The following is a 115343-nucleotide window of genomic DNA, read 5'->3' as shown; positions in this document are numbered from 1 at the left end:
TGGGATATTCGGATATCAGTACGTTCCTGTTCGCATATACCCTGATCACTGGAACAGCATCCGCACATGGCACCAATTATGTTGATCTAAGATCAAACGCCCTCGATCCCGTGACTGCGCGCTGGATTGATGTGTTACAGACCAAATACGGCGGACAGATCACACAATCGTCTTCTACACATTATCAATCGGCATGGAAACCGGAATCTCCTGGATTTAACCTGGATACACCTTCGCAATGGAAACAGCTCGGCCACTCGGAAGATGCAGATACCGCTGTGTCGTTCTCCGGTCGGCTGATCGGTGGCTGTATGGATACGATCTCCAGTCTGATTGGTACGCCGTCTGCACCCGTCCAATCGTATTTGGATCAGTACTGTGCAGACGAAGGAACCATCTGGTATCTGGAGAGCTGTGAGATGAATGCGGGGGATATCTACCGTCATCTGTGGCAGATGAAACAGGCTGGCTGGTTTGCAGGTGTGAAAGGTTTCATGTTTGGCCGACCTGCGGGTTATTCCGATACAGCGGATTTTAATTTCACCGATGCCCTATCCTCTGCACTTGGGGATCTGGATGTCCCTGTACTGTACGATGTGGATCTCGGCCATGTTCCACCCCAGCTCACCTTTGTGAATGGAGCATTAGGCAAAGTCGCTTATGAAAATGGACGTGGGAGCCTTGAGATGGCGTTTGTGTAATCACCTTTTATAGGCAGATGCATACCTTGAAGTAAGAACTTATTTTGAGGAAGGGTTGTGCATCATGTCTGAATCTACATCCACGCCATCCACGCGTGTCGTGTATCAAGCCAATCAACCGATGCTTCAATCCGTGCAAAATGTGCGGAATATGCTTCATCATACAGCCCGGCAGCATGTAGGCAAGAAGGTACAAGTCCAGAATATCGATGGGCAAGTGTGGGAAGGTGTCATCATCAGTGCAGACCGGGGAATTTTGTATCTCCAGGTTACCCCGATGCATGGATATCCTGAACCGCGCGCTTTGTTTGGACCAACCATTTTGCCGCTTGTGCTGTATGAATTGTTGGTTATCACACTGTTGATGTAGTGGTATTGTACTTCTATATCCGAACCTGTCCCACGAAGCTTCGCTCCTGAGATCATCAAGTCTTGGGAACGAGGCTTTTTTATCGTCTTGGCGATGGTGCGGTATGATTCCTTGCGAGCGTGTGAAATATGATACAATGGTGTCGCACCACCCCATATCTCATATGAAACGGAGCTTGATCCGGTTGGAATACATACGTCATGATTCATCACCCGTATCACAAGCCGAGACGGGTATGATTGGCAGCAATCCTACTGAACAATCACGCGTGATTGCAATCTGTCTGCTCGCAGGCAAAATCATGCTACAAAGCGGTGGTGAAACCTACCGTGTGGAAGATACGATGAAACGTATGGCAGCTGCGCTGGGCTTACCCCATTCGCACAGTTACGTTGTTCCGACAGGCATCTTCTTCTCTGTTGATGCAACCGAACCTGCCAAGCTCATTCGTATCTCCGAGCGTACGACGGATCTGGACAAGGTGTCCGAGGTGAATGCGGTCTCCCGTCGCATCGGACAAGGTGAGCTATCCGCTCAGGAAGCCCATGATCTGTTGATACAGATCGAAGGAAAGCCCTCCTCCTATTCAACGGCTGTGCAGCTTACGGCCGCAGCGTTATCCAGTGGTTGTTTTACCATTATGTTTGGCGGGGGCTGGAGGGACTTTCTTCCGGCGTTAATCTGCGGGGGCATAGGTTATGCAGCCGTTATTGCCTTTCACAGGTTGGTGCGGGTCAAATTCTTTGCCGAGCTTACGGCATCCTTTGTCATTGGCTTACTCGCTTTTCTCCTGATCTATATGGGAGTAGGTCATGAACGGGACAAAATCATCATTGGTTCGGTTATGCCGCTGGTTCCGGGGCTGCTGATTACCAATGCTGTACGCGACCTGATGGCCGGACATCTCGTCTCCGGATTATCCAAGGGAGCCGAGGCATTTCTGACTGCTTTTGCCATAGGTACCGGCATTGCAGTTGTATTTTCACTTTTTATGTAAGACGGAGGAATGCAGGATATGCTCCATTTTATTGAACAAGCCTTGACCAGTTTTGTCGCTTCAGCCGCGTTTGGGATCATCTTCAACGCACCACGGCGCATGCTGCTCCACGGTGGATTTGTCGGCATGATCGGCTGGATTATCTATATCGTGCTTGAATATGCAGCGGATGCGGTTCCTGCTACACTTGCAGCAACCATAGCCGTAGGTGTCATCAGCCAGGTATTCTCTCGCATGTTTCGCGCACCCGTTATCATCTTTAGCGTCGCAGGCATCATCCCTCTGGTTCCTGGTGGACTGGCGTATAATGCGATGCGAAGTTTTGTGCAAAATGACTACAGTGCCGCTATGGAGATGGCCGCCAAGGCACTCATGTTATCCGGCGCTATTGCCGTAGGCCTTGTGTTATCCGAGGTATTAAATCAGATGATACGCCGAATTCCCGCCTCACTTCGGGCAAAATCATCATCGAAATAATCGTTCTTTTCACATATTCAGCACACGTAAGGCCCGTTAGCATACAGGATAAAATCTTGTATACCTGCGGGCCTTACGTATCACTTTTCCAATCCATCCTTTTTACTTCACAAACGTATTTTTCACACGTACCGACTTTAGAAAATACGGGATAAAGATACAACATGTCAGAATGGATCGTATCGTCAAATTAAATGCTGATGTTGGATCGAGCACATGTTGCTCTCTCGGAATCTCAATTCGTGCGATCAAGATCCATGTCACGATTCCAATCAATACATTTGCAATGTACAGAATAATCATCATGCGCGGAAATTGCCTTTTTTTCTTATACAGCAGTACGAGATTCACGATAACAATTATTAGTAAAATGACGCTGCTTATGACCCCGAACCAAAGGAGCGGGCGTATCCCTTCAGTATAAAGTTCCGGATCAACACCACGGACACCCTCCCATCTCACCGGATCCATAATGACATTTACCTGCGACATATCCGCAAAAAGAAGCACCAGTGTGACCCACAGGCCAATCTGAATTAATATAAGCCATCCGCCTAATCCGGAGATGCCAGGCCGTTCCGGTCTAATACCACTTTTAGGCTGCAGCGAGCTTGTATCCAGTTCCGAGTTCCTATATTTATAGTTCATTTCAGCCTCCGTTTACGATAGATAAGACACATATTATACATTAGAAGCTATTTTCTGTGTTACCCAAGAGAAGGAAAGAACCATCTGGACTAAGGTCTCTCTCTTGCATTCTATTGGGTAGCACGTCTCATCACTGTTGCGAACAACTCCGCTGCAACACCACTTCCTGACTTCATATAATGTTTTGCATCCGTATGATCAAATCCCATCCAGACCGCCACAGTCCAGTTGCTCGTATAGCCCACAAACCATAGATCCCGATTGACCTCTCTTCCCACACCAGGTAATGCAGCCTGTGTTGTTCCCGTTTTCCCTGCTACCTTGTGCTGACCGAGTTGTGCCCGGCTTCCTGTTCCCTGACTGACTACATTTTGCAGCATTCTGGTCATGGCATTCGCCGTACTGGAGGAGATTACCTGCTTATTTTCCGACTTATGAGCAAATATAGTCCGTCCTTGTGAATCTGTAATCTCGCGTATCAGATGGGCTGTATTCAATTTGCCATGATTCGCAAACACCGTATAGGCCTGCGCCATCTTCATTGGCGACACTCCCTGATGCACACCGCCCAGAGCAATCGACAGATTCATATCCTCTTTCCCCAGCTCAATACCGAGTCGTGCCGCAAATTGATGTGCATCGTTCAGACCTGTCTCATGAAGCAGCCATACGGCTGGTGCATTGATGGACTTTTGCAAGGCTTGGGACATGGCTATTGATCCACTGTAACGCCCACCGAGATTGGAAGGTTGATAGCTGCCATATTGCATGCGTTTATCCGGTAGTATGCTCTCTGGCTTGAACTTCCCCGACTCCAACGCAGGGCCATATGCAATAATCGGTTTAAAAGATGAACCTGGCTGCCTTGCATCCATAATCGCCCGGTTGATGCCCCCTTTTAAAGGATTACGTCCACCCATCATCGCTTTCACTTCACCGTTGTGCTGGTCGATAATAACCATACTTGCCTGGACCTGCTCGTCTTGGCGATCATCGGGGAATCGGGTAGCGTCTGCAAATGTTTCTTCCATCGCCAGTTGTGCCTGTTCGTCTAGCCCAGTTTGAATAACCCAACCTGCCGATTGAATCTCTGCTTCACTTTTACCTGTGAGCCGAGAAGCCTCCTGAATCACAGCATCCACGGCAGACACATATGCGGGCTCGCTCAAGCCCGGTGAAGTTGTTGCATTCAATACGGTTTCAGGCGGCGTGAAATCGACATCACGGGCTTGGAGCATCTGCTTTCGTGTAATTAGTCCCTGTTCATGCATTAGTCCAAGGATAACGGCACGTCTTTGTTTGGAAAGCTCAGGATGATCTACTGGATTGTATATGGATGGACCTTTGGGCATTCCAGCTAATGTAGCAATCTGCCATAGTTTCAATTGGTGCATATCCTTAATTCCGAAATACCGCCAGGCTGCCGCTTTTACACCATACTGCTGGCGTCCCATGTAGATCTGATTCAGATACATTTCCAGAATTTCATCCTTGCTATACTTCTTCTCCAGGGCCATCGCAATCGATATCTCATTCACCTTTCGACTCAACGTTTTATCCCCATTCAAATACAGATTTCTTGCCAGTTGCTGCGTAATGGAGCTTCCTCCCTGACTCAGATTCATATGTAAGATGTCTTGCATAATGGCTCTGCCAAGTCCGATGAAATCCAGTCCATCATGGTTGTAGAAACGTCGATCTTCTGTAGCCAAAAAAGCCATCTTTAATAAATCTGGCATAGCGTTCAGTTCAGCATATTCGGAATACCCTTTGGTCTGCGTATGCAACCTCGAAATTTCGGTCCCCTCTGCATTCGTAATAATGGTTGAAGAGGCCACCTGCATGGCCTCTGGACGATTGCGAAGCATTCCTTCGCCATAAGTAATTAGATAGAGATAGAAAAGGGTCAATATCAAAACTACAACCACTGCGGCATCAAAAACGTAATACATCCATCGCTTGCTCACGTGTTTCAACATTCAGGCTCCTTGTGTACCCGTTCAATTGAAACTTCGTGTTCCTGTCTATCTCGTTGTGTAATCTCCAGAGCATGATGAAGCAGCAATGTCTGTTCATACGCCAACTTGACCCAATGCTGAACTTCCATCTCGTCCTGACACCGCCCTTGGATAATCTCATCCAGAGAAGATTGAATACCGTAGAGAGTAAGTTTTATCGGTAGGTTAACCTGTATAGAAATAGTTTGAGTGTTCTCCTTGTCTTCTTCATTATGTTGCTGAAGGCCGGGTTGCTCATGCAGGAGAAACGTAATTACATTCAGATTGGCAACAATTTGTCGTAGTTCACCACCACTTAGAACATCAATTCTTCCAGGATTGTGGCCCAATGCAAGTTCGGCTGTTCCGCGTGCAAGTTGACTGAGATCTTCCGCAATCTTCTGGGATCGAATCCAGAAAAAGATCGCAAACATGGCTCCTCCAATGAAGATAAAGAGCGGCTTTGTTCCGATATGGTTGATTCCCCAGTTCATCATACGCGTTATCCATGCTGCATCTGGAAGGACGTGATTGTGGGCAAACCGTAGCACGTGATAAACGACAAAAAGGAGCGCTGCGCTCAGTAACGCGCTTGCTCCTCCAATGTATATGTATCTTAGTCTTACTGTACTAAATTGAGACTTCATATTCGGTATCCTCCTCTATACAATAATATGGTAATAGAGGTAGAATACCGAATATTTCTTAATGAGATAGTGGTTAACTTCTTACCAAATTCTTAATTATTATTCCTCTGAGTAATTACTTGGTGAAGCAGTGGTTACAGGGAAACGGGTAACAAAATCCGTTCTGCCATTTTCACTGTAAGCAACGATACTTCCTCGATGTAATTCAATCATCGATTTGGCAATCGCCAGGCCGAGACCGGTACCTCCCGTATCGCGGGAACGGGACTTATCTACCCGATAGAATCGATCAAATAGATGTGGCAGATCTTGTGCCGGAATCGGCTCACCATAATTACTGATGCGGACTACAGCCTCTTTACCTTCAAGGCCCAGCCCAATCTCCATTCGTTTACCTTGCGAACCATACCGAATGGCATTGCTGAACAGATTCTCATATGCTCTTACAAGCTCCCCGGGAGCAGCCTGTATCCATAGTGGATCTTGCCCGCCGATGATCTTGTAGGTCATGCCAGCATCCTCCAGCATGGGAGCAAACTCTTCAGCCAGCTGCATCAGAAACGAATTCAGGTTCAACGCTTGCAGAGATATCGGAAGACTTCCGCCACTCACACGCGTATATTCGAACAAGTCATCGATTAACTTGCGAAGGGTCAAGGATTTCTCATAGGCAATGCTAACGTAATAGCGCATCTCAATCTCATCCTGATAGCGATCCTTCTCGATGTACTCCAGAAATCCCAGAATAGAAGTGAGTGGTGTTCTCAGATCATGTGATATCCCCGTAATCAGATCGTTTTTGGCAGCTACCGCATTACGCTCTTCCTGAAGAGATAACTGCAATTGTTCAGCCATCTGATTAATGCTTGCAGCAACCACTCCGAATTCATCCGAGGTCTTCACTTCGATGCGATGGGATAACTCTCCTTTGGCAACCTCCTGAATTCCTGCCGTAATTTCATCCAGAACCCGCATCACCTTACGAGAAAACAGGAAAAAAAACAGCACAAAACCCAGCACGCCTACCACAATCATCAAAGGCACCGAACCGATATTATTCACCAACCACCTGATCCCTTGGGCTGGAATGGAATAATTCGGATACGTCTGAGCTTCCAGGATGGTCTGCCCCACCTTACTGCCCCCGTACAAAATAACTGCAGTTAATATGCCGCTCAGCAAAAATGCATAGATAAATTTCCATCGGACTGTATTAATCAACTTTGAATTCATAGTAGGAACTCCCTGAATGTGTTCATGTTACACGACATCCTGTGAATGTACATGTTTATTGCGGTTTGATCATCTTATAACCAACACCCCATACGGTCTGAATAAACTTGGGGTGTTTGCTGTCGAGTTCAATCTTCTCACGAATCTTGCGAATATGTACCATGACTGTATTATTCGACTCCATGAATTCTTCTTTCCATACTTGACGATAGATCTGTTCCATACTAAGTACTGAACCTTGGTGACGAGCCAGTAATTCAAGAACTGCAAATTCACGCGGAGTCAGACGAACCGGCTGCTCGTCCACCCAAACTTCATGTGTATCGGTATTAATGACCAGATCATCAATAACCCACTCGTGCTCTTTGTTCTCCCGACCTTCATTGAAGGTATGATACCTGCGCAGCTGGGATTTCGCCCGTGCGACAAGTTCAAGCGGGTTAAACGGCTTGGTCACATAATCATCGGCACCGATGCTTAGCCCTGTGATTTTATCCATATCCATACTTTTGGCGGACAGCATAATAATCGGCATTTTCTGCTCTTCCCGAATTTTCATACAAGCTTCGATTCCGTCCATATTTGGCATCATGACATCCAGAATAATGAGATCGATCGACTCTTTTTTCAATTGTTCCAGTGCTTCAAGCCCATCATTCGCGGTGAGAATCCGATAACCCTCGTTGCCAAAATAAATTTCCATCAGTTTAATAATCTCCTGCTCATCATCCACAAGCAGAATGGTTGCTGGCTGTGCCACGGCATTATTCCTTTCCCTTCCATAATTCCTTACCTGTTCAAAGTATACCACCGAGGGATGAAACTGCGAAAATCATCGTGATCTTCACGGACACGCTCGATCTTGGCCATCATCTCAAGCGTCTCTTCAGGCTTCACCTGCTGAATCCACACTACAGAAGACACCAGCGCCATAGCCGTATACAGTGAATACAATCTCCAGAATAACTCATCCGGTTCATTGCCATCGAAATAGCCTTGAATTTGACCTATGGAATATGGAATACTGATCTCTGAAGCAAACAAACCCAGCTTCAAAAATTCATGAATGGGATCACCTTGATCATAACGATTAAAATCAATCACTCCTACGAGTTTATCCTGCTTAACGACAAGATTGCTCGGGTGAAAGTCATCATGCTGAAATCCATCTGGACGATTTTTCATCCAACCGAGATGGTCTGCAATAAACGTTAGAATAACATGATCCTCTTTCATCACAATAGGGCACTGTTTATAGCGCTCCACGTAACGTTGATGCTTGGTGCTCTTGCGTATGTACCATGATTCGATCTGTTCCTCCATCGGCAACTGGTGAATCAGCTGTAGCTGCGCTCCTGCTTCCAAACCAACCGCCCACTGCTGCTGTTCATTCAGCTGAGGCAATCTCTCAGAAGCATCTTCGCCTTCAATGTAGCTAAGAATCATATATCCGTTCTTCTCATCCAATCTACCTGTGCCCAACGTTGCTGGACACAGTACACCTAATTGTTGCATGCTCTGCAAATATTGATATTCCCTTTGCTTCATCCATTCCTCAGCAATATCATACACCCTCACCAGCACATGGCCTTGACCAGGGACAAACATTTTGAATTTAGTATCTGCTGAATAACCCTTCATAACAGGTTCAATCCGCGTGGCCTGACCAAGTTCAGGAATCTGTTTTAACCTGTCAATCAACGTATTGTCCATCGATGCATTCCATGTATCGTGTTGTTCCACGTCCCGAATCCTCCGTTATTTCACGTATGGCGTGTAGTATCGTCGGTCTATTCCCACTTTAACCCATGATATTTCCTATAACATGCTTATATGTATTCTATCCGTTTCTATTTAAAAAGTACTGATTCGGGTTCTTTGCCCGTCAGGGTCAGCATCGTATACAATTGTCCTCTGTGATGATATACATGCCCCATAATCTCAAGTAACCACTCCAGCCGACTATAGGAAGCTCCCCAGTACGAATCCGTCACATGTAATAACTCTTCCGTGTTAAACTGCCTGTACCGTTGGTATAGATACATCTGGTTATCAATCAGAGCCTGCTTGATCTCACCGAGCGAATGCACCTGATTCTCTGCATAGAATTGAGCCATCTCTTCCTCCGATGCACCTTCGGAAATATAAACATCCGCTCGGCAGATCACAGACAGATGGGCTAGTAATTCTCCAACAGGTCGTTTACCTTCAATTGGAGTCAAAGCCAAGTCTTCTTCCGACAGCTGATCACATATATCGATTAAAGATGTTACAGCCACGTCAATATGTTTAAACGCAGATTGAATCAACAGTTACACTTCCTTTTTATCCCATTATACAGAACATATGATCGGTTATCAACCAAGATATCCCTCCTTAATATATACCCCAAATCTATATAAATTGAACAAAACATTTACACAAAACGGAGAAGACAGAAAGGACCTGAAGAAGCGGAGCTACAAGCTTTCTGCAGGAAAGCTACTTCGAAAGCATACACTTCGCCTACAAGCTTTCTGCAAGAAAGCTACATCGGAAGCATACGCTATCCCCGGATTTCCCCTTTATAGGAGGAATCAAAAAAATCTGGGGATAACAGCGATCGGAAGGTTGTTCTGTCATCGGAGTGTGCAGTGTAAATATTCTTTAGTTCAATTTATATAACAATCTACGAACAAAAAAAGTCCTTCCTCCTTCATATAGACGGGATTCAGGACATTTTGTTGCCTATTTGTTTTCAAATCTTTGCTCAACTTGAGTATAACGAACAATACGTTTGCTCGAATCGTCCAGCCTCCAAGTCAGACTTGCGAATGAAAAATTGCAGTTCCCCGCAATCCCACCATTGGAAACCAATAGCATCATGTGTATCTATCTTCAACAGCAGTAGCGTATCGGATAGTTCCTGCCATGTCCGATCCTCATCACCGCCGTAATGTTTGGTCAGCTTCTTCTCACACTCCTGCTCATTATAATCGTACTCTTCTCCCAGTGCGATCTGTAACAAGGCACGATGCTCGGCATCCGGATGCTGCCCGTCAGGATATCCAAACATCCCACCCCAATTCAGCGTACTTGGATGATTCCAACTCGACTCGAATTCAAGGTAACGGTCATACAGACTCACTTCCGCTTCGGCCTCATCGGTCTCAAGCAGAGAAGGCGAGAGCTCATTCAGCGCGTTGGCGTCAATATATGCATATGTAGGAAACTCAAGATTAGGCAGCACAGTCACCGAATGTGCAACAAACGGTGCTCCATCCAGCGCGGTATCACCTTCAGGCTCTCGCCTTATGAGGTTATGAGAACTTGGCTCAAAAATCACACGATGTTCAATGGGACAAGCAGATTCATCCTTGCCAACGAAAAAGTATAACATTCCACGTTCAGGCAAAGTCCCGCGCCCATCATTCGGCGTATACGGCGACAAATCCACCAGGTTCAGTTGGGCCAGGAAAGTCATTGGAACTCCTTCTTGTGTTACGGGCCATTCCATGCGACTTGGCAAATCCGGATGTCCACCCACACGTGAGTTTCCTGTTCTGCGATATTCGTCCAGTGTGGATACATCGAGGCGAATTCCCCAGCGGCTTGAGGACAACAGCAGATCGGCAGCAACTCCCAAACCATATTCCTCAAGTGTTTTACGGGCTTTTCTGGTCAGACGTTCACATTGTTCTGGCTTAATCATATAGATCCTCCCCTTTTGACAATACACCTATGCTGAGACATATTCAGGTTCACACCTGTATATTCTTCCGCCCGGACGTCTTTCCCTGCTTCTAGCAAAAAAAGAGACTGACATCCCCTGTCAGTCTACTTCTTCATCCTATATTCCATTTAACGATTTGGATCAGAAGACTTTTCCTGGTAAGCACGCATATGCTCCTCACCGTCCAGGAATTCATGGGCCTGATGGGCTGCCATCACACCATGATAGCTGATATCCAGACCCAGATCTTCCTCTTCTTCTGTCGAACGTACAGGCACAATTTTGCCAATCAACTTCAGCCCGATCCAGGTCATGGCGAATCCCCAGATGACCAAGGCTGTAAGGCCAAGTGCCTGAACACCCAGCAACCTCCAGCCGCCGCCCATAAATAATCCACCATCCGTGGCAAACAGACCTACAGCAATCGTGCCCCACATTCCTGATGCGGCATGCACCGGGAAAGCACCAACCGGATCATCAATCTGTCGACGGTCCAGCCAGTTAGTGGCAGCCATCATCAACAAGCCGGACACTGCCCCAATAAATATCGCTGCTACATCACCAACAAAAGCACAGCCTGCCGTAATACCGACCAGTCCAGCAAGCGAACCGTTAATGACCGAGGGTGCATCTGAACGATTGAAGCGGAATAACGTATACAGCAACGTAACCGCACCACCCGAAGCCGCAGATAACATCGTGACAATCGCAATGTGACCAATTCTTACATCCGTCGCGCTGAGTGTACTACCAGCATTAAAGCCAAACCAACCGAACCATAACAGAAATGCACCTACAGATGCCAGTGGCAGATTGCTTGGGAGTGCAATGGCACTTACGCCAAGTGGCGTGTACTTCCCTTTACGCGGGCCAATGATAATCGCAGCAGCCAGTGCTGAGAATCCGCCGAGCGCATGGATGACAGCCGAACCGGCAAAGTCCTGCATCCCCAGCTGACTAAGCCAGCCGCCGCCCCATGCCCAGTGTCCACCAATCGGATAAATGATCGCCGTCATCAATATGATATACAAAAGATAAGCACGGAAGTTGATCCGCTCGGCCACCGCTCCCGAAACGATGGAAATAACGGCAATGGTAAAGGCCGCCTGGAACAACCAGAATGTCTCCAGAGATACCGGCACGTCCAGGTGAGACAAATCCCCATTCAGGAAAAATCCCGTTACTCCCGCAAAACCGCCTACGTCCGAACCATACATCAGTCCAAAACCGATGGCATAGAACAGCAACGTTCCAATCGTAATGTCAGCAAATACCTTCATAATAATGTTCACACTATTTTTATAACGCACAAAGCCAGCCTCGAGCAGGGCGAATCCACCCTCCATCAATAAAATCATCGCTGCACTCAATACGACCCAGACCGTATCAATCCCGGTGCTTAACGTCTCCAAAGTCATGCTTGTACATCCTCCGTTTCACTAAGCTGTCTGAGCTCACGGATTGTATCGGGCGCAAGCTCAATCTCGTCCCGCTCAATGCTGTCCGGATGCTTAATTCGTTCTGCAATCTGGTCCAGATCACGTATGCGTCTGCGAATCTGTTCCATCTTGCGAAAACGTTCCTTCACCTGAACCATATATTCCACCGCCTGATGATGGGATGCGGGGCGTCCCGCAAACCATTTGCGTACAGGCGACAACGATTGATAAGCAACCTCTTCCGCTCGACGCTTTTGTTCGAACTGTTCGATCTTTTTCTTGAGCGTTTCGATCTCATTTTCTTTTTTGACCTTCAGCCGTTCGATAAGGTACAATAAATCGGACGATGATATTTGCAATGCTGTATGGTGATACACCTCGTCGATTACTAACATATCATGTCAGGACTCCTTACATATCAAGTTACTTGTACCGATTATAGTTTGCCGGGGTCTGCCCGTCAATCTTTTTTTGGACTTGGGATGGATTTAAATGAACCGTTCATGGAGAACGGCTTTTTTTATTTGCCACGAATTACATCTAACAAAGGATAATGTTGCCTAGATTCGCATTCACTCTTTCCATTCTCAATGCTTATAGAATAAGCATCCACATTTGGGGTAATGAACATATACAGACTACCCGCATCATAGAACCTGTATATAAGGAGAGGATTCCACAATGTTTACTCGTAATGACAATATACGCAACCAAATCTAGGAAGCAGTCTCGGGACTCGAAGAAGAACAATTGAACCGAAAACCTTCACCCCAACAATGGAGTATTATGCAAGTACTACGACATCTGAATCTGATGGAAAATGTAATTGGAAAACAAGCCCGCCTGGCCCTCGAAAAGGAACAGACGGTGTCTGTGGACAAAAAACCATATGAACTATCGTTGGACCGCAGCCGCTCCGTCGAGGCACCACCCCATCTTCAGCCTCCAGCAGCACCTGAAGCACTTGCAGACGTACGCAGTGATCTGGACGAATCTCACCAAGCTTTAAACAACTTTGCATTGGATCATGATCCTGACCTGCTGCGTAGCAAGTCCTTTCCTCATCCCGTATTTGGTGAGATGGATCTAACCCAATGGATTGACTTTACAAGTTATCATGAGGAACGTCATCTAGGACAGATCCAAGAGATTAAACAGCAGCTTGGCGTATAAACACAACCTCCTTTTTCACATAGCGAAAAATATAGTCGAACGACAAAAAAACCTCCAATCCTATTAATTTAGGTTGGAGGTTTTCAGTGTTCTTATGTTACGAATAAGAACGACACTTATATTTTTTTGCCCAAAATCGCCAGATCTCTATTCACACCATCCAGCACGGCCACTTCGGGATAATATCCCCACTGTTCAAAACCATGTTTGCGCAATAACCCCAGACTCGGTTCGTTATGTCCGAAGACAAATCCAAGAATGGTCGTAATTCCAAGTGCAGGACACGCCGCAAATACCGTTTCGAGCAAACGTCCACCAGCCCCAATTCCGCGACATTGCTGATCCACGTATACACTGACTTCCACCGTTCCGTTATATGCAGGGCGCCCATAGAACGAGCTGATACTTGCCCAAGCTACCACCTGCCCTGCCTGCTTCATCACCCAAAGCGGACGATGTTCCGGTGTATGTTCCTCGAACCAAGGCAAACGTTGCTCCACCGTCACTGGCTCCAAATCCGCTGTTGCCATACGGCCCTCAATAGTAGAATTATAAATCTCCACAATCCTCGGCAAGTCCTCCAGGCGCGCATATTCAATCTGCACATCTTCCAGTTTCATCGCTATTCCTCCATCATTCCAGATCAAACCTCTAATTATAGAAGATATTATAACGGAGAAGAGAAGTCTTCGTCATCCCTAACATTCTGACAGAGAAATCTGTAAATGTTTAAGTAAACATTTACACGACAACGGAGAGGAGAGGAGAGGACAGAACCAATCAGAAGAAGCGAAGCTAAAAGCTTTCTGCAAGAAAGCTACTTCGGAAGCATACACTGCGCCTTTATCCCCGGATTTGCCCCTTTATATAAGGGAATCAATAAAATCTGGGGATAACAGCGATCGGAAGATGGTTCTGACCGCGTAGTAGTCCAGTGTAAATTCAATGCTTTAACTTATATATAGCATTACTCTGGAAGTCCCTGAATTGTGTTCCCACGAGTGAACTGCTGACTCTGGTCTGCCCAACGAATGTTAATTGAGCGAGATGTGAACAGATCCGGGCCATCCGATACCTGGAAATGCAGATGAGCTTCACTGGAATTTCCCGAATTACCAAGCTCACCGATAGGGTCTCCCTGCTTGAGCTTATCTCCTTTTTTGACCGAAACACTGCCTTTCTTGATGTGTCCTGTGATGCTGTATTCACTGTTGCCATGGTCGATCACCACATAGTTACCGGCCGGTTCTTCCGGATTCATGACACCCGGCACATTGTCCCGTATATCGTTCTTGATCTCGACGACAGTACCATCGGCAGCTGCATAAAGTGGTTCACCAAAAGCATAGTAGTTTTCGTTTGCCGTTGCATCACCTTGATAACTGGATTGTTCTTTGGTCCGAACGATATCCAGTGCATAACGCTGCGTTTCGTGCTCATAATGATAGTTTGACAAGGCATCATTACCTCCCCAGAATACATACCATTCTCCCTTCATCGGCAATTGAAATTCGGTTTTGGTGAATTTGGCATCCGTGTCCTCATGAGCTTGCAGCGGTTGGATCGAGAGACCTTCAATTTGATTTTCTTCGGAAAAATAGGCTCGAATTCCTTTCGTCCCAGTCTGATCCTTCCAGGCCACCTCAGATATTTGATTCATTTTGGCGTCTACCACTTGCTCCCATGTTTCAACACCCTCCAAAAAAGGATCGGCCGTCGTTTTGAACTGTTCAAGCGTTAACGTCCCCTTCAATTCGGGAGAGAATTGATTATAGATTGCATCCTTTGAACCGTTCATCAACGTATCTATGAAATTGTCCGGTGTAACCACCGCGCTCACCTCTGAACTTGAGTTCTGCTCCTGATTCGAGTTCCCGCTCGCTTCATTATTGGATGCCTGTTCGGCTGACTGCTGCTCCGCCTGTTCGGAAGTAATGGAGTTGCTGTTACCGCAAGCAGACAATACCACGCAAGCTCCAAGGGTAATCGCAAGCACCTTCCAACCTCTTTTATTTTGTAATTTCGAATGTGTATTTTGCTCTGATTTCAGATGACCTTCTCTGTTCATTCTCAACATCCCTTCTGCTAATCGTTATACTTTCCAGTTAAGTGTACAGAATGAGTCTTATCCTTCGTCTAACCCCATCTTACATGTAGTTAAACTTGCAACGCCTTTTGAGGTTGTATAATTAAGATTCCGTTAAGATAGCTCGTACGCTATACAGCCTTCTTGGATGGTATGATTAGCAATACACACAACGGAAGGATCAGGAGGTCATTTTTAAACTATGGATAACGTCTCATTACTGCTTGTGGATGATGAACAGGCTATTCTGCATATGCTCAAAACCGTTCTGCTCAAAGAGCAGTTTCTCGATATTGATACCGTTACAACAGGCGAAGCTGCCATCGAAGCATGCAACAACAAGACGTATCATTGCATCGTGCTCGACATCATGCTTCCTGGCAAAAGTGGACTGGAAATCTGTCCTTTTCTACGGCAGGTCACCGATGCGCCCATCCTGTTTCTAACGGCCAAAACAACCGATTATGACAAATTAACCGGATTCGCCGTTGGTGGCGACGATTATGTCGCCAAACCCTTTAATCCGCTGGAAGTCGTTGCTCGAATTAAATCATTACTGAAGCGTTATTTACCATCTAAAAGCGTAGCGATCTCGGATCATGTCCCATCTAACGTAAATACGTCATCTCCCAGCACATCGGAAGGCGTGTACGACTTTGGACGATTCCAGGTACTGGAGTGGGCTGGTGAACTTCGGGTTGAAGGTGAGTCTGTATCTTGTCCGGCACTTGTGTTCCAACTGTTACTCTTTTTCTGCAAACATCCCAATCGAATCTTCACCAAATCAGATCTATATGAGCGGGTCTGGGGCTCGGAAGCCATTAGTGATGACAATACTGTGATGGTTCATATTCACCGCATTCGGGAGCGCATTGAAGCCGATCCTTCCAATCCGGTGTTTCTTGTTAACGTCCGGGGTCTGGGGTACAAACTGATTCAGCCGGAACATGTGTCACGCCCATGAGTATTCGTCGCAGGTTAATGACCCGGTTTATCGGGATGCTTGCCGGTGCAGTCGTTCTTATCATCCTGCTTGGGTCTGTAGCCACTTACTGGGTCGTGCAAAAGGTAAATGAAGTGAATCTGGTAGATGATTTTGCTGCCAATGGTCTGGACCAATTGATTAGTACAGCAGAAATCATGCCGGATGATACGATCCGATATGACCCCGAATTGCTAAAGCAAGTGGATAAATATCAAGGCTGGCTCCAAGTTTTGGATGAACAAGGTTACGCCATTGATGAATACCACACACCCGCCGATGTTCCTACTCACTATAAACCGGGGGAATTGATTGCATACTGGGAAGGCCAGAAGCCTTTTCCTTATCAGATCGTCATGCTGATCCGGGAGAAAAACGGGAAGAACTTCACCTTGTTATATGGCGAGAGTAACCCGGCCAAGTCCTTAATGAATAACATTCGTTCAGACCTTGCTTTCACCAACGGGAAGCTTAATCTTCAGCCCGACCAACAGGAGGCCCTCCGTGCCGCCAATGCTTATCTTCAAGTATTGGACGCATCAGGAAGCGAACTCTCCTCCTATAACAAACCAGCCATGGGCGTACCAAGCGAATACACCATTCAGGAACTGGTTCTGCAAATTCGCTATCCGAGTCGATCAGGTATGTCTGTTGCAACGTGGTACGACGAACAGAATGAAACCACCTGGCTGATTAGCATACCTGGTGATCCATTGACGACCGGAACTCAAAACCCCTACAGTTTTATTCTGGAACCGGCATTGGTTGTATTGATCGTGTCTATCATCATGCTGCTCATTTTGCTTGCCTTCTGGTATGCCAACCGATTTGGCTCACCCATGCTGCATATGCTCCAATGGTTACAACGTCTGGAGCGAGGACATTACGAGGAACCTGCCGGAGCCTCTGGAGTGCCTCGCAGTCAGCGTCGTAACGGAAAATGGAAACGAAAATACAACGTGTATGCTGAAGTGCTTCGCTCCATGCAGGCCCTGTCTCACACTTTGAAGCAAGATGAAGAACTTCGGAAACAGACCGATTCTCTGCGGGAGGAGTGGATCGCTGGCATAACACATGACCTGAAGACACCCCTCTCCTCCATTCAGGGATATGCTCATATGCTTGAGGCGGATAAGTATAGCTGGACCGCGGAGGAAGTCAGGGAATTCGCAGGCATAATGCTCGATAAGTCCATGTATATGGACAGGCTTGTCAACGACCTTGCCATGACCTATCGATTACGCAGTGGTGGATATCAACCTGCAGTGGAAGAGACTGACGTAAATACGTTGCTCCGTGATCTGGTCCAGCGCGCTGAACGGAATCCGGCATATGGAGAAGGTCGCATCCTATTCCAACCTTCTGAAGTGCCTGTGTATGGACTTGTCCATATTCCGTCGTTTGAACGAATTGTGGATAATCTGACCGCCAATGCCCTTCTTCATAATCCGCCCGAGTCCATCCTGGTTGTCAGTGTGCATTCAGGTAAGCAAGCAGATGAATTCAGCATTCAGTTTGCCGATAATGGAAGAGGCATGGACTCCGAGATGGTATGGAAGTTATTTGAACGATACTATCGCGGTACAGATACAGGTACATCGGACGTTGGATCAGGGCTGGGCATGGCGGTAACCAAAGGTTTGATCGAAGCCATGAATGGTCGTATTGAGGTACAGTCCACCCCTGGTGAAGGAACGATCATTCGCTTAATATGGGATGGGCCGTCCGAAACCAATTAAAATGTTCCGCTTGACCTTTCCATTTTCAGTCTATATAATCGACACTCAATAACACCTGTTCCAATATATTAATATTGAATGCAACACATTTCAGAATAATTTGAATGAGTTGACCTAACATATTTGGCGATGACCAGAGACATGATTTCGTTTGCGTGCTGCCCAGAGAGAGAGGGGATTGGTGAAACCTTCTTCAGCGAACGGACCGGAATTACCCCTCTGCAGCCGTGACCTCGAACCTCAGCATTTCGAACTTCCCTCGGATGTTTGGCATGCTGCCAGTAGAGTTCACCGCCTGATCCCCGATAACGGATTCCAATGAGGGTTATGATGTTTTCTGTTCCGGCGGCTGGCCGAGAGCAGGGTGCACCATAACCAAAATTAGGGTGGAACCACGAGCCAAGCGCACTCGTCCCTTTTCCGGGACGGGTGTTTTTTGCGCTTTCATTTTAAGAAATGGAGAGTGGTTCACATGAGCAAACAAGAAAACAGTAACTCAGTAAGCAACAAATCAGGTAACGAAATAAACAACCAAGCAAATGATCTTCAACCATCCAGTCATTCCATTGAGGTCCATCTGCAAGGTGGCGCGATACGTTCTTACGAAGCAGGCATCACTGTAGGTGCGGTTGCCTCATCTATCAGCACAAGTCTTGGGAAACAGGCTATCGGCGGTATTGTAGATGGTCAAAATGTCGATCTCGATTGGGTGCTCCAGCAAGATTGCGAACTTGTTATCGTTACTTTAGAAAGTGCGGAAGGTCTGTATCGTTATCGTCACAGCGCAGCACATGTGCTCGCACAGGCACTCAAACGCATCTACGGTGCAGAACAAGTGAAACTGGGTATCGGCCCAGTCATTGAAGATGGATTCTATTACGATGTTGATCTGGATCATGCCTTGTCCATCAGTGATTTGGCTGCCATTGAACGGGAAATGAACAAAATTATTCAGGAAAATGAAAAGATCAGTCGGCGGGTCGTTAGCCGGGAAGAAGCCCTCCGTATCTTCGGAGAAATCCAGGACCCCTACAAGCTTGAACTCATTCAGGATTTGCCAGAGGACGCCGAGCTTTCGATCTATGATCAAGGAGAGTTCTTCGATCTGTGTCGCGGTCCCCATCTTCCATCCACTGGTCGGATCAAAGCGTTCAAGCTGTTGAATGTAGCTGGTGCGTACTGGCGGGGGAACTCGGATAATAAGATGTTGCAACGCATCTACGGCACTGCTTTCCCGAACAAAGCCCAACTGGATGAACATCTGCACATGCTCGAAGAAGCGAAGAAACGGGATCACCGTAAACTTGGCAAAGAGCTTGAACTGTTCATGTTCTCCGAAGAAGCGCCCGGCATGCCCTTTTATCTACCCAAAGGCATGACTGTTCGCACTGAACTGGAGCAATTCTCGCGTGAGCTGCAATTACAGGAAGGTTATCAGGAAGTTCGGACTCCTCTCATGATGAACAACCGGCTGTGGGAGCAATCCGGCCATTGGGAGCATTACAAGGACAACATGTATTTCTCGGAAGTGGACGATGCCACTTTTGCACTGAAACCGATGAACTGTCCTGGACACATGCTGATCTTCAAAAACACACTTCATTCCTATCGCGAATTACCCATTCGCATGATGGAATTTGGTCAGGTTCACCGCCATGAATTCTCAGGTGCCCTGAACGGTATGATGCGTGTGCGGACATTCTGCCAGGATGATGCCCATCTCTACGTCATGCCAGAGCAGATCGAAGACGAGATCAATCAGGCGATCTCACTGATCGGACGTATGTACGACATCTTTGGGTTCGAATATAAGATTGAATTGTCCACTCGCCCGGAAGATTCCATGGGATCGGAAGAACTGTGGGATCAAGCTGAAAGAGCTTTGCAAAATGTTCTGGATCGTCGGGGCGTGGAGTATCGCATTAACGAAGGGGACGGTGCCTTTTATGGACCGAAAATTGACTTTCATATCCTTGATGCGCTGAAGCGCAGCTGGCAGTGCGGAACAATCCAGCTTGATTTTCAAATGCCGGAGAAGTTCGACCTCACTTACATTGGCGAAGATAGTCTGAAACACCGTCCTGTCGTGATCCATCGTGCCATCTACGGTTCCATCGATCGTTTCATCGGCATCCTGACTGAACACTATGCAGGAGCATTTCCACTCTGGCTCGCACCTGTACAAGTGAAGCTGCTGCCTGTATCAGATCATTACGCAGACTATGCGCTCCAAGTACAGAGCGAGCTCCGGGCTGCGGGCATTCGGGTAGAAACAGATCTTCGCAGCGAGAAGCTCGGATACAAAATCCGTGAAGCCCAGATGGAAAAAGTGCCTTATTCGCTCGTACTTGGTGAGAATGAGAAAAATGCCTCATCCGCCTCTGTCCGTGCACACGGTCAGGGAGATCAAGGCATTCAACGTATTGAAGCTGTTATTGAAATGATTCAACAAGCTGTAAAAGCAAAAGTATAAAAGATGTAACGACTCTTTTCATGGGTCACTCATCAGCTTGTGCTGAATTACAACTTCTCGTCATCTCTTAGCCCCACCTGTTCTTCGCTCCACGTCCAGAAACGCTCAGCTGAAGCATCGTCAACGGCATGTGCCTTCAGCTGCTGCTCTTTCTGTTGATAGAAGTAACGACCGGTGATGCCGACGACTTCAGGGCTTGTGGCCAGATAAACAGCCGTTCGCGCCCCTTCTTCAGGGGACAGAAAGAATGGAAGTTTACCTGCAAACGCCATAATGCGTGTGCCAAATCCGGTATTGCGATCTACGCCAATACTCGTTCCCACCGCACCAGGGTGTAGACAGTTCACTGTGACAGACGTACCTGACAGTTTGCTAGCCAGTGCACGAGTGAACAGCACGTTCGCCAGTTTGGATTGAGCATAACTTTTGATCGGATTATAACCTTTGTGCAGATGTGGATCTTCGAAGTGGATTTTGCCGGCCTTGTAGGCACCTGACGAAACGTTCACAACCCGTCCCTGCTTCGCAGCTTTCAGAGGTTCTATCAAAAGTAAGGTCAGCAGGAAATGTCCCAGATGGTTAATACCGATACTTTGTTCGAACCCGTCTGAGGTTTCCTTCCGCTTAACCATCACTACCCCCGCATTATTAACCAGAACGTCAAGGTGATCATGACGCTCGCGGAATGTGCCGGCAAACTGGCGTATACTTTCGAGTGAACCCAGGTCACACAGTATCAATTCAATCGCAGAAGAACCGGACTGACGCACAGCTTCCTGAAGAGCCTCCTGTCCGCGCTTCTCACTGCGGCATGCCATAATTACGCGATATCCTTGCCTTGCAAGTTCAATGGTGGTTGCCAACCCCATACCTGAGTTAGCTCCTGTTACAATTGCTGTCTGATTGGACATGAGGTACTTCCCTTCTGAACCTGAGGTTCCGAAATTAGAGGCGCGACGACGGACAATATGAGATAATGATAGGATCACATCTCGGTTTCCATGGGAGGACAAGTATGCTGACCAAAGAAGATTTTAAAAAAGTTAAAAAACAAGCCAAACTTGAAATCGCACTACTCGAACAGGATTATCAGGAAATCTTGCAGAACGTTGATTCTACGCTGTATGAAAAATACGGTATTTTGGACAAAGAAGAAACACGTGACTTCACCCGAAAACGCAAAAACCGAAGATATGCTTCACTGGTCATCGAACTATGCGCCATTATTGAACAAATGTTACATCAACTGTATAGAGACGTATATCAGAAAAAGTTTAATTCGACCCAGCTGATGAAAACTCCTGCCTACCGTGCACGCTCCAATATGGAGATTATTCAGTCCGAACTGAGTAAAGAGTTTATTGCTCTGGAACCCGAAAAAGAAAACTTCGCTGAAGCCCTTAGTCTGGTGTTTCAGACGAGGAACAAACTTGTACATGATAATTTCTCATTTGTCACCATCGTTAAGGACGGCAGTAATGAAGAAGAAACGTTCGAAGCACTGCTCCATACCGTTAAAAAATATAGAAAACACTTGAAATATAATCGCCCTGAATAACAACAATCATCGCTAAAAAATATAAGGAGGTGTACCGGACTACGGTCCGAATAACCATGAGCCATCCAACAACTTCGATTACTGTGCTAAATCTTCAGATTCCCACACCTTCCGGGAACAGCCCCATATTCCCCGTCATGCTTCGTGATGTAGATGGCGTTACCTTGGTGGATACAGGCATGATCGGACAATTTGCAGAACTTCAATCCGCATTGGAACAAGAGGGCGTACAGCTCTCGGACGTCAAACGTGTGATTATTACTCATCAGGACATCGATCATATCGGTAACGTGGGTGCTCTGCTGGATGCCATCCCTGATCTGGAAATCTGGGCACATGCCGATGAGATTCCATATCTAACCGGTGAGAAGCCTTTGATCAAATTCACACCTGAACGTCGTGCTCTGCTGCCCGCGCCCGTTTTGGCACTGGCAGATCAACTGCTCTTGCAGTTGCCTGAAGTGAACATTAGCAGAACGCTGGCAGACGGGGACATATTACCCCTTCAAGGTGGTACACAGGTCATTCATACACCGGGACATACGCCAGGCCATATCTGCCTGTATTTCGGGGAGCAACAGTTCCTGCTCGCTGCCGATGAACTTCGTGTGGTTGATGATGAACTGGTTGGCCCTGCACCACAAGCGACACCGGACATGCCTGAAGCGCTGCGAAGCCTGAAGAAACTGACCGACCTTAAGCTCAATAAGGTTCTCTGTTATCACGGTGGAGAGTACATGAATGATCCGGCTCAGCGTATTGCCACACTTGCGGAGAGCGCAGAATAGTAAAGAACGCGGACTTGTGAGTATTTTTGGAATGACACAAGCATCCTGTTAACGTTGTTTCTCTTCGTGCGGCATTGTGCGTTGTAGCTCATTCAAGATTAGGATGACACATACATTACAATAAAGGAGCTGTCCCATAAGTCATGAATTTGACGGGGACAGCTCCTTTAATTAATTAACCACGCATTTCTACTACTGCACTGGAGTTGACCGTATGGTAGCACCTATTGCGCACGGTATGCACGCAGTATCTTATATTACACCTGGCATCTGCACAGTATCTTTCCCCTTAACCCCGACTCAACTCTCCGGAGTAAGTACAATCAGCTTGTCATCTCCATCTCGTGGTGATCCCCGTCCATCCCGATTGTTCGTAAGCACATACAACTTCCCGTCCTCACCAGCACTCACATTGCGAATCCGGCCCCATTCATCTTCGAAGATGGGTTCCACCTTCTCCACCTGTGTGCCATCTTCCGAAAGAGTGACCTTCAGCAGCTGCTCTCCACGCAGATTTGCAGCAATCATTGATCCAGCCCAAGGTCCTTCTTCTACAAAAGCTACACCAGACGGCGCCCATGTATCGTTCCCACTATGTGCAAGCGGAGCCTGATATGCGCCATTGTCATCGTCGTCTCCCTCCACCTCGGGCCAGCCATAATTCTCACCAGCTACAATCCGGTTAATCTCATCATGATTCCGCTGACCATGCTCGGTAGAATAGAGGTAACCGTTGTCCGGATTCCATGCCAGTCCCTGTGCGTTACGGTGTCCCATACTGTATACAGGTGAATTCGGCCATGGGTTGTCTGCCGGGATCGATCCATCGAGACCTATCCGCAATATTTTACCTCCAAGGCTATCTTCGTTCTGTGACAATTCCGGTTCATAACGTTCACCTGTCGTGATATAGAGCAACTTGTCCGGGCCAATTTTGATCCGCCCACCGTTATGATTTGTTCCGCCTGGAATGTTACCAAGCAACTCTTGATCTATGACCGCTTTGCCATCATTCACCTTGAGACGTAACACTCGATTCGCAATGTCGTCGCCTTCCAGGTAGGAGTGGTATGCATACAAATAACCGTTATCCTCGAAGTCCGGATCAGCTGCAAGACCCAACAGACCTCCCTCACCTTCTTCATTAAATGGGGCTGAGAATTCAATCAGTGGTTCAGGGGCTAGTTTTCCATCCTCAATGGCCCGAATCGCACCAGGGCGTTCCGTTACAAACATCCGACCATCAGGCACACTCACAATCTCCCATGGTGCATTCAATCCTTCAACCAGTACGGAAGCCTGATACGGAATAACCGTCTCTCCCTGCGCTCCACTCTCATTTCCACTTGCACCGGTATTGCCTCCGTTGGCCGTCTGTCCCTGACCTGTTCCCTGTCCCTGAGACGTCTGCTCTGTTCCTCCCGTAGAAGGTTCGCCTGAAGAACATGACGCGGTTAACAGTGCCACACTTAATAATGAAGCATACAGCGGAACGGTTACTCGATTATTCATGATTACATCTCCCTTCGTATTTCGTTCTTCTGTATAAAATAAATAAGCCAAGCTTCAACGTATTGTTAACTTATTGTTCGCTATAGTTGTGGTGTTATTATTCATCTGTAAAGCGGTTTCGCCCTGTATTACCCTTCATACCAACCACTTAAACCGAGAATTCAAGGGATTTCGAGGACATGAAATCACTGCGGTTTGGAATTCCATCATAATCTTTTATAATAGAAGGATAGTATGAATGGAAAGGTGGACAACTACACTTATGAATCAAAACCCTTTATCTCGTCTTGAAGCCAATCTGTCCGGGCAAGGATTGGACGCCATGCTGATCACAGATCCAAAACATATCTACTATTTAACTGGATTTGCGAGCAATCCGCATGAACGCTTCCTAGGTCTGGTTCTCGCACGCGGCGAAGAGCCCCTGTTGATTGTACCTGCGCTCGATGCTGAAGCTGCCGCAGCCGCTTCTTCGGTATCCAACATTGCCACTCACACGGATACGGATAATCCATACGCTTTGTTTGATCGTTATCAGGGGCGCTTGGGCCGAGTTGGTCTCGAGAAAGAATACGTGACGGTCGCACGTTATGAGCAGCTGACCGCCGCGCTAGGTGCTGCCAGCTTTGAAGATGTTGGCCCCCTGCTTCGCACATTACGTGTGAAAAAAACACCGGATGAGGTAGCCCGCATTCGCCACGCCATTTATCTGATTGAAGAAACATTGCGTCAAGGACTCTCTCATGTTCGCACAGGTGTAACCGAGATCGAACTTGTCGCCGAGATGGAGTATCAGATGAAAAAGCTGGGTGCCGACGGCCCTTCCTTTGATACCATGGTGCTCACGGGACCCAAAACAGGTCTGCCACACGGTACACCCGGTGAACGGAAACTGCAACATGGTGACCTGTTGATGTTTGATATGGGTGTGTATGCTGGAGGATATGCCTCGGATATCACACGTACATTCGCCTTTGGTGACATCTCACCTGAACTCAAAACCATCTATAACACTGTACTCGCAGCGAACGAAGCTGCTATCCAAATCGTGAAACCAGGCATCACCTGCGCCGAAGTGGATCGTGCAGCACGCCAGGTCACGGAAGAAGCGGGATACGGCGAGCGCTTTATGCATAGAGTAGGCCATGGATTGGGTATCGACGTACATGAGTATCCTTCTCTCCATGGAGAGAATATGGACATCCTGAATGAAGGTACCGTATTCACGATTGAACCGGGCATCTATACCGCAGCAGGCGGCGTCCGTATCGAAGATGATGTAATTGTGACCGAGACGGGTATCGAAGTTCTGACGACATATCCAAAAGAACTGCAAATCCTTAGCGACTAATCCAATTGGATCTATGTCAAAACAGCCCATATACATCAATGCTCAGCCGATATTATGCATCATGAACTAAACTGCACGAAACTGTGCTGAACTGTATCTTCAAAATAATATACTCTTTTCGCGTACGCCTCAGGCCTGTATACAGAAAAAGTAGCAAGTACACACGCGAACACAAAAATCCCGCAAATCCATGAATATCATGGGTTGCGGGATTTTAATTAATACAAAGCATATCCTAAATTACTCCGTCTGCATTCTACGTAATTTTATTCCTGCTCACTCATTTACCATTAGTCAAACTCATGCGTAATATCCTGCCAAGACTCCAGCTGTGGCAGCTGTTGCTTCCCCCAGTAATCCAGAAACCATTGAATAATCCCAGTCGTATCTGTTGTTCTGCAGCTGTAATGTCGGAAACCGTCCTCGCCTTCCTGCAAACGAATCTCCGCCACCATCTGCCCTGGTTCCTCAAGCGCAGCAGCCTGCATATACATACTTCCCTCCACCAGCTCCGAAGGTTGAAGTACTACGAATTCCTGCAATTCCAGATTGGAGATCAACTCCACCAATAACGAAGCATTAATGTTATCATTCTCGTAGGTTGTGCCATTGCTTTCCAGTGTATAACGCAGTGTAGAGTACATGTGCGATTCCCCTTTGTATGAAATGATCATTCCTATTGATACACGCTCATAACGACAGGTCGTTTATATTATAACTTTTTCATAAAAATGTAAAAAGGATTTTTCTTGTTTCGGGTCTTTTCTATGAAAAAAACCCTTGCAGAGTCCGAATTACAATTGACCGCGCAGAGGTTTTTTTTAAGTGATACTCTTTGAATATTGTCTAAGCTTCATCCTTAAACTTAAAGCTACGTGCAGCATACAGAAATGGCGTTCCGACCGCAGTTAATACAAATTTGATAACATACGTAGTCAGGAAGATTTCCAGCCAAACATCCCAAGGGTAGATGAACGCAAACGCGATCGTGCAGAACACCAGTGTATCCACAAATGAACTGATGATCGAACTACCGTTGGTGCGTATCCACAACTGATTGCGCCCTGGGGCCACCTTGCGCAGCCAAGAGTACAATCGAACATCCAGGAACTGGCTTATGAAGTATGCCGTCAGACTTCCGAGTGCCAAACGTGGCAGCAGTCCAAACAGCTTCGCCATAGATTCCTGTGCAAAGTCCGTTGGTGCCGGTTCAAAGAACAACACCATCTGCATCAGAACCGTTGTCATGATGAGCGTGAAAAACCCGAACCATACGGCTTTGCGTGCCTCACCTGGTCCATATTTCTCATTAAGAAGGTCACTGGTCAGGTACATGCTGACATACATCGTGTTACCAAGCGTCAGCACAATTCCCATGATATCTATCGTTTTGGTCACCTGAATGTTGGCTATAACCGTAGCCACACCAATCCAGGCATAGAGACCTTTTTTACCGAACAAGCGGTAACACAACAGGAAAAATCCATAAGTTACGAGAACAAAAACTGCTCCCCACCCTAAGTTAAACATAAATACATACACTGCCTTCCTAGTTTTGATTACGCGGGATGGTTACGAACCGCGGTTTGGCTCAGGGCCAAAACATGAATACTCTATCACATTTCTCGTCCCATGAACAGAACTAAATAACTCCAAGCGTGCCTGAGTGACTACGACCCCTTCTATATTCCTCCCGCTTCCCTCTCGACCATACTAGTTTTTCCTACCTCTATTCCCCTTGCACCATGTATAGAAAAAGAAGACCCCTTCACCACTGTGCACAGCATAGTTTGATTGCCGCAAAAAAACCGCCCTCCGGATTCCACCGAAGGACGGCTTTTCTTACTTGATTTGTAGACGGCTCTAGTTATCTTAATGTGAGCTTCTATCTAATCCATTTTGTATTAAGCCTGAGCCGCAGAATCCAGCTCACGGCTCTGATCGTTAAACGTGTCCCGATCGTTTTCCTTCAAAATTCTGCTCGTCACGAGTCCTGATGTCATCGACCCGTTCACGTTAAGCGCTGTACGACCCATGTCGATCAGCGGCTCCACGGAAATGAGCAGTCCAACCAGAGCCACAGGCAGATTCATGGTGGACAATACGATTAGGGAAGCGAAGGTTGCCCCGCCGCCAACGCCAGCCACACCAAACGAACTGATCATGACTACGAGGATCAGAGTCACAATGAAGTCCCAGCTCAGCGGGTCGATGCCGACCGTCGGAGCAATCATCACCGCCAGCATGGCCGGATAGATCCCGGCGCAGCCGTTTTGCCCAATCGTAGCCCCAAAGCTTGCAGACAGGTTCGCAATGCCGTCCGATACGCCGAGTTTCTTCGTCTGTGTCTCCACATTCAGCGGGATCGCCGCTGCACTTGAACGGGATGTAAAGGCAAATACCAGTGTTGGTAGCACCTTCTTTAAATACGTAACCGGGTTGAAGCCGGACAGCGAGATAATGATCAGATGAATAATAAACATCACGATGAGGGCCACGTAGGACGCAATGACGAATTTGATGAGCTTTAATATCTCTTCCGCATTGGTTGTCGCCGTTACCTTTGTAATCAGTGCTAAAATCCCGTAAGGCGTAAGCCTCAGCACCAGTGTAACAATTCGCATAACCACCGCATATACCGCATTAACCATACCGCGGAACGTCTCCGCCTGCTGAGGTTTTTTGCGATCCAGTCCAAGAACGGCTACACCGATAAACGCGGAGAAGATAACCACCGCCAGTGTGGATGTACGACGTTCTCCTGTCATATCTGCAAATGGATTCGAAGGAATGAATTCCAGCACTTGCTGCGGGATGGTCTGATCCTTCACATCAACAAGCCGTTCCTCCACCTTCTGAATCTGCGCATTCTCCCGGTCTCCTCCTTGAATCTCAATGGAAGTCAGGTTAAAGCCAAGGCTCGTTACAATGCTGACACCTGCGGCAATCGCTGTGGTGATCAACAGAATGGCAATAATGGAAACACTCATCTTGCCGAGATTTTGTTTGCCCTTCAGATTCATAATGGCAGAAATGATCGACACCATGATCAATGGGATCACGACCATTTGTAACAAACGAACATATCCTGAACCGACCAGATTGAACCAATCGACTGATTTCGTAACTACATCAGAACCTGATGTGTACACCAATTGGAGAATAACCCCGTAAACAACCCCCAGTCCCAGACCCGCAAATACGCGTTTCGTAAAGGAGATATGCTTTTTCTGCATCCAGTAGAGGACGCCAAGTAAGGCAAGTATAACCACTACATTCAATATGACTAGAAAAGTATCCATTTCTTTAAATCCTCCTCAGGCATGTGTGTAACCGGAACATATCCAGTTTTCTCTTCTATCTTTTGTACTTCCGACAAAGACATTTTACAATATAACATATAACAAACTATTCTGGTAGGTATTAATTGATATTATGTAATATGCATGTAACAGATTCATCTATTTCTGAAAAAAATACACTAAATCGTGAAAATTGTTCTATTCAACCTCCGGTTAATTTTGTAATATAGGTATATCCGCTTATTCCCAAGTTTTCTCAACGTATAACTTAGGTCTTTCTTCATTGGTAGATAGGTCTTATGATTACGGAAAAGCGATAATGTTAATGAACATGACGTGAAAGGATGATCATATGTTTCGTAATCGCACCGTTGCCGGTAAAATCAGAGGCACTTTGTTCCTCGTTCTGCTGGTTGCTTCCCTGTTGTTCAGTATTAGTTTTTACGCCGTATCGATGAATATTATTCAAAGCTACGTGCTACCGCAGTTTGACAAAGTCCTAAACACGTCCATTCAGGATATATACAAGAATACTTCAGCATCCAAAATCCTGCAGGTACAGAGTGGCGGAGCCGGTTCTGAAGGTGCTGCCATGACCGTGGAATCGTACCTGGCAGATAAAGCAAAAGAACATAATCTGGATGCAGCTTACGTTGTTGCTATTCAAGATGGCTCAGCCAAAGTGGTTGTGGCAAACTCTTCCTCAAACATGAAAGCCCAGGATGAGATTAGTGTAGAACCTGCAATGAATGCAGCTATTGAGAACAAAGAAATGGTAATCAGTGAGGTCTACTCCGATTCCTTTGGTGTACATAAAGCAGCCTTTATCCCCATTGCAGGAAGTAACATGATTATGGCTGTGAGCATGGATGCCCAGTTCATTCAAGACAAGATTACTCAGATTTTCTGGTTGTGTCTTGGGATTACAGCATTAGTGTTTGTGCTCGGCTGGCTTATCTCCACTAGTATGATCAAAAGAGTTACCAAACCAATCATCAAGCTCGTCCAACATAGTAAACAAATATCCCAGGGTGATCTAACCGCTGAACTAGAGATCAAAGGTAAAGATGAAATTGCCCAACTTGCCGCAAGCTTCCAGACGATGACGCATAACCTGAAAGAAATGATTAGCCGTGCCTTGTCCACGTCCAATGAAGTTGTATCAGGCTCCAATGACCTGCTTCAGCGGGTTGAATCGATGTCCGGTATGGTTCGAAACTCCAGCCGCTCTGCAGAAGATGCAGAAAAAGGCAGCATCAGCATTGCGTCAAGCGCATCCGAGAACGCCAGAGCTATGGAAGAAATTACGCAAGGTATCATGCATATTGCTTCTTCTTCCGCTGAAGTGTCTGACCAGATTGGTGAAGCAGCCAACGAGGCAGTTAACGGTAACCGACTGGCTCAGAATGCCATTGAGCAGATGGAGCGTGTAGGCCAGACAGCAAGCGAATCGTTGCGTTATGTGGAAACTATGAATGAACGTTCGGTAGCCATCGGCACCATTGTTGCTTCCATTTTTGAGATCACCAAACAGATTAACATGCTGTCACTCAATGCCTCCATCGAAGCAGCACGTGCCGGAGAGCATGGCCGCGGATTCGCTGTTGTTGCTGGAGAAGTTCGCAAACTTGCCGAGCAATCCAAGACAGCCACGGAAGAAATATCGGATTATCTGGGTACCATTCGTGAAGATGCTGAACGTTCGGTTGATGCCATGAACCGTGTAACCCAGGAGATTGGTTCAGGCACAACGGTCGTTCAACAAGCAGGCTCAGCCTTCCAGCAACTGAATGAATTGATTCAGAACGTGAATCTGACCATTCAGACAGTCTCGGCTTCTACACAACAAGTATCTGCTGGTGCTGAAGAAGTGAGTGCATCCGTTGAAGAAACGGCACAGATTACGACCAAATCCCGTGAGAGCATGTTACAGATTGCTTCAACAGCAGATCTGCAGCTCAGCGAGATGGATTCACATTCGAATACAGTTCGTCACCTGCATGAACAAGCTGTAGAGCTGCAATCCGCTATGAAAAATTTCAAAATAAACTAACAGGTTAACCATTAACCTATCATCACCTGTTTTAAACCTCATTTAATCATAGGATATACAATACCCCCATGTCGCTAACATTCCGTTTCTAGAGAACGGTTTGTCGGACATGGGGGTATTGTTGTTTCACTCAGGTGCCTGAACACCCATAATCTCGTACACACGCTTCATATCCAATGCCGAACGCAACGATTCAGCTACCCGATCGAACTCCATCTCCTTACGCTCATGCGCACTATACGTCTCCTGAAGTGGAGCCAGTCCCTTTCCTGCACGCAAGGCATTCAGCCAAGAACGTCGGAATTGATCACTTTCAAACAAACCATGCAGGTAGGTTCCCCACACCCTGCCATCTACTGAGCCCCAGCCTTCTTGGAAAGGTTGATCTCCTGGATGTGAGATTTCAAACAACGCGGTTACACGTTCAGGCTCGTGGCACTCCGTAACGCCCATATGAATCTCATATCCGTTAATGGGTAATGAAGCATCTGCTACATCTCGCTCACCATACAGACGAAGCGGGTGATCAGGCTGCACCCGTCCGGAAGCTCTGACGGTCTGCTTTTCCTGAAGAAATGTTGTCGATAGCGGGAGCCAGCCAAGTCCTTTTGCTTCCTGGATCTGATTCGCCTCCACAGCAAACGGGTCCTTCAGATGACGTCCCAGCATCTGGTATCCGCCACATATTCCTACCAGCTGAACATGCTCACGCTCGGTCTGACTGGCAATCGCCTGCTCCAGCCCAGACTCACGCAGAAATGCCAGGTCACCTATGGTATCCTTTGTACCCGGTAGAAGAATGGCATCCGGACTGCCCAATTCCTCTGGCGAGGTCACGTACCGTACATTCACATCCGGTTCACGGGAAAGTGCGTCAAAGTCTGTAAAGTTGGAAATTCGCGGATATCGGATCACCACCAGATCCAGCTCGGTTTTGCCGGATTTCCCATGACGCATGGAGTCCAGTACCACCGAATCCTCTGCTTCAATCTGAATATCTCTTATGTAAGGCAATACACCTAATACTGGAATGCCTGTCCGTTCTTCGAGCCAGTCGAGTCCCGGCTGCAACAGGGACAGATCACCGCGGAACTTGTTGATAATGAACCCTTTGACTCGCACCACTTCATGGGGTTCCAGCAACTCCAGCGTACCTACAATGGAAGCAAACACTCCGCCCCGATCAATATCGGAGATCAGAATCACCGGCGCATCGGCCCAGCCTGCCAGATTCATGTTGACGATATCTCGGTCCTTCAGATTGATCTCGGCCGGACTGCCCGCTCCTTCCATCAGCACCACATCATAGGTATCCCGCAACCGATTCAGCGCATCCATCACCGTCTGCTTTGCTTCAGGCAGGAAATGCTGACGGTAGTCCGATGCACTCATCTGGGCAAAAGGTACACCATGTACCACGATCTGCGAATGCATGTCCCGTACGGGCTTAATCAGGATCGGGTTCATGTCGGTTGTCGCCTCAATACCACAGGCTTCAGCTTGTGCCCCCTGAGCCCGACCAATCTCCTTGCCATCTTCCGTCACATAGGAATTCAGTGCCATATTCTGTGACTTGAACGGAGCAGGCTTGAAGCCATCCTGCTTAAAAATCCGGCACAATGCCGTTGTGATGACACTTTTGCCCACATCGGAAGCCGTTCCTTGCAGCATCAGTACCGCCGCTGGTTGTGATGGCCTATCTTCCACGCTCTCTCCCCCTGTCTCCATGTTATATCCAGATCACCTTACTCCCAACCTCATGCGTAACACTTTCCATACTGCTTCATATTTCAAAAGTTACAGCCAGAACAGTCCTTGAAGCACACTCAGCACAGTCAACAAAGCCGCCTCCAGCAGCTCATTCATGGCACCATACGTATCCCCGGTTAAACCGCCGAGCCGTTCACTGATCCGGGCAGCCACGAATCGGCCGATATAATAACACGCCACAGGCAGTATAATAACTGCCGTCACCGGGTATAGCCACCATGGCAGTGTTCCCAGCCCACTCACCATCACATCCGCAATCCCCAGATCCGGCTTGAAAAGCCACACCGCGGCAAACGTAACTGCCCCTGCGATCAAGGTCAGGCCAACGGCTGAGCTGCGTGCACGCTGGACCTCCTTCCGATCACCCAGACCTTTAAACAATACGGCAAGTCCATCATCTTCGCGTGCATTCGGCCAGGCCGACATCGCATACACCATGAACCAGCGGCTCCAGATCATGGGCAGGATCAGCAACGCACCGTAAACCCAGTGGCCCCGTGCAATAAAATCAGCGATCAGCGCAGCCTTCATCATCAGAAGCAACACGCAGGCGATCACGCCCATTGCCCCGACACGGCTGTCCTTCATAATCTCCAGCATCCGTTCACGGGTACGATAACTGAGCAAGCCATCCGCCGTATCCATCCATCCGTCAAGATGGAGCCCTCCGGTAAGCCATACCCATAACGTCAAGGTCAGGACGGCAGCCGGAAAGGCCGGAAGCACTGCACCACTTAAGGCTCCCGCGAGCCAGACACACAGACCGATTGCAGCACCGACCAGCGGATAAAAGATAACACTTTCCCGCAACAACGGCGGGACAAAATCGATTTGCATTTTGACAGGGAAACGGGACAAAAATTGAAAAGCGGCTGCCGCCGCATGTTTACGCTGAGGAGCAGGCGTGCCATCCTTCATAAGCGGTACTCCTTGCTTTTTAGTTCAATCGCAATGCCTACGGTCACCAGAAACACTTCACCGCATATCGCCGCAATACGCTGATTCAGTACACCGGCCAAATCCCGATATTTCCTGCCAAGGGCATATTCCGGTACGATCCCATCTCCCACTTCATTTGTAACCAGAACAAGCAAACCGGGATAGGTTCGAATCGCTTCAACCAACGCGTCCAAATGTCCCTGTAACACCTGTTTCTCGTCATGCTCATGTGCTAACAAAACATTTGTCAGCCACAGCGTCAGGCAATCCACCAGAATGGTGGGTGCAGAAGTCCCTGTATGCCCTTCACCCATGCGGCTTATCAAAGCAGGCAGATGTATCGGCTCTTCCATCGTGTGCCACAGATACCCTGATGCCTCGCGCTGATGCTGATGCATGGCGATGCGCTCACGCATTTCATCATCGTACGCCTGAGCTGTCGCCACATACCACGCCTCCGAGGAACGCTGCATGCAGAGACGCTCGGCAAAGGAGCTTTTGCCACTGCGTGCGCCGCCTGTCACCAGTACGCTCATCGGGAACTCTCTCCTTGCAAGGATGAATCAACCGACGCAGCGGAGTCCGAAGCGTGGCTTACCCCGTCCGAGACACCCGCGCTTGCAAAGGTCGCCATTTCGTTCAAAATGAGACATGCTGCGTCAATCAGATGAAGACTGAGCACCCCGCCTGTGCCTTCACCCAGACGCATGTCCAGATCCAGCATCGCTTTCAGGTCCAGTTCACGCAGCAGTGCTCCATGTCCATTTTCGTGTGACGTATGAGAAGCGATCATATAGGCTGTGCTCAGAGGTGCAAGTTGTCTCGACACCAGCGCTGCCGCGGTAGAGATGAACCCGTCTACAACGACAGGGCAACGATGAGCAGCTGCTGCGAGAATAACCCCTGTGAGTCCGGCAATCTCTAGTCCACCCACCTTGCACAGAACATCCAGTGCATCTTCCGGGTTTGGTGCGTTTACGCTAAGCGCCCGGCTGACTACAGCAGCCTTGCGCTGCAAGCCTGCATCATCAATGCCGGTGCCTCGCCCCACGGCGGCAGCTGGTGCAACTCCGGTTAACGCGCTCATTACCGCAGCACTTGCAGTGGTGTTGCCAATTCCCATCTCCCCGGTGACAAACAGCTGTGTTCCCTTCGCCACCTCTGCTGATACAACTTCGGCTCCTGCAAGGATAGCGCTGACTGCCTCATCCCGGGTCATCGCTGCACCCCGGGCCATGTTGGCCGTGCCTTTGCGAATTTTACGGGAAAGCAGGTCCGGATGTTCAAGATCGGCATTCACACCAATATCCACACAGATCACATCTGCTCCGGCGTGACGGGCAAGCACATTCACCGCCGCACCTCCAGCGAGGAAATTCAGGACCATCTGCGGGGTCACTTCAGCAGGAAAAGCACTGATGCCCTCTTCCACTACGCCGTGATCTGCGGCCATGACAATGACCGCCCTGTGATCAAAACGCGGACGTGCATTGCCAGTCATGCCTGCCAGACGGATCACCAGCTCTTCCAATTTGCCCAGACTCCCCGGCGGCTTCGTCAACGAATCCACGTGCGCAGAGGTTTCTGCCGCCACTTCCTGATCAGGAGCAGTAATCTTACTTATTAAATGCTCCAACACCTGTTCATTATTCATACAACCAGCACTTCCTTCATCAAAATATGGGTTGCCCCGTTTCATTTAATCGATGTCCCGCCGCAACAGCAGTTGAGGTATGGCATGGTCGGGATGAGAGACAATCGCGGGTTTGACGCGAAATATATCCTGGATATTCTCATCGTTGATCAATGTATGAGGCGTACCCTTTCCAACCGCCATGCCCTCACGCAGCGCCAGAATGTGATCGCAAAATAACGCGGCCAGATTCAGATCATGCAGCACAGCCACAATCGTAATGTTATTTCTCTGTCGCCATGCCGATAACAATTCCATGAACTGCAATTGATATTTAATATCCAGAAACGTGGTCGGCTCGTCCAGCAGCAGTAACCTCGGCTCCTGAGCCATAACTTTGGCTAGTGCGACCCGCTGCCGTTGCCCGCCGCTGAGTGCATCCAGCGGTCTGTCCGCCAGTTCTGTCAATCCCAGGTCTTGAAGCACCCTGTCCACCACAAGTGCCCCATCACCCGTTTCACGCCCCAGCCAGTTCTGGTATGGATATCGCCCCATCTCCACCACGTCTCGCACGGGATAGGAGATGGCTGGCAAGCCATCCTGCTGCAATACAGCGATCATGCGTGACAGGTCCTTACGGCTGTAAGAGCCGATATCTCGACCATCGATACGGATCTGACCTTCGTTTAACTGTTCCGTTCCGGCAATAAGCTGGATCAGGGTGGACTTGCCGCTGCCGTTTGGTCCGACAACTCCCCACCAGTCACCTTCGCCAACATGCCAGTCTACATTGTGCAGTGCCTGATGATTGCCATATGACTTCCCTGCTCCCTTAATAGAGATAAGTGAAGTCGAGTTGGAACGGGTACTGGAACTCATGGCATCATCCCCTTCTGCAACTTTTTGTTCCGGTGCAGCAGGTAAGCAAAGAACGGCGCACCAACAAAGGCGGTGACAACACCGAGCGGAATTTCAGTTGGTGCCAGCAACGACCTTGCGATGGTATCGGCCCACACCATGAAGATCGCTCCACCAATGGCAGACAAAGGTACCAACAGTCGGTAATCCGGTCCCACCAGCAACCGCAACATATGCGGGATCACCAATCCAACGAATCCGATGACACCCGATACCGAGACAGCCCCAGCAGTCAGCAGTGTGCCAACTGCCAGCACGGACAGCTTGAGTCTGTCCACTCCGATCCCGATATGTGCCGCTTGACGTTCTCCCAGTGCAAGCACATTCAACGAGCGTGCGCGGCTCCAGAGAAAGACCAGCCCTAACAGAAAATACGGGAAAAGGATGGCCGTATACGACCACCCACGCAGAGCCAGACTTCCCATCGTCCAGTATATAATTTCATTAATCGTCTGTTTCGACATGGTCGACAGGAAGGAAACAACTGCGCCCAGGAAACTTTGCATGACCACACCAGCCAGAATGAGGCTATGTGTAGGTATTTTACGCCCTTCACGAGCCAGTGCCATAACAAACCATAACGTGATTACACCCGTCAAAAACGCCACCAGTGGCAACGTCCAGATCCCAATCAGTGCATACTGCAATCCGAAGAAAATCAGAAAGGCTGCACCCACTGAAGCACCGGATGATACGCCCAGGGTGAACGGGTCTGCCAGCGGGTTCCGAAGAACCCCCTGGAATCCCGCACCTGCAATCGCCAACGATGCGCCCACGAGCACGGCAAGCAGTACACGTGGGAATCTGACTTTCCAGATAATCTGTTCGGCTGCCTTATTCCAATCCGGTGTAATCCAATCGCCCACCCAGGGAATTTTGTGAATCAGGATGCCTGCAATATCCCGGATCGGCAACGCTACTGAACCAATGCCCGTGCAGATGAGCACGGTGAGCACCAGCAGCACCATGCCCGTCGTTCCGAACAGGATCAGCTTTTTACTCATTGGAACAAGTCAGGGTAGATCGCTTTGGCTACTTCTTTCAACCCTTGAGTTACACGTGGACCCGGACGGCTCAGCAGGTTGGCATCCAGGCCAATAACCGCGTCATTTTTCACAGCCGTAATTTGATCCCAGCCGCTGCGCGCCTTGATGATCTGATCCAGTGTTTTGGAGTTTTCATCAATTACATCGTTGGCATACAGGATCACATCCGGGTTGGAGGCAATCACGTTCTCTTCATTAATTTCATACCAGCCCTCTTTGTCCGAAGCAATATTGCTACCACCGGCTACAGTGATGAGTTCATCCATGAATTCGCCTTTACCCACAGTCCAGCCTGGGGAGAATTCAACGTATATTTTTTTCTTCTCTTCCGGTTTAACTGCCTTCACCGCTTCGGTTACATCCGTCACGTCCTGTTTCATCTGGGTGATGATCTCTTGAGCTTTTTCTTGATGATCAGTGATTTTACCGAAGGTTTCGATATTATTCATCACGTCGTCAATGGATTTAGGATCCGTTTTGAAAATGGTAATACCCAGTTCGCGCAGCTTTTTCACCGCATCCTCACTCATCGAGATACCTGTGAAGACAATGTCGGCTTCAGCAGCAATGATTGACTCTTCATTTGGCTTGGTGATACCGCCCATTTTAGCTTTGGTTGTTGCTGCTTCCGGATAATCGTCATAGTCGGATACACCAACGATCTGATCGTCCAATCCAAGTGCAAACAGGGATTCCGTCTCAGCCGGAGACACGGATACGATTTTGGCCGGTGCCTTTTCAAAGGTGAACGATTCCCCCGTTGCATCCGTAACTGTCAGTGGATATTGTGTTTTGAGGTCCGTCTGCGCCTGGCCTTGGGACTGCTCCTGTGCCGGTTGCTGTGAAGTACCTGTGCCCTCGTTTGTTGTTGCATTGCCACATCCGGCCAAAGCCAGTGCGAGTGCCGCTGCACTTAGCAGGGACGCTACGTTTTTCCAATTCTTGAAATTCATTCTGTTATTCTCCCCTTCTCTATTTGTACTATTTTCTTGCATCGTGCTCAAACTCTTACTCCCCATGCCTTGGTGTTCCTGTGTAAGGTTTGAACTGCAATATTTACACGCTAACGGAGAGTGCAGAACCAATCTGAAGAAACGAAGTGTTCGCCTTTATCACCGGATTTTCCCTTTCAAAAAAGGGAATCAAAAAATCTGGGGATAACAGCGATCGGAAGGTGGTACTGCAATCGGAGTGACCTCGTGTAAAATTGGTCTCGGTTCATCTTACATGAACAATAAAAAATCCCTAATCCTTACGTCTAGGATCAGGGATGACGTCTCGCATATGGCAATCTGTACATGTTCAACCAAGGGTTGTCCATGCGCATAGAATAGCCCGAAACGCTGTCCTTTCCTCGAAGGAACACCGGTTTGTACGTCCAGGGCAGGTAACCTGACTTACAGGAATCATCCTGTTTTACAGTGGCGGGACCGTGCCGGATTTGCACCGGCTTCCCCATTTCACCCATGTGTGTTTCATGACTCGTACTAAATTTGCCATGAAAACAGCCTTCACACGCGGGACCCTTGGTCGCTGATATGGTAAACCATTGCCGTGTAATTTCTGCATACTACATACTCGTTCAGGCTTCACAGCCTGCAGCGAATCTGCATCCATGCTGAAGTCACACTTCTGTTGTGATTATAGGGTATATTGTACATCCTTACAACCCGATCGGCGGAAAAGTCATTCTGCTGCCAAACCACTCATTCCCCTGTTGTTCAAGCTGAACCTGAATCGCCTGTCCCGGTACGACATGTGTATCCCAGAACCCAAGCCCGGCAATCAGACGGGACAAGGCATACCGGATGACACCACCATGCGTAACCACAACTATAGTTGGCACTTGGCCCTCATCATCGTGCGTCGAAGGACGGCCCTCCAACAACATCTCTTGGAGAAAGGAGTCCAACCGTCCGGTAAACTCCTGCCACGATTCCCCCTCAGGCGGAGTGACCTCCTGCGGGGCATCTATCCAGTTTCGGTACACAGAATTATCCTTGAGCTGCTCATACGTCAGCCCTTCCCACTGTCCAAAATCATTCTCGCGCAGACGCGAGTCGAACTTCACCTGTCCGATGGCATCAGGAAGAATCTGTTCCAGCGTCTGCCGGCAGCGAAGCAGATCACTGCAATATACCTCATTCCACGAAATACCGCTCAATTGTTCATGAAGCGGAGCCAGTTCTTCTTTGGCATTTGGCAGCAGACCGATGTCGGTATGCCCCAGATATTTTTTTTCCACATTCCACAACGTTGTCCCATGACGGACCCACAGAATGTTTCGTTTCAGCGGCCCAGGCTGATTCGTATGTACTTCATTGCCTGCATTTCCTTCATTTACGGCCATAACAGCGTCCCTCCTGCCAGCCACACACCCAGCGTTATGAACACGCATAGTACCACAAAAGCACCTGCCGACCAGAACATCAGACGTGACGTTTGCACAATATCCTCGGCTTCCATCGGCCGTGTGGCTTCACCCATGTAGGCACGAAATGAAGCAACGCCGTGATACACGTTATGTCCGCCAAGCCGGATGCCCAGTGCTCCAGCCACCGCTGATTCGGGAAAACCGCTATTCGGACTTGGATGTAGTCTTGCATCCCGTGCAACCATGCGTGCTGCTCCTTTGGCGTCCAGCTTCATGACCCAGGCACCCACGATTAACAGAATCGCGGTCAGCCGGGCAGGTATCCAGTTCGCCACATCATCCAGACGGGCCGAGGCCCAGCCAAGATGCAGATACTTGTCATTTTTATATCCGACCATGGAATCCAACGTGTTGATGGCACGATAAGCCATGGCAAGCGGAGCGCCTCCAATGAGCGCATAGAATAACGGCGAGACAATGGCATCCACAATATTTTCGGCAACCGTCTCTACCGTTCCCCGTACAACCTCGGGTTCATCCAGATGCGCCGTATCACGTCCAACAATCATGCCCAGTGAACGTCTGGCCGCCGGCCAATCCTGCTGCTTCAGATGACGATACACTTCCATGCCTGCATCCTTCAGCCCTTTTGAAGCAATGGTTGTTGCAATGAGCACCACTTCAGCTGCCGCTGCAATGACAGGGTGGATTAGTCCAAGCAGATATACGATTCCCCACGTGATCGCAAAAGAACCCCCTGCGATCACCATCGGGAACAACAGCCCGGCTCTCTTCAGCCCCGAATCTGTGCGCACACACGAGCGAATGACACGCTCCAACGCCGAGATGCCTTTACCCATGCCAATCACCGGGTGGGGAATCCAGCGCGGATCTCCGATACATCGGTCCAACAGGTACGCCAGAATAATAATCCAGGCTCCCGCCATGCCTGTCCAGAAAGGCCAGGTCCATATATGCTCCACCTCAAAAGTCATTTGTGCCTGACCCTCTCTTTCCATAACAGTCCGGCCCGAAGGCTTTCCGTTACCGTGTCGTATACCAATCTGCCAATCGCCGCCCCTGCCGTAGTCGCTGTCCCGGCATAAGTGATCATCGGCTGAGGTTCCTCCACTTCCACTGCCTGACCTACTGCAAACACAATGGCATCGGTTGTGGTGCCGGTGGCGAGCAACCCGTTCTCCGAATCCAGAACACCCACATCCGCCAGCGCGGCCGCTTTGGCTTCCACCGCCGTCTGTACCGCATTCACCATCGCCCCGTTGGTCATGCGTCCGTTCAACCAGAGCATGATGTTAATTGTACCCGGGACATAGGGGGCCATCGTTAGATTCCGTGCTGAAGGAGCAGAGCGCTCCCTGCCGGAAGACATCGTCTTATTTCCCACCGTATCAAAAACCGTTCTCTCCGACCCCGCGCGTGCGGCATTCGATACACCCGCAGTGGTACAGCACAGAAGACCAAATTCATCACTTGTATATTCCTGAATGGAGGTATGCTCCAGCCTTACGGCCGTCAATAATCCGGCACATTGATCACGCGGCTCTCGCCATTCGTTCAGCGCTTGTTCGATATCACGCGGCGGATCATCACAGCGGTAATGCCTGTCCACATAGATGTTAAATATGCGATCCAGTTCAAACATCCCGCCGCCATATACCGCACTCGACAGCGCTTGGGCTGCCCTTGGACTCTGTGCTTTGATATGTCGTTCATGTGCAGATATGTTCAGTCCCGGCCAGGAAGAGGAAGCATATTCATTCTCGTCTGTTTCTCCATTCGTAAAGTAGTTATAAAACGGGAGTGTCATTGCCGCTCCCCTCCCTGTTCCTCATCTTTCGTCTGATCGACATTCGGATATCCCTTGGTTTCCAGCACGCTGCCCAGCACTTCCAGTAATGTAGCATTGGCATCTGCATCCTTGACCGCGAAACGTACATGCCCTTTGTCAAGCCCCGAATACATGGCACAGCTGCGAATCAGAATGCCTCTTCGACCCAGCGCCTCCTGCATTGATGCCGCTGTCCAAGGGGCCGGCACACGTGCCAAAATAAAATTCGCCTCTCCCGGTGTCACCGCACATCCGTACGCCTTCAGCCCTTCGATGAGACGCCCCCGTTCCCGCGTGATCTGTGACATGGTCTCCTGTTCGTACCGTTCTCCGCTGCGCAGACAGGCTTCCCCTGCCATGAGCGCCAGACCGTTGACACTCCAGGTCACCTGTTTCTTTGTCATCGCCTGAATGTATTCGGCACGGCCCAGTGCATATCCGAGACGCAAACCCGGAATGGCATAAAACTTCGTCATCGAGCGAATGATGATCACATTAGGATAGTCATTCAGATGTGCTGCCAGGGACTGACGCCGGGTTACCGGAATAAAATCCATAAATGCCTCGTCAATAACAAATACGGTTCCCGTTTCTTCCGCTTTGCGGGCAAGCCTCTGTAATACCTCAAGCGGATATTGTACACCGTTTGGATTGTTGGGCTGGCCGAGGAAGAGCAGGTCTACCTTTTCCATGAGCTGCTCGATGTCCTCGGGTTCCGCTCGCCACGCCAGTTCTTCTCTTCCCTCCGTATGCACCACCTCGGCACCGAATTGTTGTGCCAACGCCCGGTACTCCGAGAATCCCGGTTCCACGGTACCCACCTTGCGCGGGGCAAGCCCCAGCAGAATGAGCGCCATGCTTTCGGCTGCGCCGTTGCCCACGGAAATCTGCTCCTGCATCACACCAAGACGCTCGCTCAGCAGTGCTTTGAATTCCCGATGCGCCGGATCGGGATAGCGAATCACCGACTGCATTCCTTGCTGTATAACCTCCAGCACTCCTCTGGGCGGACCCAGCGGATTAATGTTGGCACTGAAATCCAGAAAATCAGCGGCTTCCCTCCCAAATCGTGACGCAGCCGTCTCCACGTCCCCGCCATGTCCGAACACTTCGATATAACCGGTCATTCTTCCGTCATCCTTTCTGTATGTCCTTTTTATTATGGATGGCACGGGAGGTGTGGGTCAATCCTGTTTTCTTTGTGTCCCAACCATAATTCGTTTACAATAGAAGAGGAATTTCGGTTCCTTTTGATATACAAGGTTCACTACATAAGGGACTAGCAATCCCTCACATACATTAATGGAGGAATGACCATGCTGTTTGTAGATAACCAGGGCATTACAGATCCTTCTGTAAACCTTGCCATTGAGGAGTACATTCTGAAGCATCTGCCGATGGAGGATGACAGCTATCTGCTGTTCTACATTAACCGTCCGTCGATTATCATCGGAAAACATCAAAATACGATTGAAGAAATTAATATCGAGTACGTTCAGGATAACGGTGTGCAGGTCGTTCGTCGTCTTTCGGGAGGCGGAGCGGTATATCACGATCTGGGCAACCTGAATTTCAGTTTTATTACAGCGGATGACGGTCAATCCTTCCACAATTTCCGCAAGTTCACCCAGCCTGTGGTTGAAGCTTTGCACGAGCTTGGTGTAAATGCCGAGTTGACCGGGCGTAATGATCTGCAAGTGGGCGAAAAGAAAATTTCGGGCAACGCCCAGTTTTCCACACGTGGGCGCATGTTCAGTCATGGCACATTGATGTTTGATCTGAATCTGGAGCATGTTCAGGCTTCCCTGAACGTCAATCCCGAGAAGTTCAAATCCAAGAGCACCAAGTCCGTCCGCAGCCGGGTCGCCAACATACGGGATCTGATTGATACCAACCTGACGATTGAGCAGTTCCGCGATGAGCTGTTACGTCACATTTTCAGAATGGAGCCACAAGACGTCCCGCAATACAAGCTGACTGACAAGGACTGGGACAAAATCAAGGAAATCTCCGCTGAGCGTTATAATAATTGGGACTGGAACTATGGCTTGTCTCCGGAAAGCAATGTGAAGCACACACGCAAATTCCCTGTTGGCATCATCGATCTGCGCATGAACATCAAGGATGGACGCATCGAAGATATCAAAATCTTTGGCGACTTCTTCGGCGTAGGCGATGTGGCGGATATCGAAAATATGCTGCGCGGCAAGCGGTATGAAGAAACCGAGGTGCGTACTGCACTTGAGGGCCTGGATGTAAAACATTACTTCGGCAACCTTGAGCTGGAAGACTTTATTGGCCTTGTTTTCCTGGAAGAGTAGGTATATAAGTTCAACCCAAGAATGTTTACACCTGCCACTCCGATGTCAGAATAACCTTCCGATCGCTGTTATCCCCAGATTTTTTTTGATTCCCTTCTTCAAAGGGGAAATCCGGTGATAGCTTATGCTTCCGAAGTAGCTTTCTTTCAGAAAGCTTTCAGGCGAACGCTCCGCTTCTTCAGGTTTTTTCTGTCCTCTCCGTTCTCGTGTAAAACGTTTCGTTGAACTGATATAGATTAAGTCGGGTATAGATACAAATAGATACAGATAAAAAAGGAGAGAAACACAGATGAGCTACAAATTGATTGCAATCGACATTGATGACACCCTGATCAACGACAACAAGGAAGTAACCCCTGCTACACAGACAGCACTGGAACAAGCAGTTGCCCATGGTGTAACTGTAACGCTGGCGACTGGACGTGCTTATGCTTCCGCACAAGCGCTTGCTCGTCAAACCGGACTTAACGTTCCGATTATTACGTATCAAGGCGCATTGGTGAAAAACCTGCTGGACGAAAAAGTCCTCTATGAGCGTTACGTTCCACAGGAAGCTTCCCGCAAATTGTATGATTACTGCCTGGAGAACAATCTCCACCTTCAAACATACATTGACGACAAGTTATATGCCCGTGAGGAAAACGACAAGCTGCGTGATTATGCCAAATTAAACGGCACCCAATATTACATCGAATCTGATTTCATCAAAGTCATCGAACAAAAAACACCAAAGCTACTTATTATCGATGAGCCAGACTACTTGGATAAGGTTGCCGTTGACTTACGTGAATTGCTCGGACCTCAAGTGCACATCACAAAGTCCAAACCTTACTTCCTGGAAATCATGCACAATGAAGGAACTAAAGGTCACGCCCTGACCTTCCTGGCTGACCATTTCGGTCACCAGCTCAGCGAGTGTATTGCCATCGGCGACTCCTGGAACGACCATGAGATGCTCGAAGTTGCTGGTCTTGGTGTAGCGATGGGAAATGCCATTCCTGCGCTGAAAGAGCTGGCAGATTACATTACGGCAAGTAATAACGAAGACGGCGTGAAAGAAGTTATCGAGAAGTTTGTGCTGAACGCAGAGTAAATAAGATCAACGAACAGCCCAGTCGGCGAATTTCGCCGTGCAGGGCTGTTTTTTTGATTTTAAAAATATGTTTTATCCTGTTTAAACGATTATATAAGGTATATTTTTCTGTTATTTTTTATGTTTTGAGAGCAACAATGCGGTAACTTTCACGCACCACGATTCATTGTTTTACTTGCTCATGGCATGCTGGAAAGACTCCAGCAGTTTTTTGATTTGCCCATCAAATTCCAGTTGAAATGACGGAATGATCTCATCTATTCTTTGCTGAAACAGCTCCGGATCTTGGACACCAAGCTCTGCTCTTAACTCCATTTCTTCTTCGGAACCGTTGTCGTTCAGGATCATGTTCAGGATTTCACCTTTAAAGTATTCACTTGGAGGAAGGATTAGAGCATTCATTAGGAACTGGGTAAAAAAGAGATGTTTATTATTTTCCTGACTCGCCTTTTTCATCGCCTGCTTAGTAAACAAGTTTATATACTTCTGAGCAAACGCAACCCCTTTCATTCGGGAAGGCCCAACATGTTCGACCCCCTTCCAACGCAGATCAGCCACAGAACTAAGCCACCAGGCCGGTTCAATAGCCTGCTGCATACGAAGCAGCACTTGACGCTCAAACTGCGGCTCAGGATGCATTCGCTGCTCATCCAAACATTTTCCTATGGTCTCGGCTTCAATTGCAGCAACCGTCATGCCTTGGCCATGGATTGGATCGAAGCTGCAAAATGCATCGCCAAGGACGAGTAATCCGGAGGGCCAATTCTCCATCAGTTCAAAATGTTGACGGACAGACTCGGAAATACGGTATCCACGCGGTCCTTGAAAAGGCTCCAGCTGTTCTGCCAACGCTACGATTTCATCCGAAGCAAACAGATGTTTGATTTGCTCTTGAAACTCATCCGGATGGGTTGGAGGATATTCATCTCCTCCTGCGTTGAACAGTAATAGTCCAGCGATATCATTTTCAATGCGCCACAACATGCCTGCACGAGTTCCTTGCACAGGATCGGACTCTGTTATCACCGTTCCCCAATCATTTTGAATAGAGGATGGTATCTTATAATAGCGGGTGCTGTAACCAAGAGACACCTTCAGCACTTCCGGCTCAGGCACGGACAACCCTATCTGATCAAGCCATCTGATCAATTTGGAAGAACGTCCCGCGGCATCAATAACCATATCTGCTGCAAGCATTGCTTCCCGGTTATCCCGACCTCTTTCTTTGGTATACACGCCTGTAATCGAACGCTCATCTTCTGATGCCATTAACCCGGTAACTTCCGTATTCGTTAAGAAACTTATATGATCTATGTTCTGGACTCGCTGACGCAGTACCCATTCCAGCAGGGCTCTGCTGCTCGATGCAATTTTGAATGAGGAAGCAGCATTCGCCATATTAACTAATGTACCGTAGCGATTGGCAATCATAAACTTCTCTTCATGTGAAGGAATGGCACCAAGCGCGACCAATTCGTCATTGTATCCGGGAAAGTAATGTTCCAGAATGAGTCCGCCGCGCGGTAATACACGATGTGGATGAAAGGATTGAGGCACACCCTGCCGATTTGCCGGCTCAGAAGGCAATTCATCTCGCTCAATGATACATACCTCATCATAATAATCAGATAACATTCTTGCAGTGATTAATCCTGCGATACCTGCCCCGATCACCACAGCTTTTTTCATTTCGGACATCTCCACTTCATCCTCTCTAATCCATCATATTTTATCTACACTTGTAGCCCTATCAAAAAATTACTTATAATACCAATATACACTTGAAATCTCGTTCCATGTAAGAATCAATGTGTTGATACTATATAGCTAAACTACAATAAGGAACTGATGTAGATGAAAATGATTGATAAAAAGGTGGATTTGAGAGTTACCCGAACTTATAAATTGTTAACGATGGCGCTACTCGATCTGTTATGTGAGAAAGGTCAGCTATTCAGCAACATCACAATTAATAAAATATGTGACAAAGCTATGGTTCACCGAACAACGTTTTACAAACATTTCAAGGATAAATTTGCTCTACTGTCCTCCACCCTAACTTGGATCCTTCGGGATTATTTACACATGAATGTAGAAGATCGATTACAGCAGCCTTTGCAGAGCGTATCTAAAATGCTGTTTGGAAATGTACTGGAGACAATTGTGCATAACCAACAGAATGATGAGGGGTTTAACAACTTTTTCATACATTAGATCGGAGAGATATTCAGACAGGATTTTCTGGAATTGAAGAGAAGAGGTAAACAATTTTCACTTCCCATAGAACTTGTAGCCGAGTTTCACTCGGGGGTGATTCGTTTACTTGTGATGTGGTGGATACAACATTTCGAAGAAAATGTTACGGCAGAACAGATGGATGAATATTACTACCTACTGGTTAACGAGAATATCATGTCGGAATAACAAACAGCTCAACCTAAAATCAAGGGCTGATTTTGAGATTGAGCTGCATACCTTCAAACTTTACCTATTTTAAAACAGATTCGGAAGCCTGCACTGTCATCCTCGCACGACTTCTTTTCTTCAACCAGCCGCTCACCTTCTCATTCATCGCCAGCAGACCTGAAACGACCAGCACTACACCGATCCATGTAACCCAGCTGACATGCTCACCGTAGACAACAGCACCAAGCCCTACGGCAATGGGTGGTGAAATGTATAACCATGTTGCTGGAAACAACGGGTTGGTACGCGACATAATCCAATAGAACAGACTATGCCCCACCATGGAGCCGATGACAGTCAGATAGATCACCGACGACACAGCAGGCACCCAGTCGAGAGCAGACATATTCCACGATTCCGTTCCGACCGAGAGCAGGGATAACAGCAGTCCCCCATACATCATCTGCACCGCATTGATCGCTACAGGACTAGCCTCCTTGAACTGATGAATGACCTTTTTGGAGTACAATGCACCTGCTGAATAACAGACCTCCCCCACTAGTACCGCGATACAACCCCACATGAACAGGGAACCTGCACCAAGCGATACACCTGGCAACACAACCAGTACCACACCGGTGAACCCGATCAGGCAGCCCACAATCATACGGGCAGATGTTTTTTGTCGTAACAGCGCCGTCTGCATCAACATAATCATCAGCGGCCCTGTCGCCGACAGAATGGCACCCACACCCGAGCTCACATGCTGTTCGGCCCAATATAATGTGGCAAAGGTGCCGAAGGTCAGCCCCGCTCCCGTCAACAGCATCTCCTTGCGGAACAGGAGCGACCAGCTCACTTTGCCCTTCATCCTCATCCATGCAAACATCAGCGCTCCCGCGATTAAAAATCGCAATCCGGCTGACAGAAAAGGAGGCATGCCTGCCTCTACTCCAATTTTAATAGCCAGAAATGTTGTACCGAAAATAAGACACATAACCGTAAATGCAATCCCCACCATGATAACCACTCCTTTATCTGTTCTCCATCATATCTCATGGTCTACAGAACAGAATGAACAAAACAGAACAGTTTTCTCTCATTAGCTGTTACAATAGAGTTCAAAAGGAGTGTGAGCCGGGTGGGCAGAACCATGATGATGACAGATAACAGCCTGAAATTATATGAGCAAGTAATTCATTATCTCGTTGTACGTATAGAAGCGGGAGAGTGGGCCGAACATGAAAAACTGCCATCTGTACGAAGCCTGTCCGAGCTACTCGGCGTACATCGTCTGACCGTATTCAAAGCCTATCAGGAGTTAAAGGAACGTGGGAGTGTTTATGTTAAGGACAAGTCCGGCTACTATGTCAGCCCAGCGACTCCATTCTCAGTAACGGATCAGGCGGATGATCCCGCCGTGTCTGCCTGGCTGCATTGGGATTCACTTGCACGGGTACAGTCCCTTGAAGCAGAATACCAATTTTCCAAATCGTTAATCGATCCCTCTCTGCTGCCCAACCGGTATTGGGGTGAACTAATGCGTGATCTGCTGGATCAATATCCCCGTTTGCTCGGAACGTATTCCACGATTCAGGGAGATCTGGAATTGCGAAGTGCGCTGGCAAGCCATCTAACGAAAAAAGAACGCTTCTACCTCTCTGCAGACGAAGTGCTCATTACTTCGGGGGCGCAGCAAGCGATTGATGTCATCTCGCGGACGCTGGTCAAACCCGGGGATCGGGTGTTGATGGAACGGCCTACGTATGGACCGGCAATGGAGATTTTCCGCAAACAAGGTGCTCGTCTGATCTTTACGGATATTCACTCGGATGGGTATGATCTGGAGCAGATCGAACATCTGATGAAGAGTGAGAAGCCGCGCCTCTTTTATATGACACCGACCTTTCAGAATCCAACCGGCCTTAATGTTCCAGTAGAACAGCGTAAGCAGTTACCTGAACTTGCAGAACAGTATGGTTGTTTTCTGCTCGAAGACGATAGCACCTATGATATCTATTTTAAGGAGAAACCTCCTGCACCCATTTTCACCTACGACACTACTGGACACACCCTGTACATCCGCAGTTACAGCAAGTATGTTGCACCCGGGCTACGGATTGCAGCCATCATATGCCGCCAGCGATTCATGCCAGGACTACAGGCTGTAAAATCACTGACAGATAACGGATCGCCCCTTCTGAACCAGAAGCTTTTTCTCCGTTATTTTCAGTCAGAACGCATGCATCAACATCTGTCCAAGCTGCGGACCGCCATCCAGCTACGGATGGAAGTGATGGAACAATCTCTGCTGGAAACGGACTGGACGTGGACCCGGCCGGAGGGCGGACTCAACTTTTGGGTAGAGCTTCCTGAGGGTGTGGATACAGGGAGACTGCTTCACCGATGCATGGAACAATCCGTTGCCTTTGTACCCGGAACCGTATTTGATTCTTCGGATCATTCAGCCAGTCGCAAGCTGCGCCTGTCCTTCTCTTATGCACATGAGCAGCAGATTCGGGAAGGCATGAACAGGCTCATTACACTGGCTAAAGAAATGTAAGGTTTGGATTTCCTGGAACTGACGTCACTCCGAAGAATATCAAGTGTAATTTGCCCTCTCACCCTGCTGCATCAAAAAAGTCGCCTTGTGGCGACTTTACTTTTGGTGTTCTATACTCTCTACCTGCACCCGCTCTGTGCTTAAAGGTCTTTTCTTGCAAACAGGCGGATCGTAATAAGATAAGACACTACAAACAAACCTATAATGCCTACAGAAACCGATGCCATTGTCGTTGTGGTAATCATACCGTTCTCGTTGGCCATACTCATGAGGTACGCAACGGGTTGCGCCAGTATAATCATGCAGACCATGAATATCGCATTGATGATACCAGCTCCTTTTTTGCTAAGCCCGTAGAAAAGAGGCATGTATATGGAAACCAGCGCAAGCACCATGCCTATGGAAATGACAATATCCCTAAATGAATAATTCGGCTTGTTCAGTTCAGGATAATTCAGGTTCACAAGCTGGTGAATCCCAAACGACGCGAGTACCCCGAATAACGTATAGATTATAGCAGAAAGGTACTTGGCTTTTACAATCTGTTTGCGGCTAACGGGGAGTGTGACCAGGAAATTGTGATTATGGTTCTTGATATCAATCATGGTTGCCAGCATGACCGAACCAAAGGCTGTGTAGATGCCTACAAAATACATTGACATTTCACTCTTAGGTATAAAGGCGAGACTAAATACCACCAGGTATAACCCAATCGTCCACAGTGAACTTTTTAGTACAATGAAATCTTTACGAAGCAAGTTAAGCATATTTGCGTCCTCCCTTCGCCGTAAAATAAATGAGGTCTTCTAACGTAGGTCTTTGTAAAAGAGCTAACCTTCCAAATAACTGTTCGGCCTCTGCCTTATGATCCGACAATGCTTCAAAACCAACGGCTGTCTCGCGTATTCCGATGAAATGTTTCCGAATGTCAGAATCAAGCAGACCCATATCCCCTTTTACAATCGTATACCTTTCCAGCACATCATCTTTTGCCTCGTTAAACACCAGTTTCCCTTGATGAATAAACGTAATGTAGTCTGCAATACGTTCCAGATCCGTCGTAATATGCGTTGAGAAAATAATAGACCTTGTTTCGTCCTGTATCATATCTGCAAGCAGATCAAGCAGTTCCCGCCTAAACACAGGATCAAGCCCGGATGTCGGTTCATCCATAATCAGCAGATCCGCTTCATGCGACAAAGCTACGGCGAGAGAATACTTAATCTTCATGCCTTTGGACAGATCCTGGATTTTCTTTTTGGGAGACAGTTCGAACTGATCCAAGTAGTCATTGAACGCTTTATTATCCCATTTGGTGTAAAAAGGAGCGATCATTTGTGTCATCTCCCGGATCGTTAGATGCTCATAATAAAAGCATTCATCTGACACAATGCCAAGGCGTTGCTTGATATCAACTTCCTGATTTGGCATCTCACTGCCCAATGTCTTGAGGCTCCCCTTATCGGGCTGGATCAGACCCGTGATCATTTTGATCAAAGTACTCTTTCCCGCCCCATTCGGACCAATAAGTCCCGTGATATACCCTTTTTTCACATCCAGAGATACATTATCTACTTTAAATAAGGGATACGTTTTGGTTACATTACGTAATTCGATAGCGTTCATTATGCTTATTCCTCCTCAACCAACAATGTAAGATGATGGATTACATCCTGTGAACTCATGCCCAGTTCTCTGCTCTCACGAATCACTTCGAGCATCTTCTCTTCCAATTGTTTCATCCGCCGCTCTCGAATAAAGTCCTGATTGGCTCCGGATACAAAGCTCCCTTTGCCTACAACTGAATCGATCAGTTTCTCCTTCTCCAGCTCTTCATAGACACGTTTAGTTGTAATAACACTGACTTGCAGATCCTTGGCGAGCTGCCGAATGGAGGGAAGACTATCTCCAGCAACCAATTCTCCGCTCAAGATGCTCTGTCTGATCTGAGTTAGAATCTGCATGTAGATCGGATCGCTCGAAGCATTCGATATTAAAATGTTAATCTTTCCTCACCTCATTGATGTTACGTAGTTTCCAGTAGGTATAGTGTGTATATATAATATATACACTATACCTACCGATGGTCAATCTTTATTTCACATTATTCTCAATCTGATTCGATCCATAGACACGGGCTAGCTAATCTGGACGACAAAAAGAGGACGTCAGTTTCCTGTTCGTCCTCTTGATTAATCAAGCTCGAAAGGTCATATGACCTCCCAGGCTAATGTTATGTGCTGGATATGACCTTATCCACCAATCCATATTCGACTGCTTCAGCAGCGGTCAGGAAATAGTCTCGATCCGAGTCCTTCTCAATCCGCTCAATTGACTGTCCTGTATGGTCGGCTAACAGCTTGTTAAGACGTTGACGATGCTGAATGATGCGGTTAGCATGAATCAGCATATCGGATGCCTGCCCTCGCGTACCGCCATGTGGCTGATGGATCATGATCTCACTGTTGGGCAGCGCCATACGTTTACCTTTTGTTCCACCTACCAGCAGTATCGTGCCAAAGCTTGCCGCCATACCTGTACAGATCGTGGAGATATCCGGCTTCACAAATTGCATCGTGTCATAGATCGAGAATCCCGCAGTCACCGACCCACCAGGGCTGTTGATGTACATCTGGATGTCCTTTTCCGGGTCCTCTGCAGTCAAAAACAATAACTGGGCCACGATAGCATTTGCCATCTGATCCTCAATTTCTCCGGACACCATAATGATCCGATCTTTGAGCAAACGTGAATAAATATCATAACTCCGCTCTCCGCGAGCTGTCTGTTCCACTACATAGGGCACTACATTCAAGTGTGTCGCCTCCTCGGTTTAGGCAACCATGTTGACCGTGTATCCGCCTCCATACGACATCGAGTTCATGCCAGAAGTAGAGTACCCGTACATCATTGGTTGCATGGTTGGAGACGGCAAAGTCTGCTGCAAAATCGTGCCCGCCACAGCCATCGGATCATCGGTCCGGTTCAGGCACAGATCAATGATTCGGGCTGTATCCCCATTACGAAATGCCAGCAGATAGCTGCGCAGTTCCTCCCGATTGTCCTCCACTGCGCCTTCCTCATACTGCAATTCAGCGTCCGATTGTTCCAACCTGTGTCTCACTTCAGCTATGGCAGAGCGTGCACGACTTAACGCTGCTTTCACAGCACCTTCAGTCGTATCCAGCATTTCCGCAGTCTCTGCCGCCCTATAACCCATTAATTCACGTAATACATATATCACTCGCTGCCACGGTGGTAGCGTATTTACAAGAAGTTGTACGGCAGACTCCAATTCCTCGAATCGCCTTTCCTCCTCCATTTCGTGTAGGAGCGGCTTCAAGCTATCCAGTTTATAAGCCAATCTCTCCCGCTGACGTAAGATATCAATCCAGCTGTTGCGAGCAATACGAATCAGATAAGCTTCCCAGTTTATATCTTTATTCATCCCGGAAGTTCCAACCACTCTCGACGACAATACTTTGAGACAGGTCTCCTGAACCAGATCCTCCGTGTCTGGAACTGATTTCGTCAGAGATAGACAATACGCATACAACGAACCCATCAGATCGGGTAGTACGGTATGGATGCTTGGGTTCAATTGATTTTTTCTGTCGTTGCCATTAAATTCAATATCGAATTTATCTTGTTTACCATCATCATGTGGTCTGTTGATTCTGCAATCCACGGACTTCACAAAGGCCATCTTGGGGGCCCCCCCTTTGCTGGTTCCTGATTGATTTTGACTTACACTATGTAAACGAAGAACCCCTTGTAAAGGATACGCTCTTCTGAATTTATTTTTGTTACGCTAGTTAAGTTGAGTTACGCATTCGTTTCCAGCTTTAATGTTCCAAGCGGCACCTTCATCCCGGTAAGGGCAATCGTAATACCTTGATCCAGATTATAATTCTGCCGTACATCAACGTCATGAGACATATGTGTAAAATAGGTATGGCCCGGCTTCAGTTCCCACAGCAGCTCCTGCGCCTCACGCATATCGTACACGGAACGTGTTGAGAATTCCGCAAGCTCATGCACAAAGCTTGTTCCAAGCACCAGCATATCTAGTCCGTGCAATGGCTCTTTCTCGGCATCCTTCAGGTCAATAGCGTCTGAACAATACGCCCAGCTATACCCACCCTGATCCAATCGATAGGCGTACGAATACCCGTTATGTCCATGGCATACTTTCCAGGAATGTACCTTCCAGTCGCCTAGTTCAATACCGCCATCCGTTTCGAGAAAGTCCATATGACGCCCCAACCAGGGAAACTGTCCCTGAATGGTGGCAATCACTTCACGTGGTGCATACAAACGCCCCTTCACACCCAGCCAGCGGCACGCATCCGCCCATTCCGGCAATCCTCCAATATGGTCAAAATGGGCATGAGTGATGAGCAGCGTATGCACCATACGTAATCCCTGATCCTCCATCTGTGATCTCCAGTCTGGTCCGCAGTCAATCATGAACTGTTCACCCGCACCATCCCCACCACCGTCAATCAGAACAGAAGAGCGTTTCCGTTTATTCTCTCCCGTAAGCCTCGCCTCTGTACATACGTCGCAATCACAATACACACGTGGAACGCCCATCGCATCGCCTGTGCCCAGAAATGTTAGCTGATCCAATCCGCATTCCCCCCTGAATTAATGATATGTAGATTGTAATCGTCCACCTCCGTTTTTGCAAAAAAAAGACCATCCCGCTGCAGTTCTCCACTGCAATTCGGGACAGTCTGTGTTCTGACCGTTCACCGTCAGACCTTCATCTCCATGCTTCGCTCCATTCGGGAGCGTACGCTTCGTCAGCATGTGATGCAACCTTATAAGCGGGTCATCCGCATGAAGGATCAGGCCTTACCTTTTAAACAGGCCACGACCGATTAATTCGAGTCACATCCACTCCGCGCTGGAACTATACCAGTGCCCGCAGCTTCAACGTCAGTTCCTGACCCGCAGGTACATCCTTCGAATCCGTAATGACCCAGTTCGATGCAAGCCGCTTCGCCAGTACCTCTGCCTGCTCCGGTTTCAACTGTAATCCGGTGATGATTCCTTCACCCACTGTGAAGTCTTTCTCGGGCTGTACCTTGAAGGCTTTCTCCAACCAGATTCCGAGTCCACCACGCGTGTTAAAGGTAATCCGGTAGCCATCTTTTACTGCTGCCTCCAGATTTTCACCATGCTCGTCCGCATACGAGAAAAATTCGGTATATCGGTATTCCTCTTCAGACACGGCGTCAAAAGCGGAAACGTCTTTCGCTTGAATAGCTTTTAAAATTTCTTCCTCAGGCATCCCCTTACCGCGGGCCTGCTCCAGTCGAATTGCTGTACTTTGGGATAATTTGATCTCTGCACTCATCCAACTCACACCTTCCTGCTAGTACTATGTAACAATCATGATTCAGTATACCTCTATTATAACCTTTTGGCAGTAAAAAACCTTCATCTCTACTTCCATTGAAATGAAGGTTTAGTATCTACATGCTCGGTTACCTATTCGATTACATCAGCCATACTCATAATCCAGCGAGCACCTGATACCACACGCCGCGTTTGGAGTACAACGTACTGCGTACCTCGTCCCATCCACCCAGATAGTTGATATCAAATAGTCCTTCTGGCGTTGGGAATGTCGACTCTGTCTGTGCAAATACATCTGGATCTACTGAACGAAAACCATGCTTGGCAAAAATGCGCTGTGCCTCTGGTGTACGCAGATATGCGACAAAAGCTTCTGCCAGTTCACGATTCCCATGTTTATCGGCATACTTATTCACCACAACTGCCGGGTTCTCAATCAGGATCGTATTCTTCGGAATGACGATGTCATAATCTACACCTTTGGCGATCCGGGCAAGCAATTCATTTTCATATGTGACGATGACATCACCCACACCATATTCGAATGCCGCCATCGAAGAACGCCCACTCTTGTCCAATGATTCAACGTTACGATGTACCTGTTCGAGAAAAGCCTTGGCTGCGGCAGGATCTTTCTTCCCCTCTTGGTCCTCCGACAGTTTCAATCCGGCACCATAAATGGCATTAATGTCCCATTGTGCGCCTCCGGATGTCTTTGGATTGGGGTACAGTACCTTCACTCCTGGCTTGGTTAAGTCCTGAAAATCACGAATACCGAGCGGGTTGCCCGCTCTTGTGCCCAGAACAACAATTGAACGGGTGATCATGCCCTCATTAGGGGTCTGTTTCCAATCAGAGCTAACCAGATCGGCTTTGACCAACTTCTCGATATCACTCTCCATCGCGAGCAATGCCACATCAGCCTCGAATCCACCAACGATGGCTCTTGCCTGTGTGCCCGAAGCTTCATAGGATTCTTGAAAGTTAATCGTCTGTCCGGTTTTTGCCTTCCACTCCTCTTGGAACTTGGGTAGCAATTCGCCTACAGCATCTTTCGCTACACTATAAGCACCAATCACCAGCGTATTGGATGAATCGTTACCAGAGGGCTCGTTCTGTTCACTCGACTCCTCCTGCTTGCTGCATCCAGCGGTCATGCAGACGAGCAGAAGCATGAGGGCAACATATAAGAGTATGGCTTTCTTCTTCCTCGTCTGCATGGGCAGCCCCTTTCTTCCACTTGATCTAAATCATCACCGGCATCGGATCTTCCTTCAGTCGGTTCTCAACCACCCAACTGTTGGAGTCATTGAACAGGTATGCACGGTGTACAAGGACTCGAATTTGTTGACCGATCTCCAATGTCGTTTTCTCCAGGGAACGATATGTGATTAACTTATGACCCTGTACGTCCACCTCTACCATCCATTCACTACCGCGGAAATGAAGATGTTTGACTGTACCTTTTTCCGTTGCAGACAACATGGTGAATTCGTTTTTCAAGCCGATTTCAATATACTCCGGTCGAATCAGCGCTTTGGTATGTTCACCCTCGACGGCATGTTCGAATCCTTTCAACTGAGAGGCATCCTCCACAACCGTAGACTCCCCGATAAATGTGGCAACAAACGGTGTCTGCGGGTTTTTGTAGATATCCCAAGGTGTGCCCTTCTGTTCCAGACGACCCTGACTGATAATCATAATCTCGTCCGCCACTTCAATCGCTTCATCCTGATCATGCGTTACAAAAATCGAAGTGATTCCCACTCGCTCAATCAACTCACGCAACCATGAACGCAGTTCCTGACGGATCTTGGCATCAATGGCCGCGAACGGTTCGTCCAGCAATAACAGCTGTGGCTCCGGGGCGAGTGCTCTGGCAAAAGCAACACGTTGACGCTGCCCACCAGATAACTGATGTGGATAGCGCTGTTCGAAACCTTTTAACCCGGTCAATTCAACCAGTTCCATCACCCGATCACGGATCTGGGCTTTTGGCGTCTTCTTGACCTTGAGTCCAAAAGCAATATTCTCAAATACCGTCATATGTTTGAACAAGGCATAGTTCTGGAATACAAATCCGATGCCCCGCTCCTGTGGAGGCAGATGGTTCACAACTTTTCCGTGAAAGCGAATCTCTCCGGAACCCGGATTCTCCAGACCCGCAAGCATCCGCAGGATGGACGTCTTCCCGCCTCCGCTGGGTCCAAGCAGACCGATCAGATGACCTTTGGCAATATCGAATGAGACATCTTTTACCGCATGAAAATCACCGAAATGTTTGTTCAGATCACGGACTTCTACATGCATATCAATGCACTTCCTTTCGCTTCTTGGCCCATTCCATCATGAGCAGCAGCCCGACGGAGAAGGTGACCAGCACCAATGCCACACCATTTGCGGCAGCCACATTAAAATTCTCAACATCCTGGTACACCAGAGTTGTTGCGGTCTGCGTTTTGTTCATAATATTACCGGATACCACCAGCACTGCACCGAATTCCCCAAGCGAGCGCGCAACCGTCAAGACTAGACCATACACTACCGCCCAGCGGATTGAAGGCCAGGTCACACTCCAGAACGTTCTCCAGCCGTAGGCGCCAAGTGTAGATGCGGCCTCCTCTTGCTGAGAACCGAGTTCCTGCAGGACAGGCATAACCTCTCTGACCATCAGTGGAAAGGTAACAAATAACGTTGCGATCACCATACCCGGGAAGGCATAGACCACATTGAATCCAATCCCTTCAAAAAAAGCGCCCATAATGCTGTTAGGTCCCAACATCAACACAATCATCAAACCGCCAATGACAGGAGATACGGCATAAGGCAGGTCTACAATGCTGTTTAGCAGCCCTTTTATCCGTTCACTCAGCCATCCGGCACGAACCAGATAAAGAGCCATCATGATGCCAAACAATGTATTTAACAGGGTGACCACCAGAACTACCAGTCCGGTCATCATCAAGGCATGTAACGCCTCAGGGCGCATTAACCCTTTCAGGAATCCACCTGCCCCGTCTTCAAATGCGCCAATAAAAATGCGTCCAAGTGGGATGATCAGCAGTACAATAAATACCGCAAACGTCAGTCCGATTAACAGTCGTCTCATCGTCTTCTCCCCCGCATCTGCACCAGATTGATCAGCCAGAGGATCAGGAAGGAGAGCGTCAGGAGCAACACGGATACCGCAGCAGCCCCCGTTGGATTATCACTTTCAATCTCCCCGTAGATAAATACGGAAGCAGTCAGTGTTCTTCCCGGAATGTTACCAGCCACCAGCACAACAGCCCCGAATTCAGCCAGTCCTCTCGAGAAAGCCAGCATCCCCCCACTGATCATGCCAGGTGCCATGGAAGGCAGAATAACCTGCATGAACGTGCGAGCCTTGGATGCCCCCATCGTGTACGAGGCTTCTTCCTCGGAAGGATCAATTTCTTCCAGCAAAGGCTGCACTGCACGGATAACAAACGGAAACGTGACAAAGGTCATCGCGATAATAATTGCGGGCTGGTGAAATACAATCTCAAATCCCATGGATTCTGCCAGTTTCCCGATGGCACTGACCGGACCCAAAAGTAGCATAATCATCAAGCCGCCCACCGCTGTTGGCAGTGCAAACGGGAGATCAACCAGACTATTGAGAAACGATCGGCCCACAAAGCGATACCTTGTCAACACCCAGGCGATCATCGTGCCCAAAACCACATTAATCAGCGTGGCAATGACGGCCAGCCGAATGGTCAGCAGTACGGCTTTCCACGCGATGGGGTCCATAATGCTCTGAACAAAGTTGCTCCATCCTTCAGAGAAGGAATTGACGTACACACCGATGATTGGAAGTACAATAAGTACGATAAAATATAACAATACGGTACTGCGGAATCCCCAAGTCCATCCCTTATGACGAAGAACGGTATTCATTGTTGCGTTCCCTCCCAGCCTCCGGCTTTAGCTCCGGTCGGCAGTCTTCCTGGCTTTAATACGACATTTTTCCTAAATTGGATGATATTACTTTAATATTATTCCCATTAGTCTACTTGGTTTTGCTTTTCTGATACTTTACCAGTTTGCAGTGCTAATCGTCAATGCTTTTATTGAATATAATTGGGCCTCATATGAGAACGATTAATAAAAATCGCGCTGTACACTGCGCGGCCAGAACAACCTTCCGATCACTGTTATCCCCAGATTTCTTTGATCCCCTTTTTAAGGGGAAATCCGGTGATAAAGGCGAAACTTATGCTTCCGAAGCAGCTTTCCTACAGAAAGCTTTTAGCTTCCGCTTCTTCAGGTTATTTCTGACCTCTCCGTTATTGCGCGATTCAAATATCCGTCTTCATATGTGGTTTGTTTGGTATGTAGTGGTTAAGGTACAATCGAGGGTAAGAAATGAGATCCTAAGGAGTGATTTAACATGTTATACAAGAAGAATATATCCACTTCCACACGAGATGAAATGAAGGATATCACATGGGACGTAAAGCAGGTTGTCCAGAGTAGCGGGGTGCAGAATGGGACGGTGCTCATCTACTGTCCACATACGACGGCAGGTATTGCCATTAACGAAAATGCAGACCCGGATGTGAAACACGATGTCTTATTACGCCTTGACGAAGTGTACCCTTGGGAGCACCCCGAGTATCGACACGCCGAAGGCAATACAGCCTCTCACCTCAAATCGATCACAACAGGACCATCACAGACGGTAATTATTCACCAAGGCAGGCTGCTGCTCGGCCGCTGGCAAGGCATTTACTTTTGCGAATTCGATGGACCACGTGAGCGGGAGTACTTTCTCAAAATCATGGAAGGTTAGTTGGGTCCAATAGACCTGCCACCAACTCGTTCATTTTTTGCAAACACAAACAGGCGGTCCACCCTCATTCCGGGTCGGAGCCGCCTGACTTGGTCTACTGCGCATATTAACTTTCGCGAGACAACGTTATAAAGAATTAAAGTTATGACAAATCACCGCCCTGAAGTGTAAGGGTGCAACAACAGCGTCATTATTGGTCGCCAGGCTGCTGACCCAGATTGCGGCACAGCACTTTGACATGAGACAGCGCAGACGATTCAATCTCCACAAACGTTAAACGGTCCTGAATGTAATAAGAAATGAATCCGTGCATAGCCAAAAATAGCGTACGCGGTACCCTTTGAATATCCTCTTCCGTACAGTTCGCTTCATTCATATACTGCCTTATAATCGATGCAAACAATTCGAAGCAACGCCCCTGTTCGGTACGACAATAAGACAACAGTTCTTCATCCCTGATCATAAACATAATTTCGTATTGGTATGGATTCTCCAGACCAAAGCGAATAAACTCCATCATAATGTGCTCTACCTTGCTCACATCATCACGAACCGGCCTGACCATGGCTTGCAGCAGCAAATGCCCTAGATGATTAAAATCTTCAACCACGATGGCATAGAACAGCTCTGCCTTTTCCTTAAAGTGATAATACAGCGACCCATGACTATAGCCCAGATGCTGGCCGATGCTTCGCATCGAAATGGCGCGGTATCCTTTGGTAATAAAAAGGTGCCTCGCCGCCTCCAGTATCCGCTCCCTCGACAACTCCTGTTCGACTGCTCTTCTAGCCATATATTTTATTCCCCTTCAATAAAATAAAGCCGCTGTCCCTCCGTGATCCGGGATTGCCCTTGCGTCAAATCCGTGATCCAGGCTATAAAAGCCTCGGTTTCACTATCCGGCGGAAGACAAGTCAACGTAACCTTATCGGTGAATCCAGTTTCACCTGTACGGACTTCCCGGCTTCTTAACTCATTTTCCACTTTACCCAGCCACGTATAATCCAGTTCAACAAACACTTCACGATGTAGCACGTTGGTAATGGCTTCTCCGGCTTCAATGGCTGCTACAGCTCCATCCGTATAAGCACGAATTAACCCGCCAGCTCCAAGCATAATTCCCCCGAAGTATCGCGTAACCACAATTGCCACATTTTTTAATTTCTGATTTTTGATCACTTCAAGAATGGGTTTCCCTGCTGTTCCGCTGGGTTCACCGTCATCGGATTGCTTCTGGATCTCGTCCCGCTCCCCAATCATGTATGCAGAGCAGTTATGAGTTGCATTCCAATGTTTTTTCTTGATCTCATCGATGAAGGCAACAGCCTCTTCTTCTGTCGTGACCGGCATAATATGACCGATAAATCGCGACTTCTTGATTACAATTTCCAGATTGCCCGGTCCTCGAACCGTGCGATAACGTTCAATCATCCTAAATCCAACTTTCTGATCTTTTCCTGAGTCCATTTTACAAGAAAGCAGTTCACCGCGCGAACGCGGACGAACTGCCCTGGTTATCTACATCCGGGAACCCTGCATCTTACACAAACAGTGATTACCGGTTAGAATTACATTACCTTATTCAACTATATGAGCAGACCGATGAATTATTCGGAAAGTCTCGCTTCGAGCGCTGCTTTCTCTTCTTCAAAGCCTGGTTTGCCCAGCAATGCGAACATATTTTTCTTGTAAGCTTCCACGCCTGGTTGGTCAAATGGATTGACGCCCAGCAGGTAGCCACTGATACCGCATGCTTTTTCAAAGAAGTATACCAGATATCCGAAAGAATATGGAGTCATATCTGGAATGTTCACAATCAGGTTTGGTACTTGACCATCCGTATGTGCAAGCAGTGTTCCTTGGAACGCTTTTTTGTTAACAAAGTCCATAGTTTTGCCTTCAAGGAAGTTCAAACCATCCAGATCGTCCGGATCGGATTTGATTGAGATATGCTCAGCAACTTCAGTAACCTGGATAACAGTTTCGAAGATATTCCGGCTACCTTCCTGGATGAATTGACCCATGGAGTGCAAGTCTGTAGAGAAATCAACGGATGCAGGATAGATCCCTTTGTAATCTTTACCTTCACTCTCTCCAAACAGTTGTTTCCACCACTCGGACACGAAGTGCAGGGATGGCTCATAGTTTACAAGGATCTCAGTGCCCTTGCCTTTGCGATACAATGCGTTACGAACAGCAGCATATTGATATGCTTCATTCTCAGCTACGTTCGGGTTGCTGTATTCTTTGGATGCGTCAGCCGCACCTTGCATCATTTCTTCGATGCTGATACCCGCTGCTGCGATTGGCAGCAAACCTACAGCTGTCAGAACGGAGTAACGTCCACCTACATCATCCGGGATAATGAAAGATTCGTATCCTTCTGCATTTGCCAGTTCTTTCAATGCACCACGTGCTTTGTCTGTTGTAGCATAGATGCGTTTCCGAGCTTCTTCTTTACCATATTTCTCTTCCAGTGCTGCACGGAAGATACGGAAAGCAATTGCCGGCTCTGTTGTTGTACCGGATTTGGAGATAACGTTGACGGAGAAATCTTTGCCTTCAACCAGATCCAGCAAATGAGTTACATATGTGGAACTGATATTGTTTCCTGCAAAGTAGATTTCAGGCGTTTTGCGTTTGTCTTTTGGCAGATTGTTATAGAAAGAGTGAGTCAGCATTTCAATCGCTGCACGTGCACCCAGGTATGATCCACCGATACCGATAACGATCAGTACTTCGGAGTCGCTTTGGATTTTGGCAGCCGCTTTTTGAATGCGAGCGAACTCTTCTTTGTCATAAGCCGTTGGCAGGTCAATCCAGCCCAGATAATCGGAGCCTGTTCCTGTTCCGTTGTGAAGCTGCTCATGAGCCAGACGAATCGGTTCTGCGAAATAATCCACTTCGTGCTGATTTACAAATTGCAATGCCGTGCTATAGTCAAATGTCACTTTTTTTGCCATGATCTCAAAAACCTCCTGATTTCGATTATAGTGCGTGTTCAAACTTTGTAATCAAAAGCGGACTTTTTGAACAACCTCTTATATTATGTCCGTATTCCATTCTAAACAACTTGCCTTAAGGATACTTCAAATCCACGGGGCTGACAAGCTTGCAGCTCGAACTTTGTCGTTAGAATTCAAGAAGCAAAAAGGGTAAACCGAATCCGCGGGTTGCGGTTCTGCTTACCCTTCTTATGTTATTCCGCCGGGTACGAGCAGACGTAGTCAGTAACGCTGCGTATCTCCAGTTTAAATTTGGATTCGGCAGGCACGTGGAACGTAGCTTGACCTTGAATCTCTTGCCACTCTTCTTCTCCGGGAAGCAATACTTTCAGATCTCCAGACAGAATCTCCATAATTTCACGGGAATCCGTACCGAACTCATAACTGCCTGGAAGCATGATGCCCAGAGTCACTTTGCTGCCATCCCCCAAAATAACCGTTCTGCTGGTTACCTGACCATCATAATAAATGTTGGCCTCTTTCACTACACTGACTTGATCGAATTGTGACATGCGTACCCGCTCCCCTGAAGTTAATGAAAACAAAAGGCAAAACAGATCAGGGCGATCATGAGTCACCGCCCATCTCTGCGGAAATAACTTACTGCCATGGATCAGGACAGCATGATGCTCTCCCAACCATAACAGCGCTTATGAAGCTAATTGCGTGTTCAAAAAGTCAGGTTTTTAGTACCAAGAAGATGGGATGAAGCTAGAAATGGAGTAGCGGAGCGTAGGAGAAAACTACGTGAGCAACTACAATGTTTCCGAAGGAAACATACTCCGTAAGCATATTCTTATTCGGCTGAATCCCATATTCGACGCTGATGATGCCGTGAGGCATCCTTCGTAATCAAAAGCAGACTTTTTGAACAACCTCTATTACAGCAATGCTTTTACGCGGCTAACCACGTTATCCACTGTAAAGCCGTATTCTTGGATAACACGGTCGCCAGGCGCGGAAGCACCAAATGTGCTGATTCCGAGAATGTCACCTTGATCGCCAACATATTTCTCCCAGCCCATAGGATAAGCCATTTCGATTGCAAGACGAGCTTTAACATCCGGAAGAAGAACGGACTCTTTATAAGCTTTATCTTGTTTCTCGAACAGATCCCAGCTTGGCATGCTGATTACGCGAACTTGGATGCCTTGTTCTGCAAGTGCTGCTTGAGCTTTAACAGCCAATTGCACTTCAGAACCTGTAGCGATAATTTGTGCTACCGCTTTGCCATCTTTTGCATCAGAGACAACATAAGCACCACGTTTCACGTTCTCACGGGAGCCTTCTACTGTTCCTTCCAGAATCGGTAGGTTTTGACGAGTGAGTACGAGTGCAACCGGGTTGCTCTTGTTCTCAAGCGCGTAAGCCCAAGCAGCCGAAGTTTCATTACCATCAGCCGGACGAATAACCGTCAGGTTAGGAATGATACGCAGGGATGCCAATTGCTCGATCGGTTCGTGCGTAGGACCGTCTTCACCAACAGCGATACTGTCGTGAGTCAGAACATACGTTACAGGCAATCCCATCAGGGCAGCCAGACGAACAGCTGGACGCAGGTAATCGGTAAATACGAAGAACGTACCTCCGAATACTTTCACACCGCTGTGCAGTGCCATACCGTTCATTGCTCCAGCCATACCGAATTCACGGATACCGAAGTAGATGTTACGGCCGGAGTAATCTTCAGGTGTGAAGTTCTCCAGGTTGTTCAAGTGAGTCATTGTGGAGCTTTCCAAGTCAGCAGATCCACCTGTCAGTTGTGGCACGTTGTGCGCCAGACCGTTCAGAGCGTTACCGGATGCTACACGAGTGGAAAGAGCTTTGTCTGTTGCTGCATATTTAGGAAGATCACGGTCCCAACCTTCTGGAAGGTCGCCGTTAATCGCTGTTTCGAATTGAGCTGCCAGCTCAGGGAATGCTTTTTTATACTCGGCAAATTTCTCATCCCAAGCTTTGTTAGCAGAGATACCACGATCTTTCACTTGTGCAAAGTGATCGCGAACTTCAGCTGGTACGTGGAAGTTTTCTTCGTAAACCCATTTGTAATACTCTTTAGTCAATTTGGCTTCGTCTGCACCCAGTGGAGATCCGTGAGTACCGCCGTGGCCGCCTTTACCTTGTTTATTCGGGCTACCATAACCGATAACCGTTTTAACTTCAATCAGTGTAGGACGCAGTGTATCTGCTTGACCTTCCTGAATTGCTTTTTCGATTGCAGGCAGATCGTTACCATCTTCAACGCGCAGCACTTGCCAGCCATAAGCTTCAAAACGCTTCGCGATGCTTTCAGAAGAAGACAGATCCAGTTTACCATCCAACGTGATGTCATTGGAGTCGAACAACATGATCAATTTGCCCAGGTGTAAACGTCCAGCCAGGGAAGCTGATTCATGAGATACGCCTTCCATCAAGTCGCCATCACCACAGATTGCGTAAGTGTAGTGGTCAACAACGTTGAATTTGTCTTTATTGTATGTTGCGCCCAGTTGAGCTTCAGCCATCGCCATACCTACAGCCATTGCAATACCTTGACCCAGTGGGCCGGTTGTTGCATCAACACCTGCAGTATGTCCGAATTCCGGGTGACCCGGAGTTTTGCTTCCCCATTGACGGAACTGTTTCAGTTCTTCCATTGGAAGATCATATCCGCTCAGGTGCAGCAAGCTGTACAGCAACATGGAGCCATGTCCTGCAGACAGGACAAAACGGTCCCGGTTAACCCAAGTTGGGTGGTCCGGGTTATGAGTCATCGTTTTTGCAAAAAGTTGGTACCCCATTGGAGCGGAGCCCATAGGCATACCCGGGTGTCCGGAATTTGCCTTCTCAATTGCATCAATCGCCAAAGTACGTACGGTAGTAATCGACAGGTTGTCGATTGTAGTGTTCTCGTCCTTTTGAATCGCTTCGTTCTTGTCAGTCATGGTTTGTCCTCCTCATGTCTTTAGATAAGTCGGGTGCGCAAGCGAATCCCTCTCATCATACAAGCAAACCGAATTTCACAATAAGTGAATCCGCTTGAGTGTTTCATTTTGACTTATTCACTTTTGTATTGTATCACTTGGCGTGAAGCTTTTCCATAACCTTCTTTTAGAAGTTCGTGAAAAATTGGTGGTTTGTGATGAATAATCCTTGTCCTATCAAGCAAAAATCGTACTGTACAAGGTACTAAATTCCAAAAACAGACTTAAGGAGCCTCGCAAATCCATCGCATGAAGTATAACCTTTAACCTGAAAACCATGCATTTTTTAGATATTCATCCTCAATTCACATATAATGTTCCTTAATATGGATTACAAAATTCGGGCTGTGGTTTACTTTTTTCATATGTACACGCGTCAATCATAGGAGGTCTCGATCATGCCAGATCCTGCTGCTCACCCATCAACATCGGCAAAACACTCATTACCCTGGATATCCGGTATTTTAACGGGAATTCTCTCGGGAGTTGTTCTGGGATTTTTCCTGAAAATGATTCAGGCCAACACTGGTGAACAAGTATATACTCTGCTGCTGAATATTGATTTTGTGCCTGTTCTTCCGCCAACCTTACCCGAATTCATTGAATTTGCTTTGCATCTCATCGTGTCCGTTGTCATCGGTATCTTCTATCTGTGGTGGGTAAGGCATTCAGGCCGCCCTATGATCAAAGGGATTTTACTTGGTGCAGTCTCGTCCTTGCTCTATATCCCACTCTCTCAATTGTCATCACGTGTGCCAGACCTGTACGATGTGTCCGCCATCCTCTACTGGATTGTAGGACATCTGCTGTTTGGTATTATGCTTGGCTTGTGCGGAAAGTATATCAACACAACAAAAAAAGCGACTCCCGTTTCGTAAACGAATTGGGGTCGCTTTATTATTAGTCTATTACGTGGTTCCGAATCAACCTTGCACAGTATTAAAGCGTGAGCTTAAAATACAACGGTTTTATTTTCGTGAACAAGAACACGGTCTTCGACATGCCATTTCACGGCACGTGCGAGCACAACACGCTCAATGGTACGTCCAATACGCTTCAGCTCGGTTACATCGTCCCCGTGGCTTACACGCTGCACATCCTGTTCAATAATCGGGCCGCCATCCAGTTCTTCCGTAACATAGTGCGCTGTCGCACCGATAATTTTGACACCACGGTTGTACGCTTGCGCATACGGTTTACCGCCCACAAAGGCTGGCAGGAACGAATGGTGAATATTAATGATTCGATTACGGTAGTGCTCAATGAACATGGGAGAGATGATTTGCATGTAACGAGCCAAAATGATCACATCCACATCGTTGCCGATGACGTCCAGTTGGCGCTGTTCCGCTTCTTTTTTCGTATCTGCTGTAACTGGGATATGATGATATGGAATGCCAAATGATTCTACATAGTCCTTCATGTCCAGATGGTTGCTGACCACAAGCGCAATATCTGCATCCAGGTCGCCTGCCTGCCATTGCCACAACAATTCAACCAGACAGTGATCTTCTTTGGATACAAAGATAGCCAGTTTCTTCTTGCGGCTAACCGCAGATAACGTCCATTCCATTTGGAAACGGCTTGCCACTTCTTCAAAATCAGCTTCCAGTTTCGGCAGGTTGATTAACAACTGCGGAAGATCAAACTCAATTCGCATAAAGAACATGCCGCCAGCAGGGTCCATTGTATACTGGTCCGACTGAACAATGTTTGCACCATGCTGGTGCAGGAAATGAGATACGGCAGCTACAATTCCTGGACCATCAGGACAGGAAATAAGCATGCGCGCACGATCGGCGCGGTTTTTAGAATCAGGGCGTACTTGTTTAGCGTGGATCTCCATCGGGTTATTCTTCCTCCTTCAATTAAGCCATGACCTGCGGGATTAACCCGCAAGCCATGCAATCAAGCGATGATTCAGTTGTTCTTCATTCAAATGCGGGAACAAAGCAGCTTCAGTCACCATGTCATAGAGGCGTTCCAGCGGTTCGCGCGGATCTGCCTTTTTGGCTTTGGCATCATTTTTGAGCAACGTCCACACATCCAGAATATACGAACGAGACTCAATCTCTTTACCTTTGAAAAAGTGTTGCAACTGTTCTACTTCTGTCAGGAAATCCTGGCCGAATCGACCGGCAACATCCCCACGAAGCAGCGCAATCTCCACCTCATACATTGGACGCTGTGTCTTGGCCTCTTTACCAATCCAAGGTGTCTCCAGAATAAATGGACGTCCTTGAAGCTTCTCATGGTTGACGATGTGGTTAATCGCTTCAAACCCGATCCAGCCAGAGCCAATTGGTGTATGACGGTCCTTATGCGCACCCACAGCATTCTTACTATCATTAATATGCATTACGGCAATGCGGTCAAGTCCTACCGTACGATCGAATTGTTCCAGTACACCGTCAAAATCATTAACGATATCATATCCGGCATCATGAATGTGACATGTATCCATACACACAGTCAGGCGCTCGTTATATGTTACTTTCTCGATAATCTGAGCGATCTCTTCGAAACTGCGACCCATCTCCGTACCTTTGCCAGCCATGGTCTCCAGAGCGATGTTCACATCCGTGTCTTTCACACCCTCCAGCACTTCATTCAATCCTTCTGCGATCCGTCCGATCCCATAGTGGGCATCTTTGTCTGTAAATGCGCCGGGATGTAATACGATGTTCTTCACACCAATAGCATATGTCCGACGAATCTCTTCCTGAAGGAAATCTACAGCCAGTCTAAACGTATTATCTTTGTATGAGCCAAGATTAACAATGTACGGTGCATGGACAACGATATCTTCCATTCCACCCTCTTGCATGGCAACCTTGCCTTCTTCAATATACATGGACTCAATTGGCTTGCGACGTGTATTCTGTGGTGCACCCGTATATATCATAAACGAACTGGAACCGTACGAGGACGCTTCCTTCGTTGCACTCAATAATCCCTTGTCCGAAAAGGACACGTGGGAGCCGATTTTCAGCATTATTGATCCCCCTTATTCTGAATTATCCCTTATTCTAACGCGATTATCGAAATAAATCTAGAAATGCGCTATAATTCGGGATAGAGGCTATTTTTGACAGCTAATATGTGGAACATGGGTAGGCGGAATCCGTCTTTCCGTGAAAATCAATGAACCGAGGTGACTCCGCAATGATTTTCGACTCCTACGCGATAATACTGAACAGCTATTCCCCCAGCAATTGGTTTATGAATACGATCGCATTCTGGACTTTTTTATTGCTAGGCAGCATGTGTATCGGTGGATTTTTCATGATGCGCAAGTTTTTGAAAGTGCTCCCAAAAGCAGACGGAAAGTCCAAACTGGATTGGCAGAATTATTGGGTTGAAGCCAGCCGTCACTTATGGACAGATGAAGCCAAAGCTTTTTTGGATCAACTAGTGGAGCCTGTGCCCGGGCCATTTCGTGACATCGCCAAACATTCCATTGCTGCAGAAATCGGTAAGATTGCAGTTGAAGACAATGCCACGGAAGTATCGAGAGATCATTGCATCAAAGGATACATTATTGCCACACCGAAGCGGGATAATAAGTTTTTGGTAAAATTTTTGGAGAAAAACAAAATCGATTATTCCCCTTATCAACATTTGATTAAATAAAATAAAAGATGAGTTAAGTGGCATATAGATTTGGTTAATTAGATACAGATATGCTCCGTCAGGTAAGTTGTTCCCAACAGGCATTGCTTACCGTACGGGGCTGTTTGTCGATCCAACGGTATGTATCAGCGCAGTGAAAATACAGAGAGGATGTTTGATATGAAAATTGCCATTTGTGGAGGTACCGGATTTGTAGGAGGAGCACTTGTAGATTACTGGCTGCAAGCCGGGCACCATGTGAAAGTTATTACACGAAAACTGCCTGACTTGCATAATCCAAGTAAAAATCTTACATATATATCGTGGGAACAAGTCGAAGAACAACCTCACTTGCTGGAAGGTATGGACGCTCTCGTTAACCTTGCCGGAGAAACGCTGAATCAACGTTGGACAACCAAAGCGAAGCTGGAGATTGTTGAATCCAGAGTCACGACTGTAGCGCGGGTAGCCCGATTGGTAGAATCCCTGGAACAAAAGCCGGAAGTGGTCGTTCAGGCTTCTGCCATGGCCATCTATGGAACCTCTCCTACCGAAACCTTTGACGAGAGCAGTCCGCAAAAATCAATGAATTTCCCCTCCCGGGTCTCGGAACAATGGGAAGTTGCTGCAGATGCAATCAAAAATGTAAGACTCGTTAAAATCCGGGTGAGTCTGGTGCTTGGACATAAAAGAGGTGCTTTTCCATTGATGAAACTTCCTTATATGCTGGGTGTTGGTGGCAAGATCGGCAGTGGCAAGCAATGGACCAGCTGGATTCACATTATGGATATCGTAAGACTCATTGATTTTAGCATTCAAAATAAACAAGTGTCAGGTCCGGTCAATGCTTCCTCACCAAATCCTGTTACCAATGATGAATTCGGTCGTACGGTCGGTAAAGTGTATCATCGCCCTCACTGGTTCCCCGTACCCAGCTTCCTGATTAAAACCTTGGTTGGAGAACTATCCGTTGTTGTGCTTCAAGGGCAGAGAGTCATTCCGCAAAAAGCTCTCGACCACGGATTCCAGTTCACCTTCCCAACCTTAACCCAGGCACTGGAAGATCTGAAGCACCGCGGCTTATCTGACTGATTGAACTATGTCTTATCCAACCGACCGATAAGTGTAGACTGACTCCGCAAGTGTAAATGTGTCTCCATCCGCCAATGGATACTCCTTATACGGAGCAAGAATATTGCCCTGAAGAATGGTGCCATTGACGGAACCCAGATCCTTAATCACATAGCCCGATTTGTTCCGGCTCAATTCCACATGAGCACGGGACACGCCGGTCGCTGTGTCCACCCACTGAACCATGTCTGCTGATCTTCCGATGACAAAAGATGCTCCATGCACATCCATCCGTTCATGTTGGTCACTGCTTCCAGATCTTCGTTCAAGATAATAAGACGCCATCACCGGGCCTGCCCCTGTAACATTACCTCCACTCAGATTCTGCAAATTCACGGTTGCCTCCGCAACTGCATCCTGTCGAATTAGCTCTGAAGTTGAAGCTACCGTTTCCACATGGCGCTGAACGAACGGTGGATCAGAGTGTTCAGGTGTCATATGCAAATTTTGAAAACGGGAATACTCGCTACCACCTTCTGAGGCGGATACAACCGTTTGGTTTATGCGTTCCACTGGCCTTTCAGCTGCATTCCAGCGCCAACTTTCCTGAAATTGTTCCTCATCCTCTTCCGTTTGCTTGCCTTTGTTCTTACCTAAATTGAATGAAAAAGACCGCTTATTCTCTGAGGCATTATGAGGGCTTCCCTTACGCTTCCACGTCCATCCTGCTACACCAAGCAAGCCAAGGCTGAGTACCATACACAGGATCATCTGCGTCTGTCCCGGTTGCTCCATGTAAATAAATCTCCATACCAATGCCATGGCAACCATACAGCCCAATATGATATAAGTTACTTTGGAAGATCCAGGCTTTTCCTCCACTTCCATATCAACACGCTCTAGCGAATCATACGAGTTACTTCCTTTCTTATCCATACCGTTTGAACTCTCTAATGGAACTTGCTCAGGTGAGCGCCTGCCTGGAAAGGTTCGAGATCTCACCGGAATGTCTTCAACCTCGAATTCACTTGTTTTCTGCGGCTGACGGAAATTTAGTTGCGGCCCTACACCAACATTTTGAACGGGAGGACCGGGTTGATATGGCCGAGAAGTACCAGTGGCTAGCCTGCTATCTCGCTCAGAAATCGACGAATGAAGATCACCTCTTGGATCATTGGGTGTGTCCAAAGTTCTGGACGAGAGAAATGCTGCGCCTCCTCCATTCTCTTGCTCGTCAGCGTATAACTCCAGCAGAAGCTCGCGCAACTGTCTGATATCCCAGCGTTCGTTGTCACATAACTGCAGAACACGCTGAATACCTTCTCCCTGCAGTTCCTGTACATGTGCCATCAATCTGATCACTAGTTCACGGAATTGCTGAGGTGTTGGATCAACTTCAACTGTATCCATGATTGGCACATATACCATTCCAAGTTCACCCTGTTCGAATGAACCGTTAATGAACAAAGACTCTTCCTGGATCAATAATTTACGAGGCTCCAACATATACTGTCGGCATTCCGTGAAGGCATCGGCTAGTTGGAACAACAAACCATACAGAACACGCAATTTGATTTTGCTTGACTTTAACATCTGAGATAACATCTTGTACCCTGATATGTCGTACTGCAAAGTTACATTTCGATCGACTTCCCGAATATGAACAGGAAGAAGTCGCGGAATCTGATTGGAGGACAACATCCCCATCTGTACACGGCTCAATTCCTCCATTCGTAACCCGTCTGCTTTCTCCAAAACCATGAACGCTCCGCCGTTACGAATAAAATCTCTCGTTAATCCATACATGCCAATCCTCTCTTTCCATTGTTATTCTCAAATTTTTCGACTCCTTCAGTTAAGGGAACAGTCCCGGGATAAAGACCGTGATAAACCCGGGCAATACGGCCAGCATAAACGGAAACTTCAATGTCTTCTCTGTGTTAAACAGCTTGAGGGAACCAAGCATGAAGAACCCGGCAAGATTGCCTGCCATGCCTCGAATTCGCTTCGCTGAATCTTTACGGAATAGAAGTATCACTAAGCCAATAGCGCCCGCGTACAAAACGGAGTAAATAATGACATGAATGCCAAAAGCAAGTCCCGTCCATGCGCCAATCCCACCAAACAATTTCACATCTCCTGCCCCTACGGCTCCAATCGCATACATCAGAAACAAAATGCCAAAACCTGCTGCAAATCCAGCGGCTGAAAACAAGAAACCATCCCAACCTCCCCATATGATATGGGCCAATACGCCAGCAACAGTCACGGGTAAAGTCAATCGATTTGGAATTTTCATTGAACGAATATCCGTAATAAAAGCTGCAATTACGTATATGCCACAGGCAATGTAAAACCACTCCACCTCCATCATCCCCTTCCTTATTTTCTGGAGGCCACGGTAAACGTAGTCTCCGTCTTGGCACCGTCCCCTGTCTCGACAACAAAACTCCATGTTCCTTCGGTTGTCCGAGTACCAACAAACCAGTTCCATTCAATAATTCCATTCTCGTCTGCGGTGGCCCAGCCGATGTGCTTCGCAGAACTTTCACCTGACTTGTAAAATATCGTTAAGTTGGCTGTCGCCCCTGGTTCTACCTTCACCTTGATCGTTGCATTGTTACCTATGTATGCCGGGTCAGGCTTCGACAGTACCGTTGCTGAACCCGCAGTATCCCCGTCTCCTGCGCTGCCATCTGACCCTTCTCCGGTATCTCCAATCCATACCCGTTCTGCCGCAGCAGCCTGAATCCGTAGCGGTTTACTGAGAAAGGGGACTTTTATAGGCAATTCATAACTCAGTTCAAGTCGGAAATATGGATTTGTTTTGTTTTTGAGATCAGGTATCGAAATACCATTCACATGAACACGTTCCATATTCAGCAGCGTTGGCTCGATAAAAGGTTGAAGCAGCGGTTTTACCGTGGGATCAAGTACGGTTTCCAAGACGGATGTTTTGATCTCCTGTAGTGGCTGTTCACCACTGGCCGCCGCTGAACGTACCCAATCACTTAATGGCTCGGGTAGAGAAGAAGCATAACCTTCTGCCCATTCCGTCAGAGATAACTCTGGTATGTTCCAACCTCCTCCTGAACCTTCTCCGCCGGCAGAATCAGAAGGTGTGAATGCAAGGGAAACGGGATATATTTTCGTTGACAATTGCTTCACCGCTTCACCCGCCGTGCTCTGTAACGCTGTGGAGATTAGACTCATCTGCACTATGAAGATGAGAAACATGATAAAGAATAGAAAGACAGGTAACACCAGTGAAGCTTCCAGAACCATGCTACCCTGTTCCTTTTTTGGAGAACATATCTGCTTTTTGAGAGACTTCAAACGCTGCAATCTGATTATTCGTGTTAAACGAATCTGCTTTTGTGCGCTTTCTTTTTCATAATGTTGCTGCTTATCCATAATCCCTCCACCGAAACGATCCTGATCATTCAATAGGAATAATCCGCCTTCCGCTCAATGAAAAATCGTCCATCTTCAACTTGGTCCGCACTACCCATAACTGCACCTATGCTTCTAACCACCCCTGGTAAAAACCACAACTTGATGCTACTACGCATGTTACCCGAAGCATACGTCTGTTTCTCATCTGGATTCACACCGGTATTCAATCGAATTAGCGCCAGCATTCTGGACATTTTGCGTTCATTGTTGCTATGCATCAATAGGAACAATCGGAGATGGTCCCTGTACGTCAGTTTGACTTTGATATACTTGGACAATTCCACACTGCCCTCTTTTGCTAGTTTCACCATATCCGCGATGGCGTTTGTAATCCCATATAAGATTGCCGCCGATAAAACCAGAAGTGGATTCCCCAGCTTGCTGTGCTCAATTAACCCTTCTGCCGTCCGAATAGCCAGCCGCATACCAAATATCTCCGCATATGCCGCAGCGATGTTACCCGAAGGATTATGAAACCCGTAAACGATATACTCCAGTTCCTGATTCTCCAGTTTGAAAACATCACCAGCATCTCCACTACCTTCAGTCCAGGTAAATAACTGGCCAAAATCCATGGAGTTGAAATAGGCTAAAGCATATTCATTCTGAAACAATTCGTCGCCAAGACTGTCCATCAGACCGGACATTCCGCCAAACAAACTGTCCATCCCCTTCATGGCATCGCCACCAGAGTCATAGGGATCTCCAGCAATCTCTGCCTTTTTGGCTTCCTCACGACTAGCCTCGTTAAAAGAAATATTAGCGTTGTAATATTCCTCCAACTGTTTGAAAGCGTCCATGGACCCCGAACTTCCATTCTGAATCTGCGACAAGATTCGTTTGACTTCCTTCAATTTCCCTTTGGATTCTTTGTCATTCGCTTTGCGCTGGGCATCCGACCCACGACCACTCTCCAGCTGCTGTTTACTCTGTTGGATGAGATTGGCAGGACCGCTACGTACATAGGTGTCCATATATCGTTCCGTAACCTGACTTGCCTGTCTGACCGCCGGTTTAATCGGAACACCGCTCATGGCCGTGACACTGCGAAGCTGTGTATTCAATTCCATGTTGTCTCTTCTGACGTTAGAGAAGTCCGAATTCTGGGAAACAACCCGTGCCTTCAATTGATCAAATAGGCTATCTGCCCTCACAAGCTCCGAAGCAAGAGAACGTGTGCTTTTAGCTTCACTGCCTGATCCAGTAGATGCAGGACTCGTTCCAGGCAAACTCGAGTTGCCCACGTTGTCATAGCTCGCATTCTGCGAACGGTTCTCCCCCTCCGCGATCACACGTTTCATTTCCTCATTAACTTTGCGCGCTTCTTCGATTTTGGACTGTGCTTCCTCCAGCTTTGTTTGATGGGCCTGTAACGCGGGCTGTATGATCATGCTGATGCCTGTCACCACATTACCAACACCAGTCCGATAACGAGCCAGTTCCAATATGTATTGTTGCTCTCTGAATGGCAGTCCCTCATCCGCCTGTTTCTTGTTCAGATAATCTGCATAACGTGCCGCTGCCTCGGCAGCTGTCTCTGGTGTATCTTCCAGCATCTCTTCATAGATGGCCTGTGAAGGCGGGTCCATGATCAACTTTGGAAGATTCTTCAGTTTCTCCGCGGATTCTGTCTGATTGGCAATGGCTTCATCCAGTAATTCTTCACGTTTGTCATATAACTTCTGTAATTTTTTCAGCAAGTCTACCGTGTGCGCGGCTTCCTTCATCTCGTCTGATATCGGTTTGAACCGATTGATCACTTCAAGGGTAAAATCAACCGGAGCCCGATACTTCATATCCTCCTGAATCTGGCGATTAAATATATCGTATCTGCCCAGTTCACGCTCCATGCTCAGCGAAGTTGTATCCCACTGGATATCCAGAATGGGAAATCCATCTTTTACAGCTGAAGGCTTTACGCTATCATTCAACACTTTAGCCATAATTGCATCCCCACTGCTGTCCCCATACCCGAATAAACCATACTCCCGGAGTGATGTGTCATAGGCTGACATGACGGATCTCATTGCAGCATGTGTCATTCGTTCGGTCTGCACTTTGAATGCCGCTATACGAGCGTAATCAATAAATATAGCTACAAACATATAGACTCCAGCCAATATTAATATCAAAAAAAGGGTTACGGCCCCCGACTCACCGTCTTTTTTTCTAAACAGCTCCGCCCTCCTCCTTTTCTCACTTTTTGCTTTTGCCAAAATGCTGCACAACCAGTCCGGCTTCTGCCGCTGTACTGGTCGCCGCACCGCCTTTCCCTTTAAACTTGGCTGCATAATACCGGATTAAATCTACCGTTCGAATGAATTCAACCGGTTCAACCACTGCGGACGATCCTTGAGTGAGGACACGGTTACCTGAATCGAACAAAAAAGAAGGAAGAGGCAAAGATATTACTTGTTCCAGCTTGGTTGTTACTTTCCGCTGAATCAGAGAATTCTGATACTCAATCGTTCCTTTCATAGCTGAGGGCATATGTTGCACCGCTTGTGCTAATTTCTGTTCCGAGAGATTGCCACCTTCACCACCAGGTATAGAGACGCTAACCTGATTATCCGCTCCCGCCCAGCCAAACAGTGCTCCAAGCATACGATCATCCGTCAGTCTCCAGTACAGATTGTCATGTTCTCCAACACCATATTCACCCGTCATCGCCTGTTTGTGGCTGTTGTCCCAGCTATAGGCTGCACGTTCCGAAGCTGCATAAGCATGTTGATTCAAGAATGTCTTTTGATACATGTACATGGTGAAAAAAAGCAATAACACAAGAATAAACAGCACAACAGGGAAGATCAGGGAAGCTTCAACGGTGAAGCTCCCTTCTTCCTTTTTGAACTTGTTATTCGAAGAATTCATTACTTTTATTACTCACATTAGTTAACAGTCTCTCTACCAACGTCTTAATTTGGTTTTTAAAAATCAAAGCAATAATGATAATAACCCCGATAATCAGAATCAGTTCCAACGTGCCGAGTCCGTCCTCTTCTTTCCAAAATGCGCTTACCTTGTTTTTTAACACTTCCATCATCCCAATTCCTCCTACATATTCATCATCATAAAAGCAGGTGCCCCGATCATGACCACAATCGTAAAAAAGATCAGTACCATTGGAAACACCAGTTTGGAAGAAGCCTGTTCTCCCTTCGCCCGACTGACAGCCTTGCGTTTCTCCCACAACACATGTGACAGATCCCGCAGCGCCAATACAAAGTCACCTCCCCCACGTCGGAAATTCAGCAGCACTGTTGTCGTAAAAATCGTCACTTCCTGTACGCCGCAGCGACGGCTGAACTGTTCAAATGATTGTTGAAAAGAGTAACCATTATTCCAATCCCCCACCGTCTTTCTGAGTTCGTTGTACAACGGATGATTCCGTTCCCCCTGGCTTGTCACACAGTGAACGATGGCACGTTGCACGGTTTCCCCTGCGCCAACCAGCAGTACAATTCGGTTCAGTAGCTCAGGCAGTTCCATAAGAATATCCTGGTCTCTTCGCTGCACCTTTGTATTGAGGTCTTTGTAGAGCGCAAAAGGCAACGCTGCACCAAGCGCGAGCCCACCCACCATACCTCCGATGCCCATATCTCCAACGAGTGATAACAGGCAGCCCACCAGCAGCATGAGCCACGTGTAGGTCAACATCTCGGCGCAATACAGCATCGTTTTCTCTCCACTGTGCTGTATGCCGTACATTTTCAGAATGGCATGTTGCATTCGAAACATGAGCACTGGCAATCTGCGTCCAATCTCGAACTTGTCCAATATAAACAGGAAGGGACCATGCAATTTTTTCAGTCGTAATCCTTCCATATCCAGCTTGCGCAGATGCCGGTAGGTCTGCCCCCGGGTTCGATCCAGCACCAGCCATCCCGCTCCGAGCATCCCTGCGACTATAACGGGAAGCAGCATCGTTTCAGCTCCTTATACTTTGATATCCATAATGCGATTAATCCACAGATAACAGCAGGCGAGTACTACCAATGCTCCACTAGAGATGAGGTACCCCATCCCGCTATATAACGGCTCCATAAAGTCCTTGGCGGTCAGATTGAGGAATATCAGAAAAATAAATGGAGCGGCAAACATCACCTTTGATTCGAACTTTTTCTGCGATACCGCGACCATAATATCCTGCTGAATATCCAGCTTCTCACCAATCACCGCAGAGGTACGACGCACAACCTCAACCAGATCCCCGCCAGTCCGTTTGCACGTAATGAACACATCTGCAAAGTTCGTAATATCTTCAATCTGCGCCCGATCCGAAAAATCCTGTAGTGCCTCTTCAATTGGTTGTCCATACTCCATCCGTGTCCGCAATATCGTGAACTCACGAATCAGATCGGTATCCGCTTCCGGGTTCAACATCCGCAGATCCTCTACGGATTCCTTGAATCCATTTTCCACCGATTTTCCTGAGGCAAGTGCCGAAGATAATGCATATAATGCTTGCTTAAAATGTAAACTGAGTGTCATTCTTTTTCGTTCCAACAGCACTTTAGTCCAATGTTTTGGTACCCATATGCAACCCGCAGCCAGGATCGCTCCAGCCAACCAGTGATGGTAGAACAGAATTCCGATGCCAAAAAACAGCAGACCGCTAATCAGCATACAGACCATTCGTTGTCTCCGGGAAAGCGTATATACGGTGTAATCCGTCAACATCTGTCTGGCTTCACCCAACAGTAATCACCTTCCAATGGCTTTAATTCACGTTGTTATCTGATGAATCTAATTCAACACTATATTGTTCTATGTATTCATCCAGCCATTCCCCGAGCCCAGCCATCTGAATTTTATCCACCTGATTCAACTTTCCAACTTGCACTAACCCGCCAATAATTTTGCCTTCACGCTCTTCTTGTTCCTGGAAACGAAACAGTGGATTCAGCATAACCTCACCGTCCTGCATGCCAATCACTTCACTAATCTCTGTCACCCGCCGTGAACGATCTCGTAGCCGGGACAGATGTACAAAAATATCGATTGCTGAACTAATCTGCTGCCTTACAACCGCAATAGGAAGATCGGCACCGCTAAGCACCATCGTTTCGAGTCTGCTAATCATGTCCGAGATGGTATTCGCGTGCCCTGTAGACAAAGATCCATCATGGCCAGTGTTCATGGCCTGTAACATATCCAGCGCTTCTGCGCCCCTGACTTCCCCAATCACAATCCGGTTCGGACGCATCCGTAAGGAAGATTTGATCAGATCCCGAATAGATATCTGTCCCTTGCCTTCGGTGTTTGCATTCCGCGTTTCCAGTGATACCAGATTTGGTACCGTAACTATCTGTAGCTCAGCCGAATCCTCAATGGTAATAATCCGTTCATCGGCAGGGATAAACTGGGATAATGCATTCAGAAAGGTCGTTTTTCCCGATCCGGTCCCGCCTCCAATGAAGATGTTGTATTTGCTCCTTACCAACTGCTGCAATAATTCTGCCGCTTCTTCATGCAGGGCTCCCTTTTCAATCAGATCGGACATCTTCATCGGTTCACTGGGAAATTTACGAATCGTCATCGTGGGGCCTTTCAAGGCAATAGGAGGCAACACGATATTGACCCGCGAACCATCCTTTAAACGGGCATCTACGATTGGAGAAGACTCATTCACAATCCGGTTTACCCCGGACACAATCATCTGGATGATATCCTCGAGCCGTTCCCTTGACTCAAATTCAAGGGTGATCTGGCTGACTTCACCTTCCTGCTCCACAAAAATCTCCTTGTGACTATTGATCATAATTTCCGTAATATCGGGATGATCCACAAGTGGCTGCAAAATATCCAATCCACGAAAGGAGTCAAACAATCGCTGTACCAGCGTGTGACGCTCTCCTGAGGTCAGATCATCCAGCTTCGGGTCAGTAAGAACTTTGCGTTCTATTCCCTGCCACAGTTCATCATCTCCTGCGGAAGAGGTTAGATCGAGGCCAGCCCTGACTTCCCTTCGCATCATCTGAAACTGTTCTTCACGATCCAGTATTCTATTGGATGAATCCGTCATAACGCCCACCGATCCTGCTTCTGAATTCGTCCCGTCTGCTTCAATTCTTCTTCGCCATCTTGTACCAGCATGGCACATAATCTCTTCACTTCACGTTGGAAGATCGGAGAACTAAGCATGACTTCCTCCTGACTGAGTTGCTTCCAAGAAGGGATATAGGGTAACACTGCATCCAGATGCAGATCAGGGCGTGGAAGTGCATTGACGACATTGTCCCGATATTTGTTAACCACAAAGCGTGAACGATCCAACATACTTTCGTATAGATCTGGCTTCGTACGCTCAGCATGCTGTAACCATTGTCCCCATCGATGCATGGCAGATATATCATCCTCAACCAACCAGACAAATGCATCTGCTGCATCCAGCACCCCTTCACTGCGCCCATCCCAACCGGAATCCCCATCCAGAATCAACACGTCATACTGTCCACAATCCGTTAAATAACGAAGCAGATTCGACGTATCCTCACGAGTCATTTGCAACAGTTCTTTCCGATTTGATAATGGCCAGAACACATCGGATTTCAGCGCTTCATGCCGGACCACATATCCATCTACGCCCTTCGATTGTACCTGTAACTGCTTACCGGATTCCTTCCTGCCCACCTTCAGATCGTATAACAAGCGGGACAATCCCGTCTCCGCATCCGGGTGGCGCTGCCCACTTCTAGTTAGTCCCTTTTCCAGAAACGGGAGCGTGCTGTCCAGCGTCTCCAGATTAAGATAAAGAACAGCATATCCTGCAAGTCCCAATTGCTTCGCCATATGCAAGGCCACTGCCGTTTTGCCACTTCCACCAGAAGCGGATACTACACCGATGGAGAGAGTCTCTTGCCCTGGATGGTGAACCTTCTTACGGCGTGGCTGCCGGCAAGCATGCATCACAGCATCCAGCAAAGCAGGCAAGGGTTGATATTTCATCAGCCGCTTGGCCTCATCCACCTCTTCCATCCCTTCACTAAGCATTAGCCAAGGTACACCTGATACTTCTCCCCCGTTATTCAGCCAGTTATTCAGAAACTCCGGTTCCGCAATAACCAGATCCGGTAATTCTCGACCTTCTTGCTCTTTCATGTGATCCCTGAACGAATCCTCTTGGGAGAATGCCGTGAAACGCACATGAAGACCAGATGAATTTCCCTGTACATAATCAAGCCAAGCGCTAATGTAATCTCTATCCTTTGAAACCAGAGCAACCTTCAGTACAATCAATTTTTCCTTCCCTCCCTGTCAAAAAGCACAAAAAAGCACCGTCCAATAACCGCATGAATATGCAGTATATGGACGGTGCTTCCGTCACGTGCTATGAATGTATGGATAATATAGCATACAATTTCTGGGGGAGCAAGGGATTTATTCTAACCCTTTTTCCTTAAGAGTTGTACGGTGAATCGAACTCAATAATGTTACGGTCCGGATCAAGTACAAAAATCTGCGCGAATCCAGCTACACTGTCAAGTCTCGCTTCATACTCAATTCCCTGCTGCTCCAGCCAGGCTATAGTCTCTGAATAACTGGTGACCCAGATCGCAAAGTGACCGTCTGTAGTATCAATCCCAGCCTCACGTAACGTGTGACCCTCTGGGTGCTGAAGCAGATGAAGCTGCTGGCTGCCGATAGCGTACCATGTACCCGTGGAGCGGAAGGCTGGACGTTCAATCTCCTGCATGCCCAGTAACCCCGAGTAGAACTTCTTCGCGATTTCCAGATCACGTACAGCCAGACTAACATGGTGGATGTGTGCATATTCAATCATCTTTTATATCCCCCTCTCTACTTCAATATGACTATACTATAACACCTTGAACCCTGACCATAATCTCCGCTAAACAGAAAAACACCCCTGATTCTAATCCGGTAAACCTCTCGGCTCACACAGATCTAGTTCAGAGGTGCCCTGCAAACGGGCATACAAGGATGCTCGCTTACCGCTTTAAATCATCTTCAGCACATTTGGCATAACCAAATTATTTTGCGCTATCCAATGCTTCTTGTGGAATCTTGATCTCTTCCACTTGATCGTGGTTAGAAAATGTACTGTTCATCTTCATGTCCATCGTCATTTTCTGTCCATTCTGTTCCATCTCCATGACCATGTTTACATCCGTACCTGCAGGCAGATAGGTTTCCTTGTTAATCATATATTTCATCTTCATGCTTGTAATATTCATTTGTTCAAGCATCGCTTGGGTCTGGGCATTCGATCCGTTTTGCTCCATCACGGCTTTGGCCAGTTCCTTTACGTTATCACCGGATACATTAGCGTTAATGACATAATTGTCGCCATCTTCTGTAACTTCGGTGTCTTCCTCAATCTTTTTGAACTGATCCAATTCACCTTCTGGATTCATGCTTGCTTTCATCTGCTCCACCAATTCTTTGGTTTGAGCTTCAGGAATTTTAACCCATTGTTCTCCCACTTGTGAATAGATCGTATCTGAAGTGATGTATTGTTTTACATTCTGCGCTTCCTGCCCAGACATTTCCATTTTCATCTCTTGGTAGATCATCATTGGATCTTTGATGATATCCATTTTGAGCGATGTTTTAACCTGTTGATCCTGTGACTGTTCACCAGCATCCAGTTTCAGATTCTGATCAATGTTTGCTTCAGTTGTGAAGCTTTTCATTTCTTTGGTTGCTGCATTCGTTTTGGTAATCAACTCATCCAGGGTAGGGATCTTTGTTTCCTGCTCCGCAGGTGTATTACCCTCGTTAGATGTTTCATTGTTGGTCGCTGGCGGCGTTGCCGTGTTGTCTGTGTCGTTTCCGCATGCTGCCAAGCTTACTGCTAATAATGCCCCGATAATTAATGTAGTCCACTTCTTCAAGTTGTTTTCCTCCCAAAATAGATATGATCTGTAGTCATTACCCAATTATTTCCGCTATTAATCATCAAATTTGGATACAATGTGTCGCACGAGACTTTTTCACAGAAATCGATCTTTGATCTCCGGTGTAGGCAACATACACGCTTCATCCTTGCCAAACCAGCGATAACGGTTGCGAGCAACCCAGTTATAGACTGCATTACGAATAAATTTCGGTATCATGATGAACACATATAACAACGGATAAGGAAACTTTAGACCCTTAGCCAATCGCAGTGCGGCGGTTGAACGTGTATAGTATTTTCCATTTTCAATCAGCACAAAGGTGTCCATACTATCTGTCGACAAATTGCCTTTCTTCAGCAATTCCTTGGCTACATCCGATTGAAGCGATGCAAAATGATATTTTCCTTCCGGGTCACGCTTGATAATCCATTTGGTTAAGCCCTGGCAGAAGTGACAGACACCATCCACCAGTACGATCGGATGTCCCTGATGCACATCTGTTTGATTTGCTGTCATATTGGCTGCCTCCTATTGTTGCGGTTAGAGTAACTTACCCAATCTGGGCCATCTTGTTCACTAATTCTAAATTTATTTCTAGAGGTAGTTCAAAAAGAATGAACACCGCTCTTTTTGAACACGCATTAATGGGAAATAAAAGAAAAAGAGCGCAGGCATTGTGCCCACGCTCGTATCTGTCCGACAATTACTCCGTAACTGCCTTTTCCATCCATTGGTCATCGATCATCTGTTGATGCAGGTCACTTGCCCACTGGTCCATACATTTGCAAATGAAATCTTTGCGACATACTGGACAAGGGGTTTTCTGCAGACGGCTGATATTGGTCATCTTCCATTCCGGTGAACGGGTGTAGAATACACGGCATTTTGTACCGTCTACCAAATTCATTTTGAATTCATACAATCCGTCTTCCTTGTTACCATAAGCTAATTCTAAATCTGCAATACGCGGTCTATAAGACATGGATATCACCTGTTTAATTCAAATTTGGTTCATGCAATGACACTACTCAGTACTAAGTTATATTAAAGAAAATTCAGATCAATGTCAACTCGCGCATGTCTACCCGCCAAACAGAATATCCAGAATCGTCCCTACCTGTCCCTGTTTTTTCCCTTTCAAGACATCCGGATCAAATACTTCAACATACCCGCAGGAAGCACAAGCCACGAACAAGTAGTGATTATGCTGTATATCAAACATCTTACTCAGGCCTGCTCCTGACATGGAAACTTCCTTAATGTTACAATCCGTGCCCCTGCATTTTGTACACACAAATCGCCGCTCGATCATCTCTTCAATACTCATCTTCGTTCCCCCTTTATGGAATGTGTAGCATGAAGTGAGAGTGCAATTATGTAAAATAGTACGCGATCTGGCATCTAATCTCCTGCATCATGTCCTTATATGATAATCAACACAAAACCCTGCCGATTGCCAGCAGGGCTTTGTAGTCGAACATCAGGTATCTGGGATAACCTGCTCTATATGTTCCCTTTACTTACCAGGAGTCAAATCTTAAACTACGTTTAATACAACATCAATGTTGCCACGTGTTGCTTTGGAATATGGACAGAAATCATGCGCCTTGCGGGCCAGTTCCTCTGCTTGACTGTGATCTACACCAGGCATGCTAACGTCCAGACGAACAGACAGCTGAAAACCGTCATCCGCAGGGTCTTTACCAATGGATACGTTACTTGTAACGACCACATCCTCCAATTTCACACCTGCTTTGCGTGCTACATTGGCAAGGGCACTTTCATAACATGCTCCATATCCAGCGGCAAAAAGTTGCTCAGGGTTAGTACCTTCACCACCGGAGCCACCAAGCTCTTTTGGCATTTTCAGATCATGCTTAAGCACGCCATCCGAAGAAGTCACCGAACCTGTACGTCCACCTTTAACTGTCGCTACTGCTGTATATAAAGCTTCCATTCAGAATCTCTCCCTTATCCATATAGTTTTTTACTGCCTTCCTTTCAATTTAAACTTCTGGCTCATTTTGAAACGCAATTTTGTATCTTTATCAGCTTTTACAACTTTATTATTTTCATGCATTTCAATGCCATGGCTGTATTTTCCCTAAGGTTGGGTAATATACGAAGGGGCATATTCAAGCTACAACCGAAATTTTGTGCTGATACATAAAAGTTGCACTAGACAAAAATAATTGAAGGAGTACAATGTAACAATAAACATAAAAATTTAGATATATCATGAGCGGTTTGTACCGCATCAATATCTCCAAATCAATAATTCAAAGTCAGGTGATTATCGTATGAGTAAAAAAAATCCGTTCAACGCTCCTTCAAGAGAATCATTGTCTACTGCGGGCATGGCCCCTTCCCTTGGAGAAGCACATAGTTCCATGAAAGTTCCGCAGAATGCTGCATGGTGGAAGAAATTCCTCGCCTTTGTAGGCCCAGGATACCTTGTTGCCGTAGGTTACATGGACCCGGGGAACTGGGCAACAGATATCGCAGGCGGCTCGCAGTTCGGGTATACCTTGTTATCCGTTATCCTGTTATCGAACCTGATGGCCGTTGTCCTTCAGTCGCTGGCTGGCAAGCTCGGTATCGTCACTGGACGGGATCTGGCTCAAGCCTGTCGTGAACGATTCAGCATGCCTGTTGTTATGATGTTATGGATTCTGTGTGAGCTTGCCATTGCAGCTACCGATCTGGCTGAAGTCATTGGTTCTGCCATCGCGTTAAAGCTGTTATTTAACATCCCCATGTTATACGGCGTTATCATCACCGCAGTTGATGTACTCCTGATTCTTGTTCTGCAAAACAAAGGCTTCCGCGCTTTGGAAACTCTCGTCATTGTGCTGATGGCAACCATCGCCCTCTGCTTCGGGATTGATCTGTTTCTGGCAAAACCGGATATGGGCGGTGTTCTCCATGGTTTTGTACCAAATGTTGAGATTCTGCAAAACCCGGCCATGCTCTATATTGCCATTGGTATTATCGGAGCAACCGTGATGCCGCATAATCTGTACCTGCATTCTTCCATTGTGCAGACCCGTCAGATCGAACAGACACCACAGGGCAAAAAAGAAGCCATTCGGTACTCGACCATGGATTCTACGATTGCGCTGACACTGGCCCTGTTCATCAATGCAGCCATCCTGATTGTATCTGCCGCTGTATTTCACAGTGCTGGTATGACGCAGGTTGCTGAGATCGCTGATGCCTATCATCTGCTGACACCTCTATTGGGCACTACGGTTGCAAGTATCCTGTTCGGTGTGGCGCTGTTAGCATCAGGTCAGAACTCTACCCTTACAGGTACACTCGCTGGACAGATCGTTATGGAAGGTTTCCTGAACATTCGAATTCCGGCTTGGCTACGCAGACTGGTCACACGTCTGATCGCCATCATCCCGGCGGTAATTGTGACAGCCATTGCAGGAGAACATGGCACAGAAGAACTGCTCATTTTGAGCCAGGTCGTGCTGTCGCTTCAATTGCCCTTTGCTGTAATTCCCCTGGTGATGTTCACAAGTGATAAAAAAAGCATGGGTGCATTCGCCAACAAATTGTGGCTCAAAATCATCTCATGGGTCATTGCCGCGATTATCGTTGTGCTGAATGTATATCTGATCATTCAGACGATTCGGTTATTCTAATCTCATTTTAATTGGCTAAATACTAAAAAGGCTGATCAACTCCGGTATTTTATACCCAGTTGATCAGCCTTTATTGTTGCAATACAGCAACATGTTTCCTTTTATAGTAAAACTCAAACTCCAATAAACAACCATCTGCATCTAATCCTGATTTGGTATCAGTAACGGCAAGAGTTGATCCAATGAATCAACGGTCCAATCCGCACGTTTGTCATCCGATAGTTCTGGCTGGAATCTTCCGTAACCCTGCATAATTCGAATCGTACGCATGCCCAGCTTCCGAGCAGGTATAATGTCGTTATCGATCCGATCGCCGATCATGACGGCTTCCTCCGGTTCACAACCGGCCTGCTTCAAGGCCACAGCGTATAACTCAGGGTCTGGCTTAGACACTCCTTCTTCAGCCGAACATGCCAGAACATCAACATACTTCCGCAAGCCATAGCTTTCCAGTCTCTCTTCCGTTCCAGGACTCTGATTGGCAATAATGCCAATGCGATAATGCCGTGACAACTGCTGAAGAACGGAATCCGCTGAAGGAAAAGGACGTTCAAGATCTTTTTGAAACTTCAGCTTGTCCTGAATCTGTTTCTGATGCCCCTCGTCTTCAACGAATGTGCGAATCGCCACTCTCATAGGCCATTGCTCATATTTTCGGTAACAACTCGCGAACAGTTCGCGTACCGCCTCAATTGTCACCGGATACCCCAAAGCACAAGCTTCACGGACAAACTGTCCGATAATATCATCAACCGGCTCCCATTCATCCACCAGCGTATCTCCAACATCAAAAAACAACCATTTCAATCCACCTACATCCGGCACGCCAATTCCTCCTTGTAAGCATAAAAAAGAAGACTCACCATCCTGCATGAGTCTCCTCAAACTTCCGTTTATCGATGAATCAATTTCATAATACCTTGAGTGAATTCTGAAATTGATTCTAATACATTCAATTATAACAGGCACCTTACACCTGAGCAATCAGAAGCTATGGCATTAACCATTGAGGAGAAAGCCAACTTCCCCATTGAGCGAATATACAATCCGGTCTGCGCCCATGCCCCGATAGATGCCCTTAGGATGACTCTGCTCCGTAATGACGCACAGGGATTTCGATGTCCATGAACGACAGATCTGTAAATAACGACAGGTCAGATTCAGGCTGTTTTCAAAAATAAACACGTTGCCTACGCTTCCCTGCGGCAAAAACCATTTTTGAGCTGCAGCCGTATTCATGCGAATGACATGTTCTACTCCGATTCTACGGAGTCTGCGCTCTTCCCCTGCACTGTTGGTTAGAACGGCAAACGGCATTTTTTTGTACATCAGCAATTTGATAAATTTACGTCCTGCTTCATTTGGAGCAGTCACTAAGATCATCTCAGTATCCATCATTCGTTCCTCCCTTGGCGTGAAAAGACAACAAAAAAGAAGCGTGGGGGACCAAGGCCTCCCGAACGCTTCTTAAATAACCCATGGCGAAAACACCATGAACCAGCGTACGGCTTGTTGCCTCTCCCTTTAACGCTTACGAGGTTAGCTGACGGATTCGGGCGCGAGAGTCGCCCTATTTCCGGCTGTCACCGGAAAATTCACCCCATGAATGCCCACTGTCCTGGACAGCGCATTCCGTTGGTTCCCCCGTTTCCCATTCATTAATGAATGGAAACTCAGCGATTAAAACATCGTTCGTATATCTTAAGGTAAGATCGAGCGATATTATCGTTTGTTTCGTTTTTCAAGTACAATTTAGTTTAAATTGAAATTACGTTATGAATCATACACCCGTGCCATGTCGGTGTAAAGTCCGCCCAGATCACCAAATCGGCAGATTTTTGCCAATTCCTGTCCATAATAACGCTTACAACAAAGTTATACTCTATCTATCTCTTCAAGGCTATCTAATTCTCACTCTGGCGTAAATCACTTCGCAATTCATTCACGTATTCTGCACAACTTGCCTGTTTTGATTCTTTTAACACCATATTAGTTTTGCAATATTTAATTGCAACCAATATAATAGAAGATATAAGAGTAAATAAATGGAGGCGATTTAGATGACAGTCTACGATTACAAAGTGAATACCCTTCGCGGTCAAGAAGTTGAAATGTCCGACTACCGTGACAAAGTGCTCCTGATTGTGAATACGGCAAGCTCATGCGGCCTTACCCCTCAATTCAAAGGTCTGCAAGAATTGCAAGACAAATTTCAAGATGCTCCATTTGAAGTTCTTGGTTTCCCAAGCAACCAGTTTGCACAGGAAAAAGGATCTTCCGACGATATTGCCGAGTTCTGTCAGATGAATTATGGCGTGAGCTTCCCCATGTTTGAGAAAATTGATGTGAACGGTTCAAGCGCTCACCCTCTTTTCCAACACCTTAGCACAGAAGCTCCTGGCCTGCTCGGCTCCAAAGCAATCAAATGGAATTTCACCAAATTCCTGGTGAATCAGAACGGACAGGTCATTAAACGTTATGCTCCCAAAACAACACCGGACAAGATTGAAGAAGATATCAAGAATTTGCTGCAAAAATAATACACAGGCCACCCGTAGCCGGTAGGTAGAGCAACATTCCTCCGGTAATGGATGGCCTTTTTTCAACCCAGATGTCATACTGTTCGAAAAAGACAAAAAAAGCAGCTTCCCATTAATGGAAAGCTGCTTTTTAATCGTTCATATGATGCGGTCGAGAGGACTCGAACCTCCACGGGCATACGCCCACTACCCCCTCAAGATAGCGTGTCTGCCATTCCACCACGACCGCATGTCGTAAATAATCGGCAACAGAATTGATTATACCGGGTTCAGAACTAAAAGTAAAGTATTTTTTAATACTTCTTTTTCAGCTAGGCATTTTCATCAAAAATCGCATAATCTCGTCATCATTACCCATGAACTGCATATGATTAGATTTGATCCCCTCTCTTTAGGTAAGAGCCGATCTTGTTGGTTCATTTATATATAGTCCTTCCTTATATATAGTCCTCCCTGCACTTCGCAAAATAAATAACACAATAAGTTATATAAAATAACACAAATATTAAATCCCAGATTTAATCCATTAAATTTCACGGATACTATTGACAAAAAGCGGACATTCATGGGATGATAACTATCATATAATTCGGATTTCTAAACACAAAGCAAACAAAAAGGAACATAAATGTTACTTTAAGTGACATTAAACGAACACAGGAGGCGAATGATTTTGAACCGTGGGAATAAGCTGCTCGATTATGTCAAACTGCTTGATTCCTCTATTCAGGTTGGAGGGTTCACCCATTCCTTCGGCATGGATATCCATATCAGGGAGGGTACCATTCGTAATGCTGAAGATCTCGAATCATTCATGCGTTGTCAGTTGCATCCGAGCATCGTTCGTCTTGAAGGTATGGCTATCAAAGGCATCTATACCGCAACAGATCACAAGGATACATGGCGGATAGCTCTGATCGACAAGCTCGTCCATGTTCAGCGAACCCCTGGAGATCTCAGAGAACAAGCTGCCGCCATGGGTAAACGATTGATCAGACTCGCACGCGCTCTGCACCCCTGGATTGAATTCAGCCAGCTCGAACAGATCTTTGCCAAATATGATTCGGTTGGCTGCCTCTCCACTGTTCACGCCTGGATTAACCACCACCTCGACATCCCGGTCGAGGAGGCGGTCCTTGGTTACCTGCATTCAGCCATGAATGCCTGCATAACCGAAGCCTCCAAAGTCATTCCCCTGAACAACGATACAACCAAGGATCTGATGGTCCGCCTGGCCACAGATCTGGAGAATGAATGGAAGACCGTCAGCGCCTCGGCTGCGGATGGACTGGCACAGCCAACCTCGATGTCCATGAAATCGTTTTTCCCCAGTTTCCATATGCTCGGAGCTGGACTTCATGCCTACAGGGCCTAATCCTCTTCCTCCTCATACCTGCTCCCCTTCATTCAAACAAACTAAAAAACACGCGGCAACCTCCTTGCCGACGTGTTTTTTGTCATTTTATTTGTTTTATTTACGTATTTACGCCATTTATAATCACAAAATACACTTTTTTCCGTCTTTTTTAATTGTTAGATGACGAATTTACGTATATAATGAAACATACAGCTCGCATTTCTATATATTCTACATGAAGAAAGAGCGGCTGAATACTACATTCTAACCAGGGGTGAACCCTTTTGAACAAGAAAAAACCAGTTACTCCGTTCGGATGGGCCATCAAACGACGGCTAACCGAACTTCAAGTGGACCAGAAGACCTTTTGTGAACAGCATGGCATCCCACCCTATCGTTTATCCAATCTTATTCACGGCACACGCAAAGCAACCCGATTCAGACACCTGGTCGCTGATATTTTGGATATTCCAGATGAACTGAGATAAGATTTCTGCCAAAGGAGGGTCTCATCCATGAGACATGTTACATCCGATCTGGAGAGGCTGTCGTTCCAGTCCATACGTCACCAGCTCATCATTGTTGATGACAATTGGATTATCCAAAGTTGTAACCGTGCCTGGCAACAGGGACTTGGTCAATGCTCACCAAACCCGGATATACACAGTAGTCATAGACACTACCTGCACCTGACGGAAGCCTGGGCAAAACGAGGCAAGAACGCTAACATGGCACTTGTCGCACAGAATTTGAAAGAACGCGGAATACCCTTTAATCGAAATCATACATATGACATCTGCGTGTATACTGTATACAACGAAAAGAGGTGGTTTCGTGTAGAACTCACCCCTCTATCTTATTCAAATTCAATTCTGGATACCGATCTCGCTTTAATTGCACACATGGATATTACCGAACAAAGAAAGACAGAACACCAATTGAAGAAAGCATTGTCTGAAGTGCGCACATTGCGCGGACTGCTGCCTATTTGCGCTGTCTGCAAACAAATCAAGGACGAAGAGGAACACTGGAACTCCGTTGAGAGTTATCTGGAGAAGCATACCCACGCCGAATTCACGCATGACATCTGTCCGGAATGCATCCGGCGGTTATATCCGAAATACTCGAATATCCTGGACAAGCGCTCCTAAAACCTTTCTCCACTGGCCGACTAACTACAACTATACGGAGAGATGATGTTCAAACTGCGACATATCCAGTTCTTGCGGTGTCCCATGCAGGGTTATGGTTCCTTTGTCCATGATATAGATGTAATCTGCGGCACTTCGTACAAAATCAATACTCTGCTCTACCAGCAGAACCGAGAGGTCCCCCTTTGCCTTGAGCTGCAAAATAACCTGCCGAATGTCCTCCACGATAGAAGGCTGGATGCCTTCTGTCGGCTCATCCAGTAGCAACAACCCCGGACGCGAAGCCAATGCCCGGGCGAATGCCAACTGCTGCTGCTGTCCACCACTCAGATCCCCGCCCTGCCGTCCATACATCGTAGCAAGCACCGGGAACATCGCCAGTACATCCTCCGGGAACGTTTTTACTCCCGGTGCACTTGTCTCCAGACCGAGCAATAAGTTTTCTTTCACCGTAAGCTGCGGGAAAATCTCCCGCCCCTGCGGTACATAACCAATCCCTGCCCTTGCCCGCTTGGCTGAGTCCAAGGTGGATAACTCCTGATTTTGCCACTGAATACTGCCCTTGCGTGATTTGAGCAGCCCCATTAATGTTTTCATCAACGTTGTTTTCCCCACACCGTTACGGCCCATCAGACACACCACCTGTCCAGGCTGTACATCCAGGTTCACACCACGAAGCACATTGCTTTCCCCGTAGCCGGATTCAATTCGTTGCAGCGACAGCATGGTCATCCCTCCTTTTGCCCAGATACACTTCCGCCACTTTCGGGTCTGCCTGTACCTCCGCCATCGTACCTTCCTTCAGCAGTTTTCCTTCATGCATCACCGTTACCTTGGCTGCGAACTCTCGCACAAACTCCATATCATGCTCCACCACCACAACCGAGCGCTCACGCGCAATCTCTTGCAGAAGTCGCCCGGTCTTGTGTGTTTCTTCATCCGTCATGCCTGCGGCTGGTTCGTCCAGCAACAACACCCGTGGCTCCTGCAGAAGCAGCATGCCGATCTCCAGCCACTGCTTCTCCCCATGCGATAACGCTCCTGCACGAGCATCAACGCGGTCTCGCAGACCAATCTGGAGGGTAACATGCTCCATGGCAGCACTCATTTTCCCATATCGACGAATACCGATGGCTTGCAAAGGGGAACGGCGAGTCTCCGCCGCCAGCGTCAGATTCTCCTGCACCGTCAGACCCGCAAAGATCGATGGCGCCTGGAATTTGCGTCCCACACCTTTGCGAACAATCTGGTGCTCCTTCAGTCGTGTTAATTCCGTGCCATCCGCCATCTTCACCGAGCCGGACATGGGTTTTGTTTTGCCACATATCACATCCAGCATCGTTGTTTTTCCAGCACCATTGGGTCCGATCAGAAAATGCAGGTCATGTTCATGCAACTTCAGGTTCATGCCTTTGACAGCAACGAACCCACCAAAGGCTACCGTAATATCCTCGGCTACCAACACCGCTGATTCCTCAGTAGACTTTAGGTTTTTCCCGAGTGACTTGGACATGCGCACTCTCTCCTCTCCGCTTCAGCAAGCGAACGACATGACGATATACACCTACAATACCGTTTGGCATGAACAAAACTACTGTTACAAAGAGTCCACCAATGACGAACAGCCACCCCTCGGGGTAAGCCTCACTTATGCCTGTTTTGGCTGCATTCAGCACCACCGCTCCGATAACCGCTCCAATAAGCGTACCGCGACCACCCAATGCAACCCACAGGACCATCTCAATGGAGGGTACAATCCCCATCATCGATGGCGAGATAATACCCACCTGAAGAACAAACAACATGCCCGCGATACCTGCAAGCGCACCGGAAAAAGCAAAAGCCAGCGTTTTATATCCTGCCGGATCATATCCGAGGAATCGCACCCGATTCTCTCCATCACGCGCAGCTTCGAGCACTTGGCCGAACCGACTGTTCACCATTCGACGACAGAGCATATAAGCGATCACCAGAACAGCAAGCGTTATATAGTAGAGAGCAATCGTCGTTCCAGCGGAATGAAGTGTAAAACCAAAGATCGAATTATATCCGGTGATGCCATTTGTCCCACCCGTCCATTCCTGTTTACCAACAAAGAGTGTTACCGTAATGAGAACCAAGGCTTGAGTCAGGATGGTAAAATAAACACCGGTGATCCGGTTACGGAACGTAAACCACCCCAGGGCAAAGGCAAGCAATGCCGGAAGGGCTATCCCCAATAACAGCGCCACCGGGAAAGAGCGAAACGGTTCCCAGAACCACGGCAGACCACTGAGACCACTCCATCCCATGAAATCAGGAAGTGTTGCTCCACTGGCCTGAAGCTTCAGATACATCGCCATCGCGTACCCACCCAGACCAAAGAACACCCCATGCCCAAGACTCAACACACCCCCATATCCCCAGATCAGATCGAGACCGATGGCCAGGATTGCCAGCGCCAAAAACTTGGCTAACAGACTCAGACGAAACTCCGTGGAGATTAGTGGAGCAAGACACATCATGATCAGTACAACCGCCCAGATAATCCTCATTTTCAGACTGCCAGTCTTGAGTAAAGCGGACATGAACTAACCCCCTTTTTCACGTTAATCGAGACTCCGTGTGCGCATCGCGACCAATCCGCGTGGTTTCCATTGCAGGAAAGCAACGATACATACAAACACAAGCACCTTGCCAATGGAGGCCGAGGTATAGGTTTCGAACAGCGTGTTGAACATACCAATCCCCAATGCACCACACACGGTTCCAACCAATTTCCCAACGCCACCCAGAACAACGACCATGAACGCATCCACAATATAATACGTACCAAGCGAAGGACCAATCGGACCAATGAGCGTTAATGCACAGCCAGCAATTCCGGCAATGCCCGAACCAATCGCAAAGGTCATGCCATCCACCCGCCGGGTCGAAATCCCAAGACACCCCGCCATGCTCCGATTTTGCATTACAGCCCTCATTCGTCTTCCGGAAGATGTTCGATAGATATAGAGATACATACACAGCAGCACCACCGCAACCAGTGCGATAATGAAGATTCGTTTATACGGAAATACAATACCATCCGAGATCGCCAATCCCCCATTGAGCCAAGCCGGACTGGATACTCCCACGTTCGGCGCTCCGAATATCGTACGGGCCAGTTGTTGCAGCATCATGCCTACACCCCATGTCGCAAGCAGACTATCAAGCGGCCTGCCATACAGATGCCTGATCAGAACCACTTCAAGCAACCAGCCAATTAGAGCCGCTACAATGAACGCAATCGGCAGAGCCACAACAAAATAGGCACCAAACCACGTTGCTGGAGCATAGGACATGAACAGATTTTGTGTTACATATGTTGCATATGCACCGATCATGATCAGTTCACCGTGAGCCATATTGATGACATTCATCAGCCCAAACGTTACTGCAAGCCCCAATGCAATCAACAACAGAATTGAACTGATACTCAGACCATTGAACATCTGCAGGATAAACATATCCATCGCTATCCCCTCCTCCATACCGTGACTCTCGATATTTCACATGAATTCAATTATGGGCAGTAACATTTTCCACATCACAGTAACGCTTTACCGCGATAAGGTAAGAGGATGTGTTGTCACACCCTCGTTTATGTTTCAGCTGCTTTGAAGCGAGTTGCCTGTTTTATTGCGAGGTTTCTATGTTATTTAGCGCTGAGGGTTGCTCCCCATTCATACGTTTTCAGATAAGGGTCCGGCTTGACAGGCTCACCAGAATTCCATAATTCCTTGAACTGCCCATCCTCCTGCACCTCACCGATCCGTACGGTTTTGTAGATATGCTGATTCTCTCCATCCACGGTTACCTTACCTTCCGGGGCATCAAACTCCAGACCCTTGGCAGCTGCCTTCACCTTCTCCACGTCGGTTGATCCTGCTTTTTCCACCGCCGCCTTCCAGAGATAAACCGCCACATATCCCGCTTCAATCGGATCAGCTGTCACTCGATCAGCACCGTATTTTTCTTTATACTTGGCAACAAATGTTGCATTCTCAGGTGTATCTGTTGTCTGATAATAATTCCACGAAGCCAGATGTCCCTTCAATACGTCTGCGCCAATACCACGGATTTCTTCCTCCGCCACACTTACCGAGAGGGTCGTCATCTGATCCGAGGAGATTCCGGCATCCTTCAATTGTTTGAAGAAGGCCACATTGCTATCTCCGTTCAGTGTATTGTATACAATATCCGGCTTCGCAGCCTTGATTTTGCTAATGATCGTACTATAATCGGTATGTCCCAGCGGTGTATATTCCTCACCCACCACTTCGCCGCCTTCTGCTGCGAGTTGCGCCTTAATGACCTGATTGGCCGTTTTTGGGAATACATAATCTGAACCGAGCAGATAAAACGTCTTGCCCCTGTTCTCCAGTAACCAGGTTACGGATGGAACGATCTGTTGATTGGTTGTTGCTCCTGTATAAAAAATATTTGGCGACGATTCCAATCCCTCATATTGCACCGGGTAAAACAATAGACCCTTGTTCTGTTCAAACACTGGGAGCATAGCCTTCCGACTTGCAGAGGTCCATCCACCAAATACAGCAGCAACCTTATCCTGCTGCAGTAACTTCCCAGCCTTCTCCGCAAAAGTAGGCCAATCCGAAGCGCCATCCTCAATTACAGGCTCGATCTGTTTACCCAAAACTCCGCCAGCGGCGTTAATCTCTTCAATGGCAAGCATCTCCGCATCTTTAACAGATACTTCACTGATCGCCATCGTTCCGCTGAGAGAGTGAAGAATGCCAACTTTAATCGTATCACCGGATGCAGATGGTTCTCCTGTACCACCTGAACCTGAAGCCTCAGGCGGCGCAGTGCCCTCCACACATCCTGTCATCACAATGACCGCACCCAGCAAAATACTCCATAACTTGACCGACCTCTTCTTCAATAGCCTACACTCCCTTTTTTTAGTCTATTGACGAACATTAAGGTCATTTGCGTCCGAAATGTTCGTTGATCCAAATTATGGAGGGTTACTCTCTTCATGTCAATATAGCTTACATAATTTTATTTCATGCCTACTCGTTTCATGCATACTGCTAATATGCCTTGAAGCTTATTGACAAAGGATTCACCCTGTGTGAGTATATTTAACATACAATATGATCCATGAACATATCAGACATTATAAGCGAAAGGTCGGATTGCCTTGCACTGGACTGAGCAGGAAAAGGAAAAACTCCTGATTACCGTGGCCGCTAACCTCGCCCGTGAACGAAGAGCACGCGGACTTAAGTTGAATGTTCCCGAAGCCATCGCCTTGTTGACCTCCGAACTGATGGAACGAGCACGGGATGGAATGAGTGTTGCCGAATTAATGAGATACGGAGGCACCATCCTGACACGCGAAGACTGTATGGATGGTGTTCCCGATATGATTCCTGAAGTACAGGTAGAAGCCACATTTCCTGACGGTACAAAACTGGTTACTGTACATGAACCTATACGCTGAGAAAGGCAGGAGAAACCATGATTCCTGGTGAATACCGTTTGAAGCCAGATGACGACATCATCTGTCATCCGGATCGTTTAACCCTACGACTCCTTGTCCTTAATCGCGGCGACCGCCCCGTCCAAGTCGGCTCTCACGTTCACTTCTATGAAGTTAATGCAGCACTGGACTTTGATCGCACGTCAGCTTTTGGACATCGTCTGCACATTCCGGCAGGCACCGCAGTTCGCTTCGAACCTGGTGAAGAGAAACCGGTTGAACTCACGACCTTTGGCGGCAAACGCCAGATTCACGGGTTCAACGGATTAACCGAAGGCTCTGCGGATCAAGCTCCTGATCCACTGAAACTGGAGGCATTCCTGAAGACGTTCTCCCCTCCCATACAAGATGGAGGTGAACCTTCATGAAACGAATGAGCCGCGAACAATACGCGTCCATGTTTGGACCCACAACCGGTGATGCCGTAAGACTTGCGGATACCGAACTATGGGCAGAGATTGAACATGATTATGCCGTCTACGGTGATGAGAGCAAGTTCGGGGGCGGCAAGGTCATCCGCGATGGGATGGGCCAGTCCACCTCTGCACTTCGCAGTGACGGCACTCCCGATACTGTTATCACCAACGCCATCATCATCGATCATTGGGGCATTGTAAAAGCGGATATCGGCATTCGAGATGGTCGCATCTGCGCCATTGGCAAATCCGGCAACCCGGATACAATGGATGGTGTTCATCCCGCACTGGTCATCGGTGCTTCCACCGAAATCATCGCCGGTGAAGGCATGATTGTAACCGCTGGCGGTATTGATACCCATATTCATTTCATCTGCCCACAGCAGATTCAGACTGCATTATCCTCCGGGGTCACGACCATGATCGGCGGCGGAACAGGACCGGCAACAGGAACCAAAGCCACCACCTGCACACCAGGAGCCTGGCACATCCACCGGATGTTAGAATCGGCAGAGGCTTTTCCCATGAACATCGGTTACCTTGGCAAAGGTAACAGTTCCAACACCGCACCTTTAATCGAACAGATTGAAGCGGGCGTAATCGGCCTGAAGTTGCATGAGGATTGGGGCACTACCCCAAGCGCTATCGATGCCTGCCTGACTGCCGCCGGGGAACATGATGTTCAAGTGGCTATCCATACCGATACATTGAACGAAACCGGATTTCTCGAAAACACCCTGGCTGCAATCAACGGCCGGACGATCCACACGTACCATACGGAAGGCGCTGGTGGCGGACACGCACCGGATATTATCCGGGCCGCTGGGGAGTCCTACGTTATCCCCTCATCAACCAACCCAACACGACCGTACACACGCAACACTGTAGAAGAGCATCTCGATATGTTGATGGTGTGTCATCACCTGGACCCTTCCATCCCGGAAGATGTAGCTTTTGCAGATTCGCGGATTCGTCCCGAAACCATCGCAGCCGAAGACATTTTGCATGATCTTGGCGTGTTCAGCATCATTAGTTCCGATTCACAAGCCATGGGCCGAGTGGGCGAAGTCATTATCCGCACCTGGCAGACAGCCGACAAAATGAAAAAACAGCGCGGCAAACTTGAACTCAACCCGAACTCACCTTCCGATAACGATCGGATCAAGAGATATGTCGCCAAGTACACCATCAATCCAGCTATCGCACACGGAATCGGTCATCTCGTCGGTTCGGTGGAAGTTGGAAAGCTGGCAGATCTAATCATATGGAAACCGGCCTACTTCGGTGTTAAACCCGAGATTGTCATCAAGGGTGGCATGATTACATTTGCCCAGATGGGTGATCCCAATGCGTCCATCCCGACACCTCAGCCCGTATTTGGCAGACCGATGTTCGGAGCTTATGGTAGCGCCATTGCCAGCGGATCAATCACCTTTGTCTCCCAAGCCGCAGCAGATGCCGGGATCAAAGAATCATTGGGCCTGAAAAAGCGGGTTGAACCCGTTAAAGGCTGTCGCTCAGTCAGCAAAAAAGACATGATTCATAACGACGTCACCCCTGTCATTGAAGTCGATCCCGAAACCTATGAAGTACGCGCCGACGGTGAGCTTCTCACCTGCGAACCCGCAGAAGAGTTGCCTATGGCACAGCGGTACTTTATGTTTTGATAGGAATACGGATTAGCTAATAAGGGGGCACTCATGATGAATAGTGGCACGAAGCTACTCCGTTATGTTCAGCTGCTGGATTCGGCCCTGCCCATCGGTGGTTTCTCCCACTCCTTCGGTCTGGAAGCTTACACGCATGATGGCACCGTGCAAAATACCGCGCAGCTTGAACAGTTTATTCGCAGCCAGCTTCATTCCAGTCTTGTACGACTAGATGGTCTTGCCATCAAAGGCGTCTATCAGGCGATAAAACAGCAAGATGCCGCTCTACTTGCCCTGTATGATAAACGTGTCCACGCCCAGCGCTCCCCTCGGGAACTTAGGGAAAGCGGCCACAAAATGGGAAAACGACTGCTCAAGCTGGCCCGTTCACTCTATCCATGGATGGACTTTTCCCTAATTGATGAGGCCATACGGGAATACGGCGCGTATTGTGGCATCACGACCATTCACGGTTATATCAACTATCAATTGGAGATTGAATTGGATGAAGCCGTTACCGGGCATCTGTATACCTCAGTGAACGCTTATGTGAACAGCGCACTTCGCCTGCTGCCCATCGGACAAACCGAAGCGCAGATGTTGATTCAGAAACTGCTTGATGATATCGAAGCGGAATGGGCTCTCATTCGGGAAAATGACCCGGAAGATATGCACAGCTTCGGAATTGCCCAGGAAATCTACGCCATGCGGCATGAGACCTTACCCGCGCGGCTGTTTATGTCTTAACTACAACTTTTATCTAACTTAGGAGGAATTGTTATGTGTGGAGGAGCTAATCATACGCATCATCCGGAGTGGGAACGTAAAGCATTTGATCGGAGTCGTCCGATGCGAATTGGAATTGGCGGACCGGTAGGTTCAGGTAAAACAGCCCTTGTGGAGAAGCTGTCCAAGGCACTGCGTACACGTTATAGCCTTGCTGTCATCACGAATGACATTTATACCAAGGAAGATGCCGAAATCTTGCTGCGTCAGAATGCACTGGCACCAGAGCGCATTATCGGCGTAGAGACAGGCGGATGCCCTCACACGGCTATTCGTGAAGATGCCTCCATGAATTTCGAAGCAGTTGATGAGTTAATTGAACGTTTCCCGGATCTGCAACTGATCTTCATCGAAAGCGGCGGCGACAATCTCTCCGCTGCATTCAGTCCGGAACTCGCTGATGTGTTCATCTACATTATCGACGTTGCTCAAGGAGAGAAACTCCCTCGCAAAGGCGGTCCCGGCATCACGCGCTCAGACCTGCTGTTAATCAACAAAACCGACCTCGCCCCTTATGTTGGAGCAAGCCTGGAAGTTATGAAAAATGATACCGAGCGGGTACGCGAAGGCCGCCCTTATGTCATGTCTAATCTAATGAGCGGTGAAGGTGTGTCCGAGATTGTCCACTGGCTTGAACATCAATATATGGATGACGATGCTTCCGCTGCACATCTGCATTCACACAGCCATGAACATGGCACTCACTCGCATTAATTCATCTTCTGTCCCCACCGGAACAGAGATAAATAGGAATGAAAGTGCAGGTGCGCCCGTCACACGCCGCAGCGAGCTTCGGGCCACCTTTGCCTTTCAAGGCGACCGGACTGTCATGACCGATCGTTATTACAGCGCACCGCTCAGGTTTAGCCGATCCTTTCGACCTCCCGGAGGCGGAACCGAATTATGTGTGTACACGTCAGACGTCTCGCCCGGAGTCCTTAACGGGGATCTTTATCATTCCGAGTGGGAATTAGGCGAAGGCACCCATGTCATGCTGAGCAGCACATCTGCTACCAGACTTCATCCTACACCTTCCATTCCCTCATCCGTTAATCATCACTTTCGGTTGGGAAAAGGGGCCACGCTGGAATACTTCCCTGAATGCGTCATTCCCTTCAAGGGAAGTTCTTCTTCGCTCACTGTAACCTTTGAGCTGGAAGAACAGGCAATCCTGGCCTATGCAGATATCTGGTCTGCCGGACGGATTCATCGGGGAGAAGCGTTCCAATTCGAGCGTTACCGCAGCTTGACGGAGATATGGCAAGGTGAACAACTGGCTGTCTGGGATCGATTCGGACTCGAACCGGATACCGATGATCCCAAACACTCAGCGTCTCTCCTTCACTACACACATACCGCTGCGTTATGGATGATTGCCCCAGGTCTTGGTACTGCGGAGTTGGAGCAAGTCAGATCTGCGCTGCCACCAGATGGGCGAATGCTCGCAGGTGCAAGTTTGCTGGCAACCGGAGGCATCGGCGTACGACTCCTTGGCATGGCAGCTTGGGAACTTCAGGAGCAGTGTCTTCAGATCTGGAACACACTCCGCCCACATCTGCTGGGCAAAGAAACTCTTGTCTTTCGTAAATAAGGGCATCAAGCATAGTTAACACCAAAAAACCTCTGAACTGTCTCCGAGTGTGTTCGGATTAGTCCAGAGGTTTTTGTACATTCAGTCTATGGATGTTGCTCATCTCACTTACGCTTCGTTTTCCTCAGAATCGTTCTCTGATTTGTTCTCTGATTTGTTCTCAGGTTTATAGCGATAGTCGCCAGCATCCTTGCTTTCCTTGGATTTACGGTAACGGGTGAACTCAATATATTCGCTGATAAAAGACTGTTCCACAGTCGATAATTCACTTTCTTGGCAATTCAATTGCCGCAAAACGTCAAAAAAATAATCCTCCCGTTTTTCCCGAACCATCGCTTCCTTCGATGGACGCCCAATCATGAGCCAGTCGAGGCTCACATCAAAAAACGAAGCAATCTCAATTAACTTATTCGTACTCGGAATAGACTTGCCACGTTTCCAATCACCCAGATTGCCTGTGCTAATCTTCAGCTGTTGGCAGAAAGCCTTCTTGGTCATTCCTCGTTCGGCAATCAGGTGTTCAATTCGCTCATAGATCGACTGCATACAAGAACCGCCTTCCAACCGTAATAATCAACTCATCTGCTTGAATTATACCACATTATTCCTGAATGCTCAGCCTTTATATGCCTGGAATAGGATGAGATATATCGTATAACACAAAGATAGACTCCCATGAATGATCATAGAAGTCTATCTTATGTTGTTGCTGTGATGCGGTCGAGAGGACTCGAACCTCCACGGGTATACACCCACTACCCCCTCAAGATAGCGTGTCTGCCATTCCACCACGACCGCATATTCAATTGTAAAAATGGTGAGCCATGAAGGGCTCGAACCTTCGACACCCTGATTAAAAGTCAGGTGCTCTACCAACTGAGCTAATGGCTCTTGCTGTAAACTTCACCGGATGTGCCATGCTTCATTCTTGTCTATAAGAGCAATGACTTTGAGGATTACTCATCGAAAATGTAGATCTCATGAGGTGGTGAAGATATGACCCGTAGGGGATTCGAACCCCTGTTACCTCCGTGAAAGGGAGGTGTCTTAACCCCTTGACCAACGGGCCTTAATAACAAGTTGTCTTTCTTGGCGACAAGAATGAGTATACCACAGGACAATTTGAACTTGCAATACTTTTTTTATAATTTATTTTTCAAGCCTTTTTGCCCATTGCATACTCTTCTTCAGAGCCCCGTTATTAGCCACCTCCCGTTCATGCCAATGTCATCCCCGTGCAGGAACAATGTAAACCATCCATCAAAACACTTATAAAAACTTACGTTCACTTATAATATTGCAAATCACATTAAAAATACTTATAATTAAAGTATCAGTATAAGTACGGTCATCCATACAACCGGAGGTGACATGTTTGTTTCAAGAAGAACGAATGCAGCTCATTGTTGAACATCTACGCAAACACAATCGCATCTCAGCCGATGATATTGTCGCCTTGTTTGATGTATCACGGGATACTGCACGCAGGGATCTGATTAAGCTTGAGGAACAGGATGCCATTATCCGAACACGTGGCGGCGCGATTCTCCCCCCTCCTCCGCAAGAATTCAGATCCTACAAAGACCGTTTACTCGATGTATCTGAGGAAAAGAGGGCCATCGGCAAACTCGCTGCGGCCATTGTAAGACAAGGCGAGATCATTATTCTGGACTCTTCCACGACTGTGCAGGCCTGTGCCGAGAACTTAAACGGTAAATCCTGTACCGTCATTACTAATTCGATTCATTCCGCTGATCTTCTCTCCAATCACACTGCTGTCCAGATTCGTTTGCTCGGAGGCAAAGTAGATAAGGAACAACGTTATGTCTACGGTACCTCTGTTATCGAGACCCTCTCCCACTATTATGTAGATAAAGCCTTTATCGGAATTGGCGGTATCACCATGGAGGGCTTCAGTGCTTCCGAAGAGGAAGGGAAAATTAAACACCAAATGATGAAAGCTGCCAAGAAAGTTGTTGTTCTTGCAGATCAATCCAAGTTTGATAGACGTTATGGTTATCGTTTTGCCGACTGGTCATTGGTGGATGTGTTGATTACGGATCAATGGCCAACCAAAGAATGGCTTGTTTTTCTAGCCGAACAACAGGTTGAGATTCTCATTCCTGAACCTACAGATGATAAGGAGTTGTAAATATATGAAATTATTTGCCACAGATTTAGATGGAACTTTGTTGAACATAGATAGCCAGATTAGCCCGGAGAATGCCGCAGCCATCCAAAAGGCCCAGCAATCCGGTATGAAAGTTACCATCGCAACAGGACGTGTCTATTCCGATGTTGTGACCATCAGCCGCGAAGGCGGAATCAAAACCCCAATTATCGGCTCCAACGGAGCGACAATTCATGACGCAGACGGTGAACGTTTATTCCATCTTCCGCTCGAGCGTGACACAGCAGCTTCCGTCATGCAGTGGCTGGAAGATCATGATGTCTATTATGAGGCTTCAACACAACAAGGCATCTATGCCCCACGTAGCAGTCATGAGACCTTGCTCGCCGAGATGGAACGTGTTCTTGGTTCAAACCCTGGTGAGGACATTGCACGCATGATTCGCTCCATCAAGAAACACTATGACAAAAAAGACTACCACCGCGTAAACAGCCATCTCGAAATTCCGGCAGAAGCCTACATCTATAATATTATGGCCTTCTCCATGAATCCGGACAAAGTAAAGACAGGACGAGAATACTTCGCTTCCCGATCTGATGTCGCTATGGTTGTATCCTTTGAGCATAACTTCGAAATGCAGCACCCGGACGTCTCCAAAGGTAATGCCCTCACCAAACTGGCGGCTCACCTGAACATCTCCATGGAGGATACCGTAGCTATTGGCGATAACTTCAATGATGTCTCCATGTTAAAAATGGCAGGACTCGGCATCGCCATGGGTAATGGCGAACCCGAAATCCAGGCATTAGCCAAAGCCATAACGCTGACCAATGTGGAGCACGGTGTTGCCCATGCCATCGAGTGCCTGCTCGAGGGTAAACCGGTATCCCGCCCAGAAACGATTGTCGGAGAAGGTCAGTAATCGAACCCATCCTGAATTAAGCACTGAACCTGCATGGTCACCTGTTGATCCATGCAGGTTCTCTTCATTTTAACTCCGCAGATCGAACGTGAGGCACGTCCTGTAACAAAATAATCAGTTGCTCGCCCCGGTATGAACCCGGTAGTTGCAACGTGAACTCAAGCACAGTCTCTTCCACGGAGTCTGTGCTTGTTTGCTGTTCAGTCTTAAATCCGATGACCGAGATCTTCTCCTGTCCCAGCAGTGCCAAAACAGTCTTCAGGGCCTCTCCCTCATTTTGCAGATGGATGGTTAACGTCTCTGTTCGAGCGGATACCAGCCAGCGTGTAGGTCTATGCAGTAACATCTGTGCCACGACAATAAGCAGTGTCACGCCCGCACCCGTCCAATACAGACCTGAACCCACAGCAAGTCCCATGCCTGCCGTAGCCCATATGCCAGCCGCTGTGGTCAATCCCCTGACCGTGTGACGCTGTGTGAAGATCATGCCCGCTCCAATGAACCCCACACCACTAACAACTTGTGCAGCGATCCTTGAAGGGTCAAGGGACAGATTGTCCCAGCCAGCCTGATCCTGGAATCCGTATTTCGATACAATCATCATCAGGGCAGCACCAACGGCGACCACAAAATGAGTACGGATTCCCGCTTCTTTCATTCGATTCTTGCGCTCATATCCGATTAGCACACCACATATTCCAGCTATGAGTACACGCATCAAATATTCCACTTCCATGCACATCACCTCTTTCATTATGTATATGCTTACATGAGTCTATCTTTACTATTACCCAATCTTTACATGACTAATAAAAAGCCTCCACTCAGGTCAATTCTCTGCCCGGAAATTTTCCCCTTGTCTCTTGCCCAATCCGAAATAATGTCTGAAATTATATATCAGCGGATGCCATTCCTCCGGATTAATCTTGTTCGGTCCAGATATTAGTCTGGTGTGTGCGTGCACCTTCAACGCTTTCACTTCAACAATCGCCATGAACGGTGTATGTTCGGGAATACGTATGTGTTGTACAGCTGCTTCAACCTGGAGCGGACATTCAACTATTTTATCTGGAGCCACCTGAACCGAGCATTCAGATGTCAGTCCAGCTACAGTGAATTTATCATGACAATATTCATAGCCCATCTTCCTTTTCTCCTCAGGAACCGGGGTAACTCCCGTATAACGACCCAATGCCTCAACCTGTTTCCACATGGTCGCATCCGGCAGATTAATTACACACTCCGGGTGTCGACTCAGATTTTCATAGGCTTTGCCGTGTGTACCTAGACCGAGAACCAGACAATCCCCCAGTGCCCAAGACGAGGATAATGGTGACAGGTTGGTTGATCCATCCTCATTTAATGTGCTCAGCAGCACTACAGGCGTACCATAATATAAAATACTGGGATTAATCGTCTCATGTTGAATCACTTCTTGACTCGCGGACAACTGCTCTGTAGCGAAGTACTGTTTCGTTATCTTTTTCATCCTGTACCTCTCCTGTTCCCATTCCAATGCTTTATAAGCTCAATCTGACCCCTATGGGACGATACAACTCGATTGTAATACAGTAATAGTTCAGGTATGATCGAAGTATGAATGTATATCCGAATATTACTGTTATTGCGTCGTTAATCGCTGATCCAAGCCGCGCTATTTTTCTATCATCCTTACTGGATGGCCGTGCGTTGCCCGCAGGAGAGCTTGCTCATATGGCAAGTGTCACTCCCCAGACGGCAAGCAGCCATCTAGCTAAACTCGTAGAGGGAGGATTACTCGAAGTTGAACAACAAGGGCGCCACCGATACTACCGTCTTGCAAACAAAGAAATTGCTAATCTGATTGAAAGCATGGCCAGTATTGCTCCACCTGTACAGATCCGCTCTCTCAAACAATCCGATCAGCTTCAACAACTGAGTCATGCACGGACCTGTTATGGTCATCTGGCCGGGAAATTGGGAATCTCGCTCTGTGAAGCCTTAGTACAAAAGGGGTATCTTTCAGACCCCGAAGAGGCACACAGCAAGGATTATCAAGTTACAGAGAAAGGAATACAGTGGTTCACTACGTTCGGAATTGAACTTCAGATGAAGCCGGGATCACGCCGGGCCATCGCTCGCAAATGTCTGGATTGGAGCGAACGCCGTCATCATCTCTCAGGTATGCTTGGGGAACAACTCAGACATCGGTTAGCGGAACTGGACTGGATTCGTCAAAAAACAGGAAGTCGCTCTGTCGAAGTAACGGAAGCAGGCAAGAAAGGTTTATACGAGGTGTTGAGCATTTCACTTTAAGCAGAAGTGTATACGAGCGATAACCAAAGATCAGTAAACGCAAAAAATCCTCTTCACACTGACCGTTAACCGGTCTAATGTGAAGAGGATTTTTTGTGCAATCAGAACGGAGAAAGAGGAGTACTCTCACTTCGTTCGAGACTGCGAAGTATTGCTAACGAAGCTTATGCTCCGACGAACCTTTAGGGTTCTCATCCCTTTGCAGAGAAGTTTAATTCAGAACGGAGAGAGAGGGATTCGAACCCTCGCACCGCTTACGCAGTCTAACCCCTTAGCAGAGGGTCCCCTTATAGCCACTTGGGTATCTCTCCAAGAAATGGCTCCCCGAACAGGGCTCGAACCTGTGACAACTCGATTAACAGTCGAGTGCTCTACCAACTGAGCTATCAGGGAAAATTAACTTGAATAAGATTAATCTACCATGATTAATAATCCAAGTCAACATCCCTTCCATCACTTTCTTTAATACATTGAACGAAACGCACATCAGATATTCTGAAGCCCCAGTTTTCCCGCGCAACGACCACAACGATAACGCTTAGGATCTATTTTCCGCTTGCGCAAATATTCCGTACCACAGCTCTTGCACACCAGCTTATAACGATATGGCAGCGGCTTTCTGCCTTTGCCGTCAGGAAGTGATTGGCAGTAACGCGAACCGCCTACCTTCTGCAATAAAGCCTTGAATTCCGGGTCACGATGCTGATAGCCGCGCCCACGAATATGCAGATGATAGTGACACAGCTCATGCTTGATGATTTTCTCAACCTCATCTCGCCCATAGGCTTCGAGTTGATGCGGATTGATCTCAATCCGGTGACTTTTAAGCATATAACGCCCACCCGTCGTGGTCAGGCGACTGTTAAACAACGCTTCATGGGTGAACGGCACTCCGAAATGATCCAGTGATACCTGTTCAATCCATTGTTGCAATTCCTCATTTTCCATCGATATCCTCTCCTTGCACCCCCTCGGAGCATTTGTTTTTCCGGTATAATACTTGAATTTTAACCGTTTCGTAGGCTACACTGTCAAGTAGAATGTATGAGGGGAGATTATTACTCGTTATGCCTACAATGCGCTATGTCATCCTGCAGCAGGAACAACACTTGCAGTTCGTGGAAATGCCCGCAGATTACGCCTATCAACTCAGTGCGCTCAACCTGCGCCTGCACAAGGAAATTGATAAACTCACTGCAGCAGATGTCCCTGTCCTGCCTTGGGCGATCGCCGAATGTGACAGCCTCGATCTCCTAAACGAAAATCTTACTATCATCGGCGGCCTTGATTATATCAATGCGCTTGAAGAATCTTTTGCAGTACTACGTGAAAGCCATTATCCTTTGATTTCTCTGCTTACCGAAATCCGGGCTCTTCAGGCCCAATTGGAACAATGGTATGAAGAAGAGATGGAAGCTCTCTAATTCACCGCAGGTATCATTTTATAATGATGAGAACAAAAAGCACATTTCCCTGAATTGGGATTTGTGCTTTTTTTTGAGTGAACCAGATTGATTTGCCGGAGGGCTCCACTTATCCCGCACAGTCCAGGCTATTGCCACATATGCTAACGTACAGATGAATTATGCAAGAGGAGGAGATACCCTTGCCTCAATGGCTTTGCAATCAACTGATGCGTGCATTTCACAAAAAGGACAGCCGGCAAATCAAGTTGCTGAACGAATGCTGGTTCTTTTATCGTAACAAACCAGCAAATGGCACACCACGCAGCGCGGAGAACGAACTTTAAGAGGTAGTTCATAAAAGTCTGCTTTGGATTACGAAAGATGGCCTTTTGAACACGCACTTTAAGAAAATGCACATATTGCCCACCGTACTTACTAGAGCAATTAGAACGGATAACGGGACTATTACTGTCGACAACAAACAGCCTTCCTGGTTAGGGAAGGCTGTTCTCCAATCCTACTATTTAAGAAGACTGTTGCGCAGAAGCAGGCTTCTTCATCGTCAGGCCGACACGGCCTTTTTTGGTATCCACATTCATAACCCAGACCGTTACATTATCACCTACAGATACAACATCCATCGGGTGTTTAACATACCCGTTGCTGAGCTGTGAAATATGGACAAGCCCATCACTCTTGATCCCAATATCAACAAAAGCACCAAAATCAATAACGTTCCGAACCGTACCTTGCAGCTCCATGCCTTCCACCAGATCCTCAATTTTCAATACATCTGTACGGAAGATTGGCAACGGCATTTCTTCACGCGGGTCACGCCCCGGACGCTGCAAGCTGTCCAGAATGTCACGCAACGTAGGCACACCTACGTCCAGTTTCACAGCCAATTGTTCTGGCTGTTGCTCTGATAGTAATACCGACAGTTCCTTGCTGCCCAGCTTGTCCAGTGCAACCTGAAGCTCCTTGAACAGCTGATCCACTACCTTGTAAGACTCAGGGTGAATAGGTGTACGGTCCAGCGGGTTCTCGCCCTCACCAATACGCATGAAGCCTACGCACTGCTCATAAGTCTTCGCACCAAGACGTGGCACCTTCTGAAGCTGACGGCGGTTCGTAAACCGGCCATTTTCTTCACGGTACTTCACAATGTTTTTGGCAATCGTAGCGTTAACTCCGGCAACATATGACAGCAACGATGGTGATGCTGTATTCACGTCCACACCCACATGGTTAACTGCGGATTCGACGACAGCCTTCAGGCTTTCTTCGAGAATCTTCTGGGATACGTCATGCTGATATTGACCCACGCCAATGGCTTTTGGATCAATCTTAACCAACTCCGCCAGCGGGTCTTGTACCCGGCGAGCAATGGAAGCTGCACTGCGCTCCGCAACATCCAGATCAGGGAATTCTTCCTGGGCCAGCTTGGATGCAGAATATACACTCGCGCCTGCTTCGTTAACAATCAGATACACAAGACTTTCATCACCGTTCTCCTGAATGATCTCGGCAACAAATTGCTCTGTCTCACGTGATCCGGTACCATTACCAATGACGATTAGTCCGATATCATATTGCTTGATCATCCGATGGAATACTTCGGCAGCTTCACGTTTCTTGTTGTGTGGTGGCGTTGGGTAGGTCACAGCCACTTCCAGCAGTTTGCCCGTATCATCTACTACAGCCAGTTTACAACCGGTACGATAGGCCGGATCGACACCCAGCACACGTTTGCCGTGAATCGGCGGTTGAAGCAACAGGTTACGCAGATTGGCCGAGAATACCGATATGGCCTGATTTTCACCTTTTTCCGTAAGTTCTCCCCGAACTTCTCGCTCGATGGAAGGCGCAATCAGCCGCTTGTATGCATCTTCAATCACATCACGCAGGATATCCTGCACGGCAGAAGCACCACGAATGATCTGTCCTTCCATATGGCGATGGGCCGGTTCTGCCTGTACGTCCAGGCCGACTTTCAGAATACTCTCACGTTCACCGCGATTAATTGCGAGAATACGGTGTGGAGGCATTTTTTTGGCTAATTCGCGGTAATCATAATAATTCTCGTACACGGACTCCTCTTGAGCATCCTTCGCTTCAGAAGTCAGCATCCCGTGATCCAAGGTGTACCGACGAATCCAGGCACGAATGGCAGCATCGTCTGCGATATTCTCCGCGAGAATGTCTTTGGCTCCCTGAAGCGCCGACTCCGCATCTTCTACACCCAATTCAGCATTGATATATTTCGCAGCTTCCTGAAGTACATCTCCTTGTTTCGGTTGACCCCAGATCCATACAGCAAGGGGCTCAAGACCTTTTTCTTTTGCCACACTGGCACGCGTTTTCCGCTTCTGACGGTAAGGTCGATACAAATCTTCCACTTCCTGCAGCTTCACAGCTTGCGTAATGGATTGCTTCAGTTCTCCGGTCAGTTTGCCCTGTTCCTCTATAATACGGATGACTTCCAATTTGCGATCCTCAAGATTGCGCAGATAAACAATGCGTTCTTCAATCGATCGCAGCTGGTTCTCATCCAGCTCTCCAGTCATTTCTTTACGGTAGCGGGCGATAAATGGAATCGTATTGCCTTCGTCCAGAAGCTCCGACGTTGTGCGGACCTGCTTCAAGGACAGTGACAGTTCCTTGGCTACCTGTTTGATGATTCGTTCATGGCGTTCTGCCTTTATTGTTTCTTCATTGGGTTCCAGAACCGTTTCCTGTTCAGACAAAATAAATCCCTCTTTCCTTCCTGAATCGTTCGTTACAATCATTTCAGGGCAGCTTTGCTGCTGTAATTACAGTATAGTTGAACCATTTGTTTCTTCCACTCTACCCTATATTATCACAGAATCACGTCCAGATTTCCATCAATCCGCAAGCATACAAGTTCTGACAGAATGATGTCATCCTCCAGCCTTCCCCATTACGTCAAAAAAAGACCGAAAAACGTCATCACGACACTCCTCGGTCCTCCCTTTTTTTAAAGCTTTAAATAAAATAGCAATCTAGACGCGCTCGAACCGGAACATTTCGCTCAGATAGTCTCCTGATGTGCTGCCTACCGAAATACCGCCATACATGAGGGCATCGCCGGTAAAGGTCTCCGATCCGCCTTTCAGACGGTAATCCGCATTAGGGTCCAATCCTTTCAGCTTCAGGCGCTGAAGTGGCGCATTGGGCTCAGAGAGCACACGGAAGTAGAATACAACAGCTTCGCTTCCGTCCGGTGCAATAAACATCCACGCCGTCTCATTGCCTTCAAACGGACTGAGCAAACGACGGAATGTTCCATATTGAACCGTTCCACGAATCTCCTTGTACAGCTCAACCTGGGCTTTCACGATGTCGTTCTCTTCCTCGGTGAATTTCGTCAAATCCAGCTCATACCCGAAGTTGCCCGACATCGCAACATGTCCCCGAATCTCAAGCGAAGTGATCCGGTTGACCTGATGATTCGGTACCGCTGAGATATGCGATCCCATCGAACTCACCGGGTACACAAGACTTGTACCGTATTGAATCCGCAGACGGGATATGGCATCCGTGTTATCACTTGTCCAAGTCTGTGGCATGTAATACAGCATACCTGGATCGAAGCGACCACCACCACCTGAACAACTCTCGAACAGAATGTTCGGGAACGCCGAGGTGATTCGTTCCATCACGTCATACAGCCCCAGCATGTAACGATGCGCAGTCTCACGCTGTCTATCTGCCGGAAGCAATGCAGAACCCACTTCCGTCATATTGCGGTTCATGTCCCATTTCACATAAGTGATTGGTGCAGAACCAAGTACGTCTGTTAACATGCGCACAATCTCATCACGTACATCCTGACGAGAGAAGTCGAGTACCAGTTGTTGACGTCCTTCTGTCCGGCGACGATCAGGCACATGCAGACACCAGTCTGGGTGCGCACGGTACAGCTCACTGTCTGGTGAGATCATCTCTGGTTCAAACCACAAACCGAACTGCATGTCCAGACCTGTTACACGGTTAGCCAGATCATCCAGACCCTGTGGCAATTTGTTCTTATCTACAATCCAGTCGCCCAATGAGGAATTGTCGCTGTCCCGATGTCCAAACCAGCCATCATCCAAGACAAACAACTCAATACCCAGCTTCTGTCCGGCGCGAGCGATCTGCTCAATCTTGTCTGCATTGAATCCAAAGTAGGTTGCTTCCCAGTTATTGACCAGAACCGGACGTTCCGCATTACGGAACTTACCACGCGCAAGACGCTCCCGATACAATTCGTGGTAGGACTGTGACATGCCGTCCAAACCTGCAGCCGAATATACCATAACCGTCTCAGGTGTCTGGAACGCTTCTTGTGGCTCCAGCTTCCAGCTGAACTCGAACGGGTTGATCCCGAGCGATACACGTGTGGTGTGGAACTGATCCACTTCAGCCTGTGCAGTGAAGCTGCCACTATAGACGAGACTGAATCCGTAAACTTCACCTTGGTCTTCATCCGTGCCTGGTGTCATCAGCGCAATAAATGGATTCTGCTGGTGACTGCTTGAACCACGACGGCTCTCAATTCCTTGCAGGCCTGAAGCAAGCGGTCTGCGAACAATATCACGTTCCCGTGTCCATGCACCTGACAATTGCAACAATTCATAATCCGCATGCGGGAAATCAACAGAAGAACTAAGCGCACGCACCACATTCACTGAGGTAGCGCTCTCATTAACGATACGCATCGAGCGTGTAATTGCATTAAATGCCGTAAAGGCTGTATAAGAAAGCTCGATTTTGATGCCTGCAACGCGGTCTTCCAACTCAATAACCAGCGTCTCTGCTTCTTCATCGGATTCAACATACGTTGCTGGCAGTCCGGTAAGCGCTGTCTTTCCTTTGATCAATCGATGACCTGTATACGTAAACTCCGAAACCGTCGAGCCATTCTCAAGTTCCAATTGGATAGCCGGATTACGGAAATCACTTGTGCCATACACGGGTAGTTCCACTGCCAATGTATCAAATGAAATTGTACGGTCCTCTGGTACCGGGTTCGGACTGAAAGATGCTCGTTCTGTCCGTACATGCAACCAGCTCAGATCGGTGTCGCGTAATTTTTTGCCATAATACAAATGCACCAAATATCCTGAAGGCAGTACCTGAAATACGTAACTGGCCTCGCGGGTCTGTAAATGAAACTGAAGTTTCTCCTGATTCTGATTGATGTAAATGCTCATATGTCTCCTCCACCTCTATATATAGGTCTTTCGGGTAAACGGTTTCTCAGGTTTCATTATAGCGAAAAGATCGCCAATGTTCTACGCTTTCATCAAGCTTTAATCAAAAGAGCGCATAACAGCCCGAAGGATGTCATACGCTCTTTTGGTTACAGTCTGAATTCAGTGTGTTCCCTTACGGGAACATCCATTGCCAACGGACGGCAGTGCAGCGTACAAGACGCTGGTTGCTGCCTTAAAAATCGATTAAACCAAGGCTGATCTGTAAGGCTTCGTTGACCAATTTCATGGTCTCCTCGTCCAGATGGGTAATCTTGTCAGTCAGCCTCTGTTTATCAATCGTCCGTATTTGTTCGAGCAAAATAACCGAGTCCCGGTCAAAGCCGTGTGCCGCCGCATCAATTTCAACATGCGTTGGCAGCTTTGCCTTCTGGATTTGGGCGGTGATAGCCGCCACAATACAAGTTGGACTGAACCGGTTGCCGATATCATTCTGGATCACCAGAACCGGCCTGACTCCACCTTGCTCGGAACCGACAACGGGAGAAAGATCCGCAAAAAAAACGTCACCACGTTTTACGATCAATGTCTACACCCCGCTAACTAAGCGGTCCAGAGTGCTGTCCGCATCTTCCTCCGCATGAAAGGCTTCGGATGCCATGGTCAGATTAATTTTTGCCATCTCCATGTACCCTCGCTGCATCGTTTCACGGATGTAACGTTTCTTACGCTCCGTTAAATACAGCTTCATAGCCTGCCTAATCAATTCGCTGCGGTTGGAATTCTCCAGCGCTACGATGCCATCCACTTCCTGCAAAAGATAATCAGGTAAACTGATCATGATCCGCTTGGTGTTCTGCAAGTTGGCCACCTTTCTTCCACCCCCACAAACCTTTCGCCATTGTGAACCAGTATTACGTTTTTCCAGAACTTTTATACAAAGGAATATATATGCCCCGAGTATATCAAGTATGCTGTACTCCATTATAAACACGGGGAACAATATTCGTACAGACCAAACATCTCAATTCAGGAATTAAATCCTTACCATCATACATAATTCGAGATGCTCCGACAGTTTTCCTTCTGTTCTGAAAAAAAGTTTATTGGGAATGACGTCCAGTTTACCTGTCAGGATGTCAAAAGTGGATTGATTCTGGCGACTACTGCTCCCCCGCGGGTATATACCCGCGGAATGCGGTGCGCCATCATGCAGATCACTTCATAAGCAATCGTACCGAGCTGAGATGCCACCTCGTCTGCGGTTATTACGCCACCAGACTGATGACCGATGAGGACAACCTCTTCGCCGACTTGAATTTCTTCCGCCTCTTCCGCGAAAGATTGTAACGACACCATACACTGATCCATGCAGATTGTACCGACGACAGGG

Annotated in this window: 117 protein-coding genes, 6 tRNA genes, 1 pseudogene and 2 riboswitches (2 of these 126 only partly in view); of the genes and pseudogenes, 37 read left to right on the top strand and 87 right to left on the bottom strand. The window is 47.6% G+C overall.

Going from position 1 to position 115343, the window contains the following annotated elements; all coding sequences use genetic code 11:
• From MHI48_RS07710 to MHI48_RS07695, 4 genes are all read left to right on the top strand, one after another.
• A protein-coding gene (locus MHI48_RS07710; protein WP_076327229.1) for a S66 peptidase family protein crosses the window boundary here: on the top strand, positions 1-701 show its 3' portion. The gene continues 343 nt to the left of window position 1, outside the view; only the last 701 of its 1044 coding nucleotides appear in the window; its start codon lies off the left edge, out of view; it ends in the stop codon at positions 699-701.
• 64 nt (positions 702-765) lie between these two features.
• On the top strand, positions 766-1071 hold the full coding sequence (locus MHI48_RS07705) for a hypothetical protein (RefSeq protein WP_076327230.1): 306 nt from the start codon (positions 766-768) through the stop codon (positions 1069-1071).
• 235 nt (positions 1072-1306) lie between these two features.
• Entirely contained in the window at positions 1307-2068 is a 762-nt protein-coding gene (locus MHI48_RS07700) for a threonine/serine exporter family protein (protein WP_076327410.1), read from the top strand.
• Positions 2069-2086: 18 nt separating this feature from the next.
• Positions 2087-2545: a threonine/serine exporter family protein gene (locus MHI48_RS07695; RefSeq protein ID WP_036610676.1), complete on the top strand. Its 459-nt coding sequence runs from the start codon at positions 2087-2089 to the stop codon at positions 2543-2545.
• Between the two features lie 102 nt (positions 2546-2647).
• Here MHI48_RS07695 and MHI48_RS07690 read toward each other — a convergent pair whose 3' ends face one another.
• From MHI48_RS07690 to MHI48_RS07645, 10 genes are all read right to left on the bottom strand, one after another.
• Positions 2648-3193 (bottom strand): DUF2569 domain-containing protein, encoded by a 546-nt coding sequence (locus MHI48_RS07690; protein ID WP_076327231.1) that lies wholly within the window; start codon positions 3191-3193, stop codon positions 2648-2650.
• Between the two features lie 110 nt (positions 3194-3303).
• Complete coding sequence (locus tag MHI48_RS07685) at positions 3304-5172, bottom strand: transglycosylase domain-containing protein (protein WP_076327232.1); 1869 nt, start codon at positions 5170-5172, stop codon at positions 3304-3306.
• The gene (locus MHI48_RS07680) at positions 5166-5837 is read right to left on the bottom strand and encodes a hypothetical protein (protein WP_076319145.1); all 672 of its coding nucleotides are present in this window, start codon (positions 5835-5837) and stop codon (positions 5166-5168) included. Before MHI48_RS07680 ends, MHI48_RS07685 begins: the two co-directional genes overlap by 7 nt.
• 99 nt (positions 5838-5936) lie before the next feature.
• A complete protein-coding gene (locus MHI48_RS07675) occupies positions 5937-7070 on the bottom strand; it encodes a cell wall metabolism sensor histidine kinase WalK (RefSeq protein WP_076327233.1) in 1134 nt (377 codons plus the stop codon).
• A 55-nt stretch (positions 7071-7125) separates the two neighbouring features.
• The gene (locus tag MHI48_RS07670) at positions 7126-7830 is read right to left on the bottom strand and encodes a response regulator transcription factor (RefSeq protein WP_026081203.1); all 705 of its coding nucleotides are present in this window, start codon (positions 7828-7830) and stop codon (positions 7126-7128) included.
• Positions 7831-7859: 29 nt separating this feature from the next.
• Positions 7860-8813 (bottom strand): aminoglycoside phosphotransferase family protein, encoded by a 954-nt coding sequence (locus tag MHI48_RS07665; protein WP_143781382.1) that lies wholly within the window; start codon positions 8811-8813, stop codon positions 7860-7862.
• Positions 8814-8920: 107 nt separating this feature from the next.
• Positions 8921-9379, bottom strand: a complete 459-nt coding sequence (locus MHI48_RS07660; protein ID WP_051449640.1) for a DinB family protein — start codon at positions 9377-9379, stop codon at positions 8921-8923.
• Positions 9380-9819: 440 nt separating this feature from the next.
• Entirely contained in the window at positions 9820-10761 is a 942-nt protein-coding gene (locus tag MHI48_RS07655) for a DUF1963 domain-containing protein (protein WP_036669159.1), read from the bottom strand.
• A 149-nt stretch (positions 10762-10910) separates the two neighbouring features.
• Positions 10911-12200, bottom strand: coding sequence for an ammonium transporter (locus MHI48_RS07650; RefSeq protein ID WP_036610695.1), 1290 nt, complete (start codon positions 12198-12200; stop codon positions 10911-10913).
• A complete protein-coding gene (locus MHI48_RS07645; protein WP_036669157.1) occupies positions 12197-12616 on the bottom strand; it encodes a hypothetical protein in 420 nt (139 codons plus the stop codon). The genes MHI48_RS07650 and MHI48_RS07645 overlap by 4 nt, the downstream gene beginning before the upstream one ends.
• A 340-nt stretch (positions 12617-12956) precedes the next feature.
• Between MHI48_RS07645 and MHI48_RS07640 the strand changes: the two are divergent.
• Positions 12957-13394: pseudogene (locus MHI48_RS07640) on the top strand (DinB family protein); the annotation flags it as partial.
• A 116-nt stretch (positions 13395-13510) separates the two neighbouring features.
• Here MHI48_RS07640 and MHI48_RS07635 read toward each other — a convergent pair.
• On the bottom strand, positions 13511-14014 hold the full coding sequence (locus tag MHI48_RS07635; RefSeq protein WP_036669154.1) for a GNAT family N-acetyltransferase: 504 nt from the start codon (positions 14012-14014) through the stop codon (positions 13511-13513).
• A 347-nt stretch (positions 14015-14361) separates the two neighbouring features.
• Complete coding sequence (locus tag MHI48_RS07630) at positions 14362-15462, bottom strand: M23 family metallopeptidase (RefSeq protein ID WP_179086432.1); 1101 nt, start codon at positions 15460-15462, stop codon at positions 14362-14364.
• A gap of 220 nt (positions 15463-15682) precedes the next feature.
• On the opposite strand from MHI48_RS07630, the gene MHI48_RS07625 reads away from it, so the two are divergent.
• The 3 genes from MHI48_RS07625 to thrS all read left to right on the top strand — a co-directional run bounded on the left by MHI48_RS07625 (position 15683) and on the right by thrS (position 20674).
• On the top strand, positions 15683-16444 hold the full coding sequence (locus tag MHI48_RS07625; protein WP_047842063.1) for a response regulator transcription factor: 762 nt from the start codon (positions 15683-15685) through the stop codon (positions 16442-16444).
• On the top strand, positions 16441-18201 hold the full coding sequence (locus MHI48_RS07620; protein WP_036669151.1) for a sensor histidine kinase KdpD: 1761 nt from the start codon (positions 16441-16443) through the stop codon (positions 18199-18201). Before MHI48_RS07625 ends, MHI48_RS07620 begins: the two co-directional genes overlap by 4 nt.
• Before the next feature lie 472 nt (positions 18202-18673).
• On the top strand, positions 18674-20674 hold the full coding sequence (gene thrS / locus MHI48_RS07615) for a threonine--tRNA ligase (RefSeq protein WP_235193758.1): 2001 nt from the start codon (positions 18674-18676) through the stop codon (positions 20672-20674).
• Positions 20675-20721: 47 nt separating this feature from the next.
• On the opposite strand, the gene MHI48_RS07610 is transcribed toward thrS, so the two are convergent.
• On the bottom strand, positions 20722-21585 hold the full coding sequence (locus MHI48_RS07610; RefSeq protein WP_036669149.1) for an SDR family oxidoreductase: 864 nt from the start codon (positions 21583-21585) through the stop codon (positions 20722-20724).
• A gap of 104 nt (positions 21586-21689) precedes the next feature.
• Between MHI48_RS07610 and MHI48_RS07605 the strand changes: the two genes are divergently transcribed.
• Together MHI48_RS07605 and MHI48_RS07600 are read left to right on the top strand one after the other, a co-directional pair.
• Positions 21690-22232 (top strand): hypothetical protein, encoded by a 543-nt coding sequence (locus tag MHI48_RS07605; RefSeq protein WP_036669147.1) that lies wholly within the window; start codon positions 21690-21692, stop codon positions 22230-22232.
• A gap of 56 nt (positions 22233-22288) precedes the next feature.
• A complete protein-coding gene (locus tag MHI48_RS07600; RefSeq protein WP_051449631.1) occupies positions 22289-23020 on the top strand; it encodes an MBL fold metallo-hydrolase in 732 nt (243 codons plus the stop codon).
• A 300-nt stretch (positions 23021-23320) separates the two neighbouring features.
• Here MHI48_RS07600 and MHI48_RS07595 read toward each other — a convergent pair whose 3' ends face one another.
• Positions 23321-24532, bottom strand: coding sequence for a sorbosone dehydrogenase family protein (locus MHI48_RS07595; protein ID WP_036669142.1), 1212 nt, complete (start codon positions 24530-24532; stop codon positions 23321-23323).
• A gap of 262 nt (positions 24533-24794) precedes the next feature.
• Here MHI48_RS07595 and MHI48_RS07590 point away from each other — a divergent pair, with 262 nt between their 5' ends.
• Positions 24795-25883: a Xaa-Pro peptidase family protein gene (locus tag MHI48_RS07590; RefSeq protein WP_036669140.1), complete on the top strand. Its 1089-nt coding sequence runs from the start codon at positions 24795-24797 to the stop codon at positions 25881-25883.
• 290 nt (positions 25884-26173) lie between these two features.
• Here MHI48_RS07590 and MHI48_RS07585 read toward each other — a convergent pair whose 3' ends face one another.
• The 3 genes from MHI48_RS07585 to MHI48_RS07575 form a co-directional block, all read right to left on the bottom strand.
• Entirely contained in the window at positions 26174-26527 is a 354-nt protein-coding gene (locus MHI48_RS07585; RefSeq protein ID WP_036669139.1) for a hypothetical protein, read from the bottom strand.
• 202 nt (positions 26528-26729) lie between these two features.
• Positions 26730-27413 (bottom strand): queuosine precursor transporter, encoded by a 684-nt coding sequence (locus tag MHI48_RS07580; RefSeq protein WP_036669137.1) that lies wholly within the window; start codon positions 27411-27413, stop codon positions 26730-26732.
• Between the two features lie 374 nt (positions 27414-27787).
• Positions 27788-29185, bottom strand: coding sequence for an L-cystine transporter (locus MHI48_RS07575; protein ID WP_036669135.1), 1398 nt, complete (start codon positions 29183-29185; stop codon positions 27788-27790).
• A 352-nt stretch (positions 29186-29537) separates the two neighbouring features.
• Between MHI48_RS07575 and MHI48_RS07570 the strand changes: the two genes are divergently transcribed.
• Positions 29538-31238: a methyl-accepting chemotaxis protein gene (locus MHI48_RS07570; RefSeq protein WP_036669134.1), complete on the top strand. Its 1701-nt coding sequence runs from the start codon at positions 29538-29540 to the stop codon at positions 31236-31238.
• A gap of 126 nt (positions 31239-31364) precedes the next feature.
• Here MHI48_RS07570 and MHI48_RS07565 read toward each other — a convergent pair whose 3' ends face one another.
• From MHI48_RS07565 to cobD, 11 genes are all read right to left on the bottom strand, one after another.
• Positions 31365-32966 (bottom strand): cobyric acid synthase, encoded by a 1602-nt coding sequence (locus tag MHI48_RS07565; RefSeq protein ID WP_051449630.1) that lies wholly within the window; start codon positions 32964-32966, stop codon positions 31365-31367.
• A 69-nt stretch (positions 32967-33035) separates the two neighbouring features.
• Positions 33036-33926: an adenosylcobinamide-GDP ribazoletransferase gene (gene cobS, locus MHI48_RS07560; protein ID WP_076319138.1), complete on the bottom strand. Its 891-nt coding sequence runs from the start codon at positions 33924-33926 to the stop codon at positions 33036-33038.
• A complete protein-coding gene (gene cobU, locus MHI48_RS07555; RefSeq protein WP_076251579.1) occupies positions 33923-34483 on the bottom strand; it encodes a bifunctional adenosylcobinamide kinase/adenosylcobinamide-phosphate guanylyltransferase in 561 nt (186 codons plus the stop codon). Before cobU ends, cobS begins: the two co-directional genes overlap by 4 nt.
• Positions 34480-35601, bottom strand: coding sequence for a nicotinate-nucleotide--dimethylbenzimidazole phosphoribosyltransferase (cobT, locus tag MHI48_RS07550; protein WP_076319169.1), 1122 nt, complete (start codon positions 35599-35601; stop codon positions 34480-34482). Before cobT ends, cobU begins: the two co-directional genes overlap by 4 nt.
• 45 nt (positions 35602-35646) lie before the next feature.
• Positions 35647-36459 (bottom strand): ABC transporter ATP-binding protein, encoded by an 813-nt coding sequence (locus MHI48_RS07545; protein WP_076319137.1) that lies wholly within the window; start codon positions 36457-36459, stop codon positions 35647-35649.
• Positions 36456-37502, bottom strand: a complete 1047-nt coding sequence (locus tag MHI48_RS07540) for an iron ABC transporter permease (protein WP_074094020.1) — start codon at positions 37500-37502, stop codon at positions 36456-36458. The genes MHI48_RS07545 and MHI48_RS07540 overlap by 4 nt, the downstream gene beginning before the upstream one ends.
• A complete protein-coding gene (locus MHI48_RS07535) occupies positions 37499-38497 on the bottom strand; it encodes an ABC transporter substrate-binding protein (RefSeq protein WP_076327235.1) in 999 nt (332 codons plus the stop codon). Before MHI48_RS07535 ends, MHI48_RS07540 begins: the two co-directional genes overlap by 4 nt.
• Positions 38498-38908: 411 nt before the next feature.
• Positions 38909-39051, bottom strand: a riboswitch (cobalamin riboswitch).
• Positions 39052-39207: 156 nt separating this feature from the next.
• Positions 39208-39894, bottom strand: a complete 687-nt coding sequence (locus MHI48_RS07530; RefSeq protein WP_076327236.1) for a histidine phosphatase family protein — start codon at positions 39892-39894, stop codon at positions 39208-39210.
• Positions 39885-40865, bottom strand: a complete 981-nt coding sequence (gene cbiB, locus MHI48_RS07525; protein ID WP_076327413.1) for an adenosylcobinamide-phosphate synthase CbiB — start codon at positions 40863-40865, stop codon at positions 39885-39887. Before cbiB ends, MHI48_RS07530 begins: the two co-directional genes overlap by 10 nt.
• Before the next feature lie 44 nt (positions 40866-40909).
• The gene (locus MHI48_RS07520) at positions 40910-41746 is read right to left on the bottom strand and encodes an adenosylcobinamide amidohydrolase (RefSeq protein WP_076327237.1); all 837 of its coding nucleotides are present in this window, start codon (positions 41744-41746) and stop codon (positions 40910-40912) included.
• On the bottom strand, positions 41743-42894 hold the full coding sequence (gene cobD, locus MHI48_RS07515; protein WP_076327238.1) for a threonine-phosphate decarboxylase CobD: 1152 nt from the start codon (positions 42892-42894) through the stop codon (positions 41743-41745). The genes MHI48_RS07520 and cobD overlap by 4 nt, the downstream gene beginning before the upstream one ends.
• Positions 42895-43083: 189 nt before the next feature.
• Between cobD and MHI48_RS07510 the strand changes: the two genes are divergently transcribed.
• Complete coding sequence (locus MHI48_RS07510; RefSeq protein ID WP_036610740.1) at positions 43084-44088, top strand: lipoate--protein ligase; 1005 nt, start codon at positions 43084-43086, stop codon at positions 44086-44088.
• A gap of 289 nt (positions 44089-44377) precedes the next feature.
• Positions 44378-45181: a Cof-type HAD-IIB family hydrolase gene (locus MHI48_RS07505; protein WP_036610742.1), complete on the top strand. Its 804-nt coding sequence runs from the start codon at positions 44378-44380 to the stop codon at positions 45179-45181.
• 171 nt (positions 45182-45352) lie between these two features.
• On the opposite strand, the gene MHI48_RS07500 is transcribed toward MHI48_RS07505, so the two are convergent.
• A complete protein-coding gene (locus tag MHI48_RS07500; RefSeq protein WP_405143608.1) occupies positions 45353-46879 on the bottom strand; it encodes an NAD(P)/FAD-dependent oxidoreductase in 1527 nt (508 codons plus the stop codon).
• A 156-nt stretch (positions 46880-47035) separates the two neighbouring features.
• Here MHI48_RS07500 and MHI48_RS07495 point away from each other — a divergent pair, with 156 nt between their 5' ends.
• Both MHI48_RS07495 and MHI48_RS07490 read left to right on the top strand, forming a co-directional pair.
• On the top strand, positions 47036-47395 hold the full coding sequence (locus tag MHI48_RS07495) for a TetR/AcrR family transcriptional regulator (RefSeq protein ID WP_405143606.1): 360 nt from the start codon (positions 47036-47038) through the stop codon (positions 47393-47395).
• A gap of 33 nt (positions 47396-47428) precedes the next feature.
• Positions 47429-47605 (top strand): hypothetical protein, encoded by a 177-nt coding sequence (locus tag MHI48_RS07490; protein ID WP_405143604.1) that lies wholly within the window; start codon positions 47429-47431, stop codon positions 47603-47605.
• Between the two features lie 64 nt (positions 47606-47669).
• Here the strand turns inward: MHI48_RS07490 and MHI48_RS07485 are convergent, their stop codons facing one another.
• Positions 47670-48608, bottom strand: a complete 939-nt coding sequence (locus MHI48_RS07485; protein WP_127544168.1) for a DMT family transporter — start codon at positions 48606-48608, stop codon at positions 47670-47672.
• 120 nt (positions 48609-48728) lie between these two features.
• Here MHI48_RS07485 and MHI48_RS07480 point away from each other — a divergent pair, with 120 nt between their 5' ends.
• Positions 48729-50150, top strand: coding sequence for a PLP-dependent aminotransferase family protein (locus tag MHI48_RS07480; RefSeq protein WP_405143602.1), 1422 nt, complete (start codon positions 48729-48731; stop codon positions 50148-50150).
• 140 nt (positions 50151-50290) lie between these two features.
• On the opposite strand, the gene MHI48_RS07475 is transcribed toward MHI48_RS07480, so the two are convergent.
• From MHI48_RS07475 to cysT, 12 genes are all read right to left on the bottom strand, one after another.
• Positions 50291-50917, bottom strand: coding sequence for an ABC-2 transporter permease (locus MHI48_RS07475; RefSeq protein ID WP_100529019.1), 627 nt, complete (start codon positions 50915-50917; stop codon positions 50291-50293).
• A complete protein-coding gene (locus MHI48_RS07470; RefSeq protein WP_036669112.1) occupies positions 50910-51776 on the bottom strand; it encodes an ABC transporter ATP-binding protein in 867 nt (288 codons plus the stop codon). Before MHI48_RS07470 ends, MHI48_RS07475 begins: the two co-directional genes overlap by 8 nt.
• Positions 51777-51781: 5 nt before the next feature.
• A complete protein-coding gene (locus MHI48_RS07465; protein WP_036610760.1) occupies positions 51782-52156 on the bottom strand; it encodes a GntR family transcriptional regulator in 375 nt (124 codons plus the stop codon).
• 227 nt (positions 52157-52383) lie between these two features.
• Positions 52384-52965: an ATP-dependent Clp endopeptidase proteolytic subunit ClpP gene (gene clpP / locus MHI48_RS07460; protein WP_036610761.1), complete on the bottom strand. Its 582-nt coding sequence runs from the start codon at positions 52963-52965 to the stop codon at positions 52384-52386.
• A gap of 18 nt (positions 52966-52983) precedes the next feature.
• Entirely contained in the window at positions 52984-53856 is an 873-nt protein-coding gene (locus tag MHI48_RS07455; protein ID WP_405143601.1) for an RNA polymerase sigma factor, read from the bottom strand.
• 119 nt (positions 53857-53975) lie between these two features.
• Positions 53976-54782, bottom strand: a complete 807-nt coding sequence (locus MHI48_RS07450; protein WP_405143600.1) for an MBL fold metallo-hydrolase — start codon at positions 54780-54782, stop codon at positions 53976-53978.
• 18 nt (positions 54783-54800) lie between these two features.
• On the bottom strand, positions 54801-54965 hold the full coding sequence (locus MHI48_RS07445) for a hypothetical protein (protein ID WP_405143599.1): 165 nt from the start codon (positions 54963-54965) through the stop codon (positions 54801-54803).
• A gap of 103 nt (positions 54966-55068) precedes the next feature.
• Positions 55069-55515, bottom strand: coding sequence for a hypothetical protein (locus MHI48_RS07440; protein ID WP_074094008.1), 447 nt, complete (start codon positions 55513-55515; stop codon positions 55069-55071).
• Between the two features lie 157 nt (positions 55516-55672).
• Positions 55673-56737 carry a sulfate ABC transporter substrate-binding protein gene (locus MHI48_RS07435; RefSeq protein WP_405143597.1) on the bottom strand — a complete coding sequence of 355 codons (1065 nt, stop codon included), beginning with the start codon at positions 56735-56737 and terminating at the stop codon, positions 55673-55675.
• Positions 56738-56762: 25 nt separating this feature from the next.
• On the bottom strand, positions 56763-57827 hold the full coding sequence (locus MHI48_RS07430) for a sulfate/molybdate ABC transporter ATP-binding protein (protein WP_036610770.1): 1065 nt from the start codon (positions 57825-57827) through the stop codon (positions 56763-56765).
• Between the two features lies 1 nt (position 57828).
• On the bottom strand, positions 57829-58626 hold the full coding sequence (locus MHI48_RS07425) for a sulfate ABC transporter permease subunit (RefSeq protein WP_017689977.1): 798 nt from the start codon (positions 58624-58626) through the stop codon (positions 57829-57831).
• Positions 58623-59438 carry a sulfate ABC transporter permease subunit CysT gene (gene cysT / locus MHI48_RS07420; protein ID WP_338592277.1) on the bottom strand — a complete coding sequence of 272 codons (816 nt, stop codon included), beginning with the start codon at positions 59436-59438 and terminating at the stop codon, positions 58623-58625. The genes MHI48_RS07425 and cysT overlap by 4 nt, the downstream gene beginning before the upstream one ends.
• 493 nt (positions 59439-59931) lie before the next feature.
• Here cysT and MHI48_RS07415 point away from each other — a divergent pair, with 493 nt between their 5' ends.
• Positions 59932-60333, top strand: coding sequence for a secondary thiamine-phosphate synthase enzyme YjbQ (locus MHI48_RS07415; RefSeq protein ID WP_405143594.1), 402 nt, complete (start codon positions 59932-59934; stop codon positions 60331-60333).
• Between the two features lie 190 nt (positions 60334-60523).
• Here MHI48_RS07415 and MHI48_RS07410 read toward each other — a convergent pair whose 3' ends face one another.
• From MHI48_RS07410 to tkt, 5 genes are all read right to left on the bottom strand, one after another.
• Positions 60524-61126: a TetR/AcrR family transcriptional regulator gene (locus tag MHI48_RS07410; protein ID WP_036669101.1), complete on the bottom strand. Its 603-nt coding sequence runs from the start codon at positions 61124-61126 to the stop codon at positions 60524-60526.
• Between the two features lie 5 nt (positions 61127-61131).
• Positions 61132-61764, bottom strand: coding sequence for a YigZ family protein (locus MHI48_RS07405; RefSeq protein WP_036669098.1), 633 nt, complete (start codon positions 61762-61764; stop codon positions 61132-61134).
• 176 nt (positions 61765-61940) lie between these two features.
• Positions 61941-63296, bottom strand: coding sequence for a glucose-6-phosphate isomerase (locus MHI48_RS07400; RefSeq protein ID WP_017689982.1), 1356 nt, complete (start codon positions 63294-63296; stop codon positions 61941-61943).
• A 236-nt stretch (positions 63297-63532) separates the two neighbouring features.
• Positions 63533-63850, bottom strand: coding sequence for a pyrimidine/purine nucleoside phosphorylase (locus tag MHI48_RS07395; RefSeq protein ID WP_017689983.1), 318 nt, complete (start codon positions 63848-63850; stop codon positions 63533-63535).
• 369 nt (positions 63851-64219) lie between these two features.
• Positions 64220-66262: a transketolase gene (gene tkt / locus MHI48_RS07390; RefSeq protein ID WP_036610788.1), complete on the bottom strand. Its 2043-nt coding sequence runs from the start codon at positions 66260-66262 to the stop codon at positions 64220-64222.
• Between the two features lie 437 nt (positions 66263-66699).
• Here tkt and MHI48_RS07385 point away from each other — a divergent pair, with 437 nt between their 5' ends.
• Entirely contained in the window at positions 66700-67179 is a 480-nt protein-coding gene (locus MHI48_RS07385) for a hypothetical protein (RefSeq protein WP_405143592.1), read from the top strand.
• Positions 67180-67253: 74 nt separating this feature from the next.
• Here MHI48_RS07385 and purU read toward each other — a convergent pair whose 3' ends face one another.
• Together purU and MHI48_RS07375 are read right to left on the bottom strand one after the other, a co-directional pair.
• The gene (purU, locus tag MHI48_RS07380; RefSeq protein ID WP_339189074.1) at positions 67254-68147 is read right to left on the bottom strand and encodes a formyltetrahydrofolate deformylase; all 894 of its coding nucleotides are present in this window, start codon (positions 68145-68147) and stop codon (positions 67254-67256) included.
• 42 nt (positions 68148-68189) lie between these two features.
• Complete coding sequence (locus tag MHI48_RS07375; protein WP_340032193.1) at positions 68190-69296, bottom strand: deoxyribonuclease IV; 1107 nt, start codon at positions 69294-69296, stop codon at positions 68190-68192.
• A gap of 170 nt (positions 69297-69466) precedes the next feature.
• Here MHI48_RS07375 and MHI48_RS07370 point away from each other — a divergent pair, with 170 nt between their 5' ends.
• Positions 69467-69934: a DUF2621 domain-containing protein gene (locus MHI48_RS07370; RefSeq protein ID WP_036610792.1), complete on the top strand. Its 468-nt coding sequence runs from the start codon at positions 69467-69469 to the stop codon at positions 69932-69934.
• A 159-nt stretch (positions 69935-70093) separates the two neighbouring features.
• The gene (locus MHI48_RS07365; protein WP_047842038.1) at positions 70094-71005 is read left to right on the top strand and encodes a TIGR01777 family oxidoreductase; all 912 of its coding nucleotides are present in this window, start codon (positions 70094-70096) and stop codon (positions 71003-71005) included.
• A 12-nt stretch (positions 71006-71017) separates the two neighbouring features.
• Here MHI48_RS07365 and MHI48_RS07360 read toward each other — a convergent pair whose 3' ends face one another.
• From MHI48_RS07360 to MHI48_RS07285, 16 genes are all read right to left on the bottom strand, one after another.
• Positions 71018-72790 (bottom strand): DUF6382 domain-containing protein, encoded by a 1773-nt coding sequence (locus MHI48_RS07360; protein WP_405143589.1) that lies wholly within the window; start codon positions 72788-72790, stop codon positions 71018-71020.
• A 49-nt stretch (positions 72791-72839) separates the two neighbouring features.
• Positions 72840-73355, bottom strand: a complete 516-nt coding sequence (locus MHI48_RS07355) for a prepilin peptidase (RefSeq protein WP_100529928.1) — start codon at positions 73353-73355, stop codon at positions 72840-72842.
• An 11-nt stretch (positions 73356-73366) separates the two neighbouring features.
• The gene (locus tag MHI48_RS07350) at positions 73367-74398 is read right to left on the bottom strand and encodes a pilus assembly protein (protein ID WP_405144611.1); all 1032 of its coding nucleotides are present in this window, start codon (positions 74396-74398) and stop codon (positions 73367-73369) included.
• A gap of 29 nt (positions 74399-74427) precedes the next feature.
• A complete protein-coding gene (locus MHI48_RS07345; RefSeq protein ID WP_405143587.1) occupies positions 74428-76656 on the bottom strand; it encodes a hypothetical protein in 2229 nt (742 codons plus the stop codon).
• Positions 76637-77311 (bottom strand): TadE/TadG family type IV pilus assembly protein, encoded by a 675-nt coding sequence (locus tag MHI48_RS07340; protein ID WP_036669088.1) that lies wholly within the window; start codon positions 77309-77311, stop codon positions 76637-76639. The genes MHI48_RS07345 and MHI48_RS07340 overlap by 20 nt, the downstream gene beginning before the upstream one ends.
• A complete protein-coding gene (locus tag MHI48_RS07335; protein WP_036669085.1) occupies positions 77295-77483 on the bottom strand; it encodes a Flp1 family type IVb pilin in 189 nt (62 codons plus the stop codon). Before MHI48_RS07335 ends, MHI48_RS07340 begins: the two co-directional genes overlap by 17 nt.
• Positions 77484-77494: 11 nt before the next feature.
• Positions 77495-78364, bottom strand: a complete 870-nt coding sequence (locus MHI48_RS07330) for a type II secretion system F family protein (protein ID WP_051449624.1) — start codon at positions 78362-78364, stop codon at positions 77495-77497.
• A 12-nt stretch (positions 78365-78376) separates the two neighbouring features.
• Entirely contained in the window at positions 78377-79120 is a 744-nt protein-coding gene (locus tag MHI48_RS07325) for a type II secretion system F family protein (protein WP_051449637.1), read from the bottom strand.
• A 40-nt stretch (positions 79121-79160) separates the two neighbouring features.
• Complete coding sequence (locus MHI48_RS07320) at positions 79161-80465, bottom strand: CpaF family protein (protein ID WP_036669082.1); 1305 nt, start codon at positions 80463-80465, stop codon at positions 79161-79163.
• Entirely contained in the window at positions 80462-81679 is a 1218-nt protein-coding gene (locus MHI48_RS07315) for a ParA family protein (protein ID WP_405143584.1), read from the bottom strand. Before MHI48_RS07315 ends, MHI48_RS07320 begins: the two co-directional genes overlap by 4 nt.
• A gap of 160 nt (positions 81680-81839) precedes the next feature.
• Positions 81840-82223: a VOC family protein gene (locus MHI48_RS07310; protein ID WP_405143582.1), complete on the bottom strand. Its 384-nt coding sequence runs from the start codon at positions 82221-82223 to the stop codon at positions 81840-81842.
• A 211-nt stretch (positions 82224-82434) separates the two neighbouring features.
• Positions 82435-83298, bottom strand: a complete 864-nt coding sequence (locus MHI48_RS07305; protein ID WP_036669080.1) for a DUF6612 family protein — start codon at positions 83296-83298, stop codon at positions 82435-82437.
• A 99-nt stretch (positions 83299-83397) separates the two neighbouring features.
• Complete coding sequence (locus MHI48_RS07300) at positions 83398-83820, bottom strand: thiol-disulfide oxidoreductase DCC family protein (RefSeq protein ID WP_076251545.1); 423 nt, start codon at positions 83818-83820, stop codon at positions 83398-83400.
• 187 nt (positions 83821-84007) lie between these two features.
• A complete protein-coding gene (locus MHI48_RS07295; RefSeq protein ID WP_036610814.1) occupies positions 84008-84286 on the bottom strand; it encodes a hypothetical protein in 279 nt (92 codons plus the stop codon).
• A 99-nt stretch (positions 84287-84385) separates the two neighbouring features.
• A complete protein-coding gene (locus MHI48_RS07290) occupies positions 84386-84631 on the bottom strand; it encodes a zinc ribbon domain-containing protein (protein WP_036610816.1) in 246 nt (81 codons plus the stop codon).
• A gap of 210 nt (positions 84632-84841) precedes the next feature.
• Positions 84842-85261, bottom strand: coding sequence for an organic hydroperoxide resistance protein (locus MHI48_RS07285; protein ID WP_036610819.1), 420 nt, complete (start codon positions 85259-85261; stop codon positions 84842-84844).
• Positions 85262-85661: 400 nt separating this feature from the next.
• On the opposite strand from MHI48_RS07285, the gene MHI48_RS07280 reads away from it, so the two are divergent.
• Positions 85662-86957, top strand: coding sequence for an Nramp family divalent metal transporter (locus MHI48_RS07280; protein WP_036669231.1), 1296 nt, complete (start codon positions 85662-85664; stop codon positions 86955-86957).
• A 141-nt stretch (positions 86958-87098) separates the two neighbouring features.
• On the opposite strand, the gene MHI48_RS07275 is transcribed toward MHI48_RS07280, so the two are convergent.
• Both MHI48_RS07275 and MHI48_RS07270 read right to left on the bottom strand, forming a co-directional pair.
• Positions 87099-87782, bottom strand: coding sequence for an HAD family hydrolase (locus tag MHI48_RS07275; RefSeq protein ID WP_076319115.1), 684 nt, complete (start codon positions 87780-87782; stop codon positions 87099-87101).
• A 174-nt stretch (positions 87783-87956) separates the two neighbouring features.
• Positions 87957-88355 carry a hypothetical protein gene (locus tag MHI48_RS07270; protein ID WP_235193755.1) on the bottom strand — a complete coding sequence of 133 codons (399 nt, stop codon included), beginning with the start codon at positions 88353-88355 and terminating at the stop codon, positions 87957-87959.
• Between the two features lie 115 nt (positions 88356-88470).
• Positions 88471-88646, bottom strand: a riboswitch (cyclic di-AMP (ydaO/yuaA leader).
• A gap of 371 nt (positions 88647-89017) precedes the next feature.
• Here MHI48_RS07270 and MHI48_RS07265 point away from each other — a divergent pair.
• Positions 89018-89497 carry a glutathione peroxidase gene (locus MHI48_RS07265; protein ID WP_338708041.1) on the top strand — a complete coding sequence of 160 codons (480 nt, stop codon included), beginning with the start codon at positions 89018-89020 and terminating at the stop codon, positions 89495-89497.
• Positions 89498-89643: 146 nt separating this feature from the next.
• Here MHI48_RS07265 and MHI48_RS07260 read toward each other — a convergent pair.
• Positions 89644-89726, bottom strand: a tRNA-Leu gene (locus tag MHI48_RS07260).
• Positions 89727-90170: 444 nt separating this feature from the next.
• Here MHI48_RS07260 and MHI48_RS07255 point away from each other — a divergent pair.
• The 3 genes from MHI48_RS07255 (at position 90171) to MHI48_RS07245 (ending at position 92005) form a co-directional block, all read left to right on the top strand.
• A complete protein-coding gene (locus MHI48_RS07255; protein ID WP_161799427.1) occupies positions 90171-90872 on the top strand; it encodes an urease accessory protein UreF in 702 nt (233 codons plus the stop codon).
• Positions 90873-91138: 266 nt separating this feature from the next.
• The gene (locus tag MHI48_RS07250) at positions 91139-91342 is read left to right on the top strand and encodes a hypothetical protein (protein WP_017690011.1); all 204 of its coding nucleotides are present in this window, start codon (positions 91139-91141) and stop codon (positions 91340-91342) included.
• Between the two features lie 27 nt (positions 91343-91369).
• The gene (locus MHI48_RS07245; protein ID WP_053061478.1) at positions 91370-92005 is read left to right on the top strand and encodes a hypothetical protein; all 636 of its coding nucleotides are present in this window, start codon (positions 91370-91372) and stop codon (positions 92003-92005) included.
• Positions 92006-92035: 30 nt separating this feature from the next.
• Here the strand turns inward: MHI48_RS07245 and urtE are convergent, their stop codons facing one another.
• From urtE to urtA, 5 genes are all read right to left on the bottom strand, one after another.
• The gene (gene urtE, locus MHI48_RS07240; protein WP_338708039.1) at positions 92036-92731 is read right to left on the bottom strand and encodes an urea ABC transporter ATP-binding subunit UrtE; all 696 of its coding nucleotides are present in this window, start codon (positions 92729-92731) and stop codon (positions 92036-92038) included.
• Positions 92709-93518 carry an urea ABC transporter ATP-binding protein UrtD gene (gene urtD, locus MHI48_RS07235; RefSeq protein ID WP_338708038.1) on the bottom strand — a complete coding sequence of 270 codons (810 nt, stop codon included), beginning with the start codon at positions 93516-93518 and terminating at the stop codon, positions 92709-92711. Before urtD ends, urtE begins: the two co-directional genes overlap by 23 nt.
• On the bottom strand, positions 93481-94572 hold the full coding sequence (gene urtC / locus MHI48_RS07230; protein ID WP_127544208.1) for an urea ABC transporter permease subunit UrtC: 1092 nt from the start codon (positions 94570-94572) through the stop codon (positions 93481-93483). Before urtC ends, urtD begins: the two co-directional genes overlap by 38 nt.
• Before the next feature lie 21 nt (positions 94573-94593).
• Positions 94594-95499: an urea ABC transporter permease subunit UrtB gene (urtB, locus tag MHI48_RS07225; RefSeq protein WP_101314096.1), complete on the bottom strand. Its 906-nt coding sequence runs from the start codon at positions 95497-95499 to the stop codon at positions 94594-94596.
• 182 nt (positions 95500-95681) lie between these two features.
• Positions 95682-96932, bottom strand: coding sequence for an urea ABC transporter substrate-binding protein (gene urtA / locus MHI48_RS07220; protein ID WP_338708037.1), 1251 nt, complete (start codon positions 96930-96932; stop codon positions 95682-95684).
• A 261-nt stretch (positions 96933-97193) separates the two neighbouring features.
• On the opposite strand from urtA, the gene MHI48_RS07215 reads away from it, so the two are divergent.
• From MHI48_RS07215 to MHI48_RS07190, 6 genes are read left to right on the top strand one after another with little or no spacing between them, the layout of a single operon-like run.
• The gene (locus MHI48_RS07215; protein WP_076209470.1) at positions 97194-97496 is read left to right on the top strand and encodes an urease subunit gamma; all 303 of its coding nucleotides are present in this window, start codon (positions 97194-97196) and stop codon (positions 97494-97496) included.
• A 17-nt stretch (positions 97497-97513) separates the two neighbouring features.
• A complete protein-coding gene (locus MHI48_RS07210; protein WP_047842024.1) occupies positions 97514-97903 on the top strand; it encodes an urease subunit beta in 390 nt (129 codons plus the stop codon).
• Entirely contained in the window at positions 97900-99618 is a 1719-nt protein-coding gene (gene ureC / locus MHI48_RS07205; protein WP_338708036.1) for an urease subunit alpha, read from the top strand. The genes MHI48_RS07210 and ureC overlap by 4 nt, the downstream gene beginning before the upstream one ends.
• Positions 99619-99651: 33 nt before the next feature.
• Positions 99652-100347 (top strand): urease accessory protein UreF, encoded by a 696-nt coding sequence (locus MHI48_RS07200; RefSeq protein ID WP_083677315.1) that lies wholly within the window; start codon positions 99652-99654, stop codon positions 100345-100347.
• Positions 100348-100380: 33 nt separating this feature from the next.
• Positions 100381-101100, top strand: coding sequence for an urease accessory protein UreG (ureG, locus tag MHI48_RS07195; RefSeq protein WP_017690021.1), 720 nt, complete (start codon positions 100381-100383; stop codon positions 101098-101100).
• Positions 101075-101977, top strand: coding sequence for an urease accessory protein UreD (locus tag MHI48_RS07190; protein ID WP_405143575.1), 903 nt, complete (start codon positions 101075-101077; stop codon positions 101975-101977). Before ureG ends, MHI48_RS07190 begins: the two co-directional genes overlap by 26 nt.
• A gap of 108 nt (positions 101978-102085) precedes the next feature.
• On the opposite strand, the gene MHI48_RS07185 is transcribed toward MHI48_RS07190, so the two are convergent.
• The 4 genes from MHI48_RS07185 to MHI48_RS07170 form a co-directional block, all read right to left on the bottom strand.
• Complete coding sequence (locus MHI48_RS07185; protein WP_340936646.1) at positions 102086-102523, bottom strand: helix-turn-helix domain-containing protein; 438 nt, start codon at positions 102521-102523, stop codon at positions 102086-102088.
• Positions 102524-102692: 169 nt separating this feature from the next.
• A tRNA-Leu gene (locus MHI48_RS07180) sits at positions 102693-102775 on the bottom strand.
• 17 nt (positions 102776-102792) lie between these two features.
• Positions 102793-102868 (bottom strand) — tRNA-Lys (locus MHI48_RS07175).
• A gap of 106 nt (positions 102869-102974) precedes the next feature.
• A tRNA-Glu gene (locus MHI48_RS07170) sits at positions 102975-103046 on the bottom strand.
• A 306-nt stretch (positions 103047-103352) separates the two neighbouring features.
• Between MHI48_RS07170 and MHI48_RS07165 the strand changes: the two genes are divergently transcribed.
• Together MHI48_RS07165 and MHI48_RS07160 are read left to right on the top strand one after the other, a co-directional pair.
• Positions 103353-104129, top strand: a complete 777-nt coding sequence (locus MHI48_RS07165; protein WP_340019596.1) for a DeoR/GlpR family DNA-binding transcription regulator — start codon at positions 103353-103355, stop codon at positions 104127-104129.
• 4 nt (positions 104130-104133) lie between these two features.
• The gene (locus MHI48_RS07160) at positions 104134-105030 is read left to right on the top strand and encodes a Cof-type HAD-IIB family hydrolase (RefSeq protein WP_036610865.1); all 897 of its coding nucleotides are present in this window, start codon (positions 104134-104136) and stop codon (positions 105028-105030) included.
• Positions 105031-105094: 64 nt separating this feature from the next.
• Here MHI48_RS07160 and MHI48_RS07155 read toward each other — a convergent pair whose 3' ends face one another.
• Together MHI48_RS07155 and MHI48_RS07150 are read right to left on the bottom strand one after the other, a co-directional pair.
• Positions 105095-105766 (bottom strand): MgtC/SapB family protein, encoded by a 672-nt coding sequence (locus MHI48_RS07155; RefSeq protein WP_017690026.1) that lies wholly within the window; start codon positions 105764-105766, stop codon positions 105095-105097.
• Positions 105767-105859: 93 nt separating this feature from the next.
• A complete protein-coding gene (locus tag MHI48_RS07150; RefSeq protein ID WP_405143571.1) occupies positions 105860-106519 on the bottom strand; it encodes a flavin reductase family protein in 660 nt (219 codons plus the stop codon).
• A gap of 107 nt (positions 106520-106626) precedes the next feature.
• On the opposite strand from MHI48_RS07150, the gene MHI48_RS07145 reads away from it, so the two are divergent.
• A complete protein-coding gene (locus MHI48_RS07145; RefSeq protein ID WP_340032184.1) occupies positions 106627-107325 on the top strand; it encodes a winged helix-turn-helix domain-containing protein in 699 nt (232 codons plus the stop codon).
• Positions 107326-107547: 222 nt separating this feature from the next.
• On the opposite strand, the gene MHI48_RS07140 is transcribed toward MHI48_RS07145, so the two are convergent.
• The 3 genes from MHI48_RS07140 to MHI48_RS07130 all read right to left on the bottom strand — a co-directional run bounded on the left by MHI48_RS07140 (position 107548) and on the right by MHI48_RS07130 (position 108273).
• Positions 107548-107636, bottom strand: a tRNA-Ser gene (locus MHI48_RS07140).
• A 6-nt stretch (positions 107637-107642) separates the two neighbouring features.
• Positions 107643-107718, bottom strand: a tRNA-Asn gene (locus MHI48_RS07135).
• Positions 107719-107811: 93 nt separating this feature from the next.
• Positions 107812-108273, bottom strand: a complete 462-nt coding sequence (locus MHI48_RS07130; protein ID WP_036669054.1) for a SprT family protein — start codon at positions 108271-108273, stop codon at positions 107812-107814.
• A 119-nt stretch (positions 108274-108392) separates the two neighbouring features.
• Here MHI48_RS07130 and MHI48_RS07125 point away from each other — a divergent pair, with 119 nt between their 5' ends.
• Positions 108393-108749 (top strand): hypothetical protein, encoded by a 357-nt coding sequence (locus tag MHI48_RS07125; RefSeq protein WP_047842018.1) that lies wholly within the window; start codon positions 108393-108395, stop codon positions 108747-108749.
• Between the two features lie 182 nt (positions 108750-108931).
• Entirely contained in the window at positions 108932-109075 is a 144-nt protein-coding gene (gene cmpA, locus MHI48_RS07120; RefSeq protein WP_017690033.1) for a cortex morphogenetic protein CmpA, read from the top strand.
• A gap of 180 nt (positions 109076-109255) precedes the next feature.
• On the opposite strand, the gene MHI48_RS07115 is transcribed toward cmpA, so the two are convergent.
• The 5 genes from MHI48_RS07115 to alr all read right to left on the bottom strand — a co-directional run.
• Positions 109256-111478 carry a Tex family protein gene (locus MHI48_RS07115; RefSeq protein WP_405143569.1) on the bottom strand — a complete coding sequence of 741 codons (2223 nt, stop codon included), beginning with the start codon at positions 111476-111478 and terminating at the stop codon, positions 109256-109258.
• Positions 111479-111754: 276 nt separating this feature from the next.
• Positions 111755-113950, bottom strand: coding sequence for an alpha-galactosidase (locus tag MHI48_RS07110; RefSeq protein WP_340027188.1), 2196 nt, complete (start codon positions 113948-113950; stop codon positions 111755-111757).
• 235 nt (positions 113951-114185) lie between these two features.
• On the bottom strand, positions 114186-114536 hold the full coding sequence (locus MHI48_RS07105) for a type II toxin-antitoxin system PemK/MazF family toxin (protein ID WP_024630714.1): 351 nt from the start codon (positions 114534-114536) through the stop codon (positions 114186-114188).
• A gap of 3 nt (positions 114537-114539) precedes the next feature.
• Positions 114540-114821 (bottom strand): CopG family ribbon-helix-helix protein, encoded by a 282-nt coding sequence (locus tag MHI48_RS07100; protein WP_017690037.1) that lies wholly within the window; start codon positions 114819-114821, stop codon positions 114540-114542.
• Between the two features lie 260 nt (positions 114822-115081).
• On the bottom strand, positions 115082-115343 hold the end of the coding sequence (gene alr / locus MHI48_RS07095; RefSeq protein ID WP_127551307.1) for an alanine racemase. Its footprint extends 926 nt past the window's final position; only the last 262 of its 1188 coding nucleotides appear in the window; its start codon lies beyond the right edge, outside the window — the gene reads right to left on this strand; its stop codon occupies positions 115082-115084.

Source organism: Paenibacillus sp. FSL H7-0942 (genome assembly GCF_045040715.1).
Lineage (GTDB): Bacteria > Bacillota > Bacilli > Paenibacillales > Paenibacillaceae > Paenibacillus > Paenibacillus amylolyticus.
The sequence above is the reverse complement of the archived record's forward strand: the minus strand, read 5'-3'. Positions and strand labels throughout refer to the sequence as shown.

Bases quoted from the DNA above. Each gene is read 5' to 3' on its own strand.
- MHI48_RS07155 (WP_017690026.1), bottom strand. From the start codon at position 105,766: ATGGAAGTGGAATATTTGATGCGTGTACTCATAGCTGGAATATGTGGT.
- MHI48_RS07635 (WP_036669154.1), bottom strand. From the start codon at position 14,014: ATGAAACTGGAAGATGTGCAGATTGAATATGCGCGCCTGGAGGACTTG.
- urtE (WP_338708039.1), bottom strand. From the start codon at position 92,731: ATGCTGTCGCTGCAACGAATTGAATCCGGCTACGGGGAAAGCAATGTG.
- MHI48_RS07455 (WP_405143601.1), bottom strand. From the start codon at position 53,856: ATGGCCTTTGTGAAGTCCGTGGATTGCAGAATCAACAGACCACATGAT.
- purU (WP_339189074.1), bottom strand. From the start codon at position 68,147: ATGGAGATCCACGCTAAACAAGTACGCCCTGATTCTAAAAACCGCGCC.
- MHI48_RS07400 (WP_017689982.1), bottom strand. From the start codon at position 63,296: ATGGCAAAAAAAGTGACATTTGACTATAGCACGGCATTGCAATTTGTA.
- MHI48_RS07335 (WP_036669085.1), bottom strand. From the start codon at position 77,483: ATGATGGAAGTGTTAAAAAACAAGGTAAGCGCATTTTGGAAAGAAGAG.
- MHI48_RS07700 (WP_076327410.1), top strand. From the start codon at position 1,307: ATGATTGGCAGCAATCCTACTGAACAATCACGCGTGATTGCAATCTGT.
- MHI48_RS07475 (WP_100529019.1), bottom strand. From the start codon at position 50,917: ATGCTTAACTTGCTTCGTAAAGATTTCATTGTACTAAAAAGTTCACTG.
- MHI48_RS07575 (WP_036669135.1), bottom strand. From the start codon at position 29,185: ATGGATACTTTTCTAGTCATATTGAATGTAGTGGTTATACTTGCCTTA.
- MHI48_RS07650 (WP_036610695.1), bottom strand. From the start codon at position 12,200: ATGACTTTGGAGACGTTAAGCACCGGGATTGATACGGTCTGGGTCGTA.
- cobT (WP_076319169.1), bottom strand. From the start codon at position 35,601: ATGAATAATGAACAGGTGTTGGAGCATTTAATAAGTAAGATTACTGCT.
- MHI48_RS07350 (WP_405144611.1), bottom strand. From the start codon at position 74,398: ATGGATAAGCAGCAACATTATGAAAAAGAAAGCGCACAAAAGCAGATT.
- MHI48_RS07625 (WP_047842063.1), top strand. From the start codon at position 15,683: ATGGATAACGTCTCATTACTGCTTGTGGATGATGAACAGGCTATTCTG.
- MHI48_RS07375 (WP_340032193.1), bottom strand. From the start codon at position 69,296: ATGCTGAAAATCGGCTCCCACGTGTCCTTTTCGGACAAGGGATTATTG.
- cobU (WP_076251579.1), bottom strand. From the start codon at position 34,483: ATGAGCGTACTGGTGACAGGCGGCGCACGCAGTGGCAAAAGCTCCTTT.
- MHI48_RS07200 (WP_083677315.1), top strand. From the start codon at position 99,652: ATGATGAATAGTGGCACGAAGCTACTCCGTTATGTTCAGCTGCTGGAT.
- ureG (WP_017690021.1), top strand. From the start codon at position 100,381: ATGTGTGGAGGAGCTAATCATACGCATCATCCGGAGTGGGAACGTAAA.
- MHI48_RS07410 (WP_036669101.1), bottom strand. From the start codon at position 61,126: ATGGCTAGAAGAGCAGTCGAACAGGAGTTGTCGAGGGAGCGGATACTG.
- MHI48_RS07430 (WP_036610770.1), bottom strand. From the start codon at position 57,827: ATGCATGTAGAAGTCCGTGATCTGAACAAACATTTCGGTGATTTTCAT.
- MHI48_RS07125 (WP_047842018.1), top strand. From the start codon at position 108,393: ATGCCTACAATGCGCTATGTCATCCTGCAGCAGGAACAACACTTGCAG.
- cobD (WP_076327238.1), bottom strand. From the start codon at position 42,894: ATGACCGGTTATATCGAAGTGTTCGGACATGGCGGGGACGTGGAGACG.
- MHI48_RS07585 (WP_036669139.1), bottom strand. From the start codon at position 26,527: ATGTACTCTACACTGCGTTATACACTGGAAAGCAATGGCACAACCTAC.
- MHI48_RS07185 (WP_340936646.1), bottom strand. From the start codon at position 102,523: ATGCAGTCGATCTATGAGCGAATTGAACACCTGATTGCCGAACGAGGA.
- MHI48_RS07360 (WP_405143589.1), bottom strand. From the start codon at position 72,790: ATGTATGGATTAACGAGAGATTTTATTCGTAACGGCGGAGCGTTCATG.
- MHI48_RS07290 (WP_036610816.1), bottom strand. From the start codon at position 84,631: ATGAGTATTGAAGAGATGATCGAGCGGCGATTTGTGTGTACAAAATGC.
- MHI48_RS07695 (WP_036610676.1), top strand. From the start codon at position 2,087: ATGCTCCATTTTATTGAACAAGCCTTGACCAGTTTTGTCGCTTCAGCC.
- MHI48_RS07630 (WP_179086432.1), bottom strand. From the start codon at position 15,462: ATGAACAGAGAAGGTCATCTGAAATCAGAGCAAAATACACATTCGAAA.
- MHI48_RS07355 (WP_100529928.1), bottom strand. From the start codon at position 73,355: ATGGAGGTGGAGTGGTTTTACATTGCCTGTGGCATATACGTAATTGCA.
- MHI48_RS07210 (WP_047842024.1), top strand. From the start codon at position 97,514: ATGATTCCTGGTGAATACCGTTTGAAGCCAGATGACGACATCATCTGT.
- MHI48_RS07395 (WP_017689983.1), bottom strand. From the start codon at position 63,850: ATGTCACAATTCGATCAAGTCAGTGTAGTGAAAGAGGCCAACATTTAT.
- MHI48_RS07485 (WP_127544168.1), bottom strand. From the start codon at position 48,608: ATGGTGGGGATTGCATTTACGGTTATGTGTCTTATTTTCGGTACAACA.
- MHI48_RS07245 (WP_053061478.1), top strand. From the start codon at position 91,370: ATGAGACATGTTACATCCGATCTGGAGAGGCTGTCGTTCCAGTCCATA.
- MHI48_RS07190 (WP_405143575.1), top strand. From the start codon at position 101,075: ATGAACATGGCACTCACTCGCATTAATTCATCTTCTGTCCCCACCGGA.
- MHI48_RS07685 (WP_076327232.1), bottom strand. From the start codon at position 5,172: ATGTTGAAACACGTGAGCAAGCGATGGATGTATTACGTTTTTGATGCC.
- MHI48_RS07595 (WP_036669142.1), bottom strand. From the start codon at position 24,532: ATGAATAATCGAGTAACCGTTCCGCTGTATGCTTCATTATTAAGTGTG.
- MHI48_RS07280 (WP_036669231.1), top strand. From the start codon at position 85,662: ATGGCCCCTTCCCTTGGAGAAGCACATAGTTCCATGAAAGTTCCGCAG.
- MHI48_RS07655 (WP_036669159.1), bottom strand. From the start codon at position 10,761: ATGATTAAGCCAGAACAATGTGAACGTCTGACCAGAAAAGCCCGTAAA.
- MHI48_RS07610 (WP_036669149.1), bottom strand. From the start codon at position 21,585: ATGTCCAATCAGACAGCAATTGTAACAGGAGCTAACTCAGGTATGGGG.
- MHI48_RS07530 (WP_076327236.1), bottom strand. From the start codon at position 39,894: ATGGCCGTAAATGAAGGAAATGCAGGCAATGAAGTACATACGAATCAG.
- MHI48_RS07370 (WP_036610792.1), top strand. From the start codon at position 69,467: ATGATTTTCGACTCCTACGCGATAATACTGAACAGCTATTCCCCCAGC.
- MHI48_RS07130 (WP_036669054.1), bottom strand. From the start codon at position 108,273: ATGGAAAATGAGGAATTGCAACAATGGATTGAACAGGTATCACTGGAT.
- MHI48_RS07605 (WP_036669147.1), top strand. From the start codon at position 21,690: ATGCTGACCAAAGAAGATTTTAAAAAAGTTAAAAAACAAGCCAAACTT.
- MHI48_RS07445 (WP_405143599.1), bottom strand. From the start codon at position 54,965: ATGCTGACGAAGCGTACGCTCCCGAATGGAGCGAAGCATGGAGATGAA.
- ureC (WP_338708036.1), top strand. From the start codon at position 97,900: ATGAAACGAATGAGCCGCGAACAATACGCGTCCATGTTTGGACCCACA.
- MHI48_RS07365 (WP_047842038.1), top strand. From the start codon at position 70,094: ATGAAAATTGCCATTTGTGGAGGTACCGGATTTGTAGGAGGAGCACTT.
- cobS (WP_076319138.1), bottom strand. From the start codon at position 33,926: ATGAAGGATGGCACGCCTGCTCCTCAGCGTAAACATGCGGCGGCAGCC.
- MHI48_RS07340 (WP_036669088.1), bottom strand. From the start codon at position 77,311: ATGAATTCTTCGAATAACAAGTTCAAAAAGGAAGAAGGGAGCTTCACC.
- thrS (WP_235193758.1), top strand. From the start codon at position 18,674: ATGAGCAAACAAGAAAACAGTAACTCAGTAAGCAACAAATCAGGTAAC.
- MHI48_RS07310 (WP_405143582.1), bottom strand. From the start codon at position 82,223: ATGATTGAATATGCACACATCCACCATGTTAGTCTGGCTGTACGTGAT.
- MHI48_RS07415 (WP_405143594.1), top strand. From the start codon at position 59,932: ATGTTATACAAGAAGAATATATCCACTTCCACACGAGATGAAATGAAG.
- urtC (WP_127544208.1), bottom strand. From the start codon at position 94,572: ATGTCCGCTTTACTCAAGACTGGCAGTCTGAAAATGAGGATTATCTGG.
- MHI48_RS07690 (WP_076327231.1), bottom strand. From the start codon at position 3,193: ATGAACTATAAATATAGGAACTCGGAACTGGATACAAGCTCGCTGCAG.
- MHI48_RS07270 (WP_235193755.1), bottom strand. From the start codon at position 88,355: ATGATGGATACTGAGATGATCTTAGTGACTGCTCCAAATGAAGCAGGA.
- MHI48_RS07145 (WP_340032184.1), top strand. From the start codon at position 106,627: ATGAATGTATATCCGAATATTACTGTTATTGCGTCGTTAATCGCTGAT.
- MHI48_RS07565 (WP_051449630.1), bottom strand. From the start codon at position 32,966: ATGGAGACAGGGGGAGAGAGCGTGGAAGATAGGCCATCACAACCAGCG.
- tkt (WP_036610788.1), bottom strand. From the start codon at position 66,262: ATGACTGACAAGAACGAAGCGATTCAAAAGGACGAGAACACTACAATC.
- cysT (WP_338592277.1), bottom strand. From the start codon at position 59,438: ATGAATACCGTTCTTCGTCATAAGGGATGGACTTGGGGATTCCGCAGT.
- MHI48_RS07600 (WP_051449631.1), top strand. From the start codon at position 22,289: ATGAGCCATCCAACAACTTCGATTACTGTGCTAAATCTTCAGATTCCC.
- urtD (WP_338708038.1), bottom strand. From the start codon at position 93,518: ATGTCCAAGTCACTCGGGAAAAACCTAAAGTCTACTGAGGAATCAGCG.
- MHI48_RS07570 (WP_036669134.1), top strand. From the start codon at position 29,538: ATGTTTCGTAATCGCACCGTTGCCGGTAAAATCAGAGGCACTTTGTTC.
- MHI48_RS07705 (WP_076327230.1), top strand. From the start codon at position 766: ATGTCTGAATCTACATCCACGCCATCCACGCGTGTCGTGTATCAAGCC.
- MHI48_RS07320 (WP_036669082.1), bottom strand. From the start codon at position 80,465: ATGACGGATTCATCCAATAGAATACTGGATCGTGAAGAACAGTTTCAG.
- MHI48_RS07265 (WP_338708041.1), top strand. From the start codon at position 89,018: ATGACAGTCTACGATTACAAAGTGAATACCCTTCGCGGTCAAGAAGTT.
- MHI48_RS07110 (WP_340027188.1), bottom strand. From the start codon at position 113,950: ATGAGCATTTACATCAATCAGAATCAGGAGAAACTTCAGTTTCATTTA.
- MHI48_RS07620 (WP_036669151.1), top strand. From the start codon at position 16,441: ATGAGTATTCGTCGCAGGTTAATGACCCGGTTTATCGGGATGCTTGCC.
- MHI48_RS07160 (WP_036610865.1), top strand. From the start codon at position 104,134: ATGAAATTATTTGCCACAGATTTAGATGGAACTTTGTTGAACATAGAT.
- MHI48_RS07580 (WP_036669137.1), bottom strand. From the start codon at position 27,413: ATGTTTAACTTAGGGTGGGGAGCAGTTTTTGTTCTCGTAACTTATGGA.
- cbiB (WP_076327413.1), bottom strand. From the start codon at position 40,865: ATGGCGGGAGCCTGGATTATTATTCTGGCGTACCTGTTGGACCGATGT.
- MHI48_RS07495 (WP_405143606.1), top strand. From the start codon at position 47,036: ATGAAAATGATTGATAAAAAGGTGGATTTGAGAGTTACCCGAACTTAT.
- MHI48_RS07300 (WP_076251545.1), bottom strand. From the start codon at position 83,820: ATGACAGCAAATCAAACAGATGTGCATCAGGGACATCCGATCGTACTG.
- MHI48_RS07435 (WP_405143597.1), bottom strand. From the start codon at position 56,737: ATGCAGACGAGGAAGAAGAAAGCCATACTCTTATATGTTGCCCTCATG.
- MHI48_RS07680 (WP_076319145.1), bottom strand. From the start codon at position 5,837: ATGAAGTCTCAATTTAGTACAGTAAGACTAAGATACATATACATTGGA.
- MHI48_RS07540 (WP_074094020.1), bottom strand. From the start codon at position 37,502: ATGAGTAAAAAGCTGATCCTGTTCGGAACGACGGGCATGGTGCTGCTG.
- MHI48_RS07405 (WP_036669098.1), bottom strand. From the start codon at position 61,764: ATGATTGAACGTTATCGCACGGTTCGAGGACCGGGCAATCTGGAAATT.
- MHI48_RS07535 (WP_076327235.1), bottom strand. From the start codon at position 38,497: ATGAATTTCAAGAATTGGAAAAACGTAGCGTCCCTGCTAAGTGCAGCG.
- MHI48_RS07285 (WP_036610819.1), bottom strand. From the start codon at position 85,261: ATGGAAGCTTTATATACAGCAGTAGCGACAGTTAAAGGTGGACGTACA.
- MHI48_RS07590 (WP_036669140.1), top strand. From the start codon at position 24,795: ATGAATCAAAACCCTTTATCTCGTCTTGAAGCCAATCTGTCCGGGCAA.
- MHI48_RS07545 (WP_076319137.1), bottom strand. From the start codon at position 36,459: ATGAGTTCCAGTACCCGTTCCAACTCGACTTCACTTATCTCTATTAAG.
- MHI48_RS07325 (WP_051449637.1), bottom strand. From the start codon at position 79,120: ATGTTGACGGATTACACCGTATATACGCTTTCCCGGAGACAACGAATG.
- urtB (WP_101314096.1), bottom strand. From the start codon at position 95,499: ATGGATATGTTTATCCTGCAGATGTTCAATGGTCTGAGTATCAGTTCA.
- MHI48_RS07505 (WP_036610742.1), top strand. From the start codon at position 44,378: ATGAGCTACAAATTGATTGCAATCGACATTGATGACACCCTGATCAAC.
- MHI48_RS07385 (WP_405143592.1), top strand. From the start codon at position 66,700: ATGCCAGATCCTGCTGCTCACCCATCAACATCGGCAAAACACTCATTA.
- MHI48_RS07295 (WP_036610814.1), bottom strand. From the start codon at position 84,286: ATGTCTTATAGACCGCGTATTGCAGATTTAGAATTAGCTTATGGTAAC.
- MHI48_RS07330 (WP_051449624.1), bottom strand. From the start codon at position 78,364: ATGCTGCTTCCCGTTATAGTCGCAGGGATGCTCGGAGCGGGATGGCTG.
- MHI48_RS07425 (WP_017689977.1), bottom strand. From the start codon at position 58,626: ATGAGACGACTGTTAATCGGACTGACGTTTGCGGTATTTATTGTACTG.
- MHI48_RS07500 (WP_405143608.1), bottom strand. From the start codon at position 46,879: ATGTCCGAAATGAAAAAAGCTGTGGTGATCGGGGCAGGTATCGCAGGA.
- MHI48_RS07150 (WP_405143571.1), bottom strand. From the start codon at position 106,519: ATGAAAAAGATAACGAAACAGTACTTCGCTACAGAGCAGTTGTCCGCG.
- MHI48_RS07520 (WP_076327237.1), bottom strand. From the start codon at position 41,746: ATGACACTCCCGTTTTATAACTACTTTACGAATGGAGAAACAGACGAG.
- MHI48_RS07510 (WP_036610740.1), top strand. From the start codon at position 43,084: ATGCTGTTTGTAGATAACCAGGGCATTACAGATCCTTCTGTAAACCTT.
- MHI48_RS07440 (WP_074094008.1), bottom strand. From the start codon at position 55,515: ATGAGTGCAGAGATCAAATTATCCCAAAGTACAGCAATTCGACTGGAG.
- MHI48_RS07645 (WP_036669157.1), bottom strand. From the start codon at position 12,616: ATGTTAGTAATCGACGAGGTGTATCACCATACAGCATTGCAAATATCA.
- MHI48_RS07470 (WP_036669112.1), bottom strand. From the start codon at position 51,776: ATGAACGCTATCGAATTACGTAATGTAACCAAAACGTATCCCTTATTT.
- MHI48_RS07675 (WP_076327233.1), bottom strand. From the start codon at position 7,070: ATGAATTCAAAGTTGATTAATACAGTCCGATGGAAATTTATCTATGCA.